Source organism: Alsobacter soli (assembly GCF_003004785.1).
GTDB lineage: Bacteria > Pseudomonadota > Alphaproteobacteria > Rhizobiales > Beijerinckiaceae > Alsobacter > Alsobacter soli.
On record NZ_PVZS01000011.1, the window covers coordinates 1 to 109542 of the forward strand.

Genomic DNA, 109542 nt, shown 5'->3' on the forward strand with positions numbered 1-109542 from the left:
CTGCACGCGCGCAAGGGCGAGCTCCGGCGCGCGTCCAAGGCGGTCGAGCACGCGTGGACGCACGCGGGCGGGCACCCGGACCTGGCGGCCGCATACCTGGACGTGCGCCCGGGCGATTCCGCGCGCGACCGCCTGGCCCGCGCCGAGCGCCTGCACGCGCTGCGCCCGCACGATCCCGAGGGCAGGCTCGCGGTCGCGGGCGCGGCCCTGGGCGCGCACGACTACGCGCGCGCGCGCAAGGCGCTCGCGCCCCTGCTCGAGGGCCGCCCGGGCACGCGCGTGTGCCTGCTCATGGCCGACCTCGAGGAGGCGGACGGGTCCGCGGGCGGCGTGCGCGAGTGGCTCGCCCGCGCCTCGCGCGCCCCGCGCGACCCCGCCTGGATCGCCGACGGCGTCATCGCGGACCGCTGGGCGCCGGTGTCGCCGGTGACGGGACGCCTGGACGCCTTTACGTGGGGAACGCCCGTCGAGCAGATCGAGGCGCCCGCCGAGCCGCCCGCGCGGTCCGCGACGACCGCCCTGCCGTCCTCGGAAGACGTGATGGCGGACGTGGACGAGGCGCCTGCGCCCGTCCTCGAAGCCCCCAGGGAGCAGCTTGTGCAGGAGCCCTCCGCCCCGGCCGCGCCGGTCGCCCCCGCTCCGGAACCAGCGCCGGCCGGCTCCGAGGGGAAGGGGACCGAATCATCCGCCGCCCCGGTGCCTGGGCCGAAAGGCGACGAGCAAGCCGCTCCTGCGCAGGCCGCCCCCACGGCTCCGAAGCCTGAACCCGCCATAGCGGAGGCCTCCGCGGTTCCAGTCGCCGCCCCCGCCCCTCTGGCGGTCCCCGCCGAGGCGCCGGGTCCGGAGCCCAAGGGGCCGGCGTCCGCCCCCGCTCCGACCGTGACGCCCGCCCCGGCTCCCCAGCCCCATGCGCCGTCGCCCGCCGCCGCCGTATCGCCGATGCGGGCCACCGGCGAGGCGCGCCTCCGCAAGCCGGCGCCGGCCGAAGTGGTCTTCCCGCTCGCCTCCGCCCCTGACGACCCGGGCCCGGATCTCGAGGACCGGCCCCAGCGAAGCGGCGTCCTGTTCCTGCAATGAGCCGCCAGGCGCCCTTCCTGGGCCAGCTCGAAGCCACGGAGTAGGCCTGACCCGAGGCATTCCGCCAGGTCCCGTCTTTATGCGCCAATCGCACGGGGCGGCCTTGCCAAGCCGCCCCGATCCGTCTAAGACGCTCGCGCGTCGCCGCAATAGCTCAGCTGGTAGAGCACCTCATTCGTAATGAGGGGGTCGGGGGTTCGAATCCCTCTTGCGGCACCATCGACTCAGCCCTGAAATTTCGCTTGATGTCGGCCGCGTGCGCGGGGCGCCCCTGATCGCCCGCTCGCGCGTGGGCCGGGGCCTTGATCAGCCGACAGTGCTCCCACCGCTCGCCTCATCGAGCGGAACGGCGAGGCCGACCTTGACCCGGTCCATGGCCACGAAGGTGCGGAAGCGCTTCACGTTGGGGTTGTTGAAGAAGAGACGGCGCGTCAGGCTTTCGTAAGCCGCCATGCTCGGAACGACGACGACCAGCACGAAGTCGGCCTCGCCGGTCACGTAATAGCACTGCTGCACCTCGGGGGCCGCCGCGAAGTCCCGCTTGGCGGCGTCGAGCAGGTCTGCGGTCTCGCTGATCACCTCGACCTCGACGAATATCGTGATCGACTGGCCGACGAGCGCAGGATCGATCACGGCGACATGCGCCTGGATCACGCCGGCCTCTTCCATGCGCCGGATCCGGCGCTGCACCGCTGGCGCCGAGAGGTGCACGGCCTCCCCGATCACCCGTTGCGGCGTGGTCGTGTCCCGCTGCAGGATCGCCAGGATGCCGAGGTCGAAGGAGTCGAGGGTGATCGTGGGTGGACGTCTCGCCACGGCGGTCTCGCACGAAAGAAACTTGCATCCGGAAGCGCCGATAAGAGCGCCTTTCTCGTGAGCGCTGCAATATCGTCTCGCGGCGTCGAACGAAGAGGCCCTCGCATGCTCCTGGCGAATGCGCATCCTGACTACCGAAAGCCGCTCGACCCGGCGGACGCCGACATGCTCGGCCTCGCGGGCGCGGCCGAGGCCGGACGGTTCCTGGCCCACCGCGACGACCACGCGCCCACGCCCCTGCACCGTCTTCCAGGCCTCGCCGCCGCGCTGGACGTCGGTGCGATCTGCGTCAAGGACGAGGGCTTCCGCCTAGGCCTGGGAAGCTTCAAGGCCCTGGGCGGAGCCTATGCGGTCGTCCGGCTTGTGCTCGAGGAAGCCGGGCGGCGCCTGGGGCGGCCGGTGGACTACGCAGAGCTTGGCTCGCCCGAAATCCGGTCCATCGCCGCAGGCATGACGTTCGCCTGCGCCACGGACGGCAACCACGGCCGCTCTGTCGCACAGGGCGCGAGGCTGGTCGGGGCGCGGGCCGCGATCTTCGTGCATGGGGGCGTCAGCCAGGAGCGCGTGGGCGCCATCGCCCGCTTCGGAGCCGAGATGGTCCGGGTCGACGGGACCTATGACGATTCCGTCGCCGAGGCCGCGCGGGTCGCCGCGGAGAAGGGCTGGACGATTGTCTCCGACACGTCCTGGCCGGGTTACGAGCGGATTCCCGGGCTCGTCATGCAGGGCTACACGGCCATGCTGCGGGAGGCCCTGGGGGCGGTGGCCGAGGTCCCGACGCACGTCTTCGTGCAGGCTGGCGTGGGTGGCGTTGCGGCGGCCGTGGCCGGGCATCTGGCCGCGCTGTTTGGAGATCGACGCCCCAGCGTCGTCGTGGTCGAGCCCGCACGGGCCGCCTGCATCTACGCGACCGCGCAGGCGGGACGCCCCGTGAAGGTGGCGCACGGAGAGCCAACCGTCATGGCGATGCTCGAATGCTACGAGCCGTCCCTGATCGCCTGGCGCGTGCTGTCGCGGGCTGCGGAGGCCTTCATGACCGTCGAGGAGGAGGACGCGGTGGCCATCATGAACCGCCTCGCCCGGCCTGGCGCGGGCGATCCTGCCATCGTGGCGGGCGAGAGTGGCGGCGTTGGCCTCGCCGGTCTCGTGCGGGCCGCGGCCGATCCAGGCGCGCGGTCGGCGCTCCGGCTGGACAGCGCTTCCCGGGTGCTGGTCTTCAACACGGAGGGCGCCACCGATCCGCAACTCTACGCGAAGCTGGTCGGACTCTCGCCCCAGGAGGTCCTCGCAAAACCCGCAGGATCTCAGCCAGGAGTGTTCGCATGAGCGTCGGCGTCGTCAATGCGGCCCGTCTTCTTGGCCGGCTTCGCACGCTTGGCGACGTCGGCCGGGACGGGCAAGGCCGTCTCGTTCGGCTCGCCGGATCCGACGCCGACAAGGCGGGGCGCGACCTGCTGGCGGCCTGGATGCGCGAGGCCGGCCTGGAGGTGGCTGTCGACCGCATCGGCAACATGTTCGGCGTCTGGCGCGCCGGCGTCGACCCGAAGGCGCCGCCCGTGATGATGGGCTCACACATCGACACGGTGATCGACGCCGGCATCTATGATGGCTGCACCGGCGTGCTGGGCGGCCTGGAGGTGATCCAGGCCCTGAAGGAGGGCGGTTTCGCTCCGCGCCGCCCGCTGGCGGTCGCGGCGTTCACGAACGAGGAAGGTGTCCGCTACGCCCCCGACATGATGGGGTCGCTTGTGACGGCGGGCGGGCTGTCGGTCGAGGACGCTCTCGCCTCCGTCGGCACGGATGGCGCGATCCTCGGAGCGGAACTGGAGCGGATCGGCTACGCCGGCGCCGAGGAACCAGGCTTCCTGAAGCCCCATGCCTATCTCGAGCTGCATGTCGAGCAGGGGCCGGTGCTGGAGCGCGAGGGGTTCTCGATCGGGGCGGTCGCCACCCTGCAAGGCATTTCGTGGCAGCGGGTCACCATCGTGGGCGAAGCGAACCACGCCGGCACGACCCCGATGAGCCTGCGCCGGGACGCCGGGGTCGCCGCAGCCCGCGTGGTGACCTTCCTGAGCGACCGGGCGCGGGCCTCGAACACGCCGACGGTCGCCACCATCGGATGCATGCGCTTCGAGCCTGACGCCATCAACGTCATTCCCTCCCGCGCCACCTTCACGGTGGACCTGCGCGATCCCGATGAGGCGCGTCTGCAGGAGGAAGAGGCTGCGCTGGCCGGCTATCTCGACAAGCTGCAGGATTCCGAAGGCGTGGCGATCTCGGTCGAGCGCCTGGCGCGTTTCCAGCCGGTGACATTCGATTACCGCCTCGTCGCCATGATCGAAACCGCAGCCCGGACGCGCGGCCTCGCGTGCCGGCGAATGACGTCGGGCGCCGGACACGACGCGCAGATGATCGCCCGTGTCGCCCCGGCCGCCATGATCTTCGTGCCCAGCCTCGGCGGGATCAGTCACAATCCTCGCGAGAACACGCCTGACGCCGACATCATCGCAGGGGCGTCCATCCTGCTGGACGTCGTCACAAGCCTTGCCTCGGAGTGACGGCTGGTTGATGTCATGAATCAGCCGGTCAGTTCATCACACGCGGGCCCGAGGCAGGCATTTCTCTAAGCCTCACAAGCAGATCCCAGGGAGACCACCGATGTCAGCGAAGGATCAACCTGTCAGCCGCTTCCCGGTCCCGGACCTCGCCGACATGCCGGCCGACATTCGCCGGCGTATCGAGGCCGTACAGGAGAAGTCGGGGTTCATCCCGAACGTGTTTCTGGTGCTTGCCCATCGTCCGGACGAGTTCCGCGCATTCTTCGCCTATCACGACGCCCTGATGGACAAGCCCGGCAACCTGACCAAGGCCGAGCGCGAGATGATCGTGGTGGCGACGTCGAACGCGAACCAGTGCCAGTATTGCGTCGTCGCGCACGGCGCCATCCTGCGCATTCGCGCCAAGGACCCGCTGATCGCCGACCAGGTCGCGGTGAACTACCGCAAGGCCGACATCACGGACCGGCAGAAGGCCATGCTCGACTTCGCCATGAAGGTGAGCCAGTCGGCGCATCGGGTCGGAGATGCGGATCTCGCGACTCTCCAGGCGCACGGCTTCGACGAAGAAGACGCCTGGGACATCGCCGCCATTGCGGCCTTCTTCGGCATGTCGAACCGGCTCGCCAATGTGACGAGCATGCGCCCCAACCGCGAGTTCTACGCCATGGGGCGCGGCTGAGAGCCGGGCCGGCTGCTCCCCGCCGACCTCCCGACCACCCGGCGGAGATGCGGTCGCGTGGACAGGCGCGAGCGGCTGTCGCGCGGGCGTCCAGGATCGGTCTTCGGGTTCGTCACAGCACGAGGCTGACCAGCATCGCGGCGGCGGCCGCGCCCATCAGGGCCGTCGCGATCCAGCCTGCCGCCAGCAGCTTGCCGCCGATCGCGAACTTGCCCATGGCCCTGGGGCTTCGGGCCACCACCATCATGACCGCCATCACCGGCACGGCCACGACGCCGTTGACCACCGCGCTCCAGAACAGCGCCTTGATGGGATCCAGCGGGCTGAAGTCCATGGCCATCCCGACGAGGGTGGAGAAGGCGACGGTCGCATAGAACGACCGCGCCTCGAACCACTGCATGGCGAGCCCGGTCTTCCACCTCATAGCCTCTCCGAGCGCATAGGCGGCCGATCCGGCCAGCACCGGGATCGCGAGGATTCCGGTGCCCACGATGCCGAGCGCGAAGAGCGTCGACGCGTACGGCCCGGCGATGGGGCGCAGCGCTTCCGCGGCCTGGGCTGAGCTCTCGATGTTGGTCACGCCGCTGGCGCCCAGGGTTGCGGCGGTCGTGATCATGATCGCCAGGGCGACGAGGTTGGAGAACGCCATGCCCACCACGGTGTCGGTCTCGATCCGGCGAAAGGCGGCGCGGGCCTGGTGGGGGGCGCGTGTGAGGCGCTGACGGCGCGGGATCTCGCGCACGTCCTCGGCCTCCTGCGCCGCCTGCCAGAAGAACAGGTAGGGGCTGATCGTGGTGCCCAGCACCGCCACGATGAGGGTGACGTAGTCCTTGCTCCACTGGAATTGCGGAACGACGAGCCGCTTGCCCGCCTCCGCCCAGTCCACATGGACCATCAACAGCGTCACCACATAGGCGAACAGCGCGGCGCTCAGCCATTTCAGGATCGCCACGTAGCGTGTGTACTGCATGAAGACCTGCAGCAGGACCGAAAGCAGGCCGAACCCGAGCAGATAGACCCAGGCAGGGCCGCCTGCGACCTGGCGCACGGCGTCCGCCATGGCGCCGAGATCCGCCCCGATGTTGATCGTGTTGGCGATCACCACGGCGAACACGATGCCGCGCAGGAGCCAGGCCGGATAATGGTCGCGCAGGTTCCGGGCGAGCCCGCGCCCGGTGGTTCGGCCGATGCGGGCGCTGATCATCTGAACCGACACCATGAGCGGCAGCGTCAGCAGCATGACCCAGTTCAGGCCGTACCCGAATTGCGCTCCAGCTTGAGAATAGGTCGCGATGCCGCTTGGATCGTCGTCGGAGGCGCCCGTGATCAGCCCCGGTCCGAGAACATCCAGGAGCCGTGGCTTGGATGAGCCAACGACAGGGCTGCGGACTTCGGGGTCTGCCATGTCTGTATTCGCAGTATCGGCCGCGGGCATTTGAATCTCTCCGTGCGGATACTTCAACGCAGCCGTTGGATGAACGTTGCCTTCACGGCGCAAACGCATCGGCGCGCCTGTGTCCGGCGCGGATATTTCGGAATTGTAATAAAGCGCTGCGCCACAGGCCTGCAGATCTGGACGTGGCAGAGGGAAGCGCCTGCAACCCTGGCGCAGGTTCCTCGTTGCCGGTGGTGGAGCGGGAACCTGCATGGACAAGGCCGTTCACCAGCAGCAGGCGGTCCGGGACGCGAGCAGCGGCCTTCTGCTCGCGCATGGCCCTGTGCTGGCGCGCCCGAACCGCCTTCGCGTGTGCCTGTTCACGGACAGCCGGGACCCTTCCGGGGTCGGTGAACACATGCTGACCCTCGCCGCGTCGCTCCGGGGATCATGCCAGGTCAGCGTCGTGGCGCGCCGCACGCCGGGCGGCCGGCGCATCCTCAAGAGGGCGAGCGAACTGGGCTGTCGCGTTTTCGCGCTCGAATGGTGGGATCGGCCAGGCGCGTGGTGGAGCCTCGTGCGTTTTCTGAAAGAGGAGAGCGTCGAGGTCTTCCACACCCATGCCGGCGCCGGCTGGGAGGGGCTGCCCGCGCCCTATGCCTCGAGGGAGGCCGGCACGCCCGTCACGCTCCGAACCGAGCACCTCCCCTACATCCTCGCCGAGCCGCGGCATCGCCTCTGGCACGCCGAACTCCTGCCTCACCTGCACGGCCTGGTGTGCGTCTCCGAGGACTCGCGCGAAAGCTATGTGCGGGAGGGGGTCCCCCCGGGCCTTGTCCACGTCATCCCGAACGGGGTGGCTCCCGCCAGCCCCGTCCGGACCCGCACCGACATGCGGAAGCGCTTGGGCCTCCCCGGCGACGCGCCGGTGATCCTCACCGTGGCTCGCCTTGCGCCACAGAAGGGCCACGCGGTCCTGCTGCAGGCCGCCCAAGAGATCCTGGCCGGCAGGCCGGACGCCCGGTTCCTCTGGGCCGGCTCGGGCCCGCTCGCGGGCGAGCTGCGGGACCGCATCGCCGAGGCCGGGCTTTGCGACGCCGTCCGCCTCCTCGGCCACCGCCGGGACATTCCGGACCTCATGGCGGCCGCCGACCTTTTCGTGCTGCCCTCCCTGTTCGAAGGACACCCCCTGGTGGCGCTCGAGGCCATGCAGGCCGGCTTGCCGGTCGTGGCGACCGACGCGCAGGGCACGCGCGAAGCCGTGCAGGACGGCGTCACGGGCCTGCTCGCGCCCCCTTCGGACCCCTCAGGCCTCGCCCGGGCGGTGGCCGCCGCCTTGGCGGATCCATCCGCCGCCGCTGCCCGCGCGCGGGCCGCTCGAACGGTCTGGGCGGAGCGCTTCAGCGCAGCGCGGATGGCGGCCGACCACCTCGCCCTCTACCGCGCCGCGATCGCCTCGGCCCGACCCCAGGAAAGCCAATCACAGGAGTGACGATGGCCCGGATGCGCATCGGATTCATTGGGGCGGGCGGCATCGCCCGCCGGCACATGGCCAACCTGCAGGGCTTTGACGACGTCGCTATCGCGGCAGTCGCCGATCCTGTGCCCGAAAGGGCGGCCGAGGCGGCGGCGCGGACCGGCGCCCGGCCCTACGCCGATCACCGGGCCATGCTTGAGGCGGAGCAGATCGACGCTTGCTACGTGTGCCTCCCGCCTTTCGCTCATGGCGCGCCGGAACGCGACCTGGTTGAGCGCGGCGTCCCCTTCTTCGTCGAGAAACCGCTCGCGGCCGCCGAGGAGCAGGCCGAAGCCATCGGGGCGCTGGTCGCAAGGAGCGGGCTGGTGACCGCAGTCGGGTATCACTGGCGCTACCTGGACACCACGGAAGAGGCTATGGAGCTCCTCGCGCGCAAGCCGGCCCGGCTTGTCACGGGATACTGGCTGGACTCCACCCCGCCGCCAGCATGGTGGTCCAGGCAGGACCAGTCCGGCGGGCAGATGGTGGAGCAGACCACCCACATCTTCGACCTGGCCCGGCTGCTGGTCGGGCCGGTGGACGAGGTGGCCGCCATGGCGGGCCGGACGGGGCGGGACGCCTACCCGGACTGCGACGTCGACGAGGCGTCCACCGCGGCCCTGCGCTTCGCGTCCGGGGCCGTGGGCTCGATCTCGTCCACCTGCCTGCTCGGCTGGCCGCACAGGATCGGGCTGAACCTGTTCTGCGACGGCATGGCCATCGAGCTCACCGAGTTCGACCTGATGGTCGATGTCGGCGCAGGCCGCCCGGTCCGGTCCGCCCAGGGCGACCCTTTCGTACGCGAGGACCGCGACTTTGTTGACGCGGTCGCCGGACGGGCGAACCGCATCCGAGCGCCCTATCTGGACGCGCTCGAAACCCACCGGCTCGCCATCGCGGCGGCCCGATCGGCGCGCGACCGCCGCCCCATCCAGCCCCGCCGGGGCCCGCCTGTCGACGGGGCACGCTGATGGCGGGCCTGACTGTTCGCTCCCTGGGCGTGAAGGAGCCCGGGCTCGCAGGGTTCTTCTCCTACGAGGAGGGCCCCTTGCCCGACGGCCATTTCAGGGTGGAGACGATGTTCAGCGGCCTGTCAGCCGGGACCGAACTCACCTTCCTGAAAGGCACCAATCCCTACCTGCGGGCGCGCTGGGACGAGCCCTATGGCGTCTTCGTCGCGGATGAGCCGTCCGCGTCCTATCCCGTGCCCTTCCTCGGCTACATGGAGGTCGGGCGCGTGGTCGAGAGCCGCGCCCAGGCGCCCCGGGAAGGCGAGGTCGTCGCCATGGCCTATGGCCACAAGACGGCCCATACGGCCGACGCTCTGGAGTCCTTCTACGCGCCGCTCCCGCCCGACCTTGACCCCCTCCTTGGCGTCTTCGTCGCCCAGATGGGGCCGATCTGCGCAAACGGACTCCTGCACGCGGCGGCGGACGCCGTGGGGCCGGACGTCCGCAGCCTCGGCGACGGCGTCGCCGGTCGGCGCGTCCTCGTCATGGGAGGCGGCGTCGTCGGCATGTTGACCGCGCTCTTCGCCCGCCGTTTCGGCGCGGGCGCGGTGATCGTCGTGGACCCGTCCTGGCGCCGACGAGCCAGGGCCGAGGCGCTCGGGTTCGAGACCTTGGACGAGGAGCAGGCCTGGGTTCACGTGAAGGACCGCTGGCGCAATGGGGCGAGCGACCGTGGCGCCGACGTGGTGTTTCAGTGCCGGGCGTCCGGGGCGGCCCTGCACCAGAGCCTGAAGGCGTTACGGCCCCAGGGCGCGGTCATCGACCTCGCCTTTTACCAGGAGGGCGCGGAAGCCCTGCGGCTCGGCGAAGAGTTCCACCACAATGGCCTCGCCATCCGCTGCGCCCAGATCGGCCGCGTCCCGCGCGGCTGCTCCTTCGCGTGGAGCCGGCAGCGTCTGGCCGGGGAGACCCTGGGGTTGCTGGCGCAGGACGGCGCCGCCATTCGACAGCGCCTCGTGTCTCACGTCGTCCCGTTCGAGGAGGGCCCCGACTTTCTGGGCGCCCTCGTCCGCGATCGCCCGGACTTCATGCAGGTGGTGTTCGCCTTCGCGCCGCCGGGAGAGGCCTGACCCGTGGGCGGCGATGGGCCCGTGCGAATCCTGTTCGTGTTCGCCTGGCTTGTGGTGGGCGGCGAAGAGACCGAGGTCCGGCTGCTCGCCAGGCATCTGGACCCGAACAGGTTCAACCTGGACGTAGTGGCCTGCTTCCGCCGGGACGGCATGCCGGAGCAGACAATCCACCAGCTGCGGGCGCTGGGCGTCGACGTGGACGAAACGCCCTATGCGCTCTCGTTCGAGGAGACGGTGGACTATCTCGCGCGCAAGATGCTGGACTACGACGTGGTCGTGGCCTGCCAGGCGGTTCCGGACGTCTACCCGGCTCTACGCAAGATGGAGCGCCCTCCACCCTTGATCGAGCACGGCGGATTGGTCTCAGAGGCCCTCGCCGGACCAAAGGACCTGACGGCGCGCTATGTCGGCGTCTGCGCGGCCATCCGCGACGCGGCTGCCTCCCGAATGCAGGGGCGCGCCCACCACGCCCTCGAAATCCCCAGCATGGTCGACCTCGGGGAGTTCCCGGAAGGGCAGCGCGACTTCGTGCGGGCGGAACTGGGGCTGTCTGGATCGGACATCCTCGTCGGGTGGGTCGGGCGCCTCGACCGCAAGAAGCGCGTCGAGGACTTCATTCACGCGGCCGCATCGGTGGCCGGGCGCCACGCCGACACCCGGTTCCTCGTGGTCGGCGGGCCGGACGCCTTCATGCCCGAATTTGCGGCGGAGCTGCGGGACCTCACGGCATCGCTGGGTCTGATGAACAGGCTGTCGTTCCTGGGCGACCGCCCTGACGTGCCGCGTCTCCTGACAGGCTTCGACATCTTCGTCTGGCTATCCGAAGGCGAAGGCATGCCGCACGTCATCGCCGAGGCCGGCGCAGCACGGCTCGCGGTGGTGGCGACACGCGACAACGGCGTGGTGGAACAGATCGACGAGGAAAAAACCGGGCTCTTTGTTCCGCACCGGGATCCCGCCGCCGCGGCGGCGGCGGTCAGCAGGCTCGTCGTCGGGCCGGACCTTCGGCGGCGGCTCGGCGATGGTCTGCGCAGGACCGTGGAGAACGCGTTTTCGGCAGCGGCGGTCGTGCAGCGTTGGGAGGCGTTGTTTCGCGAACTCGCCGGCCGAGCGAAGAGCGCCAACGTCCCGAGTGAACCGGGGAGGCTCTCCGGGAGTGTCACCGCACGAGTTGGAGACGCGGCCGGGCGGAGCGACTCCTGAAGCGGACCTCGACGGTGTCCCCATCCACGGCCCGCGTGTCTGGAAACGTCAGGTACCCCAACTCATGAGCAAGCTGCTGGGCCTGCTCCAGGGCGTCTGATGCAAGACGCATGACGATCTCGGGTGCGGAGGTCGCGAGAGCGGCCGCAAGAAGCCCTATTTCGACGCCTTCGACGAATTCCTGCGACCGTCCCGGAAATCGGACCGAAAGCCCTTCGACAACCTCGATACGCCGCATCCCGCGCCTCCTGATCTGGGCGCAGACTGGGCCGTGATGGTTAACGAATTCTCGCACGGACCTGGCCACGGCGGGAACATCGCACCCGCCTTGGAATTGGGCTTCCTCCAAGGAACGGATCGCATGGGCATTGAACAGGGCACGCCGCCTTCGGGGGAGGCGCCGAAAGAGGTGCTCCCGGTGGCCGAGGAATCTCTTTCCGTCAGGAAGGAGACGGTCACGACGGAGCGCGTCAGGATAAGCACGCGAACCCACGAGAGGACCGAACTCGCCGAGATGGACTTGGCGAGCGAGGAACTCGATGTCGTTCGTGTGCCGATCGGACGCGAGGTGAGCCAAGCGCCAGGCGTGCGCACCGAGGGAGAGGTCACCATCATTCCTGTTCTCGAGGAGGTGGTGGTGCTCGAGAAGCGCCTCGTGCTGCGCGAAGAACTTCATGTCCGCCGCAATCGCCATGTCGAGACGTTCCGGAGGCCGATCGCGCTCCGAACCCAGGAAGCTGTCGTGGAGCGCGTGCCAGTGAACGAAGAAAGGAAATCGGACGATGTCTGACGCATATCAAGCCTCGACGGCCGGCCAGATGAGCGGAACGGGCGCTCGCAACGTGACAGCCATGTTCAAGAGCAGGGCCGAGGCGGAGAGGGCGGTCCAGGCCCTGACCGAGGAGGGCTTCGCCCGAGAGGACATCCGCATGGTCGAGGGCAACCAGTCGGCTTCCGGCTACAACGAGGAATACAGCGGCTCGGGCGAAGGCTTCTGGGCTTCGCTGCGCGACCTGTTTTTCCCCGAGGAAGACCGCCACGTCTATGCGGAAGGATTGCGGCGCGGCGGCTATCTCGTCTCGGTCCGCACGACGCCCGACACCTATGAGCGCGCCGCCGACATCCTCGATGACGAAGGCACGCTCGATCTGGACCAGCGCGAAGCCGCCTGGCGCTCGCAGGGCTGGTCCGGCTACGCGGGCTCGGACTACGCGGGAACGGCGTCCACGGGGACATCCGCGCCGGTGAGCGCATCCTCCATGGGGGCGGCAGGATCCTATGGCGGCCCCACGAGTGGATCCGCCACTGACAGGATGGCCTCCACGGGCCAGTCCGGTCGGGCTGAAGAGGTCATTCCCATCGCCGAGGAGCAATTGCGCGTTGGCAAGCGAATCCGCGAAGGCGGCCGCGTCCGGGTCAGGAGCTACGTGGTCGAGGAGCCTGTCTCGGAGCAGGTGACCCTGCGCGAGGAGCGGGTCTCGGTGGAACGGCGGCCGGTCGACCGCGAACTGGCAGGCGACATCGACCCGTTCAAGGAGCGGACCGTGGAGCTCGACGAAAAGGCGGAGCAGGCGGTCGTGGCGAAGGAGGCCCGCGTTCGCGAGGAGCTGGTCGTCCGTAAGGACGTCGAGAACCGAAAAGAGACCATCAACGACACCGTCCGCCGCACGGAGGTGGACGTGCAGGACGAACGCGCCAACAAGCTCGGGACCGGCACGACCGGCGAGCCGCCCAGGCGCTGAGTTCAAGGCGGCCGGGCCATGGCGACGCAGTTGGGAGCGGCCGCGCCGCCATCCCGCGCGCAGGTACCGGCCGCTCGCAGGCCGCCCAGTTCGGCCCCTCTCCACGCCGGCGACCGGTGCCACCGCGCTCCACCAGGGGCGGCAGGCGTTCCTGCCCCTGGTCGTCGCCATCCTATGCCGCCCCTACCCGCCGGGCCTTGAGGCCTCGCCCCTCAGGCAGGGGCCGCCCCCGATCTGTCGAAACGTCGCGCCGCGTGAAAGTTGGCCGCAGGCGTTCGGTCCGTCACGCCCTCGATCCTGTGCCGGGCGCCGCCATGGGGCGCGGGGCGGCAGCCGGGGGCTTGTGCTCAGGGGGCGAAATCGGCTTACTCGGTGGGCGTGATGCGTCCGATTTGCGGACCGACGGCTCCGCCGTCCACGCGACTGTTTAAAAGGCCGGGTTGTCCGGCGATGGCTTCGCAGACGCGAGGCCCGTTTTGGCGAGGTCCGCCGCAAGCGCTTTCGGTTCGGTCGAAGGCTGCTCGACGGCGGATCCGGGAAAAGGGATTGGAAATGAGCCAGCTCGAGCGCCTTGAGCACATCATGTCCCTGTGCGCGAGCGCACGCAGGCTCGCCAGGGTGGAGACGGAGCCCCTGGTGGCGCGCCTTCTCGACATGATCCTGCTGGAGGTCGGCGAGAGCCTGTCGCGAACCCCCGGGCACCGCGTCCGTGTTTTTCGGCCCCGGGTCGTCGCGCCGCCGGACGCTGAGCAAGAGGCCTGATCAGCTGGCCGCCACGGCGGGGGCAGTCGAGCCGCCGCCGTCCATGAACTGGGCCCGCGCAAGGGCTGCGAAGCGACCGCCCTGGGAGACGAGCGCCTCGAAGGTGCCGGCCTCCACGATCCGCCCCTGGTCGAACACCAGGATGCGGTTGGCGGACCTGATCGTGGCCAGGCGGTGCGCGATCACGAAGGTCGTGCGCCCGGCCATCACCTCCTCCAGCGCCTTCTGGAGCTTCGCTTCCGTGCCGGCGTCCAGCGCCGAGGTCGCCTCGTCCAGGATCAGTATGGGCGGGTCCTTCAGCAGCGCCCGCGCGATGGAGATGCGCTGGCGCTCGCCGCCGGACAGCGAGCGGCCGCGCTCGCCCACCATGGTGTCCACGCCGGCCGGCAGGCGCTGGATGAACTCGGCCGCCTGGGCCCGCTCGAGCGCGATGCGGATGTCCTCGTCCGTCGCGTCGGGCCGGCCCACGCGCAGGTTCTCGTCGATCTCGCGCGCGAACAGCATGGGCTCCTGGAACACCACGCCGATGTTGCGCCGGAGCGAGGTCAGCGAGATGTCCCGGATGTCGTGGCCGTCGATCATGATGCGGCCTGACTGCGGGTCGAAAGCCCGATGGAGCAGGCCAAGCGTGGTGGACTTGCCGGACCCGGTGGCGCCGACGAGCGCGATGGTTTCGCCCGGCTGGACGCTGAAGCTCACGTCCGTGACGGCCGACCGCTTGCCGTCATACGAGAAGCTGACGTCCTGGAACTCCACATGGCCTTTCACGCGGCCCACATCGGGAGCGCCCGGCGCGTCGCGCACGGCCGGCGTGGTGTCGCAAACGTCGAAGAACTCCTTCAGCTTGGGAACCTGCAGGAACAGCGTGTTGATGAAGGTGACGACCTGCTCCATGCGGGCGATCAGCATGGTGGCGAGGCTCATGAAGGCGACGATCTGGCCGACGGTGGCCAGCCCCTTGAGGTTCAGGTAGGTGCCCAGCAGGAAGATGCCCAGGATGGTGAGCGTCGCCGAGGCGCGGGTCGCCACCGCGGCCAGCGCCCACCAGGAGAGCACGGGGATCTGGGCCTTGAGCAGTTGCTCGGTGAGCTCCCGCATGGCGCGGGTCTCGTGCTCGATCCGGGTGAAGCTCTGGATCACCGGCACGTTGCCCAGCGCGTCCGACGCGTGCTCCGCGAGGGAGGAATTGTAGCGCTCCACCGACCCCTGCATGGTCTCGGTCTTGCGCAGCACGCTGGTGGTCAGGATGGTGAACACCGCCATGAGGATCAGCAGGAGGCCGCCGAGCCGCCAGTTGATGAACAGGCTGAGCGGCAGGAGCACGACAAGCGTCACGAACGAGGCGAAGTGCTCGCGGAAGAACGACAGCAGGAGGCCCTGCATGCCGCCGGCGCCGTCGAGCATCACCTTCAGGACGCGCCCGGAATGCGTGGCCGTATGAAACGACAGCGGCAGCGTCAGCACGTGCTCGAAGAAGTTCGCCATGATGGCGAGGCGCCGCCGGTGGGCGATGCGGTCGGCATGGAGGGCCACGAGCACGCCACCCGCGATGGTCGCGAGCCCGAACAGCACCCAGATGACGATCACCGGGGCCAGCTCGCTCCAGCTCGGCGGCGTGCCGGTCGCCTGCGCGTGCGACAGGAGGTCGATGATGCGCCCGAAGAGCAGCGGCTCGGCGAACTGGGCGACCGCCAGGCCCACATTGGCCAGCGCCAGAAGGAGCCCCAGCCGCGCCTCTGGCCCGAGTTGCTGCAAGACCCGCATGTAAAGGCGGAAGGTCGTCATGTGATCCCCTTTATTTGCGGCGGCTTTACCCTACTGCCTCGTTCCCGCCAATCGACATAATGCCGAAGATCAAGTCTCGTTCACTTAACCGTTCCTTCAGCCGCTAAAACCTAAGGTAGCCATCCCAGGCGCAGAAGCGCCGGGTTCGTCCAGAACGCCCGGGATTGATCATCATGGATTTAGCGACCGGAGTCGGGCTCGCCATCGGCATGGGCGTGGTGACGACGCTCATCGTCCTGGGGGGCGGTTTCGGCCAGTATTACGACATGCACGCCGTGATCGTGATCGGCGGCGGCTGCACGGCGGCCACCATCATTCGTTTTCCGTTTTCCGCCATGGCCCACGGCCTGCCCATGGGGGCCAAGTTCGCCTTCTCCATGCGCAAGATGCACCCGCGCGACCTGATCGAGGAGATCGCCAAGATCGCCGACGTGGTGCGCAAGAGCGGCCCCATGGCGCTGGAGAGCGTCCAGGTCGACGACGCCTTCCTGGCCCAGGGCATCCGCTTCCTGGCGGACGGCTACGACCGCGACTTTATCCGGGACACCATGGAGCGCGACCGCGACAACTTTCTCCAGCGCCTTGACGAGGGGCAGAAGATCTACCGCCACATTGGCGACGCCGCGCCCGCCTGGGGCATGATCGGCACGCTGGTCGGCATGGTGCAGATGTTCGCCAACATGGAGGATCCCTCCAAGCTCGGGCCCTTCATGGCGGTGTCGCTGTTGGCGACGCTTTACGGCGCGCTCGTCGGCAACCTGTTCTGCCTGCCGCTGGCGGACAAGCTCCACCTCAAGCTGGAGGAGGAGGACATCTCCCGGACGCTGATCATCGACGGCATCCTGCAGATCCGCGACGCCAAGAGCCCGACCATCGTGAAGGAGATGTTGCTCGCCTACCTCTCCGAGCATGATCGCCACGCCATGGCCGAGGCGGCCTGAACTCCAGCGGGATAGCATCGCGTGGCGCGCAAGAAGGGGGCGGCCCACGGCGGAGGACACGGCTGGTTCGTGACCTTCGCGGATCTCATGGGCTTGCTCATGAGCTTCTTCGTGATGCTCACGGCCATGTCCACCCAGGACCAGAAAAAGATGCAGGCCGTCGCCGGCTCCATGCGCGACGCCTTCGGCGTGCAGCGCGAGTCGCGCTTCGCCGGCGTGATCGAGTCGGACGGCATCCCGACCCGCCCCAACCTCAAGAACATCAAGCAGGCGCCGCCCGAGCAGGGCTCCGACTTCACGGCCCCCAGCCAGTTCGACCGGCCCGACGACGGCATCGCGGTGACGTCCTTCGACCGCGCCTTCGCGCTCGCAGCCGCCTCCCTGCGGCAAGCGCTGCAGGACATGCCTGAGATCACGGAGGTCTCGAAGAACATCATCATCGAGGAGACCAAGGACGGCCTGAACGTCTCCATCGTGGATCAGGACGGCCGGGCCATGTTCCCGGACGGCTCGCGCGAGCCCTATGAGCGCACCCGCAAGGTCATCGAGGCGATCGCCCCGGCCGTGCGCAAGCTGCCGAACCGCGTCGCCATCACGGGCCACACCTCCGCCTCGCGGCCGGGGTCGCGCCCGGGTTGGACCGCCTGGGACCTCTCCGTCGGACGGGCCGCCAGCGTCCGCGAGATCCTGGCCGGCGCCGGCCTGCCGGAGAACCGCTTCGCCTCCGTGACCGGGAAGGCCGACACGGAGCCGATGTTCCCCGACAATCCCTACCTGCCCGCGAACCGGCGCGTGACCATCACGCTCATGCGCGAGGCCCCGCCCCTGCCGGCCGGGAGATTCTGAGCGGAGACGGTCGCCTTAGCGGCCGCTCTCCACGATCATGTCCCAGTAGACGCGGTATTTCGCGCCGGGCCTGTCCACCGCCGCGATGCCGAAGCGCCGCCCGTTGGGGGCCAGCAGGACCCTGTTGTGCGGCGGCGAATCCCGCCACCCCGAGAACGCCTCCGCCAGGGTGCGGTAGCCGGCGGACACGCGCTCGGCGCGGCCCGAGCCCAGCGACGCCTTCTGCGCCGCGATGGCGGGCGTCTCGCCCCAGGTGGACGTGTCCGTGGCGGCGACGCTGCCCGCGCGCTGCCGCGCCTGGGCCACGAGGCCTGGATCGAGCTCCAGCGCCGCGAGCCCATTCTTCGCCCGGTAGGCGTTGATCATCTCCAGCGCCGCCTGCTCGTCGAGCGAGGCCCCCTGGTCCAGCCGCTGGTAGAAGCTCGGCACGGCCTCTGACGGCGCCTTCTGGGGCGTATTGCAGCCGGCGAGGGCGGCGCCGCACAGGGCGAGCGCCGCCAGAATACGGGTGTTCATCAGCTCTGGGACTCCTCGGCGGGGCGCTCTTCCGGCTGCGCCCCCGAGCCGTTGTCGTTCTTCTTCGAGCGGCGGCCCGGCGCAAAGGCGTGGCGCAGCGCCTCCATCTCCCCGCGCAGGTCCGAGATGCCCTCGATCTCGAATTTGGGAGTGACGGGCGGCGTGCCGATTCCGAGGTCCCGCAGCCGCCGGAACACCACGAAGTTGAGGTCGCTGGAGACCCGGGAGACCATGTCGACATCCCCCACGAAGCAGATCAGGTCGAAGCTGAGCTCGTCGCCCTTAATGGTCTTGAACAGCACGCGCGGCGGCGGATCCTCGAGCACGTCCGGGTTCTCGGCGGCCGCCGTACGCAGCATGGTCGCGATCTGGTCCGCATCGGCGAAGCGGGGAACCGGCACGGTGATCAGCACCCGGCCGGTGCGGTCCGAGTGCACCCAGTTCTTCACCACTCCCGACACCAGGTTGGAGTTCGGCACGATCAGGGTGCCGCGGTCGAAGGTCTCGATCTGGGTGGCGCGCACATTGATGCGCCGGACATGGCCCTGCTCGCCGCCGACCACGACCCAGTCGCCCACACGGATGCCGCGCTCGGCCAGCAGGATCAGGCCGGACACGAAGTTGTTGACGATGGACTGCAGGCCGAAACCGATACCGACCGACAGGGCGCCGGCCACGATGGTCAGCTTGTCGAGGCTGAGGCCGAGATAGCTGACCGACACCGCCGAGGTGAGCACCACCCCGAGATAGCCGAACCCCATGGTGATGGAGTTCTTCAGGCCGGCATCCAGTGTCGTGTGCGGCAGGTATTTGGTCTGCAGCCAGCGCTGCACAGCGCGCGTCGAGAAGATGCCGACCGCGAAGAAGACCACGGCCAGCAACACGGTCGAGAGCGAAACGGTCACGCCCCCGATGGTGATGCCGAAGAACAGCGCCCGAACGCTGGAGAAGATGTCGCCGGACTCGACGCCCCACGGCGCAAGCAGCAGCAGCAACGCCAGGCCGATCAGCGCCACCTTGCCGGCGCCCGCCGACAAGATGCCGATCTGCTCGAGGGAGCCCTGGGACAGGCCGACCGTCGATCGCACGAAGCGCGACGTGCGCCCCCGGTCCGAAAAGGCCCCCGTCACGAACTCATCGAGCAGCGTCATGCTGAGCATGAGCACGGCGAGCACGATTCCCGCCCAGGCCACCTGCTCGGCCAGGAACCAGGAGAACGACACATAGCCCAGCACAGCGGCGCCGACCACGATCGCCACAAGGATCCAGCCCAGGATCCGCAACGGCCCGGTGAGGTCCGGCTCGGTCGAGACGTGCGGCCCAAACGCGGCCTCGTCGCACGGATCCACGGTCCGGATGAGCTGCAGCGCCCGGGCCACCACCGCCGCGATCGCGATGGCGAAGATCCCTCGGGTCGCCACGGAGAGGCGCAGGCCGGCCGCGATGCTTTGGTAGTGCGTCTCGAGCACGCGGCTCGCCACCAGCAGCACGGCCACGAGCGTGGCCAGTCGCTTGAGCCAGTCCGCCCGTTCGTCGGAGACGTCATACAGCCGCCAGTTCATGCGGCCTGGGGCGAGCAGGCCATCCGCCAGCCCCTGCACGAAACTGATGAACGCGACGCCCGCCACCAGCGAACCGAACACCGGCTCCAGCCTTGTCGGCAGCAACTCCAGGGCGCGGACGATCTGGAACAGCAGAAAGGCGGCCAGCACCGGAGCCGTGGCGCTCACCAGCGTGATGGTGGCCGCCGCCACCGCCTTCTGGAACCGGTTCGGCTGCCCCGCGAGGCGGTCCCGCTTTACAAAGGCGAGGGCGAACCGCCGGATGGGAAGGATCAGCGCCAGGGCGAGCGCAAGCGCCCCCGCAAAGGCGGCGGCGCCGGCCGGCGACAATCGCTGCCGCGCCCTCTCGATCGCGTCGGCGGCCACCACCGTCGTAGCCTTGAGGTCGGTCGGCGCGGTGGCCGCCACGTTCAGCCACAGTGACGGCGACAGGATGCTCTCCGAGCCCTGGAACAGGCGCTTAGCGAAGAGGTCGCGCCGGCGGTCCACCACCTCCTGGTTGATCTGGTCGACCTGCACCAGGAGGCTCTTGGCGAGCCTGACGGTCTCGTCCACGTCGCCGAGCTGCGCCGTGCGGTCCTCGCGCTCCCGGGCCACGTCGGGGCTCTCGGGGGCGGCCTTTTCGTCGGGCTTGGGGCCAAGCTCCTTCAGCCGCGACCGGATGGCGTCCGCCTTGGGGGTCAGCTCGGCGATGACCTGGCGGATCTGGTCGGCCAGAGGGTCGAGCGCCGGCCGGACCTGCTGCAGCGCCTGGTCGGTTTCGCGGCGCGACACCCCGGCCTCGAGCTGGTCCAGTTGCAGCCGGATGCTGTCCAGGCGGGATCGCTGTGCCGCTGTGCCGCTGGGGGCCGCGTTCTGCTGGGGAGCCGCAGCGGGCGCCGGCTGGGCCGGCTGGGCCGCCGGGGCGGGCGTCTCCGCCGCGAAGAGCCACTGGGCCCGGCCGCTGGCCGGGATCCAGCACAGGCCGGCCGCCAGAGCCGCGACAAGCGCGAGGCGGACGGCGAGAGGCCTTGCGGCCCATGAGCGTCGACGCATGCGATCCTTCCGGTCGGGCGGCTCCCTCAGCGGAGCCTTGATTCGACGGCCCGACAGGATGGAGAAAGATGCGTCTGAAGCAAGGCGGTGAGCGGCTTAGGCCTTTTTCGCCTTGTAGCGCTCGATGCCTTCGAGGATCAGCTTGCGGGCTTCCTCAGCATCGCCCCAGCGGATCACCTTGACCCACTTGGTCGTCTCGAGATCCTTGTAGTGCTCGAAGAAGTGCTTGATCTGGTCGAGCGTGATCTGCGGCAGGTCGGTGTAGTTGGCGATCTTCTCGTAGCGGCGCGTCAGCTTGGTCGAGGGCACCGCCAGGATCTTCTCGTCCCCGCCGGCCTCGTCCTCCATGAACAACACGCCGACCGGGCGCACGCTCATCACGGCGCCGGGCACGATCGCGCGCGTGTTGGCGACGATCACGTCGCACGGGTCGCCGTCGTCCGACAGCGTGTGCGGGATGAAGCCGTAGTTCCCCGGGTAGCGCATGGAGGTATAGAGGAAGCGGTCGACGACCAGCGCGCCGGACGCCTTGTCCATCTCGTATTTGATCGGCTCGCCGCCGATCGGCACCTCGATGATGACATTGACGTCGTGGGGCGGATTGGCGCCAAGCGGCACCGCGTCGATACGCATCGTGTTTCTCCAGTAACCGGGGCGGGCGAACCCGCAAGCGTCGGCAAAGGTCCGCGTTGTCTAGACGTGGCCCATCCCGCCCGCAAGGACGACTTTCCGGGAAGAGTTCGGCTTCAACTCCAGCCGAAAGCGAAGCGCTGGCGGATTTCGCCGCCGAAGCGCTCTTCCATCTCGCGCACCTTGATGCCTCCAAGATGGCGATAGAACCCGATCGCCCGGTCGTTGTCGGCGAGCGACCATACGATGAGCCCGCCCATGCGGTGGCTGATCAGGTCCCGCCGGGCGGCGTCGAACAGGCGCCGGCCGAAGCCCAGCCCCTGGAATTCAGGGGCGAGGTAAAGCTCGAAGATCTCCCCGCCATAGGGCGAGGCGGCCAGGCGGTTGCGCCCATAGCTGGCGTAACCCCGCACCTCGTCATCGAACTCCAGCACCGCGATGCGGCCGCCTCGGTCGATCACCCGCCGCCACCAGCTCGGTCCCCGGCGCTGCACCATGCGCTCGAGCTCGCGCCCGGGAATGATGCCCCAATAGGCCTCGCGCCAAGCCGCATCATGCACGGCCGCGACGCCTGCGGCGTCTGCGGTCCTGGCGAGGCGGATGGAGATGGCGGCTTGGGTCACAAGGAAAAGAATAGGCCTCAGGGGTCCCGGTCGTAAAGGGTCGCGTAGGCGAACGCGCGGGATTGCCGCGCCGGGCGCCGGCTGCTATGGCGCAACCCATCGCCGCGCCGGAGCCCCTGCCGCCTTGCTCAAATCGATGAAGCCCGAAGACCGCTACGCACGCCGGATGGCGCGCATTGCGCGGTGGGACCGGCCCATCGGGGGAGCCTGGGACCGCATCAGGGCCTGGACGAACATGCTGGCCAACGACCACGGCGTGTTCCGGCTGATGTACCTGAACCGCCATCGCGTCACCCCCGATTTCTGGCGGGCGGCCCAGCCCGCGCCCCCTGACATCCGGGCCGCGGCGCGCGCCGGCGTGCGTACGATCGTGAACCTTCGCGGGGGCCGCGAGCACGGCTCCTGGCCTCTCGAGAAGGAGGCTTGCGACCAGGCGGGCATCGCGCTGGTCGATTACGTCGTGCGCTCGCGCGGCGCCCCGGACCGCGAAGCCGTGCTGGGCGCGAAGCCCTTCTTCGAGTCCCTGCACTATCCGGTCCTCGTCCATTGCAAGTCGGGGGCGGACCGCGCCGGGTTCATGTCGGCGCTCTACCTCCTGGTCCATGAGGGCCGCCCGCTGGACGAAGCGATGGACCAGCTCGCTTTGCGCTATGGCCATTTCCGCTTCGCGAAGACAGGGATTCTCGACGCCTTCTTCGAGCGCTACCGCGACGAGGGGCTCGCCCAAGGGCTTCCGTTCCTGGAATGGGTGGAGAAGGTCTACGATCCGGACGCCCTGGAGCGCGATTTTCGTCCGGGCTTCTTGTCCGACGTCGTGGTCGACAGGTTGCTCAAGCGCGAGTAGCTGGCTCTGGGCTGTCGTTCTTGACCGTTTTCAAGCATCATCATGGCTGATTCGACTGCGATGAAGGCCACGGATGAGCCTGCGGCTCGTTTGCGCGACCCCCCTGTCCCCGAAGGCCTTTCTTCAGGAGAGCCTCTTGGGCCGGTGTCTGACGTCCACTTTCAGGGACGTGTCGCTGACGCTGCATCTTTTCCCGCACAACACGGAGCCTCTCGCCCGCTGCTACAACAGCGTGATCTTCCAGGCCGGGGGCGGTCCCGACGACACCCTCGTCTTCCTCCACGACGACCTGTGCATCCTCGACCTGTTCTGGACCGAGACGCTGGACGCCGGCCTGAGGCGGTTCGACCTCGTGGGCCTTGCGGGAAACACGCGCCGGCTTCCCCGCCAGCCGGCCTGGGCCTTCGTCGACACCTCCTGGGCCTGGGATGAGGATCACCTCAGCGGGGCGGTCGCCCACGGAGCGCAATTGCCGCTCAGGTTGAAGCGCTACGGCGCTCCCCTTCAGGAGTGCAAGCTCCTGGACGGCGTCCTGCTGGCCGCCCGCCGGTCCGTGTTCCTCGACCACGGCCTCCGCTTCGATGAGCGGTTCGCGTTCCACTTCTACGACATGGACCTGTGCCGGGAGTTCGAGGCGAAGGGGCTTCGGATGGGAACCGTGCCCCTGAGCGCCGCCCATGGCAGCGCCGGCCGCTTCGGCGCTCCTGAATGGCGCGCGGCCTATCGCGCCTACCTGGAGAAATGGGGAGAGCCGATGGCCGACGCTCAGGCCTGGGCCAGCCCGAACTCCGCGATTTCGCCCGTGTCGCCGGCCTGAAGCCGATGCAGGCGCGCGTAGATGCCGCCTCGGGCGATCAGTTGCTCATGAGTGCCGCTTTCGGCCACGCGCCCGCGGTCGAGCACCACGATCAGGTCGGCCGACCGGATGGTGGACAGACGGTGAGCGATCACCAGGGACGTGCGCCCTCGCGTCAGCACCGCGATGGCGTCCTGGACGGCGCGCTCCGACTCGGCGTCCAGCGCGCTCGTCGCCTCGTCGAGCACCAGGATGGGCGCGTTCTTGAGAAGCGCCCGCGCCAGGGCCACGCGCTGCCGTTCGCCCCCCGAAAGCCGCGAGCCCCGGTCGCCCACCGCGGTGGCGTAGCCCTCGGGCAGCCGCATGATGAAGTCATGGGCCGCGGCGGCCCGCGCCGCCGCCTCGATCTCGTCCTGGCTGGCGCCGGGGCGGCCGAACGCGATATTTGCGCGCACGGTGTCATCGAACAGCACCGCTTCCTGGGTGACCACCGCGACCTTCGAGCGCAGGCTGGCCAGGGACACGTCGCGCACGTCCATCCCGTCGATCTTCACTGCGCCGGCCGTGGCCTCGAACAGCCGCGGCACGAGCGACACTAGGGTCGATTTTCCTGAGCCCGAGCGCCCCACCAGCGCGGTCATCTTGCCCGCCGGGACGACCAGGTCGATGTCGTGCAGTGCAATCTCCTCGCCGGCGTACCGGAAGGAGACGCCCTCGAAGGCGATCTCGCCGCCCCTGACGCTCAGTTCGCCCGCGCCGGGGCGGTCCACGATGGTGGGGCGCTCGTCCATCAGGGCGAAAACCCGCGACAGGGACGCCATGGCCTCCTGCAGGATCGCGTTCAGGTTGCCGAAGGTGCGCATGGACTGCGCCGCCAGCAGCAGGGCGGTGATGAATCCGGTGAAGTCGCCGATCGTGGTCTGGCCCTTGATGATGCGCCAGCCGATGAACACGAGCACGCCGGCCACCGCGAAGCCGCCGCCGATCTCCAGGATCGGATCGAGGCGCGAGCGCTGGTTGGCGGACTTCATCTTCAGCCGGCGGATCTGCTCGAAAAACGCCCCGGCGCGCTCCTTGAGGTAGCCTTCCAGCCCGTACGTCTTGGCGGTCCGGATGCTCGAGAGGCTCTCCGACACCATGCTGGCCATCAGGGCCGTCTGCTCCTGGGTGGACAGGGCCGTGCGGCGCAGCTTCTTGCCGATCCGCCCGATGGCGGGCGCCAGGATCGGCAGCACCACCAGGGCGATCAGGGTGACCTGCCAGTCGATCCAGAACATTACGCCGATCACCGCGATGGCGGTGGCGACGTCGCGCAGGAACACGGTCGAGAGCCGCGTCAGCGCCTCGCGGATGAAGGCGAAGTCGGTGGTGAAGCGCTGGGTGAGCGCCGCCGGCGCCTCGCGGCCGAGCTGGGCCACGTCAGAATCGATCAGGCTGGCGTAGAGCGCCGTCTGCATGTCCGCTTCGATGCGGGTCACCACCCGGTTGGTCAGGATCGACTGGGCCAGCATGGCGAAGCCCTTCACGGCCGTCACCAGGATCACCACGAAGGGCACCATCTGGACGAAGCGCTTGTTCTGCTGGTCGAACGCGTCGAAGGCGTGCTTGATGACCACCGGATAGAGGCTGCTCGCCCCCGCCAGGATGATCACCGACATGAGGATCAGGGCCAGCGTACGCCAGTGCGGGCGCATCCAGTCGCGCCACAGCCGGCGCATGTAGGGGAGCGTGTCGTGGCTGACGATGGAGCGTGCCGGCTTCGGAGCCATCAGGACCTTGGTCGAATGATCAAACGAAAACCGCCGCATCCCGTGCGGCGGTCACGCGGGGCGGCGCCCCTGCTTTAATGCATTTCGCGACGGAGCGCGAACGCGCCGTCAGGCGCGACCTCAGCGGCCGAAGATGCCCTTGAACAGCTTGGCCATGCTGTTGCGCTTCTTCTTGCGCTCCAGCTCCTCGGCGTCCTTCACCCACGCCACCTGCACCACCCGGCGCTCGCCCGCGAAGGGCGGGTGCCCGTGCCACGAGTTGTCGGCGCGCAGGAAGGCGAACATGGTCCCCATGGTGGGCGGCACCTCGAGCACCATGTCGTCGAAGCTGTCCGGCCCGCGCAGCACGCGAAGGCGACCGGCGCCGCCGTCGTCCCAGGCGTCGTTCATGTAGACCAGCAGGGTCATCACCTTGCTGGGCCCATCCGTGTGGATCCGGCCGTCCTTGGCCTGGGAGATCTTCCGGATCGTGGTCAGGCGCGGATAGGGGCTGAGATCGATGCCGAACTTCTCGGACAGCAGCGCGGTGAGCTCCGGCCCCTCCAGCTCGTCGATGAGCTGCTTGAAGGCGCCCTTCACCTCGACGTCATCCACCGTCAGGAAGCCCGGCTTGGTGATGTTCGGGAATTCCTCGCGCAGCTGCGCGACCTTGCCGTGGTTCAGAACGTCCGACGCGAGGAAGAAACTGTACGGCTCGCGAGAAACGGGCGCGGCCCGAACCGCGTCCTTGTTGATGATGGCCGCATCCGCCATGGCGATCCCCCAATGGGCGTTGGTTCACCGGCAGGTTGTACCTGTTACTACTTATGCGTGCAAATTTCGCTGTGCCAATCTGGGGCGCCATCCCCCGTTTTTCATGGCGCGCGGCACCGGATCCAGAGCGCATGCGGATGCTGGTCGGGGTGCTCGAGCACGTCCGTGCAGCGCCGCCCGTCGATCACGCGCTCGCTCTCCTGGCCCACCTTGCGCGGCGTCACGGCCCCGGTCACCTCCGCCGGATCCTTGCGGATCGGCGGCGGCACGGGAGCGGTCGTGGCGGCCGGAGGCGTCGCCGCCTGCTGGGCCCGCTCTTCGCTCATGGCCCCCACCGGGACCAGAAGGGCCGCCATGACGGCGGCGCCGGCAAGTATCCGCATTCCGTGCTCCTTTCCGCCGACAACGCAGCGCAGGCGCGACGGTTCGCCTGAAGGCTAGGCCGCCTTGCCGGCGAGCAGCTGCGTGATCTGGGTCACCGGATGCTTGGTGAGGTCCTTGTCCACCTCGGCGATGACGCATTGGGCCAGCGCCGGCGAGAGCCCGGCCCGGATATCGGCGAGCGTACGCGGCGGGGCGACGACGATCAGCTTCTGCAGCGCGCCCTCGGCCTTCAGCCGCTCCAGCGCCGCCACCACCTCGCGCGCGAAGGCGTGTTCGGCGAGGTCGTGCCAGTCGGTGGACTCGTAGGAGGAGCGCCCGCCCTGGCCATGGCTGGAGAACGTCCGCCCGGGTTCGTCGACGCCCTGCGCCACGGTCGGGGGGTTCTCGTGCTTCAGCACGTTGACGGTGGCCAGCTTCACCTGGTCGGGCGTGCCCTCGTTGCGCAGGAACAGGGCCTTGCGGCCGTCGCCGACGAGCAGCCACGCCTGATGGGGGATGTAGAGGGGAGTCATGGGGCGCTCCTTGTGTCTCGCCGCGCACGCGATCCCGCATGCGAGCGATCTGTGCGACCCCAGCCTGCCCTCTTCACAACCTCCGGTCGTTGATGCGTGTCAGCTTGAGCTTCAGTTGCCGCCGTCGAGCAGCCGCCGCGCGATGACCTGGGCCTGGATCTCGGCCGCGCCCTCGAAGATGTTGAGGATGCGGGCGTCGCACAGCACGCGCGAGATCTCGTATTCCAGCGCGAAGCCGTTGCCGCCGTGGATCTGCAGGGCGTTGTCCGCCGCAGCCCACGCCACGCGGGCTCCCAGCAGCTTGGCCATGCCGGCCTCGAGGTCGCATCGCTTGCCGGCGTCCTTGGCGCGGCCGGCGAAATAGGTCAGCTGCCGGGCGATGTTCACCTCGACGGCCATCATCGCCAGCTTGTCCGCCACGCGGGGGAACGCGATCAGCGGCTTCCCGAACTGGATGCGCTCCTCCGCGTAGCGCAGCCCGATGTCGAGCGCGGACTGGGCGACGCCCACGGCGCGCGCCGCGGTCTGGATGCGGGCCGACTCGAAGGTCTGCATCAGCTGCTTGAAGCCCTGGCCCTCGGCCCCGCCCAGCAGGTTCGCGGCCGGGACCTCGAAGCCGTCGAAGGCCAATTCGTACTCCTTCATGCCGCGGTAGCCGAGCACCTCGATCTCGCCGCCGGTCATGCCCTTCGCGGGGAACGGATCCTCGTCCGTGCCGCGCGGCTTCTCGCCGAGCAGGATGGACAGGCCCTTGTAGCCGGGCTCGTCCGGGTTGGTGCGCACCAGCATGGTCATCACGTCGGCGCGCACCGGATGCGTGATCCAGGTCTTGTTGCCCGTGACCTTGTACACGTCGCCCTCGCGCACGGCCCGGGTCTTGAGCGACGCCAGGTCGGACCCCGTGTTCGGCTCGGTGAACACGGCCGTGGGCAACACCTCGCCGGAGGCGATGAGCGGCAGCCACTTGGCCTTCTGCTCCTCCGTGCCGCCGCCGATGATCAGCTCGGCCGCAATTTCGGATCGCGTCCCCAGCGAGCCCACCCCGATATAGGCGCGCGACAGCTCCTCCGAGACGACGCACATGGAGACCTTGGACAGGCCGAGGCCGCCATATTCCTCGGGCAACGTGAGGCCGAACACGCCGAGTTCCGCCAGCTTGGCGATGACGTCCATCGGGATGTAGTCGTTCTTCAGGTGCCACTGGTGGGCGCAGGGCAGCACCTCGCTCTCGGCGAACTTGCGCATCTCGGCCCGGATGGCCTCGAGCGTCTCGTCCAGGCCGGCGTCGCCCATGGTGGGCGCGCCCTGCGCCTCGCGGATGCGCTGCACCAGCCTGGCCCGATGCGGGGCCGTGTTGCCTTCGGCGATCAGCGTCTCCACCGCCCCCGTGCGCCAGGCCGCGATCTGCGCCGCCGAGAGGCCGAGCGCCGGCAATCGCACGATCTCGCCCTGGCTCATCGGGATTCCGCCGAAGGCCTGGGCGCAATATTCGCCGACGCCGATGGCGACGAGCAGCTCCTCCGTCTCGCCGTAGCGCCCCTCGGCCTGAAGCAGCCGGCCATAGGCCGCAAGCTCGCGGATGGCCTCCCCGTAGGTGGCGAGCCATGCCAGGCCGTGCGCGGCGTGCTGCTCCTGCTCCATCAGCGCGTTGGACACGCGCCCGTCCTGGGTGACCCGGGCCCGGACCGCGGCCACGGCCTCGCCCGTGAGGGCGCCGATGGCCGACCCGGCCTCTTCGGCGAGCGCGAGCCAGTCACGGTCGGCGGTGGAGGTCGCGGCGGCAAGGGTCATCGGGGGCTCCTGTCGTCTCGAAGAGCGGCTGATTTCGCAACGCAACATGGCCCGGCCCGAAAGGCCCGGCAATGCCCCTTTCGAAGGGCGACGAAACGCTCAGCCCTTGCGGGTCGCCAGCGCCACTCCGGCGCTGGTGACCGCCATCCCGAGGACCTGCAGGCCGGTCAGCTGCTCGCCGAACAGCCAGTACGCCTCCAGCGCAACCGTGGGCGGCACAAGGTAGATCAGCGCCGCGGCCCGGGAGACGGCGCCATTGCGGATCAGCATCAGCAGCAGCCCGATGGCGCCAAGCGAGAGGGCGACCACCGACCACGCCATGGTGAGCGCGACCGTGAGATTCCATTCCACCCGCATGGGCTCGAGCAGCACGGCCGCCGGCGCCGTGACAATCAGCGCGCCCAGGTACTGCAGCGCAGTGATCGTCCTCAGGTCGCCCGCAGCGACGAACCGCTTCTGGTAGAAGGACCCGAAGGTCACGCCCAGCATGCCGAACAGGTTGACCGCGATTGGCCCCGCAACGGCCGATAGCTCGCCCGGCGCCACGCCCGCGAGCTTGGGCTCCAGCACCAGCGCGATTCCGGCGAAGCCGAGCAGGATGCCGAGCCATTGCCGGCCCGAGATGCGTTCGCCCACGAGCGTGGGCGCCAGGAAAGCCGTCAGGATCGGCTGCACGGCGGCGATCAGGCCGGAGACGCCCGTCGGCAGTCCATGCGCAATGGCCCACCACACGCCGCCCAGGTAGATCCCGTGCAGCATCACGCCGGACGCCATGGCGTGGCCGCTGTCCCGCCATGTGCCCGGCCACCGCGCCCGTGACGCCAACGCGATGGCCGTGACCAGCGCCCCGGCGAGAGCGAAGCGGATGGCCAGGAAGGTCAGCGGATCGGCATAGGGCGCGCCATACCGGGCCGAAACCCAGCCGGTGGACCAGATCAGCACGAAGATGATGGGCGCGGCGCGCAGAAGCGTGGGGGACACTGGAGGCTCCGGCGCGGAGAGTGGGGGGAAGGCCGGGAACGCGTGATATCAAAGGGCGTTGTTGCGGTCGAGGTTCAGCCGGCCCATATCCGGAATGGGGTTCGCCGCAGGCGCCGAGCAGGAGATGGTTTTCGCCCCATGCGGCAACTGCCTCGCATCATCTACGACGCCTATTGGCGCTTCGTCGCGGACGACGGATGGGCGATCGCCTCCCATATCGCCCTGTCCGGGCTCATGTCGCTGTTCCCGTTCCTGATCTTCGTGACGTCGCTGGCCGGCTTCTTCGGCTCCAAGCAACTCGCCAGCGAGGTCGTCCAGCTGCTTCTCGAGGCGTGGCCGTCCCGCGTGGCGGATCCCATCGCCAACGAGATCCACAACGTGCTGAACAACGCCCGCGGCGACATCCTCACTGTGGGCGTGTTCCTCGCGGTCTACTTCTCTTCCAACGGGGTCGAGAGCCTGCGCATCGGCCTCAACCGGGCCTATGGGCTGAAGGAGCACCGCCCCTGGTGGCTGCTGCGGCTCGAGTCCATCGGGTATGTGCTCGTAGGCGCGGCGGCCCTGCTGGCCCTCGCTTTCCTGGTCGTGCTTTTTCCGGTGATGTGGCAGACGGCGGTGCTCTATGTCCCGCAGCTGCAGCCCTATTCCGGCGTCGTCACGGTGGCCCGGTTCGGCGTCGCCACCCTCGTGATCGTCACCGCCCTGCTCTTGCTGCACCTATGGCTGCCCTGCGGCCGCCGCCGCTTCCGCGAAATCGTGCCGGGCGTGGCCCTGACCGTCGCGCTGTCGCTGGCCTGCGGCCACGCCTTCGGCGTTTACCTCGCGAAGGCCGCCCAGAATTACGTGTCCACCTATGCGGGCCTGGCGTCCGTAATGGTGGCGCTGGTTTTCCTCTACACCATCGCGTCCATCTTCGTGTACGGCGGCGAGTTCAACGCCGAGCTCGCCCGCGCCCGCCAGCGCTGGGCCGCCCAGGAGCGACGCCTCAGCCTCATCGAGCGCGGCCGGGTGTTCCTCCGGCGCCGGGCTTAACGACCCCGAAAAGGACCCGAGGGACTCAGCCGTCATTGCGAGCCGAAGCCGAAGCAATCCAGGAGATTGGGCGCACTTCCCTCGCCGATTGAGGTCATCCCCCGGCTTGTCCCGGGGATCCACGCGGGTGGCCAGGCGGGGAAGGCCGGGACGAGCCCGGCCATGACGAAATTTCACTCCGTACGAGGGCCGAAAGCGAAGCGACGACTGGGCGCCGTCGCCGGCTGCTTGGTCCTTGCGCTCCTCGCAAGGACACACCATCGCCTTAGCCCGGCTGGTTCTCCAGCACTTCCTCGAAGGTGCGCAGGCCGGCGCGCTGGGCGTTCACCAGCACGGCCATGTTGCCGGGCGCGTGCTGGTTCTTCCACATCTTGGTGTGCGCCACCGGGATCTTCTCCCAGGGGAACACCTCGCTCATGCAGGGGTCGATGCGCCGGTCCAGCACGAACTGGTTGGCCGCCGCCGCCTGCTTGAGGTGGGCGAAGTGCGAGCCCTGGATGCGCTTCTGCCGCATCCACACGAAGCGCGCGTCGAAGGTGAGGTTGAAGCCCGTGGTGCCGGCGCAGAACACCACCATGCCGCCGCGCTTCACCACGAAGGTCGAGACCGGGAAGGTCTGCTCGCCCGGGTGCTCGAAGACGATGTCGACGTCCTTCTTGCCCGTGATGTCCCAGATCGCCTTCCCGAACTTCCGGGCCTCGCCCATGAAGGCGTGGAACTCCGGCGAGTTCACCTTCGGCAGCTGCCCCCAGCAGTTGAAGTCCTTGCGGTTGATGACGCCCTTGGCGCCGAGCCCCAGCACGTAGTCGCGCTTCGACTCGTCCGAGATGATGCCGATCGCGTTCGCGCCGGAGGCGGCTGCGAGCTGCACGCCGAACACGCCGAGGCCGCCGGACGCGCCCCAGATCAGCACGTTGTCGCCCGGCCGCACGGTGTGCGGCGCGTGGCCGAACAGCATGCGGTAGGCGGTGGCGAGGGTGAGCGTGTAGCAGGCGCTCTCCTCCCAGGAGAGGTGCCGCGGCCGCTGCATCAGTTGGCGGGACTGCACCCGGCAGAACTGGGCGAAGGAGCCGTCCGGCGTCTCGTAGCCCCAGATGCGCTGTGACGGCGAGAACATCGGGTCGCCGCCATTGCATTCCTCGTCGTCGCCGTCGTCCTGGTTGCAGTGGACGATGACCTCGTCGCCCACCTTCCAGCGCTTCACCTTGCGCCCCACGGCCCACACGATGCCGGACGCGTCGGATCCCGCCACGTGCACCGGCTGCTTGTGCCCGTCGAAAGGGGAGATCGGCTGGCCGAGCGCCGCCCAGACGCCGTTGTAGTTCACGCCCGCCGCCATCACGAGGACGAGCACCTCGTCGTCGCCAATGGTCCAGGTCGGGATGGCCTCGAGCTGCATGGCCTCCTCAGGGGGGCCGTGGCGCTCCTTGCGGATGGCCCAGGCCCACATCTTGGCGGGCACGTGGCCGAGCGGCGGGATCTCGCCGATGTCGTAGAGATCCTTGAGCACGCCGCGGCTCGTGTCGGCGGAAGCGGTCGTCGGCTGCATGGTCACGGCGGATCCTCCCAGGGGACAGGGCCGGGATGATATCGCCGATGCTGCAGTGCGCCATAGTGCGAACGGTTAATGGAGGAACGGACGAGTTTAACGTTCCGTTCGGAGCGGTGTGGCATGCTCGGGGATCTTCGCATCTCTCGGGCGCCGCCCATGCTTCGCACTCTAGGCTTCGTCAACGTGCCGGCTGAAGTCGCCGCCTGGTTCGTTTTCTTTGTCGCGCTCGGCAGCCTGCTGGCGGCTTGGGTCGTCGACAACATCATGGACGACCTCGGTTTCGGTGTGATCGGCAACGCCGTCCTGCTGTTCCTGGGCGCCCTCGGGGGCCTTTGGGCCTGGAACCTGTACGAGGGCACGGTCCGCGCGACCGACCCCGTGACGCTCACCCTGATTTGCGTGGGATCGGGGTTCTTCGCCGTGTTCGCCATGGCGATCCTGCGCCGCATGGCCCACGGCTAGCGCCCGCCTCCGACCTTTATCCGGGTGGCGGGCCCGCGAGCCTTGCCGCATCTTGCCGCGATGCAGCATGATGGCGAGAGCCAACCGGAGACCGCTCGCATGACCCTCGACCGCGGCCGCCCCGAACGCGACAAGCCCTGGATTTTCCGCACCTATGCGGGCCACTCCACGGCGGCGGAGTCCAACAAGCTCTATCGCGGCAACCTGGCCAAGGGGCAGACAGGCCTGTCGGTGGCTTTCGACCTCCCCACCCAGACGGGCTACGACCCCGACCACGTGCTGGCGCGCGGCGAGGTGGGCAAGGTGGGCGTGTCCATCGCGCATCTGGGCGACATGCGGACCCTGTTCGACCAGATTCCCGTCGCCGAGATGAACACCTCGATGACGATCAACGCCACGGCCGCGTGGCTGCTGTCGCTCTATATCGCCGTCGCGGACGAGCAGGGCGCGCCCCGCAAGGCCCTGCAGGGGACCACCCAGAACGACATCATCAAGGAATACCTGTCGCGCGGCACCTACGTGTTCCCGCCCGCTCCCTCCATGCGCATGGTGAAGGATGTCGTCCTGTTCACCACGGCCCAGATGCCGAAGTGGAATCCCACGAACGTTTGCAGCTACCACCTGCAGGAGGCCGGGGCGACCCCCACCCAGGAGCTCGCCTACGCGCTGGCGACGGCGGTCGCGGTGCTCGACACCGTGAAGGCGGCGGGAGTGGACGAGAAGACCTTCTCGGAGGTCGTCGGCCGCATCTCCTTCTTCGTCAACGCCGGCATGCGCTTCGTCACGGAGCTGTGCAAGATGCGGGCGTTCGCCGAGCTCTGGGACGAGATCGCCCGCGAGCGCTACGGAGTCGCCGACGAGCGCCAGCGCCGCTTCCGCTACGGCGTCCAGGTGAATTCGCTGGGTCTCACCGAACAGCAGCCCGAAAACAACGTCTACCGCATCCTCATCGAGATGCTGGCCGTGGTGCTGTCCAGGAACGCCCGGGCCCGCGCCGTGCAGTTGCCCGCCTGGAACGAGGCGCTGGGCCTGCCCCGCCCCTGGGACCAGCAGTGGTCGCTGCGCATGCAGCAGGTCATGGCCTACGAGACCGACCTGCTGGAATACGGCGACATCTTCGACGGCTCGGCCGAGATCACCCGCAAGGTGGAGGAGCTGAAGCAGTCGGCCCGCGAGGAACTCGCCGCCATCGACCATATGGGCGGCGCCATCGCGGCCGTGGAGAGCGGCTACCTGAAGCGCATGCTGGTGGAATCCAACGCCCGCCGCATCGCCGGCATCGAGGCCGGCGACCAGGTGGTGGTGGGCGTGAACCGCTGGCGCGAGACGGAGCCCTCCCCGCTCACCGCCGGCGAAGGCGCGGTCCTCACCGTGCCGGAGCAGGTGGAGATCGAGGCGATCGCCCGCATCCGCTCCTGGCGCGACAGCCGCGACCGAAAGGCCGCCGAAGCCGCGCTGGAGGATCTGCGCGCCGCCGCCCGGGAGGGCCGGAACGTCATGGAGCCCTCGATCGCCTGCGCCAAGGCCGGCGTCACCACCGGCGAATGGGGCGAGGCGCTGCGCGAGATCTTCGGCCAGTACCGCGCCCCGACGGGCGTCACGCCCGAGACCCGCACGGCGGAGACCGAGCGGGAGGTGAAGCTGATGGTCGCCGACCTCGCCGCCCAGCTCGGCGAGACGCCGCGCCTCGTGGTCGGCAAGCCCGGCCTGGACGGCCACTCCAATGGCGCGGAGCAGGTCGCCCTGCGCGGCCGGGACGTCGGGTTCGAAGTGACCTACGAGGGCATTCGCCAGACCCCGGCCGAGATCGTCGCCAAGGCCCAGGAGACGGGCGCGCACGTCATCGGGCTCTCGATCCTCTCGGGCTCGCACGTCCCGCTGGTGCGCGACGTCATGGCGCGGCTGCGCGCCCAAGGGTTGGGCCACATCCCCGTCGTGGTTGGCGGCATCGTGCCGCCCGAGGACGAGCTGGTGCTGAAGAACATCGGGGTGACCGCCGTCTACACCCCGAAAAACTACGTCATCGACGACATCATGAAGGATATCGTCCGCATCGTCGCGAAGGCGCCCAGGACCGCTCCCGAGGACGACGCCCCGGCGCCGCGCAGGGCCGGGCGGCGCTGAGCCGCCCATGCCCGGCGGCCGCGCTCAGCCTCGCGCCGCGATCGCATCCGCGATGGCGACCACGCGCCGGCCCATCTCGGCGTGGAGGCGCTCCACCATCTTGCCCTCGAGCTGCAGCGCGCCCTTGTCGCTGTTCTCCGGCAGGTCGAAGGCCGCGATGATGGTGCGAGACCACTCCACCTCGGCGGCGGTCGGGGCGAACACGGCGTTGGCCGTGGCGAGCTGGCTGGGGTGGATCAGCGTCTTTCCGTCGAAGCCCAGGTCCCGCCCCTGCTCGCATTCGGCCCGGAAGCCGGCCTCGTCCGAGATGCTGTTGAATACGCCGTCCAGGATGTCGAGCCCGTAGGCCCGGGCCGCCGTGACGCTGGTCGAGAGCCAGTGCACGAAGGGCAGGCGGTCGGCCGTGAAGCGCGCCCGCGTCTCCTTCGCGAGGTCGTTGGTGCCCATGACGAAGCACGCCAGCCGGTTAGCCGGATCGGCGGCCGCCGAAGCGATGGCCCCAATGTTGAGGATGGCGAGCGGCGTCTCCACCATGGCCCAGAGCCGCGTGCGCGCCGGCGCGCCGGCCGCCGCCAACAGGGAGGCCACCCGCACGATCTGGGCCGGCGACGACACCTTAGGAACCAGGATCGCGTCCGGCCCGGCGGCCGCAAGAGCCCGCAGGTCCGCCTCGCCCCAGGGCGTGTCGAGCCCGTTGATGCGGCCCACCACCTCGCGGGAACCGAAGCCGTCCGCCCGGATGGCGGCCGCGACCTGCTCGCGGGCCGTCGCCTTGGCGTCCGGCGCGACTGCATCCTCCAGGTCCAGAATCACGCCGTCCGTATCGAGCGTCTTCGCCTTCTCCAATGCCCGGGCGTTGGAGCCCGGCATGTAGAGGACGCTGCGGCGCGGGCGGAGAGCGGTCTGCGGCATGGCTTCACCTGGGTTCGGGGCCGGCTGTCGGCCGATGTCGCGGCGCAGCATAGACGGGGGGTCCGGGCCGCGCCATCGTGACAAAGGTGGATTCGGGGGCAGGCATGGGGCGTTGGATGGCGGGCGTCGACGGCTGCAGGGCCGGCTGGATCGTGGCGGCTCAGGGGCCGGGACAGGCGCCCCAGATCGCCGTTCACGCCGACTTCGGTGACGTGGTGGCAGCCTTGCCACCGGACTCGGTCTTGGCCGTGGACATGCCCATCGGCTTGCCGGAGCGCATCGGCCCGGGCGGGCGCGGACCCGAGGCGCTGCTTCGGCCGTTGCTGGGCGAGCGGCAGTCCTCCGTCTTCTCCGTGCCGTCCCGCGCCGCCGTGAGCGCCCCAGACTACAGCGTGGCTTGCGCGGCCGCGCTCGCCACCTCGGAGCCGCCCCGCAAGGTCTCGAAGCAGTGCTTCTTCCTGTTTCCCAAGATCCTGGAGATCGACGCCCTGCTCCGGGCCGACCCGGCGCTAAGCGGCCGGATCTTCGAAAGCCATCCCGAGGGGGCTTTCATGCGCCTCAACGGGGGCGCCCTGAGCGAGCCCAAGAAGGTGAAGTCGCAGCCTCACGGGCCGGGGCTCGACCAGCGCCGCGCGCTGCTGGAACGGGCTGGCCTGCAGCCCGATCTCGTGTGGGGAACGCCTCCGCGCGGGGCCGGGCCCGACGACCTCCTGGACGCCTGCGCCTGCCTGGTCACCGCGATGCGCATCGCCCGCGGCGAAGCGACGAGCCTGCCCAACCCGCCGGGCCGGGACGCCTTCGGCATCCCGGTCGCGATCTGGATCTAAGCAGCCCCCGAGTCGTCCTTGCGAGGAGCGAAGCGACGAAGCAATCCAGGAGGACCAAGCCGTCCTGGATTGCCTCGCTGCGCTCGCAATGACGGAGACGCCTCAGGCGGCCTTCGGCGTCAGCAGCTTCCGGTTGATAATGGCCTCGGCGATCTGCACCGCGTTCAGGGCCGCGCCCTTGCGCAGGTTGTCCGAGACGCACCAGAAGGCGAGGCCGTTCTCAACCGTGGAGTCCTCGCGGATGCGCGAGATGTAGGTGGCGTCCTCGCCGGCGGCCTCGTGCGGGGTGATGTAGCCGCCGTCCTCGCGCTTGTCGATCACCAGCACGCCGGGCGCCGAGCGCAGGATGTCGCGCGCCTCGTCGGCCGTGATCGGATTGGCGAACTCCACGTTGACGGCTTCCGAGTGGGAGATGAACACCGGCACGCGCACGCAGGTGGCGGTCAGCTTGATCTTGGGGTCGAGGATCTTCTTGGTCTCGACCGTCATCTTCCACTCTTCCTTCGTGAACCCGTCTTCCATGAACACGTCGATGTGCGGGATCAGGTTGAAGGCGATGCGCTTGGTGAACTTCTTGGTCACGACCTCCTGGAGGGAGTAGAGCGCCTTGGTCTGGCGGTCGAGCTCGTCCATGCCCTCCTTGCCGGCGCCGGAGACCGACTGGTAGGTCGACACCACCACGCGGGTGATGGTGGCCTTGTCGTGCAGGGGCTTGAGGGCCACCACGAGCTGCGCGGTGGAGCAGTTCGGGTTGGCTATGATGTTCAGCTTGTCGCGGCGCGCCATGTACTCGGGCAGGACGTGCGCGTTCACCTCCGGCACCACCAGCGGAACGCGGTCGTCGTAGCGCCAGCAGGACGAGTTATCGATCACCAGGCAGCCCTGGGCGCCGATGCGGGGCGACCACTCCTTGGACACGCCCGAGCCCGCCGACATCAGGCAGATGTCGGTGTTAGCGAAGTCGTGGTGCTCCAGGTTCTGCACCTTCAGCACGCGGTCGCCGAACGAGACCTCCGTGCCGACGCTGCGCGACGAAGCGAGGGCGATCACCTCGGAGACCGGGAACGCCCGCTCGTCCAGGATGGACAGCATCTCGCGGCCCACATTGCCGGTGGCGCCCACGACCGCCACGCGAAAACCTTCGGCGCTCTTCGAAACCATGGTGTTGATCCTGTCTGTTTTGGATCTCCCCCGGAGTGCGGCCGCAGATCCTGCGGCTCCTCTTCCCCCGCCGGGGGAGTCTCCGGAGCGAGGAATACGTCAGCGCGCCGCGCCGCCTTTGGCGGTCGGCGTTTTCGTCGTCGTTTTGGACAGGACGAAGCGCATGGCGAGACGCAGTTCCGGAGACGCAGTTCGGGTCGAACGCGCCCATAGGGCGCAGCAGAAACACAAGCGCGGGCGCAAAGTCAATTGGTCCTTTCGCAAGAACGTTGTGGGCCGCGCCCTCCGTTAACGCTGTCGCTCAACCCGGCGTTGACTCTCTCCCGTGAAAGCCCCCGTGCGGTAACCGACGACTCAATGAATCCCGGAAAATTCGACGCAACCGCCGCGAATGGCGGCCTGGAAAGGGTGCGTCATGTCCCAGGCCACGATGGATTTCGATCGCCGCCCCGAACGGACGGCGCTTCGGCCGGATTCCTACGCCGGCACGCTGCGCCGGGCGGCCTGGGACCTCGTGGCCGCGATTGGACCGGGGCGGGTTCTGACCCTGGCCACCGTGGCGGCCCTGCTCGGAGCCGTGATCGCCGGGGAGCCCCATTGGCCGCGGCTCGCCCCGCCGGAACCCGAAAGCACGGCCGCGCTGCCCAGGCCTGAGGCGCTGACGTGGGCGCCGGTCGCGCGCCCCCTTGCCATGTTCGCCATCGACACCCCCCTCTTTCCCCGCGAGCCGCGGCTTTTGGAGGCGCGTCGCCACGCCGGCGGCGGCGGACGCGAGGAGATCCAGACATTCGGGGCGCCGGAAACAGGGCAGGGCTTCGCGCGCCTCGTCGCCTATCGCCCAGGTTCCGAGGCCGGCCCGGCCGGGTCGCTGTTCCTGGAGACAGCCCGGCGCGCCGCCGACGCCGGTTTCGCCGTGAACCGCAGCGCCGTGCCCGTCGAGATGGGCACCAAGTTCGGCGCCGCCGAAACGGCCGATGTGGTGCTCAGCCGCGGAGCCAATCGCCACGCGTGCATCGCCTGGCGGATCCTGGCCGACGATGCGGGCCTGCGCCTCTCGGGGTGGATGTGCGGCGTCGAAGGCCGGCCCGCCGACCGCCTTACGCTCGCCTGTGCGCTCGACCGGCTCGACCTGATCGCCGCGGCAGACGACAAAGCGGTACGCGCCTACTTCGCAAGAGCCGAGCGCAACCGGCTCCCTCAGTGTACAATGCGTGGAGCGCCCGGCGCGCGCCGGGCCGGCTGGCTCGACCTGGAGGCCGGGCCGGAATTGCGGCTTCGCTCACATTCGTGATGCGAAGCCGGGACCCGATCCCCCGTTGCGGCGTTGTCGCAAGAGCGCTGAACCATCAAGCCGTTAGGTGAGGATCCCATGTTTCGCCACGCCGTCATCCTGGGCCTGGTCGCCGCCACGGGCGCCTTGGCCGTCACCGCCGCCGAAGCCCAGACCCGCCGCCGCACCAACGAGATCACGGTCACCGGCCGCTCGTACCTGAACGCCGGCACCATGGTGAAGCCGGGCACGGGCTATCAACTGAACTACGTCTATATCGGCCAGGGCCTCTCGACCCCGGTCTATTCCAACATCAACAGCCGGTTCGGCGGCGAGACGCTGCCAAGCCGCTGGGACCTGCCGAACTGCTGCGGCGTCACCGTGGGCTTCGGACGCTACTGAGAACTGAGCGATCGCGGGCGCGACCAAGCGGCGCGCGGGATTCCGATCCCGCGCGCGCTCCGCTAGCATGCCGCGCATGTCGCGCCGAATCGCCCTCCCTCTGTCCGCCGGCCTGCTCTTTGCGGGCGTCGCTCCCGTATCCGCCCAAGCCGAGTTCCAGGCCTGCCTGAGCGGCCTGCGCTCCACCATCACCGCCCAGGGCGTTTCCGCCTCCACCTTCGACCAAGCCACGCGCGGGCTGCAGCCCGACATGAAGGTGATCGACTCCCTCAACGACCAGCCCGAGTTCAAGACGCCGATCTGGGACTATCTGTCGGCGCTCGTGGACGACGAGCGCATCGCCGACGGGCGCGCCATGCTCCGCCAATGGAGTCAGGCCCTCTCCGTCGCGGAGAGCCGTTACGGCGTCGACCGCCACGTCATCGTGGCCGTCTGGGGCGTGGAGTCGGACTTCGGCCGCGCCATCGGCAAGCGCCCGCTCGTGCAGTCCCTCGCGACCCTCTCCTGCTACGGCCGCCGCCAGGGCTATTTTCGAGGCGAACTCGCCGCCACCATGAAGATCCTGGACCGCGGCGACGTGGCGGCTGATCACCTGACCGGCTCCTGGGCCGGCGCCTTCGGCCACACCCAGTTCATGCCATCGACCTTCCTGCGGCTCGCCGTCGATCTCGACGGCGACGGCCGGCGCGACGTGGTGGATTCGATCCCCGACGCGCTGGGCTCCACCGCCAACTTCCTCCACAAGGCCGGCTGGACCCAGGGCATGACCTGGGGCTTTGAGGTCAAGCTTCCGCCCGGCTTCAACACAGCCCTGGCGGGCCGGACGAAGAAGCGGCCGATGGCGGCCTGGGAGCATCTCGGTGTGCGCCGCGCCGACGGCCGCGCCATGCCGGGCGGCTCCGCGGGCCTGATCCTGCCGGCTGGCCCGAACGGCCCCGCCTTCCTGGTGACCCGGAACTTCGACGCCATCTACGGCTACAACGCCGCCGAGAGCTATGCGCTCGCCATCGCGCACCTGTCGGATCGCCTCAAGGGCGCCGGTCCCTTCGTGACGCCCTGGCCCACGAACGACCGCGGCCTCTCCCGCGCCGAGCGGCGGGAGCTGCAGGCGCTGCTCACCCGCAAGGGCTACGACGTCGGCCAGCCTGACGGCGCGATCGGGAACAAGACCCGCGAAGCCATCGCCGACTTCCAGGTCCGCAACGGGATGCAAAGGAACGGCCGCGCCTCCGGCTCCGTTCTGGACGCCCTTCGGGCGGGCCGTTAAGCCGGTCAGAGCTTCACGAGCAAGTAGCCCATCTGCTGCAGGGCCACGACCTCGGCCACGCCGGCCGGCACGATATCGTTCGGCTGGGCATTGTAGAGCTCGCTGAGCGGGTAGTGCTTGCCCACCATGGTGTTCCGGCAGATCACGAAACGCACGCCCGATCCGCGCAGACGGTCCACCATGTCCCGGATCTTGGCGTTGCTGGTGGCGTCATGGAGCAGGCTCGCGCCGTCGCCCTGCAGCACGGCGACCATCTCGAGCTTGTCCCGACCCACCGCATTGACGTGGTTGAGCATGGAGTGCAGCCGGGCGGCGTGGTCGCGGCCGAACCAGCCCCCGCCCTGGGTGACGTGGTAGACCACTTTCTGGCTGGCGTAGGGCTCGTGCTGCGCCTCCGGCACGTCGAAGGGCTCTCCGCCTCCCAGCCTCACGTCCGCCACGGCTGACGCGATGGCGAGCGCCCCGGCGGCGGCGGCGCACTGGATCAGGGTCTTGCGGTTCATAGGGCGCTGTCTCCCGGGTGAGCGTCCGGAGAGACTAACCCCAGGAGTCTTGACATTTGATATTCACCCCGACTGAGCCGGTCTCTGCTTTCGCTTGCCAAGCCTGACCGCCGCTCCTAAACAGCCCAGCGACTTTTCACCCTTGCAGCGGGGCGCACCATGAGCAGCCACAATCTCCTCCTTCTGCCGGGCGACGGCATCGGCCCCGAGGTCATGGCCGAGGTCCAGAAGCTCCTGAAGTGGCTGAGCTCCCAGGGCGTCGCGAAGTTCGAGACCGAGACCGACCTCGTCGGCGGCGCGGCCTACGACGCCCACAAGGTGTCCATCACCGACGCCGCCATGGACCGCGCCATGAAGGCCGACGCGGTGCTGTTTGGCGCCGTCGGCGGGCCGAAGTGGGACAACGTCCCCTACGAGGCGCGCCCGGAGGCGGGCCTGCTGCGCCTGCGCAAGGACCTCGCGCTCTTCGCCAACCTGCGCCCGGCGATCTGCTATCCCGCCCTGGCGGACGCCTCGTCCCTGAAGCGCGAGCTGGTCGAGGGCCTCGACATCGTCATCGTGCGCGAGCTGACCGGCGGCGTCTATTTCGGCGAGCCCAAGGAGATCGTGACCCTTGAGAACGGCGAGAAGCGCGCCGTGGACACCCAGGTCTACACGACCCACGAGATCGAGCGCATCGCCCGCGTCGCCTTCGAGCTCGCCCGCAAGCGCCGCAACAAGGTGACGTCGTCCGAGAAGCGCAACGTCATGAAGTCCGGCGTGCTGTGGAACCAGGTGGTCACCGCCGTCCACAAGGCCGAGTACCCGGACGTGCAGCTCGAGCACAACCTGGCCGACTCGCTCGCCATGCAGCTGGTGCGCCAGCCCAAGCAGTATGACGTCATCGTCACCGACAACCTGTTCGGCGACATCCTGTCCGACATCGCCGCCATGCTGACCGGCTCGCTCGGCATGCTGCCCTCCGCCTCCCTGGGCGCCGAGGATCCCGCCACCGGCAAGCGCAAGGCGCTCTACGAGCCCGTTCACGGCTCCGCCCCGGACATCGCCGGCAAGGGCATGGCCAACCCCATCGCCATGATCGGCTCCATGGCCATGTCGCTGCGATACTCCTTCGGCCTGCTCGAGGCCGCCGACATGGTCGAAAAGGCCATCGCCAACGTGCTCGACTCCGGGCTGCGCACCGGCGACATCGCCGCCAAGGGCCAGAACACCGTCTCCACAGGCGAGATGGGCGACGCCATCCTCACGGAGATGCAGCGCATCGCCGGCTGAGCACGACCAAAGCCGACCTGCGAAACCTCTGCGACTGCGCTGTCCATAGACAAAGGTCAACGCAGCGGGTTTCATCACCCTGAGCAGCCGCTGCAGCGCGGCGCTCGGGGGAGAAGCGCCCATGTGCCGGATGTTCGCCAGCCTGCCGGAAGAACACTACGCGTACCAGACCCGCTCGGTCCGCCTCGGCGGGCACGCCACGTCGATCCGCCTGGAGGCGGCCTTCTGGAACATCCTGGAGGAGATCGCGGCGCGCCAGGAGGTCAGCTTGGGCAAGTTCCTGACCAAGCTCCACGACGAGGTGCTCGCGTTCCGGGGCGAGCCCCACAACTTCACCTCGCTGCTGCGCTGCGCCTGCCTCACCTATGTGGCTGACGTGCGCGGCGAAGCCGGCGCCGAGGCCGAACTGCGCCGCCAGGCGGCGCGCGATTTCATGGACCCGTTCACCGGCCCCGCCGCCGTCGCCGCCGAATAGTGGCGACGTAGTATCACGCTACTACCCGCGGGACGAAACAGGGCCATAGCCTTCTCCCATTGCCGCCCGCCCCCGGAGCGGCCAGAGGGGAGAACGCCTTTGCCCAGACAGGCCCCGGCCGCCCGGCGCGGCCCGACCTGCCACATCGTCTTGGCTTCCGCGCTGATCCTGTTTGCGGCGCCGCTCGCCCGCAGCCCTGCCGTCGCGCAGGAGGCCGACCTGGAAGCGGCCAAGAAGCAATTCCTGACCAGCTGCGGCGTGTGCCACACCGTCGAGCCCGGCGCGCCACCGCGCCAGGGCCCGAACCTTCACGGCGTCTACGGACGCAAGGCCGCGAGCCTGCCCGAGTTCACGTATTCCGACGCGCTCAAGGGCGTCGACTGGACCTGGGACGACGCCACCCTCGACCCCTGGATTGAGAACGCGCAGTCCGTGCGTCCCGGAACCGTGATGAACTACCGTCAGGCGGACCCCGCCAAGCGCAAGCTCATCATCGCCTACCTGAAGAGCCTTTCGGCGAAACCCTGAGGAGACCATGGCCAAGGCCCTCCATTCCATGATCCGCGTCCTCGACGAGGCGCGATCCGTCTCGTTCTACCGCACGGCCTTCGGCCTCGAGGTCGCCGACCGCTTCCCCTTCGACGGCTTCACGCTGGTGTACCTGCGCAGCCCCGAGGCCGACTTCGAGCTGGAGCTCACGATCAACCACGATCGCAAGGAGCCCTACGCGCTGGGCGATGGCTACGGCCACATCGCCTTCGCGGTGGACGACCTCGACGCCGAGCACGCTCGCTTCACCCGCGAGGGGCTCTCGCCCAACCCGGTCAAGGAGTTCTTCCGCGACGACGCCCTGCTGGCCCGCTTCTTCTTCGTCCAGGACCCGGACGGCTACAAGATCGAGGTCCTCCAGAAGCACGGCCGCTACCGCTGACCTGAACCGAACGCGACCGGGACAACCCGGCGATCCATGGAGGAAACGATCATGCAAGAGCAGCACACGCGCGACCCCGGCGCGCCGGCGGATCCCGGCCGGCGCGCTTTCCTGGCCTCCGGCGCCGCCATTGCGGTCACCGGCTCGGCCCTGATCCATGCCGGCGAGGCCTGGGGCATGGAGGTGAAGAACCTCAAGCCCGAGACCATGCAGACGCTGATCCGCATGGCCCGCGACATCTACCCGCACGATCGCCTGTCGGACCGCTACTACGCCGTCGCCGTGAAGGGCTACGACGAGAAGGCCGGGTCTGATCCCGCCACCAAGAAGATGATCGAGGACGGCGTCGCCGCCCTGAACGCCGCCGCCAAGAAAAAATACGGCGTTCCCTATGCCCAGGTCGGCTGGGAAGCCCAGCGAGTCGCGCTGCTCAAGGAGCAGCAGAAGACGAAGTTCTTCCAGACCGTCCGGAGCAACCTCGTTGTGGGTCTTTACAACCAGAAAGAGGTCTGGCCGCTCTTCGGCTACGAGGGCGAGAGCGCCAGCAAGGGCTGCTACATCAACCGGGGCTTCAACGACATCGCGTGGCTCTGAGGGAGGGCGGAGACATGGCCAAGTTCGACCTGAACGATGACAGCGTGGTCGTGGTCGTCGGCTCCGGCGCCGGCGGCGGAACGCTTGCGACCGAGCTCGCCCTGAAGGGCGTCAAGGTGGTGTGCCTGGAAGCCGGCAAGCGCCACGAGATCGAGGATTTCGTCAACGACGAGTGGGCCTCCTTCGCCCAGCTCGCCTGGGCGGATATGCGCACCACCTCCGGGTCTTGGCGCGTGTCCAGGGACTTCCCCAACCTCCCGGCCTGGATCGTCAAGGCGGTGGGCGGCTCCACGGTTCATTGGGCCGGGGCCTCTCTGCGGTTCCAGGAGCACGAGTTCAAGACGCGCACCGTCTATGGCGATGTGAAGGGCGCCAACCTGCTCGACTGGCCGATCACGCTCGCGGAGCTCGAGCCCTGGTACGCCAAAGCGGAGGATCGCATGGGCGTCACCCGCACGAACGGCATCGCGGGCCTGCCCGGCAACAACAACTTCAAGGTGCTGGAGGCCGGCGCGACCAAGGTCGGCTGCAAGGAGGTCCACACCGGCCGGATGGCCATCAACTCGGCCCCGCGCGACGGCCGCGGCTCCTGCCAGCAGATCGGCTTCTGCTTCCAGGGCTGCAAGTCCGGCGCGAAGTGGTCGACGCTGTACGCCGAGATCCCGAAAGGCGAGGCCACCGGCAAGCTCGAGGTCCGGCCCGAGAGCTACGTGGTGCGCATCGAGCATGACGCGACCGGCAAGGTCACTGGCGTCGTGTACCACGACGCCAGCGGCCAGATGCAGCGCCAGAAGGCCCGCATCGTGGCCGTGGCCGGCAACTCCATCGAGAGCCCGCGCCTCCTGCTGAACTCCGAAAGCAGCAAGTATCCGGACGGCCTGGCCAACTCTTCAGGTCAAGTCGGCCGCAATTACATGCGGCACATGACCGGATCGGTCTACGGCGTCTTCGAAAAGCCCGTTCGCATGTGGCGCGGCACCACCATGGCGGGCATCGTCCGCGACGAGGCGGGGCACGATCCCAAGCGCGGCTTCGTGGGCGGCTACGAGCTGGAGACGTTGTCGCTGGGGCTGCCCTTCATGGCCGCCTTCCTGGACCCCGGCTCGTGGGGCCGCGAGTTCACCACGGCGCTCGACAGTTACGAGAACATGGCGGGGATGTGGATCGTCGGCGAGGACATGCCACAGGGGAAGAACCGCATCACCTTGGACAAGAACGCCAAGGACAAGTACGGGCTTCCGGTGGCGAACGTGTATTTCGACGACCACCCCAACGACGCGGCGATGCGCAGCCACGCCTACGCCAAGGGCACGGCCATCTATGACGCGGTGGGCGCGACCCGCACGTTCCCGACGACGCCTTACCCCTCCACGCACAATCTCGGCACGAACCGCATGTCCGAGAAGCCGCGCGACGGGGTCGTGAACAAATACGGCCAGGCCCACGACGTGAAGAACCTCTTCGTGTCCGACGGCTCGCAGTTCACCACCGGGGGCGCCGAGAACCCGACCCTCACCATCGTGGCCCTCGCGCTCCGGCAGGCCGACTACATCGCCGACCAGATGTCCAAAAACATCGTGTGAGGCGTCGTCCTCCGCCCTGAGCCGCGAGGGCGGGCAGTCGGCTCCCTGTCCGTCCTTGCGAGGAGCGAAGCGACGAAGCAATCCAGGAGCCCTCGGCACAGTTCTTTCAGCCGCAGCACAAACAAAAAGGGCGCTCCCGAAGGAGCGCCCTTTTCATGCCGGCCGGTTTCCGGATCCCTTACAGCCAGGGCTGCGACTGGGTCTTGGCCTTCTCGTAGGTGTCGATGCTGGAAGCCTTCTCCATGGTCAGGCCGATGTCGTCCAGGCCGTTCAGCAGGCAGTGCTTGCGGAACGGGTCGATGTCGAACTTCACCACGCCGCCGTCGGGACCGCGGATCTCCTGAGACTCGAGATCCACCGTCAGGGTCGCGTTGGCGCCGCGCTTGGCGTCGTCGAACAGCTTGTCCAGGTCTTCCTGGCTGACCTTGATCGGCAAAATGCCGTTCTTGAAGCAGTTGTTGTAGAAGATATCCGCGAAGCTCGTGGAGATCACGCAGCGGATTCCGAAGTCGAGCAGGGCCCAGGGCGCGTGCTCGCGTGACGAGCCGCAGCCGAAATTGTCGCCCGCGACCAGGATCTGCGCCTTGCGGTAGGCCGGTTGGTTCAGCACGAAGTCGGGGTTCTCCGACCCGTCCTCCTTGAACCGCATCTCCGCGAAGAGCCCCGCGCCGAGCCCGGTGCGCTTGATGGTCTTCAGGTACTGCTTCGGGATGATCATGTCCGTGTCGACGTTCATGATCTCCAGCGGGGCGGCGACGCCGGTGAGCGTGGTGAAGGGCTGCATGGGTGTCTATCTCTCGCGAGCGGCTGCCAATCTTGCAGGCGTTCTAGACCAAACGGAGCCTGAGGGGAAACCGGATTCTCCGACCCGCCGGCGCCTACTCGGCCGCGGCCTCGATCCCGTACATGTCGTCGTCGCTGAGCCCGAAATGATGCCCGATCTCGTGCACGAGCACGTGGGTGACGAGATGTCCCAGGGTCTCCTCGTGGGCCGCCCAGTAATCGAGGATGGGACGCCGGTAGAGCCAGACCATGTTGGGGAACTGCCCGGTTTGGGGCGTCGCGCCCGCCTGGGCGAGGCCCGTGCCGCGGAACAGCCCGAGCAGGTCGAACTCCGTCTCGCACTGCATCTCGTCGAGCGTCTCGTCGTCGGGGAAGTCCTCGACCTTGATGACGACGCCCTCGCAGAGCGCACGGAACTCCGCCGGAAGGCGCCCGAAGGCCTTCTCGGCCAAAGTCTCGAAGTCGTCCAGGCTCGGGGCCGGAAGGCTGGCCCAGTCGGGCGCCGGCGCGGAAGTCATGGAAATCTCCGGATGAACTGTCCTAGCGGGTGAAATAGCCGCTGAGGTCCGCCAACAGGTAGAGCACGAACAGCAGGGCCAGAACACGCGCGATGCGCTTGCCCCAGACCTCGATACGATCGTCCTGGGGCGCGTCGCCGGCGCTGAAATGTCGGGCTGCGCGCGCCATGGCCGAGCCGAGCACGGGCCCGCTCTCCGCTTCCGCCCGCGCCAGGATCTCCCGTGACTCGCGTTTGCGCTCCTCGTCGTCCGGCGTGCTCGCCATGCCCTGTCCCGTCTCCCGGCGCCACCAATCGCGCTCCATCGGCGTTCATCTTCTTGAACGCTGGCTGAACGCCGCGTTGCAGGTGCGTTCAGCCGAGGGTTGTCACCCTACGTTCATGCCGAGGGGCACGGCGTATATGGAAGGAAATCGTACCATGCTTTCACCCCGCACACTCGCCCTCCAGGTCGCCGCGGCCGGCGCCCTCCTTGTCGGCGGACTCGCCGGCGCCCAGGCGGCTCCCCTCCCGCCAGTGGCCGCCGTCGCCCCGGTCCAGTCCGAAGGCCTGACCACCACCGTGCAGTGGTATGGGCACGGCTACTACGGCCCGCGCCGACATTACTGGGGCCCCCGTCGTTACTGGGGCCCGGGCCCCTACTGGGGTGGCCCGCGCTGCCGCGTCGTGCGCCGCTGGGACCCCTATTGGGGCGGCTGGCGCGTCGTCCGCCGCTGCTGGTGAGCGCGGCCAAGGCCTGAAACAGAAGCCCGGGCGCGAGCCCGGGCTTTTCCTTTTGGATCGCCGTGATCGAGCGCGATCGGCTCAGCGCCACTCGCGGATGTCGACGAAGCGGCCGGCGATGGCCGCGGCCGCCGCCATCACCGGCGACACGAGGTGCGTGCGGCCGCGGAAGCCCTGGCGTCCCTCGAAGTTGCGGTTCGACGTGGAGGCGCAGCGCTCGCCCGGCGACAGCTTGTCGGCGTTCATGGCCAGGCACATGGAGCACCCCGGCTCGCGCCAGTCGAAGCCGGCGGCCTTGAAAATCTTGTCCAGACCCTCTTCCTCGGCCTGCAGCTTCACAAGTCCCGACCCCGGCACGATCATCGCGTTGACGTTGGCGTTGACCGTCTTGCCCTCGACCACCTTGGCCACGGCCCGCAGGTCCTCGATGCGGCCGTTCGTGCAGGAGCCGATGAACACGCGGTCGACGGCGATGTCCTGGATGCGCTCGCCGCCCTTCAGGCCCATGTACTCCAGCGCGCGGGCGATCGCCGCCTTCTTCTGCTCCGTGGGGGCATCCTCGGGCCGCGGCACCGTGCCGGTGATGGAGGCGACGTCCTCGGGGCTGGTGCCCCAGGTCACGATCGGGGGCAGGCTGGCCGCGTCGAGGCGGATCTCCCGGTCGAAGTGCGCGCCGTCGTCGGTCGCCAGCGTGCGCCAGTAGTCGACGGCCATGTCCCAGGCCATGCCCTTGGGCGCCTTGGGCTTGTCCTTCAGGTACGCGAAAGTCTTCTCGTCCGGGGCGATCAGGCCCGCGCGGGCGCCCCCCTCGATGGTCATGTTGCAGACCGTCATGCGGCCTTCCATGGAGAGCGACCGGATCGCCTCCCCGGCGAACTCGATGACGCTGCCCGTGCCGCCGGCCGTGCCGATCTCGCCAATGATGGCCAGGATGATGTCCTTGGCGGTGACGCCGGGCGGCAGCTGGCCGTCCACCGTCACGCGCATGTTCTTGGCCTTCTTCTGGATCAGCGTCTGCGTGGCGAGCACGTGCTCCACCTCGCTGGTGCCGATGCCGTGGGCCAGGGCCCCGAAGGCGCCGTGCGTGGAGGTGTGGCTGTCGCCGCACACAATGGTCGTACCCGGCAGGGTGAAGCCCTGCTCCGGCCCGATGATGTGCACGATGCCCTGCCGCTGGTCGAGCTCGTCGTAGTACTCGATGCCGAAGTCGCGGGCGTTCTCGGCGAGCGTCTGCACCTGGGTGCGCGACTCGGGGTCATCGATGCCCTGGGAGCGGTCCGTGGTCGGGACGTTGTGGTCCACGACGGCCAGCGTCTTCTCAGGAGCCCGCACCTTGCGGCCCGACACGCGCAAGCCCTCGAAGGCCTGCGGGCTGGTCACTTCATGCACGAGGTGGCGGTCGATGTAGAGAAGGCAGGTGCCGTCCGGCTGCTGATCGACGACGTGGTCGTCCCAGATCTTGTCGTACAGGGTGCGCGGGGCCATGGCTCTGCCTCTGTGCAGGGGAACGGAATGCTGGGCTTCCTTTACCGAAGCGCGGCCGCGAAGGGAAGGGCGCGAACGGCCGCGCCCCCCGCGGACCGGCTCACCCAATCTTAAGCCCGGCATGGTGTTTTCTCCGGGTCAGAGGCCGCTGCGAGGCGGACCTCGGCGTTGTGCAGGCCCAGGCGTGACCCGATTCCTGATCTCGATCTCCAACTCGGCCGTTAGCGCGATCCTGATGGTGGCGCTGAGCTGGATGCTGCCGCCCTCAGCCTTCGGCGAGCTCACCTACGCCCGCGGCGTCGTGCTGTTCGGCGCCACGTCACTGTTCGACTGGCTGTCGCTCAGCATCATCCGCTACTGGGTGGGGGAGACGGAAGGCCGGGAGAACCGACGCGTCACCCTGGAGGCCTCCATGGCTGGCGCGGTGATGCTGGTGCCGCCTCTTTCGTTCCTAGCCTACGCTCTGGCCCCCGCCCAGGTCAGCGGGCCGATGCTGCTGGCGATCGCCGTGCACGTAGCCGCGCTCGGCTATGTCGAGAGCCGGGTCGCCATCGCGCGCTCGACCTGCGACGACCGCGACCTGGGCATGCTGATCCTGCCGCGCGCCGCAGCGACGCTGCTGTTCGCCCTGGGGGCCGTCTGGGCCGGCGCCGGCGCGGTCGGGGTTGTGGGCGCCCTGGCGGCCGCCCAATGCGCGGGCGTGGCGTACCTCGTTCTGGCGCGCAGGCCGTTTCATCTCAGGGCAGGCTTTCCCGAGCCGGCCCAGGCGGCGCGCTTCCTGCGATTTGGCGGGGCGAGCGTGCTGGCCGACGCGGCGCTCTCCGGAGGCGCCCTCGCCCTCGCCACCCTGGCGATCGGGACTCACGGCGCCTCGGTATACGGCGCCTACGCCCTCGCCAACGAACTGCTGACCCGCACGGTGGGGGCAGCGGGCTTCGCCCTGGAGCTGGCCCTCCTGCCCCTGGCGCTCACCGCGCTGGTAGAGCAGGGCCGAGAAGCCGGCAGAACCACCCTCTCCACCAACATCGGCTTCAGCATTGCAGTTCTCGCGCCGATGCTTCTGGGCTTCTACCTGGTTGCGCCCGCATTCGCGCGGCTCGCCTTGAGCCCGGACCAGCGGGACATGTTCGTGCAGCTGTCCGGCTGGGTGGCCTTGCAATGCGTCTTCACGGCTGGGCGGCAGTTCATCCTGAACCAGCCGCTCTTCGCCGCGGAGCGAACGGCGCCTGCCCTGTGGTGTGTGTTGGCGGGTGTGGTGGCGTCGGTCGCCGCCGGCGTGGTCCTGGTTCCAACGCATGGCGCGCTGGGGATCGCCTGGGCCCAGACCTCCGGCGCGGGGCTCACCTTCGCGCTGCAGGCCCTGGTGGTCTGGCGCGTCTTTCCGGCGGGCCCGCCCTGGCGGAGCCTCGCCCGCATCGGAGCCGCCTGCGCCACGATGGCCCTCGTCCTCTGGCCGTTGCGCCAGGAGCTGCACGGCGTGACGGGCCTCGCCGCCATGGTGGCGCTCGGGGCGGCCGCTTATGGTGTCGCCCTGTGGGCGCTCGATTTCCAGGGGCTCCGCAAACAGAAAGGCCTGCGGGCGCTGAAGCTGCGCACGCAGGCCTGAATTCTCGGGCGGCCGCCTGAGCGGCGCGGCCTTACTCGGCGGCCGGAGCCGCCTTGTCCGCCTTCGGGGCGTCCTTGCGCTCGGCGATGCGGGCCGACTTGCCGCGGCGGTCGCGCAGGTAATACAGCTTGGCGCGGCGCACCTTGCCGGTGCGGACGACCTTGATGGACTCGATCAGCGGCGAATAGACTGGGAAGACGCGCTCGACGCCCTCGCCGTAGCTGATCTTGCGAACCGTGAAGCTCTCGTTGAGGCCGCCGCCGTTGCGGGCGATGCAGACGCCCTCGTAGGCCTGCACGCGGGTGCGCTCGCCTTCGACGACCTTCACGTTCACCTGGACGGTGTCGCCGGGACGGAAGTCCGGGATGCCGCGGGCGGAAGCGAGGCGCTCGGCCTGCTCCTTCTCGAGCTGCTGAATGATGTCCATGTCACATCTCCGTTTCGCCCTGTCGGGCGAGCGTTTCGGAACGCTGTTGTCAGTTGGGACGCGGGTCCATACACGAGCCGCGACGGTTTGTCGAGCGGCCTACTTCAGCAGGTCGGGCCGCCGCGCGCGCGTGAGCGCCTCCGCCTGCTCGCGCCGCCAGCGGGCGATGCGCCCGTGGTCGCCCGAGAGCAGCACGTCCGGGATCGCGCGGCCCTCCCAGTCTCGCGGGCGGGTGTAGTGCGGATATTCCAGCAGCCCGCCCTCGAAACTCTCGTCCTCGCCGGAAACCTCCTTGCCCATGACGCCCGGGAGGAGCCGCACACAGGCGTCGATGGTCACAAGGGCGGCCAGTTCTCCCCCGCTGAGGATGTAGTCGCCGATGGAGACCTCCTCGAGCCGCCGCCCTTCGATGACGCGCTCGTCCACGCCCTCGAAGCGCCCGCACACGATCACCGCGCCCGGGCCCGCCGCGAGCTCCCGCACACGGGCCTGCGTCAGGGGCCGCCCACGCGGGCTCATCAACAACCGCGGACGCGCGTCATCGGCAGGGGACACGGCGTCGGTCGCCGCAGCGAGCACGTCCGCGCGGATGACCATGCCGGCCCCGCCCCCGGCGGGCGTGTCGTCCACAGCGCGGTGCCGGCCGAGGCCGTGATTGCGGATGTCGTAGGCGTCCAGCGACCAGGCCCCGCGCTTGAGCGCGTCGCCGGCGAGCGACAGGCCGAGCGGGCCCGGAAACATCTCCGGGAAGAGCGTCAGGACCGTGGCGGACCAGGCCATCTCAAAGCCCGGCCAGGGTAGCCGGATCCACGTTGCCGCCGCACAACAGCACGCCTACGCGCTCGCCGGGGCGTGGCTGGTAGGCGCCCGACAGCAGGGCCCCGAAGGCGGCGGCGCCGCCCGGCTCGGAGACGATCCGGTAATCTGTCCAGAGTCGCTTCTGCGCCTCGCGGATCGCCGCGTCAGTCACCAGGGCCACGTGGTCGATCGCCTCGCGCGCCACCGCAAACGGCAGGGCGCCGACGCGGCGGGCGCCCAGCGAATCGGCCGCGACCGACTCCACCGGAACATCGACCGGCTCGCCGGCCTCCAGCGCAGCGTGGAGGCAACGCGAGCCCTCCGGCTCAACCGCCACGACCTTCACGCGCCCGGCCAAATAGGCCGCCATGCCGGCGGCGAGGCCGCCGCCGCCGACCGCGACCAGAACCGTGTCCAGCGCCCCCATGCCGAGGAGCTCCTGGTCGCGTTCCCATTCGAGCGCCACCGTGCCCTGGCCCTCCAGGGTGCCCACAGCGTCGTAGGGATGCACCTTCAGCGCGCCGCTCTCCGCCACGTACCGGTCGCAGGCGTCCTGGGCGTCGGCGTAGCGGGCTCCGCCCACGACCACGTCGGCGCCTTGCGCCCGGATGGCCGCGATCTTCACCGGAGAGGAGATCTCCGGAACGAAGATGCGGGCCTTATGGCCCAGCCGCCTCGCCGCGAGCGCCGTTGCGATTCCGTGGTTGCCCCCGGAGGCCGCGGCGACCCCGACGGGCGGCACGGCGCTGCCGAGCAACGTGTTGAAGGCGCCGCGGGTCTTGAAGGAGCCGGCGTCTTGCAGCAGTTCGAGCTTGAACGTCACGATGGCCACGCCGACAGGGTCGGCGGGCATCAGCGGCGTGCGGCGCACATGCGGGGCGATGCGCTCATAGGCGGCCGCGATGGCGGCGGGGGAAACCGGGAGCGCCATCGTCAGCCGCAATGCATGAGCGAGAAGCGGCCCTCCGGCCCGGGCCCGACGGGCTCGAAGGCCTTGCTCGCGGGATTGCGCACCAGCAGGCGACCGGTGGTCACGCCGAAATAGGCTCCATGCAGCGCGAGCCGCTTGCGTTCCACCAGGGTGCGGATGCACGGAAAGGTGAGCAGGTTGGCGATGCTGTTCTCCACCGACGCCATCCCGAGCTTCTCGAGGTAGCCTTCGTCAGACGGCGAGCCCGGCCCAGCGGCCCCGTAGGCCGGCGCGATCAGCTTGATCCAGCGGCCGATGAAATCGCCTGGCGACAGCGGCCGCGTGTAGGGATCCGCCTCGTTCTCCGCGAAGGCGCGCACGCCGCCGCAGAGCGCGTGGCCCATCACCACGATGTGCTCGACCCGAAGGCCCATGACGGCGAACTCGAGCGCCGCCGAGGTGCCATGGTTATGCTCGTCTCCCGGCTCGTAGGGCGGCACGAGGTTCGCCACATTGCGCACCACGAAGATCTCGCCGGGTCGCGCATCGAAGATCACTTCCGGAGAGACGCGGGAGTCGCAGCACCCGATGAGCAGGACCCGCGGTTTCTGGCCGCTAGCAGCCAGCTCCTCGAAGCGCTCCCGCTCGCGTGGCAGGCGGTTCTCGCAGAAGGCTCGGTACCCCTCGAGCAGCTGTTGGGGGAATTCAGGATCGGCGGCTTGGACGACGTCTTCTTCGCTCATACGGCCTCCTCGGGGGGTTCTTCCTCGCCCGATGTCTCCACCGGCGGAACGGCGACCAGCCGCCCGGCGGCAAGGTCCACGGTCGGGATCACGGCCTTGGTGAAGGGAAGCATGATTGGCCGCCCGCCGGAAGCGGGCTGAACCTCGAGGATGTCCCCGGCGCCGAAATCGAGCACCGCAAGAACGGTTCCGATCGGTTCTCCGTTCTCGGCCTCGACGGCCAGGCCGACAAGGTCGGCCTGGTAGAACTCGTCGTCCTCCTCGACGGGAGGCAACTGGTCACGCGTGGCGTAAAGACGAGTGTTGGTCAGCGCCGCCGCCTTGTCGCGGTCGGACACGCCCTCGAGCCGCACGACGAGCATGTCGTCCTTGACGAGCCGCGCGGACAGAATGGTGAACTGGCGTTGCCCCGGCTCGTCGCTCAGGACGCCGTAATCCGCGATGGCGAGCGGCTCTTCCGTAAAGGATTTCAACCGCATCTCGCCCCGAACCCCGTGAGGGGCTCCGAGCACGCCCATGAGGATGAGATCGCGGGTCAAACAGGCGCTCCGTGAGTAACCCGCTTCCGGCGGATGCAGGTGTGCGAGCACATGCAAGGCCGGATGAGGGGCCGTCAAGAGCGAACCCTCACCCCAGCCCTCTCCCCGTGTGGGGGAGAGGATCAAATGGGCAGGCCAGCCTTACTCGGCGGCTTCGCCAGCGGCAGCGGCGGCCGCAGCGGCGCGCTCCTGCGCCTTCTTCTTCGGCTTGGCCTTCTCGGGGTTGTTGCGGGCGTCACGCTTCATGAGGCCGGCCGCGTCGAAGAAACGGGCCACGCGATCGGTCGGCTGCGCGCCTTTGACCAGCCAAGCCTTGGCCTTGTCGGCGTCGAACTGCACGCGGTCGGCGGCGTCCTTCGGCTTCATCGGGTCGAAGGTGCCAAGCTTCTCGATGAAGCGGCCGTCGCGCGGATAGCGGCTGTCCGCCACGACGATCGAGTAGTGGGGACGCTTCTTGGCGCCGCCGCGGGCGAGTCGGATCTTCAGAGACATGGTGTGGTCCTCAGTTTTCCCGTCGATCTTGGATTGGAAAGGGAGCGCAGGCCGCCGACGGGATGCGGGCGGCCGCGCGCCGAACTCACTTCTTCTTGCCCCCGAACGGGTTGAAGCCGCCGAGGCCCGGCAGCTTCGGGCCGCCCAGGCCGGGGAGGCCCGGCTTGCCGAGCCCGGGCAGGCCGGGCCCCTTCGGGCCGCCGGTCAGGCCCGGGGGAGGCGTCGCCGGCAACCCGCCGCCCATTCCGGGCGGCAGGCTGCCCGGCGGCAGCTTGTCCTTGAGCTGCTCCAGCATCTCGGGCGTGACCTGCGGCATGCCGCCTCCGCCGAGCCCGAACATGTTGGCCAGCCCGGCCATGGGCCCGCGCTTTCCGCCCTGGCCCATCATTTTCATCATGTCGGCCATCTGCCGGTGCTGCTTGAGGAGGCGGTTCACCTCCTCGACCTTCGTGCCGGAGCCCGCCGCGATGCGCTTCTTGCGGGACGCCTTCAGCACGTCCGGGTTCCGGCGCTCGGCCGCGGTCATCGAGTTGATGATCGCGATCTGGTGGCCGATCACCTTGCCGTCCAGGTTGGCGCTGGCGATCTGGTCCTTCATTTTGGCGATGCCCGGGATCATGCCGAGCAGGCCGCCCATGCCGCCGAGCTTTTCCACCTGCCCGAGCTGCTCGCGCATGTCGTCCAGGTCGAACTTGCCCTTGCGCATCTTGTCGGCGATGCGAAGCGCCTTCTCCTGGTCGATGGTCTGCGCCGCCTTCTCGACGAGCGACACGATGTCGCCCATGCCCAGAATGCGGTTGGCGATGCGCGCCGGGTGGAACTCGTCCAGCGCGTCCATCTTCTCGCCGACGCCGACGAGCTTGATGGGCTTGCCGGTGACGGCCCGCATGGAGAGTGCTGCGCCGCCGCGGCCATCGCCGTCGACGCGGGTGAGCACGATGCCGGTGACGCCCACGCGGCTGTCGAAGGCGCGCGCGGTGTTGACCGCGTCCTGGCCGGTCAGCGCGTCGGCGACGAGCAGCACCTCATGCGGATGGGTGATAGCCTTGACTTCGGCGACTTCGGCCATCAGGGCCTCGTCCACCGTGGTGCGGCCGGCGGTGTCGAGCATCACCACGTCGAAACCGCCAAGGCGGCCCGCGTCCAGGGCCCGCCGGGCGATCTGCACGGCGCTCTGGCCGGCCACGATGGGCAGAGTCTCGACGCCGACCTGCTGGCCGAGGACCGCGAGCTGCTCCATGGCGGCCGGGCGGCGCGTGTCGAGGGACGCCAGCAGCACCTTCTTGCGGTCGCGCTCGGTCAACCGCTTGGCGATCTTGGCCGTGGAGGTTGTCTTGCCCGAACCCTGCAGTCCGACCATCAGGATCGGCACCGGCGGGACGGCGTCCAGATTGATCGGATCCGCCTCGGAGCCCAGCGTCTCCACCAGCGTGTCGTGGACGATCTTCACGACCATCTGGCCGGGGGTCACCGACTTGATCACCTCGGCGCCGACCGCGCGGGCGCGGACCTTGTCGGTGAACGAGCGCACGACTTCGAGCGCCACGTCGGCTTCGATCAGGGCGCGCCGGACCTCACGCAAGGCGGCGTTGACGTCCTCTTCCGTCAACGCGCCGCGGCGCGTCAGCTTGTCCAGAATGCCTGAGAGCTTGTCGGAAAGCCCTTCGAACATCGTCACCCGCCTGTTTGCCTGATCCGCCCCGGGCGGCATCAAGCCTAGGAATGCGGCGACCCTGCGTCCAAAGCCAAACGCGCCCGAGGGCGCATCGCGCTGTCGGGCGTGGACCTCCGGGCTCCAGGCCCGGGCGGCGGCTCAAGACGAAGATCGTCGTTGATAGGCGGCCAAATAAGCGAAACGGCCAGATGAGTCAATGAAACCGGGCTGGCGGCCCTTTACCTAGCCCGGGGCCGGGATCGCCGGCGCGTTCGCGCCGAGCTCCTTCAGGCCTTCGGCCAGAAGCCGGTCGGAGGCCTCCTCGATCCGCTGCTGCAGTTCGGACGCGAAAGCGTCACGCGGCATGGCGGGCGGCAGCGGCGGCAGGATTTCGACCAGCACCGTGCCCTGCCGGTGCTTGAGGCTGCGCCGCGGCCAGAACAGGCCGGAGTTCAGCGCCACCGGCAGGCAGGGAACGCCCAGTTTCTCGTACATGTGCACCACGCCGTGCCGGTAGGCCGGCGGGGCCCCCGCCGCGCGCCGCGTCCCCTCGGGGAAGATCAGCAGTTGCCGGCCTGCGCCGCGCCGGATTTCCGACCGCGCACGCTCGTTGAGCTGGCGCAGCACCCCGGAGCCGCCCCGGCGGTCGACCGGCAGCATGCGCGCCTTCATGGCGTACCACCCGAACAGCGGAATCCAGGTCAGCTCCTGCTTGAGGATGAAGCAGGGGTCGTCGAAGAGCCCGATCAGCGCGAAGGTTTCCCAGATCGACTGGTGCTTGGAGGCGACCAGCAGCGGCCCGGGCGGGATGTTCTCACGCCCGCGCACCTCGAGGCCGATGCCCCCGATCACCCGGCAGATCCAGACGAAGTAGTGACCCCACCCGCGCACATAGGCCATCAGGGCGCTTCGCGGCAGAACGAAACTCGGCAGCGCCAGCAGCATGTAGAGCACGAGGCTGACATAGAGCACGGCGTTGAGGGCGAGGGAGCGAGGCGTCATGGCGGGTCCGGGCGGCGCTGAAGCAGCCCTGCTTAGAGCGTTTCACGCGCCAAAGAAACGGCTCACCGCAACGCCGACACCGTGCGGGGACCGCCAGACGCGGTGGTGGCCCGCTCCGGATCCGGCGCGCCGACACCGATCCGGGTCACGGCGGCCACGAACTTCACATATTCGAGCGCCAGCAGCTTCATGGTGCCCGGCTCCCGCCACCAGCCGTCGAGATCCAGGCGGTCGGCCACCACCGGATGGGGCAGGAACTCGCCCTCCGGCATGGCGTGCCCCAGCTCGGCCAGGGTCCGGGGCATGTGATAGGTGGACGTGACCACCAGCAGCCGCCTGAACCCGTGCCGGCGCGCCCAGTTGCGCGTCTGCACAGCGTTGCCGACCGTGTTCAGGGCCTGGTAGTCGAGGTCCACGCAGCAGTCGAACACGGAGCGGAGATCCGGCCGCTGCCGCGCGATCTCCTCCTTGGTGGTCTTTCCGTTGACGCCGGTGATGAGAAGCCGGTCGCCCTTGCCGCGCGCCAGGAGGTCGACCGCATCGGAAATCCGCTCCGAGCCGCCGGTCAGGGCCACGATTCCTTCCACGCGGTTCACCGGGATGGGCTCGCTGCGGGCGAGGCTCTGGACGAAGAGCATGAAGCCGCCCACGAGGGCGCAGCCCGCCAGCAGGCAGGCCGTGATCGTCAGGTTGCGCGCGAGCCTCAGCATGGCGTTGGCCATCCCGGCGAGGGCGCTGCGACTGGACCTGTGCTCTCCAGCAAATCGACCTCTTCAAGCGACGCCGCTAGCGTCATGGAGTTCCATAGCCGAGGAACGGCGCAAGCGCACGCCGGTTGTCCCGCGCTCATGCGAGCTCCTGCAGCGTTCGCCGGACCGTGAGCCCCGACACGATCGCCGTGACCCCGGCGACCAGAAGCGCAATCGCCACGACGGCGGCGAAGCCCCTCCAGCCTATCGAAAAACGGCCGAAGAGGGCCTCCAGTTGCGTTCCTTCCGGCGTCGCCGCCCAGGCGGCGGCCAGCCAGCCAGCAAGGAGGAAGAACACAAGCGCCGCCCCGCCCCCGATGGCGCCGCCGCGCAGCCCGAGCCGCAGGAAATGGCGCTGGAATTCGGAGGCGATGTAGGCGTCGCTGGCGCCCACGAAGTGCAGCACCTCCACGATGCCGCGATTGCCGTCCATCGCCCCCCGGGTGGCGAAGGCCACCGCCAGGGCGGTGGCGGTGAGGACGAGCCCGAGGATCCCGATGCCCAGCAGCACGAAGGTGTTGGCCATCGTGGAGAGCCGCTCCATCCACATCCGGTGGTCGTCGAGGCTCGCGCCTTTGACCTGGCTGGCGAGTGTCTGCCGCAGGGCGGCGAAGTCCACTTCGGCCCCCGGGGAGATCTTCAGCACCACCAGGCGCGGCACCGGCAGTTCCTCGAAGTTCAGCCCCGCGCCCAGCCAGGGCTCGAGCAGCCGCTCCGATTCCTCCTTGGTGTAGACGCGCACGTCTGCGACTCCCGGGGCTGCGCGCGCAGCCGCGGCGGCCTTGGCGACCTCGTCGTCGATCGCCCGGCCTGGGCTAGGCCTCACCTGGATGGTGACTTCGCGCGACACCTGGCTGCGCCAGTCCGCAGAGGCGTCCGCAAGCAGTTGAGCCGCTCCGGCCGTCAGGGCGGCCAGGAACGTCATGATCGCGATGACGGTGACCAGCGCCCGCCCGGCGATGGAGGCCGCGGGGACAAGCGCCTGGTTCCGGCCGAGCGGACGTTCGGCCTGCGGCTCGGCCGCGGGTTCCGGCTCCGCCCAGTCGTGGCGCTCCGCCGACGTCCTGTTCCAGTCTGTCATGCCGACGTTAGTCATAGATGTGCAGCCTGCCGTCGCCCAGCACCAGCCGCCGGGCCTGGTCGAACTGGTCCATGAGGGCGAGGTCGTGGGTGGCGATCACGATCGCGGTCCCGGTCTTGTTGAGCTCCACGAAGAGCCGCAGCAGGCGCCGCGCCAGCGACGGGTCGACGTTGCCGGTGGGCTCGTCTGCGAGCAGAAGGTCCGGCCGGACGATCAGCGCGCGCGCGATCGCGGCGCGCTGCTTCTCGCCGCCCGACAGCACCGGGGGGAGGACGTGCATGCGTTCGCCGAGCCCGACCCAGCGCAGGAGCTCGACCACCTCGGCCCTGTAGCTCGCCTCCTCGCGCCCCTGCACCCGCAGCGGCAAGGCCACGTTTTCGTAGGTCGTCAGGTGGTCCAGGAGCCGGAAGTCCTGGAACACGACTCCCATGCGGCGGCGCAGCCCCGTGAGCGTGGTCTTGTCCAGCGTGTTCACGTCCTGGCCGAAGAGATGGATCAGCCCGCGCGTGGGCCGCAGCGCCAGCAGGATGAGCCGCAGGAGCGTGGTCTTCCCCGCGCCAGAGGGCCCGGTCAGGAACTGGAACGACTGCGGCTCGATGCTGAAGGTGATGTCCCGCAGCACCTCGGAGCCCATGCCGTAGCGCAAGCCGACGTTCTCGAAGCGGACCACGCGTGCCGACGTCCTCTGTGGATGATGACCTGTGGGCGGGATGCTGGCCCAGTTCTCTTTACCCTTCATTAAGGCTGCAGAACGACCAATGAACGGCAAGGCAGGGGATGGTCCCCCGCGCCACTGTGCCTGATTCGTGATGCAGATCGTCTGCCCGTCTTGCGGAAGCGCCTATTCCCTGACCCCCGAGCAACTCGGGGCGGGACGGATGTTGCGCTGCGCCAAGTGCCGCGAGGTCTGGCACGCGGCGCCGGCCGAGGCAGGCGCTATGGCTGCAGATATCCAGGACGCGGCCGAGATCCCGCCCTCCAGCCGCGAGCAGGCCCACGAAGCGGCGTTGTCGGCTTCCGTGGAGGCTCCCCTGAGCGCCCCTGCGCCGAAGCGCGGGCGGGCGTCGCGCGCGGCCAAGCCTGCAAGCCGCGCTCGGGCGAAAAGGGTCCGGCTCACGCCCGTCCACGCCGCAGCGGCGCTGCTGGTCGCAGCCGTGGCGAGCGGCGTGGGGTTCAGGACCTCCATCGTGCGCCTCCTTCCCCAAACGGCGCGGCTCTATGCCGCGATCGGGATGCCGGTGAACTTGCGCGGACTCGAGTTCGCGGGACTCCGCTCCGAACTGCTGATCGACAAGGACCAGGCCGTCCTCCTGGTCGAGGGCGAAATCATGGGCGTGGCGCCCACCGCCGAGGTGCCAAAGGTCACGGTCAGCTTGCGCGGCCCTGAAGGGCGTGAAATCTATGCGTGGACCTCGGAAGCGGCGCGCACCACCTTGGCGAAGGGCGAAAGCACGACCTTCAAGGCCAGGCTGGCGTCCCCTCCCGCGGACGGCCGCGAGGTGGTGGTGCGCTTCGCTGAAGCCGAGACGCGAACATCGGCGCATTGACCGGGGCCGCCGGGCCGCGTAGGGCCCTGGATCCCGGCTGAACAGGATTGAGACCATGTTCGAGAAGCGGCGCGTCCGCGTGTTGTTCGACGAGGCGGCCATCGCCGCCCGCAACGAGGAGATCGCACGCGAAGTCGCCGCGCGCGAGCCGAAGGACCTCCTGGTCGTCGCCGTTCTCAAGGGCAGCTTCATCTTCGCCGCCGATCTGGTGCGCGCGTTCCACCGCGTGGGCCTGACGCCCCAGGTGGAGTTCATGCACCTGTCGAGCTACCGCGCCGGGACGGTGTCCTCCGGCCAGGTCTCGATCCTGCGAGACGTCGAGAGCGAGGTTCGCGACCGTGACGTGATCCTGGTCGACGACATCCTCGAGTCCGGCCGCACCCTGGCCTTCGCCAAGGACCTGCTCGCCGCCCGCGGCGCCCGCGTGATGACCTGCTGCCTGCTGGAGAAGCCTGGCAAGCGCGCAGTCAGCATCGAGCCGGACTTCGTCGGCTTCCGGTGCCCGGACATGTTCGTGGTCGGCTACGGCATGGACGTCGCCCACTCCTTCCGCGAACTGCCTTTCATCGGCGTCGTCGAGAAGGACGACGCGGCGGCCTGAACCAACGACAAAGACGAAGAGCACGAGGAAGGACAGATGGCCCGCATTCTCATCGCCGATGACGAGGAGCCCTTGCGCGGCTTCGTCGCCCGCGGACTGCAACTCGATGGGCATTCGGTTGATGCGGCCTGCGACGGGGCCGAGGCCCTGGACATGCTGACCGCCGACGGGGCCGACTATGACCTCCTTCTCACCGACATCCGCATGCCCATGATGGACGGCATCGCCCTGGCCCTGGCGGCCGCAAAGGCGCGTCCCGAAATGCCCATCCTGCTGATGACCGGCTATGCGGACCAGCGCGAACGCGCGCGCGACCTTGAAGCCCTGATCAAGGACGTGTTGGCCAAACCCTTCTCGCTTGCGGACCTCCGGGGCGTGGTGCGGAACACGCTGGCCTGCCTCAATTGAGGCGAACGATCGACAGGTTCAGCACGGTTGCGAAGGCGACCCAGGCCGCGTAGGGCAGCAGGACCCATCCCGCGACAGGGTCGATCCGGCGGAACAGCGCGATGGTCGCCAGGATGGCGATCTCCAGGGCGATGACCACGACAAGCCCAAGTGGCGGGTTGTGCATGCCGAAGAAGGCGACGGACCAGAAGGCGTTCAACGCCAGTTGCACCACGAAGATGGCGATCGCCGCGCCTCGTCCGGGCGCGGCCGCGTCGATCCGCAGCACTCTCCAGAACGCAAATGCCATGCCCAGGTAAAGAAGGCCCCAGACGGGCCCGAAGACCCAGTTCGGCGGATTGAAAGAGGGCTTCGCCAGCCCCGCATACCACGTCGGGATGTTCGGCATGGTGGCGACGTTGCCGATGATGGCCGCCAGCGCGACAGCGCCGACCGCAAGCAGGGCCGCCCAAAGCGGATTCAGCGGCGCACGCGCCCGGATGTCTGTCGTCATGTCGATCTCCCGCTTCGGATGTCGCGCGAGCATTGCGAAAATCAAGGGCCCGTCTGCGCGCAGGGGCGGGTTGCAGGCGAGCGCCCGCTCTGGTTGATTTCGCGCTCCCCGAGGGAGCCTCCATGTCGAGCAGCAAGACTCCGCGCTGGTCCAAGCGCACCCTGACCGCGCAGGCGCTCGGTCACGTCGAGCCCACCACCCACGCCGTGGTGTCGCCCATTCACGTGGCCACCACCTACATCCGCGATCCGGACAACCAGTACACCACCGGTTATGTCTACGGACGCCCGGACAACGCCACCGTGCGCGAGGCGGAAGCCGTGATCGCCATGTGGGAGGAGGCCGAGGCCGCTCTGGTCTTCTCCTCCGGCATGTCCGCTGCGACGGCCGTTTTCCTCGCGCTCGCGCCAGGCGACCACGTGGTGGCCCCTACCGTGATGTACTGGGCGCTACGCAATTGGCTCCTCACCGAGGCGAAGCACTGGGGTCTTGTCGTCGATTTCGTGGACACGAGCGACGTGGACGCAATGCGCAAGGCGGTCCAGCCCGGGCGCACCAAGCTCGTCTGGCTGGAGACTCCCTCCAATCCGCTTTGGTCGATCAGCGACATCCAGGCGATAGCGGGCATCGCGCATGGCGCCGGGGCGAAGCTTGGCGTCGACTCCACAGTGGCCACGCCTGTTTTCACCCGTCCGCTCGCCCTGGGCGCCGACATCGTCATGCATGCGGCTACGAAATCCTTGAACGGCCATTCGGACGTGATCGCCGGCGCCCTGGCGACCGGCAAGCAGGACGCGTTCTGGAATCGCATCGTCGCGAACCGTCGCAACCTGGGCGCCATCCTCGGCCCCTTCGAGGCCTTCCTTCTGATCCGGGGCATGCGCACCCTCGACCTGAGGGCCCGGGCGGCAGCCGCCAACGCCGCCGAGCTGGCCCAGCGCTTCTCCAATCACGCCCACGTGGCCGCCGTTCTTTATCCGGGCCTGAAAACCCACCCGGGCCACGACATCGCCGCCCGCCAGATGCAGGGCGGCTTCGGGGCGATGCTGTCGATCCGTGTCCGGGGCGGCGAGGCCACCGCCGTCGCGACAGCCGCGGGCGTGACCCTGTGGAAGCGCGCCACCTCCTTGGGCGGGGTCGAGAGCCTGATTGAGCACCGCGCGTCCATCGAGGGCGCTGGCTCGCCCTGCCCGCCTGACCTGCTGCGGCTGTCGGCCGGCATCGAGGACGTGGAGGATCTCTACGCCGATCTCGACCAGGCCCTGCGCCGGGCCCACGGCGGCTGACGAGCGCAGGGCGCCTCGCCGCTACTCGGCGGCGAGGCGCGTCACCGGCGCGACCGCTTCGGGGAGCGGGTGGCTGGCCTCGAAGGCCGTGATGTAGCCGCGCGTGATCGGCACGGTGTCCACGCGCTTCGACATCTGGATCTGGAACACGACGTGCCCGCCGTGACGGAACGTCGCCTCGCTGCCGGCCAGGTAGAACTCCCACATCCGGCAGAAGCGCTCGTCATAGAGGGCGCGAATCTCGTCACGGTTGGCGTTGAAGCGCTCGCGCCAGCGGCGCAGCGTCTCGGCGTAGTGCAGCCGCAGCACCTCGACATCTGCCACGTAGAGGCCTGCCCGCTGGATGCTCGGGATGATCTCCTGGAGAGCCGGCGCATAACCGCCCGGGAAGATGTACTTCTGGATGAAGGCGTTCGTTGCGCCCGGCCCGTCATCACGACCAATGGTGTGCACCATGGCGACGCCATCATCGGTCAGCATCGAGGCGATCTTCTTGAAATACGTGTCGTAGTGGTTGAGCCCGACATGCTCGAACATCCCGACCGAGACGACCCGGTCGTACCGTGACTGCTCCGCCCGATAATCCCGAAGCGCGAATCTCACCCGGTCGGCGACCCCGGCCTGCTGGGCGCGCTCGTTTGAGACTCGGAACTGCTCCTGCGACAAGGTGAGGCCCGTGACCTCCACGTCCGCCAGCGAGGCGAGGTAAAGACCGAGGCCACCCCAGCCTGAACCGATGTCGAGGACTTTCTGACCGGGCCCGAGCAGCAGCTTGGCCGCGATGTGCCGCTTTTTCTGCCCCTGGGCCACCTCCAGGCTGTCATCCGCTTTAAGGAAGTAGGCGCACGAATACTGCCGGTCGGAATCCAGGAACAACTGATAGAGCCGGTCCGAGAGGTCGTAGTGGTGCGCCACGTTCCTCCGTGATCGCGTCGCCGGATTGAACTGGGCGATGCGGCGCGCCAGCACGCGCAATCGGTCGTTGAACTTGGCGAGGGGTCCGCCGGGGATGCCCCATTGCGCGTTGCTCAGAATCAGGTCGAGCAGATCGTAGATCGAACCGTCCTCGACGGTGATGCGCCCATTCATGAACTCCTCGCCCAGCGCGAGGGCGGGATGGACCAGAAGCCGCCTGAGCGCCACGGGTTCGTGGATGCGCATCGTCACCACGGGCGGGCCCGAGCCAAAGATTTCGATACGGCCGTTGGGGAGCATGACGCGCAGGACGCCGGAGTGGATCAGCCGCCGCCCGACAAGACGCAACAAACGCATGAGAGGCCCCGTTCGCAAACCGGAATGCCCACTGGCCCGAGACGAAACCCAGGCGGGAGAAAACGCTGTCGGGGCCGATTTGGTTGCATCTCGTTTGAGATGTTGAAAAGGGCGCTGTCACTCGTAGGATGACGTGTAGTTAGTTCATTGACGACGACCTATAACATTCTACGTATTTAGTTTAAGCCGTAAGTCTGATAACCACCCGGCGTAAGAGTCGCGCCCCGATGACTAATCCATTCGCAATCCTTGTCGGCATTGCAACGCCTGAGCTAGGTGGCTCATGAAGGTGTTGACGGATTCTGACCTGCGTGAGGCCGCGCTGGCCCATTGTAACGAGCAGACTCGGATCGCTGGCGAGCTGACCGGGCGGGAGACATCACCGTGCATGCAACCATGCGAAGCGTGCATTGGCGCGATGCGCACCGCATTGCGCGGTCTCGCAGAAAAGCTCCAACTTGTCGTACCTGACGAATCATCTACGTCGATGCACTGAAACCAAGACATGATCGGAGCCTTAAAACATCAGACTACGATCTTGTCGCGAGAGATTGCATGTGACCGGGTCTCAAGCTGGTCCCTCGCAAATCGTAGATGACGAGTTTAGCTTTGGCGTTTCGCAATGTGCCAGAGGACGGCGGCGCGGCTTTCTGGATTTCGGTTGACCATCTGCATTTTGAGGTCTAATTTTGCGAGGTCACATATGTATTGTGACCCTTTGTCGAAATTCAATACGGTTTCCCGTGGCGACAGCTGTCATCGAATTGATCAAAGGCGCCCCACTTTTCGAAGGGCTGGGCGAAGAAGCGCTCATGAGCCTGACTCAGGGCTCGTTCGTTCAGCGTTATCCCTCCAATGTCGCCCTCTTCGATGAAGGCGAGACGTCGCCCTTCGTGTACGTGCTGCTGGAAGGGCAGATCGAGCGCTTCTCCACCCATCGCGGGCGGGAGTCGGGGCTCGGGTTCATCTATCCCTCTGCAGCTTTCATTCTGTCCTGCGCCATCACGCAGACGCCCAACACGTTTTCCGCGCGGACGCTCTCCAACTCGCGATTCGTGCTGGTCCCGGCCCAGAACGTTCGAACGCTGTTCGGCGCCAATCTCCAGTTCGCTCGCAATGTGGCGCGCGATATCGCCGACTGCGAACAGGAGGTCATGGCCGAGCTCAAGAACCAGAAGCTGCGCACGATGGCCGAGCGGCTGGCCAACTGGATCCTGCTGAACGTGCCTGGCGACGCCCAGGGCCAATGGACCAGGCTGCCGATGAGCAAGCAGGCTTTGGCCCTCTACCTCGGCACCACGCCTGAAAATCTGTGGAGGAGCTTCGTGGCTCTCGAGCCGCACGGGGTCGGCGTGCGTCGGCGCGAGGTGCTCGTGTCCGACTTCGGAAAGCTCATCGAGTTCGCCGGACCCAACCCGCTGATCGACCGCCGTCCGCGGCAGGCCCTGGCGGGTCCAGAGCTCGCCGCCACCGACTGAGTGGCGGCCGGACTCCGTCCAAGCTGCCCGCAACGGCCGCAAGCAAACAAAAAAGCCGCCCAGACGGGCGGCTTTTTTCTGTTCCCTTGGGTGAAGGGAAATTGGAGCGGGCGAAGGGATTCGAACCCTCGACCCCAACCTTGGCAAGGTTGTGCTCTACCCCTGAGCTACACCCGCTTTCGCCGAAGCGTTTCCGCCGCCGGCGGGCGGTATATGCAACAACTCGGCGGGCGATGCAACACGCCTTCTCATCTTTTTTCGCGGGCTCGTCCGGGAGGCCCATGCGCCTTGCGGCGGACGGACGCCGTTCGTAGAACCGCGCTGACGCAGAGGCCTGGGAATTCAAAGAGGATCCGATGCCCGCCACGCCCGAAAGCCTGTTCGCCGCCCTCGCCAAACTGGGCGTCGCTGTGGAGACGGTGGAGCACCCCGCAGTTTTCACCGTAGAGGAATCCAAGCGCCTGCGCGGCGAACTGCCTGGCGCGCACGTGAAAAACCTCTTCGTAAAGGACAAGAAGGGCCGGCTCTTCCTGATCTCCGCCCTGGAGGACACGGTCATTGACCTCAAGAAGGTCCACGAGTTGATCGGCGGCTCCGGCCGCGTCTCGTTCGGCTCTGCGGATCTCCTGATGGACGTGCTGGGCGTGACGCCCGGTTCGGTGACGCCTCTGGCCGCGATCAACGACACGCAGGGGCGCGCCACCGTGGTCCTGGACGCGCGCCTCATGGAGCATGAGCGCATCAACGTGCATCCGCTGGTGAACACCATGACCACGGGCCTGAGTCACGAGGGACTCCTCCGCTTCCTCCAGTCGACCGGGCATGAGCCCCTGGTTGTGGAGATCGGGACCGCGCGGCAGGAGGAACCTGCCTGATTCGTGGCCGGCGGCCCGGCGTTGCCGTTTCGCGCGCGCGGGCCCATGTTACGCCCAGACGAACGCCGGTCGGACCGGCCAGGAGAGACAAGATGGCCTTCGAAGCCGCGAGCGCCGCGCCTGCCGGCGCAGACACACTCATTGCGGACACCACGACCCAGGGCTTCCGCCAGGATGTGCTCGCGGAATCCATGAACCGCCCGGTGCTGGTGGACTTCTGGGCGCCCTGGTGCGGGCCGTGCAAGCAGCTCACGCCCGTGATCGAGAAGGCCGTCAAGGCCGCCGGCGGCAAGGTGAAGCTCGTCAAGATGAACATCGACGAGCACCCGCAGATCCCCGGCCAGCTGGGCATCCAGTCCATTCCCGCCGTGATCGCCTTTCAGCGCGGGCAGCCAGTGGACGGCTTCATGGGCGCGTTGCCTGAAAGCCAGGTGAAGCAGTTCATCGAGCGGCTGGTCGGACCGCTTGGACCTGGCGCGACCGAGGAGCTGATCAAGGAGGCCGAAGCGCTGCTCTCCGTCGGCGACCCCGCCGGCGCGGCTGAGTTGTTCGGCGCGGTCCTCGCCCAGGAGCCCGACAATCTGGCCGCCATCGGAGCCCTCGCCAAGGTGCATGTCGATCTCGGCGACCTCGAGGGCGCAAAGCGCATCCTGGAGACGACGCCCGCCGGCAAGGAGAGCCACCCGGCTGTCGCCGGCGCCCGCGCGGCTCTGGACCTGGCCGAACAGGCCGGCTCGTTGGGCGACCTCGCCGATCTGCAGCGTCGGGTGGAGGCCGATCCGGCCGACCATCAGGCTCGATTCGACCTCGCCGTCGCGCTGGGCGCCAAGGGGGACCGGGACGCGGCCACAGACCATCTGATCGAGATCGTCAAGCGGGACCGGACCTGGAACGAGGACGGGGCCCGCAAGCAGTTGTTGCAGTACTTCGAGGCCTGGGGCCCCATGGATCCCGCCTCCATCGCCGGACGCCGGAAACTCTCCGCCGTGCTGTTCCGGTAGGCATGCGTCGGGAGGGCGCCATGGCCATGAACCCGACCTATCGCGGCCCCGGCGACCTGCCGGCCGTGATACCGGTCTTCCCCCTGCCGGGCGCCCTTCTCCTGCCCCGCGGCGAGATGCCGTTGAACCTGTTCGAACCGCGCTACCTCGCCATGCTGGATGATGCGCTCAAAGGGCCCCGCATCGTCGGAATGGTCCAGCCTGAGGTCGAGTCCGAGGTGATGCCCCGCAACCCCAGTCTCTACGCGGTGGGGTGCGCCGGCCGGATCACGCAGTTCTCCGAGACGGGCGACGGCCGATACCTGATCACGCTGACAGGGGTCGCCCGCTTTCGAATCGTGGAGGAGCTGCTGGTCACGACGCCCTACCGGCAGTGCCGCGTCGACTTTTCGGCTTACCCGAGCGACTACGAGGCGCGCGCCGGCGAGGCCGAGGTGGATCGGGAGGCGGTGATTCGCACCCTGCGGGCCTTCGTGGACGCCAACGACCTGTCCATCGACTGGAAGGGCATCAAGGAGGCCTCCAATGAGGCCCTCGTGAACGCGCTTTCGATGATGAGCCCCTTCGACCCTCGCGAAAAACAGGCGCTCCTGGAAGCGCCCGACCTCAAGACCCGGGCGGAGATCCTGGTCGCCATCACCGAAATGGATCTGGCGCGGGGCCAGGACGGATCGGAGTCGCCCCTGCAATGACCGACGAACCGTCGACGGAAAGGCTCCCGCAGGGGGCCTCGCGCATCGATCCGAAGCTGCTGGAGATCCTCGTCTGCCCGCTCACGCGCGGACCGCTCGACTATGATTCGGCCCGCCAGGAGCTGGTCAGCCGCTCGGCCAAGCTGGCTTATCCCATTCGGGACGGCATCCCGATCATGCTCCCGGAGGAAGCGCGCAGGCTGGAGGACTGAGCCTCAGAGCGATTCGCCCCGCAGCAGGCGCGGCGCGGCAGGCGCGACGGCCGCGGCCTGGCGGATGAAGAACCGCTTCAGGCCGGGCATGCGGTCCACCAGACCGAGCCCGACATCCCGGACCAGCCGCACGGGCGCCACGTCGTTCGAGAACAGACGATTGAGGCCTTCCATGACGAGGCCCATCGCCACCGTATCGAACCGGCGAGCCCGCTCGTACTCCTTCAGGACCTCGTGAGAGCCAGGATCGAGCCCCAGGGCGGCCTGGCCGACGACCGCTTCGGCGAGAGCAGCCACGTCGCGCAGGCCCAGATTGAGGCCTTGCCCCGCGATCGGATGGACCACGTGCGCGGCGTCAGCCACGAGGGCCAGGCGGTCGCCCACGAAGCGGCGGGCCACCATGAACTGCAGCCGCCAGGCCACGGGCGGGGTCTCGAGCGTGAGCTTGCCGTGACGCAGTCCAAACCGCCGCTCAATCTCCGCCAGCAGGTCCTCTTTGTCGAGGCCCAGCAGGGCCGGCACGTTGTCCGAACGCTCCGTCCAGACGATGGAGGAACGACGTCCCCTCAGCGGCAGGATCGCGAAGGGGCCCGAAGGCAGGAAGTGCTCCTCGGCCCGGCCCTCATGATCCCGCTCGTGCGCGATTGTGGCCACGATCCCCGACTGCCGGTAGGGCCACGACACGGTCCCGATGCCAGCCTGCTCGCGCAAGGGCGAACCCGCCCCATCACAGGCGGCCACGAGCGACGCCGCAAGGGTTCCGCCGCCAGACAGGCGCGCCACCGCGCGCTCCGGCCGCGTATCCACGCCCAACACGCGCTCCGCCCGGAGGACCACCCCCGCTTCCCGGGCGCGATGAAGAAGCGCCTCGATCAGCGCCCCATGTTCCACCATATGGGCGAAAGGCTCGTCCGGGCCCACGTCTCCGCTGAAATCGAGAAACACGGGACGGACCGGATCCGATGTCCGGCTGTCCGTGATGATCATCGAGCGAATTGGCTCGGCCTCGGCGGCGATCGCCTCCCAGGCGCCAAGCGTCTCCAGCATGCGCCGGGGTCCCGCAGCCAGCGCGAAGGCCCGGTCGTCCCGCCGCGGAGGGGAACTCAGGGCGGGATCGCAGACCGTTACGGCCAGTTGCCCGCGCAGGGCGCTCTTGAGCGCCAGCGCAAGGGTGAGGCCGGCGGCCCCGCCCCCCGCCACGAGCACATCGGTTCTGGGTGACGGCTCGGCGCTCGCATGCGGCATGGCGACCTCTAAGGCCCGGTGACGGCCCGCTTCATACTCCCGGGCGCCTGGCCCCGCAACGCGCCCCGCTGTCGCCGTCACTGGCGGATCAGCCGCGACCAGTGGCATAAGGAGCCGAACAGTCGCGAGCGCCCCATGCCGAACGCCGTCGCCGATCTCCTCGCCACGCTGGATCTCGAGCCCCTGGAGGTGAACCTGTTCCGCGGCGTGAGCCCGCAGATCGGATGGCAGCGCGTGTTTGGCGGCCAGGTGATCGCCCAGGCGCTGATGGCGGCGTGCCGCACGGTCGAAGGCCGCCGGCCTCATTCCCTCCATGGCTACTTCGTGCTGCCCGGCGATCCGAAAACGCCGATCATCTACGAGGTAGAGCGCATCCGCGATGGCGGCAGCTTCAGCACCCGCCGCGTCAAGGCGATTCAGCACGGGCACGCCATCTTCACCCTGTCGGCCTCGTTCCAGATCGAGGAGGGTGGCTTCGACCACCAGATGGGCATGCCGGACGTGCCCGCGCCCGAGGCTCTGCCCGATGAGGCCGAGATGCGCCGGCAGATCCTGCCGCTCATGCCGGAGCCGGCGCGCCGTTACTTCGAGCGGGAAAGGCCGATCGAGCTGCGGCCGGTGGACATCCAGCGCTACATCTCGCGGGATCCGCGTGAACCCCGGTTCAGCGTGTGGGTGCGCGCCTCGTCCGCGCTGCCCGATGATCCCGTGGTCCATGCCTGCGTGCTGGCCTACGCCTCGGATATCACGCTGCTGGACTCGGCGCTGGTCGCCCACGGCCGCAGCGTATTCGACAGCGACATCCAGGCCGCCAGCCTCGATCACGCCCTGTGGTTCCATCGCCCGTTCAGGGCCGACGACTGGCTGCTTTACGCCCAGGACAGCCCGTCGAGCAGTGGCGCGCGCGGCTTCTCTCGCGGTTCTCTGTTCACGCCGGATGGCCGGCTCGTCGCGTCGGTCGCCCAGGAAGGCCTGATCCGCCCCAGGGCCAAGTAACTTCGGCAATTAAGCCTGAGGGTGCTGCCCATTTAATCGTCTGCTCAATCTGTAGGCGCCCGATTGATGCGCCTCAAGGGCCGGGAGGGCGCATTCCCTTTGGGCGCCCTCGTTTTGGCCGCGAATCGCCCCGCTCTGGCTTTTCGTCGGCGGTCCTGCCCCATCTGGCACGACCCTTGAAAGACCCCCGTCGGCTCGAACCGCGCATCCCGACCATGCGCTGGTGGCGTAACGGGGAACCGACATCCATGAAAATCGTGATGGCCATCATCAAGCCGTTCAAGCTCGAGGAGGTGCGCGACGCGCTGACCGCCATCGGGGTGCACGGCCTGACAGTCACCGAAGTGAAGGGCTATGGCCGCCAGAAGGGCCATACCGAGATCTATCGCGGCGCGGAATACGCCGTGAGCTTCCTGCCCAAGCTGAAGATCGAGGTCGCTGTCTCCTCGGATCTCGTGGGCAAGGTCATCGACGCCATCTCTTCCGCCGCGAAGACCGGCCAGATCGGCGACGGCAAGATCTTCGTCTCCCCCATCGAGCAGGCGGTCCGCATTCGCACGGGCGAACGCGACGCTGACGCTCTCTGAGTCGCTTCCTGACAGGAGTTCTTACCAATGAAGTTGTCTGCCACAGTCAGGGCGAGCGTGTTTGGGGCGTCGCTCGCCATGCTGACGAGCGTCTCCGCTTACGCGGCCGATGCGCCGGTCCCGAACAAGGGCGATACGGCCTGGATGCTCGTCTCCACCGCCCTGGTCCTGATGATGTCGATTCCGGGTCTGGCCCTGTTCTACGGCGGCCTCGTCCGCACCAAGAACATGCTGGCCGTCCTGACCCAGGTCTTCGCGATCGTGTCCATCGTGGCGCTGCTGTGGGTCTTCTACGGCTACTCGCTCGCCTTCACGAACGGCGGCGGCCTGAATGATTTCGTGGGCGGCTTTTCCAAGGCCTTCCTGAAGGGTGTCGACGTCAACGCCGTCGCGGCCACCTTCTCCAATGGCGTGGTCATCCCCGAACTGGTCTACATGGCCTTCCAGATGACCTTCGCGTGCATCACGCCCGCGCTGATCGTCGGCGCCTTCGCCGAGCGCATCAAGTTCTCGGCGTTGATCACCTTCGTGGTCCTGTGGGTCACCTTCATCTACTTCCCGATCGCCCACATGGTCTGGTACTGGGCGGGGCCGGACGCGATCGCCGACGCCGCCAAGGCTGTCGCCGCCGCGGGATCCGACGCCGCCGCCAAGGCCGCCGCGGAAGCCAAGCTTGCGGAAGTCCAGGCGGATGCCGGAATGCTCTACAAGTGGGGCGCGCTGGATTTCGCCGGCGGCACCGTGGTGCACATCAATGCCGGCATCGCAGGCCTGGTGGGCTGCATCCTGATCGGCAAGCGCGTCGGCTACGGCAAGGAGCTGATGGCCCCGCACTCGCTGACCATGACGATGATCGGCGCCTCCCTCCTGTGGATCGGCTGGTTCGGCTTCAACGCCGGCTCCAACCTCGAGGCCAACGGCACGACCGCCCTGGCCTTCGTGAACACCTTCGTCGCCACTGCCGCGGCGGCCGTCGCCTGGCTGTTCGTGGAATGGGCCGCCAAGGGCAAGCCTTCGCTTCTCGGCATGGTGTCGGGCGCGGTCGCCGGCCTCGTGGCCATCACCCCGGCCTCCGGCTTCGCCGGCCCGATGGGCTCCATCGTGCTCGGCCTCGCCGCCGGCGCCGTGTGCTTCTTCTTCGTCTCGACGGTCAAGAACGCCCTCGGCTACGACGACTCCCTGGACGTCTTCGGCGTTCACTGCATCGGCGGCATCCTGGGCGCGGTGGCGACCGGCATCCTGGTGTCTCCCGACCTGGGCGGCACGGGTCTCGTCGACTACGCCGCCAAGCCCGGCGAGGCGTCCCCCGGCGACTATGTGATGGCCACGCAGGTCATCACCCAGCTCAAGGCGGTCGGCCTGACCCTGCTCTGGTCCGGCGTCGGCTCGGCGATCCTCTACAAGATCGTGGACGTGATCTTCGGCCTGCGCGTCACGCAGGAAAAGGAGCGCGAGGGTCTGGACATCGCTGAGCACGGCGAGCGCGCCTACAACTACTGAGCTGCGCCGGAGGGGGCGCTCTGCCCCTCCTTTCTCCCTGAACTGGGCGGCGGGCCATCCTGCCGCCCTTTTTCATGCGCCCGATGGAGCCGCTCGCGATCGGGCCGCGGACGACCCCGATGGTTAAGCAGCCTTTAACCGCGCTCTTCCTAGGGTGAGGAACCCGACCTGCGCGCATGCGCGGGTCTCTCCCTTTTGGACGCGGATCCGGCGAATGCGGACGACACGAGCGAGCAGTTCGGGCTTGGACCAGCTCTCGGAAGCCCTGCGCGACTTCCTGTGGCGCCGCGCCGCGGAGCTGACTGGCCTGCTGTTGCTGGCGGCGGCCGGCGCATGCGGGCTGGCGCTGGTCACCTGGTCCGTGCAGGACCCCAGCCTGAACCACGCCATCAATGGGCCTGTGCGCAACCTGTTGGGCCGACCCGGCGCGATCGCCGCCGACGTGCTGATGCAGATCTTCGGCCTGGCCTCGATCGCCCTGCTCGCCCCCCCGGCGCTGGCCGCCGTGCGCCTGCTCTCCGGTCGGCGCCTCTTCCGTGGTCGCCTGCGCGTCATGCTGTGGCTCGGCGGCTCGATCGCCGCGGCGGGCCTGGCCAGCTCTCTGCCCGCCACCGCGCGCTGGCCGCTTCCCACCGGGCTTGGCGGCGTGCTGGGCGACTCCGTTCTGCACATCATTCACACTCTTCCGGGCGTGAGCCACGGCGTCGGCAAACTAATCGTCACGCTTGCGCTCGGAATTGGTTCGATCCTCACGCTGTCCGCCGCCTCCGGCCTGGGCTTCGACCAGGAACTGTCCGACGATCCGGAGCCGCGGGAGACCCGCTCGTCCAAGTCCGAGGACCCGGACGAGGACGACCGCGGCAGCGAGCCCGGCCTCGCGATCGTGTCGGTGGGAGCGGTCATCCACGGCCTGCTCAGCATCAAGGGAGCCGCCGCGCGCGCCTGGCGCCGCCATGCCGCCGGCCCGGGCTTCATGGAGCGCGTCCGCGCCGCCATGCCGCCGAGCGAACCCGACGAATACGACGACCTGCCCCCGCCTCCCGGTCGCCGCGTGGAGCCTGGATTCGCCCGAGCCGCGGCGGGTGAGCCCGCCGCTCCCACCCGTGCACCCGCGCCCGAAGGCCGCCTCCGGCCGGCGCCCCAGCCTGCCCCTGTTCGCGATTTCGACGAGGACGAAGAGGACGAGGACGACATCCCGCCTGCCCCGAAAGCGAGTCCCTCTCCCGAGGGTGCATCGGCTCCGCGGGTCGTCGCCCCGGCCCCGGCGCCCCGGCCCGGCAAGCGTCTCGACAAGGAAGCGCAATCCTCGTTCCTCGACGACGGCGAAAGCTACCAGCTGCCGCCGCTGGCCCTGCTCTCCGAACCCAAGAAGGCGGCCTCGCCAGGGATCTCCGCGGACGCGCTGGAGCAGAATGCGCGCCTGCTGGAAGGCGTGCTGGAGGACTTCGGCGTCCGGGGCGAAATCATCAAGGTCCACCCGGGCCCGGTCGTGACCCTTTACGAGCTCGAGCCCGCGCCCGGCATCAAGTCGTCGCGCGTCATCGGCCTCGCCGACGACATTGCGCGCTCCATGAGCGCGGTCTCCGCCCGCGTGGCCGTCGTGCCCGGCCGCAACGCCATCGGCATCGAGCTGCCCAACCAGAAGCGCGAGACCGTGTTCCTGCGCGAGTTGCTGGCGTCGGAGGACTTCGAGAAGACCAAGTTCAAGCTGGCGCTCTGCCTGGGCAAGACCATCGGGGGCGAGCCCGTGATCGCGGAGCTGGCCCGCATGCCCCACCTGCTCGTGGCCGGCACCACCGGCTCCGGCAAGTCGGTCGCCATCAACACCATGATCCTGTCCCTGCTCTACCGGCTGCAGCCCGAGCAGTGCCGCCTGATCATGGTGGACCCCAAGATGCTCGAACTGTCCGTCTACGACGGCATCCCGCACCTCCTTACTCCGGTGGTCACCGACCCCAAGAAGGCCGTGGTGGCCCTCAAGTGGGCGGTCCGCGAGATGGAGGAGCGCTACAAGAAGATGTCCAAGCTCGGCGTCCGCAACATCGACGGGTTCAACGCCCGCGTTTCGGAAGCCAAGCAGAAGAGCGAAGTGATCACTCGCACGGTGCAGACCGGCTTCGACCGCGAAACCGGGGAAGCGGTGTACGAGGACGAGATCATGGATCTCGAGCCCCTGCCCTACATCGTCGTGATCGTGGACGAGATGGCCGACCTCATGATGGTGGCCGGCAAGGAGATCGAGGGCACCATCCAGCGCCTCGCCCAGATGGCCCGCGCCGCCGGCATCCACGTGGTGCTCGCAACCCAGCGCCCGTCGGTGGACGTCATCACCGGCACCATCAAGGCCAACTTCCCGACCCGCATCTCCTTCCAGGTCACGTCGAAGATCGACAGCCGCACCATCCTGGGCGAGATGGGCGCCGAGCAGTTGCTGGGCCAGGGCGACATGCTCTACATGGCCGGCGGCGGCCGCATCAGCCGCGTCCACGGCCCCTTCGTCTCCGACGACGAGGTCGAGAAAGTTGTGGCCCACCTGAAGTCCCAGGGCCGGCCGCAATACCTCGACGCCGTCACCCAGGACGAGGAGGAAGGCGCCGCGGGCGACGGCGACGAGGACAGCGCCGTGTTCGACAAGGGCGACTTCGGCGCACCTGGCGGCGACCTGTACGACCAGGCGGTCGCGGTGGTCCTGCGCGACAAGAAGGCGTCTACCTCCTACATCCAGCGCCGGCTCCAGATCGGCTACAACAGGGCCGCTTCCTTGATGGAACGCATGGAGAAGGAAGGCATTGTTGGTCCGGCGAATCATGCGGGCAAGCGCGAGATCCTTCTCGAGCAGCCGGCGGGCCGCGGAGGCGACGCTCCGTTCGACGAGGACTGAGACGCCCGGCGCGCGCCAGGTGTCAGGCCGTGAAACGGCCATAACGGCGGTTTAAGCGGACGGCATCATGCGTCACGGATCCACTCGCGTCCTCATCGGCCTGGCAGGCTTCCTGTTCGGCGCCTGCGCAGCCCACTCCCAGGCGACCACGGATGAGCAGCCCGCGGCTCCGGCCGCCCCCGCAGCCGTCGCGAAGTCAACCCCCAAGCCAGCCGCTCCGCGGCGGATACCCCTGCCGGTTCCGCGTCCGGCCTCGGTCGCCAGCGCCGGCGATGGCGGCTTGGGCATCGACCCGCCCCAGGCAGCCCCTTCCTCTCCGGCCCAAGCCGCGCCGGCCGCGAAGGCTCCTGCCGAGATGACCCCGCAGGCCATCGTCGAGCGGGCCAACGCCACCCTGAACGCCATGACGTCGATGAGCGCCCAGTTCGTGCAGGTGGGCCAGAATGGTCGGCGCCTGGAGGGCGACCTTTACGTGCAGAAGCCCGGCCGCATGCGCTTCGAATACCGCGCCGCGCCTCTGGAGATTGTGGCGGACGGGACTTCGGTCGCCATTCGCGACCGCAAGCTGAACACGCAGGATGTCTATTCGATCGGTCAGACGCCCTTGAAGTTTCTCCTGAAGGAACGCGTCGACCTCGCCCGTGACACGAAGCTCGTCAGCGCGGAGAACGAGGGCGACCTCGTTAGCGTGACTCTGGAGGACCGCTCCACATTCGGCGGCACGTCTCGCGTGACCTTGTTCTTTGACCCGAAGACATTCGCCCTCAAGCAGTGGCTGGTGGTGGACCCGCAGGGCTACGAGACGAACGTCAGCCTCCGCAACGTCCAGCTCCAGGCGAAGCTCGACCAGAACCTCTTCAACATCAACTTCACCCGCGTCCTGCAATGACCGGACCACGCCTGTGACGCCGGACCGGCTTGCAGGCCCGCGCATGACCGGCTAGGCCTCGGGTAGCCCCCGAGGATGCTGCCTTGCGCCTGAACGTCGCCACCTGGAACATCAACTCCGTCCGCCTGCGCTCCGGTCTCGTCACCCAGTTCCTGCTGGACCACCAGCCGGACGTGCTGTGCCTGCAGGAGACCAAGTGCCCGGATGATCGCTTCCCGCTCGGCGACTTCCGGAAACTTGGCTACAACCACATCGCCATTCACGGCCAGAAGGGCTACCACGGCGTGGCCGTGATCTCCCGCCTGCCCTTCGAGGAGCGCGGTTCGAAGGCGTTCTGCGGCAAGAACGACGCCCGTCACATCAGCGTGGAGCTCAAGGACGCCGGCGCGGCTTCCGGGGTGACGATCCACAACTTCTATGTCCCGGCCGGCGGCGACATCCCTGATCCCGAGGTGAACGAGAAGTTCGCCCACAAGCTCGGCTTCCTGGACGAGATGCAGGACTGGTGCAGGATGGACCGGCCAGCCGCCGGCCGCGCCATCGTGGTTGGGGACCTGAACGTAGCGCCGCTCGAGAACGACGTCTGGAGCCACAAGCAGATGAAGGACGTGGTCTCCCACACGCCGGTCGAATGCGACAAGCTGCTGGGAGTGCTCGACTGCGGCGACTGGGTGGACGCCATCCGGACCCTCACGCCCGAGCCCGAGCGCGTCTACACCTGGTGGAGCTATCGCGCGAAGGACTGGGAGGCGGCCAACCGCGGCCGCCGCCTGGATCACGTCTGGGTTTCCAAGGAGCTCAGGGGATCGCTGGCCGGCAGCGCCATCCTGCGCGAGGCGAGGAACTGGGAACGCCCGTCGGACCACGTCCCCGTCCTGGTTCACCTCGACGTCTGATCAGGCGCCTCGGCCCTTGCGCAAGCGCTCTTCGGCCAGGTCCACGGCCGCGAGCCGGTAGCCGATCGCCGAAAGCTTGCCCGCAGTGGCGCGCGCCTCCTCCGCAATGGCGTCCCGCATGGCGGCCGCCGACTCTGGAAATTCCTGCATCACCCGCCGGAACATGTCCCGGGTGATTCGAAGCACGGTCGTGGTCTCGGCCGCGAGGGCGGTCGCCGGACGCTCCGTATCCACGATCATCGCGAGTTCGCCGATCAGTGCGCCCGGGCCGACCACCAGCGGCTTGGCTCCTGCGCCGGCATCCATCGAAACGGCCCCGCCTGTCACCACGAAGCCGCCATCCGAGGCGTCTCCTCGACGAAACAGGACGTCTCCGGCCTTGTACGTGCGCGCCTCGGCCGCGAAGGCGAGCAACTGCAGGGCGGCCGGCTCCAGATCACGGAGCAGAGGCGCCTGCTGCAGGATGGCGATGTCGCTTTTCAGGGCCACGCGGCGGACGCCCTCGATTTAGGGAAGCAGCTTGTAGCCGCCGGCCTCGGTGACGAGGATCTGCGCGTTGGAGGGATCGCGCTCGATCTTTTGCCGCAGGCGGTAGATGTGGGTTTCCAGGGTGTGCGTGGTCACGTTTGAATTGTAGCCCCAGACCTCGGTGAGCAGCACATCACGCGTCACGACCTTCTCGCCCGCCCGGTACAGGAATCGCAGGATCGCCGTTTCCTTCTCGGTCAGCTTCAGCTTCGAGCCGTTCTGGGAAACCAGCAGCTTCGCGCTCGGCCGGAACGTGTACGGGCCGATGGTGAAGACAGCGTCCTCGCTGGCCTCGTGCTGGCGCAGGTGGGCGCGGATGCGGGCTAGCAGAACGGAAAAGCGAAATGGCTTGGACACATAGTCGTTGGCGCCGGATTCGAGGCCCAGCACCGTGTCTGATTCGGAATCGTGCCCCGTCAACATGATGATCGGGGACCGGAACCCGTTCCGGCGCATGAGCTTCACCGCCTCTCGCCCGTCCATGTCGGGCAGGCCGACATCCATCAGGGCCAGGTCGACCCGGTCGTCCTTGACCATGGCGAGGGCCTTGGCGGCGGTGTCCACCGTGCGGGGCTCGAATTCCTCGTGAAGCGACAGCTGCTCGGCGAGAGCGGCGGCGAGTTCGACGTCGTCGTCGACCACCAGGATGCTGCGGACGTTCGACATGGCGTTCCGCTGGTTCGGCGCTGCCCAGGGCAGCGCGGGTTGGCGCCGGACGCGCAAAGATGGTTCAAGTAGCGCAGCCGCGGGCTGCGCCGCAACCCGCCCTTCGCCTGCGCCATTCCGCGCGATCGCCGCATCCGGAGTTCACAGTGGCACGAAGCGCCCCGTTTCGCCAAATCAGGGTGATCAGACGCCCGGGCGACCCTCGGCGGGGTCTCCTCCTGGCAGGAGGTTACGCTTTTCCTTGCGCCCTCGGCCGGGGAGGGGTTTCGGCCGACAAGCGCGAGGGCGACGGAGCCTCCCCCCGCGCCACGCTGCGACCGCTGAGAGCATTCTACCGCGCCGACGCCGGCCTGCGCCCCCGGTCCGGCCTTAGGCTGGATCCCATTCGCCAGGGCGACGGCTGGTGCGACGCTCCTGGGGACCGGAACTACAACAGGCCGGTGCGCCTTCCCTACCCGGCCAGCTGCGAATCCATGACGCGACCGGATGGCCTCTACGACATCGTCGTTGATCTGGATTGGAACCGCAGGCCGGCGATCGGCGGCCGGGGAAGCGCGATCTTCATGCATGTCGCCAGGCCCGGATTCGCCCCCACCGAAGGCTGCGTGGCCCTGCGCCGTGCGGATCTCCTCCGCATCCTGCCCCGGCTCTCCGCCGAAACCCGCATTGTCATCACCTGATCGAGAACGCCTGTGAGTGGAAAACGCCCCTGTCTGCTGTTCGACCTTGACGGCACGCTCGTCCACACCGACCCGGTTCACCTGAAGGCGTTCAACCGCATGCTCGCGCCCTTCGGCCGACAGGTGGACCTCGCGTACTACGTCGAGCACATCATGGGCCGGCAGAACGCCGCCATTATGCGCGACGTGTTTCCGGACCTGCCCGAGTCGGAGCACCGTCGCCTTGCGGACGAAAAGGAAGCCAACTTCCGGGCCATGGCGGATGAATTGGAGCCCCTGCCCGGCCTTCTCGAACTGCTTGCCCGCGCCGCCGACCAGGACGTCGAGACCTGCGTGGTGACCAACGCGCCACGCGCCAACGCCAGCATGATGCTCCAGGCGCTTGGCCTGGAAGGGCGGTTCGACGTGCTCGTGATCGGCGATGAGATCGAGCACGCGAAGCCGCACCCGCTCCCGTATCTCACAGGCCTCGCGCGCCTGGACGGCGATGCCGCCCGCTCGCTCGCTTTCGAGGACTCGCGCTCAGGCATCAGGGCCGCGGGAGCAGCCGGGTTGCCGGTGATCGGGATGGCGACATCCCTGGACCGAGCCGCGCTGCTGGCGGCAGGCGCGGTGTTGGCTGCGGCCGACTACACTGACGGCGCGGCCCGGTCCCTGATATCCGAAAGGACCGGACTGCGCTTCTAGCCTTCGTCCCGCTCAGCCCCGGTGGCCGAAGATCGCGCTGCCCACCCGCACGTGAGTGGCCCCGACCTGGATGGCTTCCTCGAAATCGGCGCTCATGCCCATGGACAGGATCTTCAGTCCATTCCGCTCCGCGATGACCCGCAGCAGCGCGAAATGAGGGGACGGCGGCTGGTCGGCCGGCGGGATGCACATCAGGCCCTCGATGGCGAGGCCCCACTGCTCACGACACGCCTTCAGGAAGGCGTCAACCTCGCCCGGCGCCACGCCCGCTTTCTGCGGCTCCTCGCCGGTGTTGACCTGGACCAGGAGCCGGGGCGCCCGCCCCTGCCGGGCGATCTCCTTGCCGAGTTCGCTGGCGAGGCTCTCTCGGTCCACGGTTTCGATCACGTCGAACAGTTGGACGGCGTCCTTGGCCTTGTTCGACTGCAGCGGTCCGATCAGGTGCAACTCCACATCCGGGAAGCGCTCTCTCAGCCCCGGCCACTTCGCCTTGGCCTCCTGCACGCGGTTTTCGCCAAAGACCCGTTGGCCTGCCTCGAGCACCGGGACGATGTCGTGCGCCTCGAACGTTTTGGAGACCGCCACCAGGGTGACGTCCTCGGGCTTGCGGCCCGCCTCACCGGCGGCCCGCGCAATGGTCCGCCGGACTTCAACCAGGCGCTCCGCCGCGCCCTCTTGCGTGCTCATGTTGGTTCTGCCCGCTCCGCTTTCGTCCGGCGCGCTGCGCCGTTGACCCCAAGGCCCATTCGTGTCCTAGTCCCGCGCACGCGCGCGGCGCAAGCGGCGCGAGCGATGAGCTTTTGTCGCCCCTCTCCGGGCAGGCCAAGACGAGGCCCTTGATACACCGATGACGTCCGAGCGTTACAACGCCCGCGAGGCGGAGCCCAAGTGGCAGCGCATCTGGGAAGAGCGTGAGCTGTTCCGCACCCGCAACGACGACCCGCGACCCAAGTACTACGTCCTCGAGATGTTCCCCTACCCGTCGGGGCGCATCCACATGGGCCACGTGCGCAACTACGCCATGGGCGACGTGGTGGCCCGCTACAAGCGAGCCCGGGGTTTCAACGTGCTGCACCCCATGGGATGGGACGCGTTCGGCATGCCGGCGGAGAACGCCGCCATGGCCAACAAGGTGCATCCGGCGACCTGGACCTACGCCAACATCGCCACCATGCGTGGGCAGCTGAAATCCATGGGCCTGTCCCTGGACTGGCATCGGGAGATCGCGACCTGCGACCCGGCCTACTACAAGCACCAGCAGCGCATGTTCTTGGACTTTCTCCAGGCCGGTCTCGTCGACCGCAAGACCGCCAAAGTGAACTGGGACCCGGTGGACCATACGGTGCTTGCCAACGAGCAGGTCATCGATGGTCGCGGCTGGCGTTCCGGCGCGCTGGTCGAGCAGCGCGAGCTGACGCAGTGGTTCTTCAAGATCACCGCCTTCGCCCAGGAACTGAACGACGCGCTGGACACGCTGGATCGCTGGCCTGAAAAGGTCCGCCTCATGCAGCGAAACTGGATCGGCCGCTCGGAAGGCCTGATGGTCCGTTTCGCGCTCGATCCGAACACCGCGCCGAATGGCGAGAGCGAAGTCGAGATCTATACGACGAGGCCGGACACGCTGTTCGGCGCCAAGTTCCTGGCCCTGGCGCCCGACCACCCGCTTGCGCGCGCCGCGGCGGAGCGCAACCCGGAGCTCGGCGCCTTTATCGAGGAATGCAAGCGCACCGGCACCGCCCAGGAGCTGATCGACAAGGCCGAAAAGAAGGGCTTCGATACGGGCATCCGTGCGCGGCACCCCTTCGACCCGTCGTGGGAACTCCCGGTCTACGTCGCGAACTTCATTCTCATGGAATACGGCACGGGCGCGATCTTCGGGTGCCCGGCCCACGACCAGCGCGACCTGGACTTCGTGAACAAGTATGGCCTGGGCAATACCCCGGTCGTTTGCCCGCCCGATGTCTCCCCCGAGAGCTTCGTCGTCACGGACGTCGCCTATGACGGCGACGGCCGCATGATCAACTCGCGCTTTCTTGACGGTATGACCATCCTGGAGGCCAAGGAGGAGGTCGCCCGTCGTCTCGAATCCGAATCGATGGCGAACCGCCCTGTCGCGACCCGGAAAGTGAACTTCCGCCTGCGCGACTGGGGCATATCGCGCCAGCGCTACTGGGGCTGTCCAATCCCGGTCATTCACTGTGAGGCATGCGGCGTCGTGCCGGTCCCTCACAAGGACCTGCCGGTGAAGCTTCCGGAGGACGTCAGCTTCGACGTGCCCGGCAACCCGCTGGATCGCCATCCGACCTGGAAGCACGTCGACTGCCCGCAATGCGGCCGCGAGGCCCGGCGGGAGACCGACACCATGGACACCTTCGTGGATTCGTCCTGGTACTACTCGCGCTTCACGGACCCGTGGCTCGAGAACGAGCCGACCGACCGGGCCGTCGCGGACAGCTGGCTGCCCGTGGACCAGTACATCGGCGGCATCGAGCACGCGATCCTACACCTGCTCTACTCGCGCTTCTTCACGCGCGCCATGAAGGCCACCGGGCACGTTGGCCTCGATGAGCCGTTCGAGGGCCTCTTCACCCAGGGCATGGTCGTCCACGAGACCTACAAGGGTCCGGATGGCTCATGGGTGTCGCCCGCCGAGATCAAGATCGAGGCGGACGGGGCGGCCCGCAAGGCGACCCTGCTCTCCACCGGAGAGCCCGTCGAGATCGGCGGCATCGAGAAGATGTCCAAGTCCAAGCGCAACACCGTGGACCCGGACGACATCATCGGGACTTTCGGCGCCGACACGGCTCGCTGGTTCATGCTCTCCGATTCCCCGCCCGAGCGCGACGTGATCTGGACAGAAGAGGGCGTCCAGGGCGCCTCGCGCTTCGTCCAGCGGCTGTGGCGCCTCACGGCCGAAATCGCGCGCGTCGCAGCGCCCATTGGCGCGGCTCGGCCCGCGAACTTCTCGACCGAGGCGCTCGCGATCCGCAAGGCCGCTCACCGCGCGCTGATCCGGACCGAGGAGGACGTCGAGCGCCTGCGGTTCAACCGCTGCGTCGCCCATGCCTACGAGCTCGCGAACGCCCTCTCCGCGGCGATCGGTGCGATTTCCTCCGAGGAGCGGCCCGACGATCTGGCGTTCGCCTTCCGGGAAGCCGGCGAGTTCCTCATCCAGATCATCGCCCCCATGATGCCCCACCTGGCTGAGGAGTGCTGGCAGGCGTTGGGTCATCAACGCCTGGTCGCCGACCAGCCCTGGCCTGCGGCGGATCGCGCGCTGGTCGTCGAGGACGAGATCACGCTGCCTGTCCAGATCAACGGCAAGAAGCGGGCGGACATCACCGTGGCGCGCACCGCCTCCGCGCCCGAGGTCGAGGCCGCGGTGCTTCAGCTCGAGGCCGTGCAGCGGGCCCTGGAGGGCCGGGCGGTTCGAAAGGTCGTGGTTGTTCCCCAGAGGATCGTCAATGTCGTCGTCTGAATCGTTCAGCCGCGCCGCTCGCGCCGCCATGCTGCTGGGGGCTCTTGCGCTGCCGCTGGGGGGCTGCCTCCGGCCCATGTACGGCGAAGCCAAGCTCGGCGGCGGCTCCGTTGAGGCCGGGCTGAAGGGCATTGTCATCGACGAAGTGCAGGACCGCCTGGGCCACTATCTGGTCGAGGAGCTCCGCTTCGAGCTGAACGGCTCCGGGCAGCAGGCGCCCCCGCGCTACCGGCTGTCGATGACCGCCACCGAGAACGTTCAGGCGACCATCGTCAACACGACGACGGGACGCGCGACCGCCGCGACGATCCTGGCGACCGTGAATTTCACCCTGACCGAGATCGCGTCCAAGCGCGAGGTCTTCAAAGGCACGGCTTTCGCTTCGGCGTCTTATGACCGCTCGCCGGACCGTTTCGCTGCGCTTAGAGCCGCTCGCGACGCGGAGATCCGGATCGCGAAGACGCTCGCCGAGCAGCTACGGACCCGAATCGGCGCAAAGCTGGCCACGGGGACCTGAGATGGCGACGCGCAAGGCCCACGAGGTGGACGCCTTCCTGCGCCGCCCCGATCCAGCCTTCGCGCTCTTCCTGGTTTACGGACCTAATGCCGGGCTCGTGAATGAGCGCGCCCGACATCTGGCTCGCGGGTATGTGGAGGACCCGGAAGACGCATTCCAACTCGTCAAGCTCGAGGGCGACGAGATCGCCTCCGATCCTGCGCGACTGGCCGATGAGGCTGGCACGATCGGACTCTTCGGAGGCCGCCGGTCCATCTGGGTGCGGGCCGGCTCCAAGAACCTGACGCCTTTGGTCCAGCCCCTGGTTGCTGCGCCTCCGACCGACGCACGAGTGGTCCTTGAGGCGGGGGATCTCGCCGCTCGCAATCCGCTGCGGGCGCTCGTGGAGGGCGCGAAGACAGGCGTCGCGCTTCCCTGCTACGCCGACGAAGCGCGCGACATCCCAGCCCTCGTGGACGGAATCCTTCAGGAATTCGGACTGTCTGCCGACCGTGAGTCGAAGGAATTGCTGCGCCAGATCCTTGCCCCCGACCGGCTCCTGATCCGGCGGGAGATGGAGAAGCTGGCGGCCTACGCCCAGGGCGCCCGGCAAATCACGGCTGGCGACGTGGAGGCCGTCATGGCGGACGCCGCCGCCTCCGTGCTGGACGCCGTGCTCGACGCGCTCTTCCTCGGGGACATGGACGCCCTGGACCCAGGACTTGGCCGCCTGTTTCAGGAGGGCGAGGACGCTGGCGTCCTCGTGGGAGCCGCCCTGCGCCACGCGATGACTTTGCACAAGGCGCGGGTGAGCCTGGATCTCGGCGGCGATATGGACCGCGTGACCGACGCGGCCCGGGTCTTCTTCAAGCGGAAATCCGCTTTCCAGCGCCAGCTCACGAAATGGAGCCGCCCGGGGCTCGAAAGCGCCATCGCCACGCTTCGGGAGGCTCAGGCCCAGGCTCGTCGCATGGGCGCCCTGTCGGAGTCGCTCGCCTCAAGGGCCTTCATCACGGTGGCGATGCGGGCCAGCCGGAGCTAGCTCAGTCCCTCAGGCGACGGCACAGCGTGTCCAGCTGGTCCAAAGTCTTGTACCGGATCTTGACCTCGCCCCCCCGGCTGCCGTGCTGGATGGTCACCACCATGCCGAGCACGTCTTCAAGCGCCTTCTCCAGCGCCCGGGTATCCGGGTCCTTCTCCGGCCTCTGTCGCCTGGGAGCAGCCCCAGCATCGGCCTGGGCCTCCTGGGACATCTTCTCGACGTCGCGGACGTTCAGCCCCTTCTCGACGATGCGCTTGGCCGCGGCTTCCGGATCCGGCATCGTGAGCAGGGCCCGGGCGTGCCCGGCCGTCAGCTGGCCCTCGGAGACCATGGCTTTCACCGGCTCAGGCAGCTTGAGAAGGCGCATGGTGTTCGCCACATGGCTGCGGCTCTTGCCGATGATCTTCGCCAGGTCCTGTTGCGAGTAGTTGAACTCGGTCGCCAGTTGCTCGTAACCGAGCGCCTCTTCCAGCGCGTTGAGGTCCGCCCGTTGGACGTTTTCGACAATGGCGAGTTCAAGCGCTTCGCGATCAGTGGCTTCGATCAGGATGATCGGCGCCTCATGGAGACCTGCCCGCTGGGCAGCCCGCCAGCGGCGCTCGCCCGCGATGATCTCGTAGACATCCGCCATTCCGGGGAGCGTGCGGACGAGGATCGGCTGGATGATCCCCTTCTCGCGAATGGAGGCTGCAAGGTCCTCCAAGTCACTTTCCTCGAAGGTCTTGCGAGGATTGCGCGGGTTCGGCCGCAGGAATTCGATGGGAACGCGGCGTTGCCCTTTGGCGCGATCGACCGCCGCGACCTCGTCCCCCACGTCTCCAATGAGCGCGGCGAGCCCTCGGCCGAGCCGGGACCGTGCTTCTTCAGCCATGTTTCTCTCCTGTGGGCGCGCCGACCTAGGCTGCGTGCAACGCGCGCTCGCGCTGGATGACCTCCGAGGCGAGCTTTAGATAGGCTTGCGACCCCGTGCATTTGAGGTCGTAGAGCAGCACTGGCTTCCCGTAGGACGGGGCCTCTGAAACGCGAACATTTCGGGGGATGACGGTGTCGTACACCTTGTCGCCCATGAACTCGCGCACGTCCTGGACCACTTGGGTCGAGAGATTGTTTCGGGGATCAAACATCGTGAGCACGATGCCGTGGATGCTCAAGGAGGGGTTCAGGGCAGCGCGGACCTGCTCAACGGTCTTGAGCAGCTGGCTAAGACCTTCGAGGGCGAAGAACTCGCACTGAAGCGGGACAAGCACCGCTCCAGCGGCGACCATGGCGTTGATCGTGAGCAGGTTCAACGAAGGGGGGCAGTCGACAAGGATATAGGTAAAGCACTCCTCGCCAGCCGCGAGTTGGGTCGCATGAAGGGCGGAGATGGCGTTCCTCAACCGATGGGCTCGATCCCGTTCGCTCGCGATCTCGAGCTCCACCCCGAGAAGGTCCAGAGTCGACGGCGCAACGGACAGGCGCGGAACGGCTGTCTCCTGGACCGCCTCGTGCAGCATCGATTCTCCGATAAGCACGTTGTAGGTCGACCGCCTGCGGCTCTTGCGGTCAATACCCAAGCCCGTCGACGCGTTGCCCTGAGGATCCAGATCGACGATCAGAACGCGCTCTCCTATTGCGGCCAGCGCAGTGCCGAGATTAATGGCTGTCGTCGTTTTTCCGACCCCGCCTTTCTGGTTAGCCAGGGCCAGCACGCGAGGCCGGTCACCGGAACGACTGAGACGTATGGAGTCGGTCATGTCCGCACCTTCTCAAAAGGCTATGTGGCGCGGCGAACGTCTGAAATCAGCAGGATTCGGGCCTTCGAATCGGTACAGCTCGCCTTCACCGAGGCCTGGAATGTCCAATATTTAGAGGCGTCGGTCAATTCGCGCTCTACATCTTGGCCCTTGGGGAAGACCCCTACCACGGGTCCTGTCAACAGCTCATTTGTGAGATCCAGCAGACCACTAAGCGGAGCCAGCGCTCGAGCCGTGACGCCCTCCACCTGCCCGATAAGGGTGGGGAGTACGTCTTCAATGCGATCATTATGGACCCGAACCGGAAGCGACAGACGGCGAGAAACATCCCTGAGGAAAGCGCATTTCCGACTGTTGCTCTCCACCAGATGAATCAATGCGCCCTGCTGCTCACGAAGGAGGATTGCGAGCACGAGGCCAGGAAATCCGGCGCCCGAACCGATGTCAACCAGGCGTGCGGCCGTCCCGAGAAGCGGAAGTAGCTGAGCGCTATCCTCCACGTGTCGACTCCAGACATTGTCGAGGGTCTTCGGCCCAACCAGATTCTTGACCTTCTGCCAGATCACGAGTTGATCAACATAGACCTGAAGCGCCTCTTCCGTTTCACGTGAAACACGCAGTCGATCCAAAACCTCGCGCACAACACCCGTCATAACGCCTCCGAATCGATATGACAGCGGCGAACATGGGCCGCGACAATCGCTAGAGCGGCAGGGGTCATTCCCTCGAGTCGGGCCGCTTGGCCGAGGCTTTCTGGACGAACCTGGCTTAGGCGGTTCTGAAGCTCCGCTGAGAGTCCCGGCAATCCTGAGAAGCGGAGGGATGGCGGAATGACCGCGGACTCATCTCGCCTGAATGCTTCAATGTCCTTGCGCTGTCGGTCGAGGTAGACGGCGTACATGGCATCGACCGTCAGCTTCTCCCGAACACTCAACGGCGCTCTCCCGAGGTCCGGCCAAATCTTCTCGAGATCGGACCACGAAATCGTCGGATAGGATAGAAGATCGAAAGCGCTCCTGGTCGCGCCATCCTGGTTGAGCCGCAAGCCCAGCCGCGCGCCAGCCGCGGATGTCAGAGTCAGCACATCAAGTTGATGGCGCCAACGAGCCAGGAGTTCTGCCTTCTGGCGATAGGCCGTCGAGCGCTCTGTCCCGACCACCCCAACCGTCGAGCCCCACTCAGTCAGCCGCTCGTCCGCATTGTCGGCCCTGAGGGACAGGCGATACTCGGCCCGCGACGTAAACATGCGGTACGGTTCAGTAACGCCCCTGGTCACCAGGTCGTCAATCATTACGCCGAGGTAGCAGCGCGTCCGGTCAATGCAGACAGGCTCTCTGCCACCGGCCCGGAGCGCAGCGCAAATCCCTGCGAAAACGCCCTGAGCCGCAGCCTCTTCATAGCCGGTTGTCCCATTGATCTGACCGGCGAGGAACAGACCCCGGCAGGCGGAAACCTCAAGCGTCGCTCGAAGCTGCCGCGGATCGACGTAGTCGTACTCAATCGCATATCCCGGCCGCAGCATCACTGCATGCTCCAGACCCGGAATGCTGGCGATCACTGCCTTTTGGACGTCCCGCGGCAGCGACGTTGAAATGCCATTCGGATAGACCGTGTCGTCGTCCAGCCCCTCCGGCTCCAGAAAGATCTGGTGTTTTGTTCTGTCGGCGAATCGAACGACTTTGTCTTCGATGGAGGGGCAGTATCGAGGCCCCCGCCCTTGGATCGCCCCTGAGAAGAGGGGTGACCTGGCAAGGTTCTCACGAATGATCGCGTGGGTGCGTTCAGTGGTTGAGGTGACCCCGCAAGCGACCTGTTGGACCTCGATACGGTCCGTCATGGTCGAGAACGGCTCAGGCGGATCATCTCCCGCCTGACTGTCCAAATCCTTCCAAGCAATCGTGCGACCGTCCAGACGAGCTGGGGTCCCCGTCTTGAGACGTCCCATGGAGAGGCCTAGCGCGGCTATGGAATGCGCCAGCGCCACTGCTGGCGCTTCGCCGACCCGGCCCGCCGACCAACGCTCGTCACCCAGGTGGATGAGGCCGTTCAGGAATGTGCCCGTCGTGATCACGACGGCGGGAGCGCAAAGCCTTCGCCCGTCGCCCAAATTCAAGCCTTGCACTTCTCCCTTGGCGGTGACCAGACCGGCCGCTTCACCTTCGATGACCGATAGACCGGCAGTCTCAAGGAGGAGATCCTGCACAGCTTTCTTGTACAGCTTGCGATCCGCTTGCGCTCGCGGACCTCGTACGGCGGGCCCCTTCCTACGGTTCAGAACGCGAAACTGGATTCCACCACGATCGGCGGCGCGCGCCATGATGCCATCGAGAGCGTCGATTTCTCGGACCAGGTGCCCCTTTCCCAGGCCTCCGATTGCCGGGTTGCAGGACATCTCTCCGACAGTCGCGAACCGGTGGGTGACCAAGGCGGTGCGAGCGCCCATGCGCGCCGCGGCCGCCGCTGCTTCAACCCCGGCGTGCCCGCCGCCGACAACGATGACATCAAAGATGGTGTTCATGGGCGTTCTACATAAGGGTGCCGGATGCCGGACGCCACCGCGCATACCAGGCCGGCATGTTCCACGTGAATCACTTGCCGATGCAGAAGCTTGCAAAGAGCCGATCCAGTACGTCCTCAGGTCCGACGAAGCCTAGCAACTCGTCCAGAGCGCGCAGGGCAAGCCGGATATCTTCTGCAACGAATTCGAGTGGCCCACCGACCCGCAGGGTCGCGAGCGCCTGATCGAGGTGGGGTCGTGCACTCTCGAGCGCGACGCGATGGCGCGCCCGGGTCAGCAGAGCCCCTTCCGGATTCGCAAGGCGCCGCACCTGCTCGGACAAGTTGGCGCGCAACTCATCCATTCCCCGACCGGTCAGGACTGAGATGCAAAGCCCGGATCCTGCCGAAAGTGTCGTGACCGAATCGCTCTTGCTGCGCAGCGGGATCACGACCGCCGAACCCGTCGGGACGTTTGGCTCTGATCCGTCCGGGTCCAGCCACAGCACAATGTCAGTGCTCTGGGCCCTCTGGCGAGCGCGCTCGACCCCAATGCGCTCAACGGGATCAGCAGTATCGCGCAAACCCGCTGTATCAACGAGGCGCACGGGTATGCCGTCGAGCTCGATGTCCACCTCGACGAAATCCCTGGTCGTTCCAGGGATTTCCGTGACGATGGCGGCGTCCCGTCCGGCCCACCAATTGAGCAGCGTCGACTTCCCCGCATTGGGAGGGCCCGCCACGACCACGGTCACCCCATCCCGGATGCGCTCGGCGCCGTGGAAGCCGAGCTGGACCTTGATGTCCGCGTGAACACGGGCAAGGGGCGCCTCGGCCTGATTGGCGCTACCCGACACGTCAGCCTCATCGGAGAAGTCGAGATCGGCTTCGATCAGGGCCAAAGCTTCGGTTAGCGCGTCTTTCCATGATCCGACCCGCTCCGAAAGCGCGCCGTCGAATTGCCGAAGAGCCTGCAGCCGCTGCTGTTCCGTTTCCGAATCGATCAGGTCCGCAATGGCTTCCGCCTGCGTCAGGTCGAGCTTTCCATTGAGCAGGGCGCGGCGTGTGAACTCGCCGGGGCGCGCGGGCCTCAGACCGGGAAGTTGTCCCAAGGTGCGAAGCAGGCCGGCGACGACCGCCTGACCACCATGGATCTGGAACTCAGCTACGTCCTCGCCGGTGAAGCTGGCCGGGGCTTCGAAAAACAGGACCAGGCCCCGATCGATCAACTGGCCAGCTTGGTCGTTTAAGGGGCGCAGCGCAGCCACTCGCGCCCGTGGCTGCAGGCCGGCGACGGTCCGGACGACGGCGGCCGCTTCCGGCCCGGAGACCCGAATCACGGCAAGAGCGGCGCGCCCGGCGCCGCTCGACAGAGCGAAGATCGTATCGTCGCTGAAGGCATGGCGCGCCGAAGCCGTCATGCGGGGCCTCCCGGGACGAGGTGCAGCGTTTGTCCGAAACCGCCGCGACCGCCTCGATCAGGTGTTCATGGAATCGAAGAAGTCGGCGTTCGTCTTGGTCTGGCGCAGCTTGTCGAGGAGGAACTCGATCGCGTCCACCGTGCCCATCGGGTTGAGGATGCGGCGCAGCACATACATCTTCTTGAGCACGTCAGGCGGGACCAGCAGCTCTTCCTTGCGGGTGCCCGAGCGGGTGATGTCCAGGGCCGGGAACACGCGCTTGTCCGAGACCTTGCGGTCCAGAATGATCTCGGAGTTACCGGTGCCCTTGAACTCCTCGAAGATCACTTCGTCCATGCGGCTGCCCGTGTCGATGAGCGCGGTCGCGATGATGGTCAGCGAGCCGCCTTCCTCGATGTTGCGCGCCGCGCCGAAAAAGCGCTTCGGCCTCTGCAGAGCGTTGGCGTCCACGCCGCCGGTCAGCACCTTGCCGGAGGACGGCACGACCGTGTTGTAGGCGCGGCCCAGGCGGGTGATCGAGTCCAGCAGGATCACCACGTCGCGTCCGTGCTCCACCAGGCGCTTCGCCTTCTCGATGACCATCTCTGCCACCTGGACGTGCCGGGAGGCGGGCTCGTCGAAAGTCGAGGACACCACCTCGCCGCGCACCGAGCGCTGCATATCCGTGACTTCCTCCGGCCGCTCGTCGATCAGCAGCACGATGAGGTAGCACTCGGGATGGTTGGTGGTGATCGACTGGGCCACGTTCTGCAGCAGCACCGTCTTGCCGGTGCGCGGCGGCGCGACAATCAGGCCGCGCTGTCCCTTGCCGATAGGCGACACGATGTCGATAATCCGCGGCGAGTAATCCTTGCGGGTCGGATCCTCGATTTCGAGCTTCAGCCGCTGGTTGGGATAAAGCGGCGTGAGGTTGTCGAAGTTGACCTTGTGACGGGCCTTCTCCGGATCCTCGAAATTGATCGTGTTGACCTTGAGCAGCGCGAAGTAGCGCTCGCCCTCCTTTGGGCTGCGGATCTGCCCTTCGACGGTGTCACCGGTGCGCAAGCCGAAGCGACGGATCTGGGACGGAGAGACGTAGATGTCGTCCGGCCCCGCAAGATAGTTCGAGTCAGGCGATCGCAGGAACCCGAACCCGTCGGGCAGGACCTCCACCACGCCCTCGCCGATGATCTCGACCTCGTTGGACGCGAGCTGCTTCAGGATGGCGAACATCAGCTCCTGCTTGCGCATGGTGCCGGCGTTCTCGACCTGCAGTTCCTCTGCGAAGGCGAGCATCTCCGTCGGGGACTTCGCCTTGAGGTCCTGAAGCTTGATTTCCCGCATGGGTATGTCCTGGGAGTCGCGGCCCGCGTCAGCGGGCGTCGGCGAGCGGTGGGTTGAGGAAAACGTGGGACCGAATGGGTCGGTTCCTGCGGTGGCGTCGGCCGATACATCGGCGGTGCCGATGCGGAGCGCGAACCAAACCACTCAAGGGAGGCGGATTGACGGATACTCGCTTTTCCGGCGGGACACAAGCCCCGCCGGAGTCGCCGCACGTCTATCAGAAGGGCTTCACGATCACCAGGATCACGATCCCGATCATCAGCACCGTCGGGATCTCGTTGATCACCCGGTAGTATTTGGCGGAGCGCTGGTTCCGGTCGGCGGCGAAGTCCTTGACGTAGCGGGCCAGCATCCCGTGGACGCCGGACATGATCAGCACCAGGGCGAACTTGCCGTGGAACCAGCCGGCGCGCCACCAGCCGCCCTGCCACACCAGCCAGAGGCCGGCGAGCCAGGCCACGATCATGGCCGGGTTGATGATCGCCTTCAGGAGCCGCCGCTCCATGATTTTGAAGGTCTCGGACTTGTCGGAGCCCTTCACCGCGTCCGCGTGGTAGACGAACAGGCGCGGCAGATAGAGCATGCCGGCCATCCAGGCGATGATGGACACGACATGCAGCGCCTTCACCCATTCGTACGTCACGCAGTCTCTCCCCGCACCAGCTTCACCAACTTGCCGACATTCTCGACCGGCGTCTCGGGCACGATTCCATGCCCCAGGTTGAAGATATGCGGGCCGCTGGAAAATGCGGCGAGCACGTCCCTAACCCCTTCCTCCAGCGCCTGGCCGCCCGCCACGACCGTCAAGGGATCAAGATTGCCCTGCACCGGCTTGAGCGCCTGGACGTTCTCCGCCGCCCACGCGCCGTTGACCGCCCAGTCCAGCGCGACGGCGTCCGCGCCCGTCCGTTCGGCCGTCAGCCGGTGGCCTGCTCCCGCCGCGCGGGTGAACACGATGATGCGCGCGTGCGGAACCTGGGCCCTCACGCCGTCCACGATGCGGCGGATCGGCTGAAGGGACCAGCGCTCGAAGCCGGACGCGGTGAGCGCCCCCGCGAAGCTCTCGAAGATCTGCACGGCATCTACGCCGGCCTGGAACTGCCGCACCAGGTAGCGGATCGACGCCTCGACCAGCCGGTCAATCAGGGCGACCAGGAAATCCGGGTCCCGATAGGCGAGCAGACGGGAGGGCGCCAGCTCGGGTGTCCCCTTGCCGGCGATCATGTAGCTCGCGACGGTCCAGGGAGCCCCGCAGAAGCCCAGGAACGTGGTCTCCGGGCCAAGGCCGGCCCTGACCCGCTCGATGGCCTCGAACACGGGCGAAAGGCGTTCCAGGTCGATCTCGTCGGCCAGGCGAGAGAGACCGCCGTCCAGCGTGATCGGATGCAGACGAGGCCCTTCGCCCTCCGCGAAGGTCACTTCCTGCCCGAGGGCGTCCGGCACCACCAGGATGTCGGAGAAGAGAATCGCCGCGTCGAACCCGAAGCGACGGATCGGCTGGAGAGTGGCTTCGGCGGCCTTAACGGGTGAGTAACAGAATTCCATGAAGGATGCGGTCGTGGCCCGCAGCTCCCGGTATTCCGGCAGATAGCGTCCCGCCTGCCGCATGATCCAGATCGGCGGCTTGGGGAGCCGTTCACCGGCCAGCACCCGGAGGAGCGGTTTGCCGCCCGGGAGAGAGGATGAGCTCACTTCCAAATATCCTTTCTAAGACTCTTATTTTTGTCCTTTCTCTTAGACTGCCCGCCTGCGGAACGCCACGCTCTCCACAGGTCGGACACAGGTTGCCGGCGTCATCGCCAAGCACGGCTGCCCGCCGTCGTGAGGAGCGCGAACCGGGCAGGTTGTTAACGATTCATTAAGGGCCGCTTGGCTTGGGGGTCGATGGCGCTGCGCTTGCACCGGCCGTTAACGAATCCTTCATCCACCTGTGTGGGCATCTCGAGCCGGATTCAGGCCCCGCCGTCTTCGGCTGTTGATCGTTCTCCGTGCTCTTGCCAGATTGCCCCCAGCGGCCGGTTGGGCCATGAGATTTGTCCACACCGTCCACAATGGCCCACAGGGGTGTGGATGAGGCCGGCGGAAGGATCGCCCTCTTGGGACGCAGCTATTTCCACCTCCACCTGGTGTCCGACGCGACGGGCGAGACGCTGATCGCGGTCAGCCGGGCCGCGGCGGCCCAGTATCAGGGCATCTCGGCCATCGAGCACGTTTATCCGCTGGTGAGAACGTCGACCCAGCTGGAGCGGGTGCTGGGCGAGCTCGAGGCCGCGCCCGGGATGGTGCTCTACACGCTTGTGGAGCCTGAGCTGGCCGGCCGCCTCGAGGAAGCCTGCCGGGAATTCGGGTGCCCCTGCCTGTCCGTCCTGGACCCGGTGCTGAGCATGTTCCAGTCCTACCTCGGCACGGTCTCGACCCATCGCCCCGGGGCCCAGCATGTCCTTAACGGCGACTACTTCAAGCGCATCGACGCGCTGAACTACACCATGATGCATGACGACGGCGCCTTGCCGGAGGATCTGGAAACCGCCGACATCATCCTCATTGGCGTCAGTCGCACGTCGAAGACGCCCACGAGCATCTATCTGGCGAACCGCGGCATCAAGACCGCGAACATCCCTCTGGTGCCCGGGATTTCGCTGCCGCCGGGGCTGGAGCACGTCAAGCATCCTCTGGTGGTCGGACTCGTCGCGAGCCCCGAGCGCATCGTCCAGATCCGGCAGAACCGGTTGCTGACCCTGAACGCCTCGGACCAGACTCCCTACGTGGACAAGACGGCCGTGACGGAGGAGGTCGCGCTGTCGCGCAAGCTCTGCGCGCGGCACAATTGGCCCATCATCGACGTGACCCGACGGTCCATCGAAGAGACCGCCGCAGCGATCATGGACCACCTCAAGCGCCACCGCCTGCAATTCATCGTGGAGTGACATGAGCGGCGCCCTTCTTTGGACGGCCGACGAGCCGCTCGTTCTGGCGTCCCGCAGCGCCGCCCGTATCGCCATCCTCTCGGCGGCCGGCATCCCCCTGGAAGCCCTGGCGGCCGATATCGACGAGCGAGCGGCTGAACAATTGGCCCGCGACCAGGGCGCTGACCCCGCTGGGGTGGCCTTGAGCCTGGCTCGCGCCAAGGCTGCTGCGGTGTCGGGGCTTCGTCCCGGGCGTCTCGTGCTGGGCGCCGACCAGACGCTGGCCTGCGACGGGGCGGCTTTCCACAAGCCGGCTGACAGGGCCGAAGCCGAGGAACAGCTGCGAATGCTGTCCGGGAAACGCCACGCTCTGCGTTCTGCCGCCGCGGTGGTGAAAGATGGCAAGGTGCTGTTCGAAACGGCGTCGACGGCATGGCTTACTGTGCGCGCATTGTCGGAAGGCATGATCGCGCGCTATCTGGACGCCGCTGGAGACGCGCCACTCGCCAGCGTCGGCGCTTATCAACTCGAAGGCCTCGGCATTCATCTGTTCGAGGCCATCGAGGGCGATCACTTCACGATCCTGGGACTGCCGCTCATGCCGTTGCTCGCCTTTTTCCGCCAGCTTGGGGTCGTCCCGCAGTGACCCGTCCCGAGCCTCGCGCCTGCATCGTTGGGTGGCCCGCCAAGCACTCCCGCTCCCCCTTGATCCACGGCTACTGGCTCAAGACCTTGGGATTGCCCGGATCCTATGGGGTCGAGGAGGTCGCGCCGGGCGATATGGTGGGATTTCTCCGAACCCTGCAGGCGCGGGGGTATGTCGGCTGCAACGTCACGGTGCCGCACAAGGAGACCGCCTATCGGACCGTCGAGGTCCTGACGGACCGCGCCCGGGCCTTGCAGGCCGTCAACACGGTCTGGATCGAAAGGGGAGTCCTGCACGGAGACAACACCGATATCGTGGGCTTCCTGGCCAGCCTTGATGCCGGCGCCCCTGGCTGGGACCGCAAGGCGGCGCACGCGGTCGTGCTCGGCGCCGGCGGGGCGTCTCGCGCCATCGTCGCCGGCCTGCTGGACCGGGGCGTCGAGTTGGTCACTGTCGTCAACCGGACCCGCGATCGGGCTGAGGCGCTGGCCGAATCCTTCGGGCGCCGAGTTCAGGCCGTTGGTTGGGAGTCCGTCGGCCAGCTTCTGCCGCCGGCGGACCTCCTCGTAAACACGACCTCGCTCGGGATGAAGGGCCAGCCGCCGCTCGACATAGACCTGGATGGCCTGAAGGAGAGCGCGGTCGTTACGGACATCGTCTACGTCCCGCTGGAGACGGCTCTGCTGGCCCAGGCACGGTCCAGGGGACACCAGGTGGTGGACGGATTGGGCATGCTGCTGCACCAGGCTGCCGCTGGATTCGAGCACTGGTTCGGGCGCCGCCCGGAGGTGACCCCGGAGCTGCGGCAGGTGATCGTAGACGATCTGGCGCGAGCCCCGGGATGACCTTCATCCTCGGCCTGACTGGCTCGATCGGCATGGGGAAATCGGCCACGGCCGGCTTCTTTCGGGAGGCGGGCGTTCCCGTGTACGACGCCGATGCGTCCGTCCACGAACTGTATCGGGGAGAGGGAGCGCCGTTGATCGAGGCGGCGTTCCCGGGCGTCGTGCATGAGGGCGTGGTCGATCGGCAGGAACTGGGTCGCCGTGTGCTGGACGACCGGGCCGCGCTGAAACGTCTTGAGGACATCGTTCATCCTCTGGTGCGCCAGGCCGAAACCCGATTTCTCAAAGATGCAGCGGGAGCAAGCGCTCCGCTCGCCGTGCTCGACATCCCGCTGCTGTTCGAGACCGGCGGCGAGAGGCGCTGCGACGCCGTTCTTGTGGTCAGCGCGCCTGCGGCTGTGCAAAAGCAGAGGGTTCTCGCCCGGCCGGGCATGACCGAGGAGCGGTTCGCCGCCATTCTGGCCAAGCAGATGCCTGATTCGGACAAGCGCGCCCGGGCCCATTGGGTCGTCGACACGAGCCGCGGATTCGAGGAAGCGCGCCGCGGCGTGCTGGGTGTGATTCGGGCCTGCTCAGGCCGCCCCGGACGGGTGGCTGCGATGCGGTTGAGCCAATCCAGCTAGGACCCCGAATGAGCGCGCGCGAGATCGTCTTCGATACTGAGACTACCGGGCTCAGCCCTCTCGGCGGCGACCGCGTCGTCGAGATCGGCTGCGTGGAGTTGCTCAACCATGTGCCGACCGGGAACACGTTCCACGTCTACATCAATCCCGAGCGGGACATGCCGGCCGAGGCCTTCGCCGTGCATGGCCTTTCCAGCGAATTCCTGTCGGACAAACCGATTTTCGCCGCCGTGGCGGAGGACTTCGTCGCCTTTATCGGCGACGCCAAGATGGTGGCGCACAACGCGTCCTTCGACGTCAGCTTCCTGAACGCGGAGCTCGGCCGCCTGGGGCACGGGCCCATCGTGGCGGAGCGCGTGGTCGACACGCTGGCCATGGCGAAGCGGAAATTCCCCTTCGCGCCGGCGACCCTGGACGCCTTGTGCTCTCGCTTCGGGGTCGATACGTCCCGCCGCGTCAAGCACGGCGCCTTGCTCGACGCTGAACTCCTGGCCGAGGTCTACATCGAGCTTCTAGGCGGCCGGCAGGCCGACCTGGGTCTGGTGGCGGCCGGCGTCAAGACGGCGGTTGAACGGGCCACGATCAGCGTTCGGCAACTGGTGCGCCCCGAGCCTCTCCCGTCCCGCCTCACGGCGGCGGAGCTTGCCGCGCATGAAGGGTTTATCGCGACCCTGAAAGGCGAGATCGTGTGGAGGCAGTACCTGCCTGAGCCGGAGGCCGCCAAGGAAGCGTCCTGAGCGCGGCCGCTCGGGCCCAGCCAACAAAAAAGCCGGCGCGAAGCCGGCTTTTTCACGAGCGAAGCCGCTGGCGTCAGGCGTTCGCGGGCTGGCCTTGCCCGACCTCGGCGATGCGCTGGCGGAACAGCGCCGCGAAATCGATCGGGTCGATGAACAGGGGCGGGAAGCCGCCGTTGCGCACCGCGTCCGCCACGATCTGGCGGGCGAACGGGAACAGCAGGCGCGGGCACTCGATCATCACGACCGGATGAACGTTCTCCTGCGGAATGTTCTGCACCCGGAAGATGCCGGCGTAGAGAAGCTCGAAGCTGAACAGCAGGTTTGGAGCTTCGCCGGCCTTACCCTCGAGCGTCAGCTCGACCTCGAAATCCGTCTCGGCGATCTGCTTGGCGTTGACGTTCACCGAGATTGAGATCTGCGGCGGGTTCTCCTGGGGGGCCAGCGAACGGGGAGCGTTGGGGTTCTCGAACGAGAAATCCTTGATGTACTGGGCCAGCGCGTTGAGCGCGGGCGCGAGATCCTGCTCGGGAGCGCCGGCGGCGCCGTTTCCGTTGGCCATGGGAAGTCTCCTGCTGGCGCCCTCTCCGGGAGGGCGACGTTGTCCAAGCTGCGGCCGGCTGACGACGGCTCTTCGGGTCGCGGGCTAACACGGAATGGGCGCCCCCACAAGGCGGCGTGGGTGGAAGTCGGGCGCGGGAGAGTCCATATAGGGAGGCAGGGTTTTCGGCGCAGGGCCGAGGCGGCGCGAGACGTTTGGACGATGCAAGATTCCTTTGACCTCACGACCATCATTTTCCTGGCCTTGGCGGTCTTCGTGATCTGGCGTCTCCGCTCGGTCCTGGGAACGCGCACTGGCGCGGAGCGGCCGCCCATGGTGCGCCGACCCCAGCCGCAGGCGCCGGCGCCTGCCAACGACTCCAATGTCGTGCGCCTCGATCGGGCCGCCGACCAGCCCCAGCCTGCGACGGGCCAGCCGGATCCGGACCGATGGAAGGGTTTCGCCGAGGAGGGCACCCCCCTGGCGGCCTCCTTCGACGCGATCGCCGCCGCCGATGGCGGGTTTGATCCTCGCCAGTTCCGGGAAGGCGCCAAGGGCGCCTACGAGATGATCGTCACCGCCTTCGCCCAGGGCGATCGGAGGGCACTCAAGGACCTGCTGTCGAAGGACGTTTATGAGGGGTTCGTCAACGCCATCGCCGAGCGCGAAAAGCGCGGGGAGAAGGTGGAGACCACCTTCGTGTCCATCGACAAGGCGGAACTGGCTGACGCCCAACTGCGCGGCAAGAGCGCCCAGATCACCGTGCGCTTCCTGTCCAAGCTCATCACCGCCACCCGCGATCGCGCCGGAACCGTGATCGACGGCGACTCGGCGAAGGTCGTCGACGTGACGGATGTCTGGACGTTCGCCCGCGAGACCGGCTCTCGCGATCCCAACTGGAAGTTGGTCGCCACCGAAGCAGGTCACTGAGCCGCCCATGCCCCGCCTCGTTCAAGCCCTCGCTTTGGGCCTCGTCGGGGCGGCTGTGCTTGGGACCACGAGTCGTTCAGCTGAGTCTTCCGCCATGCCCGCCGCACCCCCCGCCATCCTTCCGGGCCCCGGCGGATCCAGCCTCGAGCCTTTGGGCTTCGACGAGATCCCCGGATGGGCCGCGGATGACCACGCCGCGGCCTACTCCACCTTTCTCCGAACGTGCCGGGGCGTCGCGGAACGCGGAGCGGTTCTTCGACCGGGTACGCCAGCGCCGGGCGCGCTGGTCGCGGTCTGCCGCCAGGCCTTGGCGGAAGGGGAAAAGGGCTCGTCAGCGGCCCGCGCGTTTTTCGAAAACCGGTTCACGGCCTACCGGGTTCGACCTGCTTCGGGAGAGGGCTTCCTGACGGGCTACTACGAGCCTGAAATGGAAGGCTCGCTGGTCCCGACGCAAGCCTTTGCGGTCCCCGTTCTGGCCAAGCCCGACGACTTGGTCTCCTTCCCCCAGGGCGGCGTCCCCGGCCTGGACCCTGCCCTCGCCGCCGCCCGCAAGGCCGGGGACGTCCTCGAGCCCTATCCCGATCGCGCCGCGATCTGGAACGGCGCCTTGTCCGGACGTGGGCTGGAGCTCCTGTATGTACGCGACGAGGTCGAACTCTTCCTGGCGCAGGTCCAGGGCTCGGCCCGGGTCCGCCTGTCGGACGGCTCCATTCGCCGACTCGTCTATGCGGGTCGGAACGGCCGGCCCTACACCTCCATCGGCAAGGTGATCGTGTCCGAAGGACACATGACCCTCGATGAAATGTCCCTGGAGAAGCTGAAAGCCTGGCTCCGCGCCAACCCGGCGGACGCGCGTCGGATCATGCGCCTCAACCAGTCCTATGTCTTCTTCGCCTTCGGGGAGGGGATGGATCCCGGCGCGGGTCCCATCGGCGCCGCCTCCGTCCCGCTCACACCGTTGCGGTCGATTGCGGTGGACCGGACTCTGTGGAGCTACGGCCTTCCCTTCTGGATCGACGCCGACCTCACCTCCGCGACAGGCAAGCCCTTCGCCCAGCTCATGATCGCCCAGGATACCGGCTCCGCCATCCTCGGGGCCGCGCGGGCCGACATCTTCTTCGGCTCCGGAGCTGCTGCGGGAACGCAGGCCGGCCTCGTGCGCCATGCGGGTCGCTTCGTGGTCCTCCTCCCACGGGAAGGAGCGCCATGAACCACCGCCGTCGCCGCTCCCTCACGAGTGACGAGGTGGCGCTCTGGGCCCATGTCACCCGCCATGTGAACCCGATGCCCGGTCAGGCCCGGGTGGAGCCGCCCCCCGCGCCAGAGCCGCCGGTTGCGGCCCCAACGCCTGGCTCCGCCCAGCCGCGCCAGCCTGAAAAACCGGCCCCGAAATCCCCCGCGCCAGCGTTGACCCCGCTTGCGCCGTTGGAGCGGCGACTCCGCCAACGCCTGTCCCGGGGCAGCCACCCGATCGACGCCGTCATCGATCTGCATGGCATGCGGCAGGCGGAGGCGCATGACGCATTGCGCGGTTTTCTGTACCGGGCCCAGGGTCAGGGGCACACGGTTGTGCTGGTCGTCACCGGCAAGGGTGGGGGCGCCGTGGACCGAGGAGGCCTGTTCGAGGAACGCGGCGTTCTCCGCCGCATCGTGCCCCACTGGCTTCGGCTACCCGATCTCCGCACCGTGGTCGTGGGATTCGAGGAGGCCGCGCAGCATCATGGCGGGACCGGGGCGCTCTACATCCGCATCCGCCGCCAGCGAGGCGGGACGCTATGACCCCCTTCGGCGCGCGCCTGCGGGAACTGAGGGCCGCGCGAGGCGTCGCCCTCAAGGACATGGCCGCCGCGCTCGGCGTCACGCCAACCTATCTGTCTGCGTTAGAGCATGGCCGCCGCGGCCGCCCCAACTGGGGCTTCGTCCAGCGCGTGATCCAGTATTTCAACATTATCTGGGATGACGCCGAGGAGCTGCTGCGGCTCGCCGACCTGTCGCATCCCCGCATCATCGTCGACACGGCCGGGCTTTCGCCAACCGCGACCCGCCTTGCGAATCGGCTGGCCCGCACGATCACCACGCTCGACGAAGCCGAGCTCGCCGCCATCGACGCGGTGCTGGACGGCGCCCAACGGCGCGCCCGCGGCTGACGACGCCTTGACCCTGGGCTGCCGGTGGGCGAAACGGGCGGCACGCAACTGAAAGGGCCGCCCTCCATGTCCTCTCCGCTCTACGACGTCCTCGGCCTCGGCAACGCCATCGTGGACGTCCTGGCCCGAACCGACGACGACTTTCTCGTGGCCAACAACCTCAACAAGGGCTCGATGCGGCTCATCGAGGAGGACGAGGCGGAGCGGTTGTTCAACGCCATGGGGCCCGCCACCGTGATCTCCGGCGGCTCGGTCGCGAACTCCATCGTGGGCGTCGCGTCCTTCGGTGGGCGGGGCGCCTATATCGGCAAGGTGAAGGCTGACGAGGTGGGCCGGCACTTCACGCACGACATCCGTGCCATCGGCGTGCATTTCCCGACCGCGCCGGCGACGGACGGACCGGCGACGGCCCGCAGCTTCATCCTGGTGACGCCGGACGGCGAGCGCACCATGAACACCTATCTGGGCGCTTGCCAGAACCTTCGGCCGGAGGACGTCGATGCCGAGGTCGTGGCTGCGTCCAGCATCGTCTATCTGGAAGGCTATCTCTGGGATCGTGACCACGCCAAGCAGGCCTTCCGGCACGCGGCGCAACTCGCCCACGCCGCCGGACGGCGCGTCGCCCTGACGCTCTCCGACAGTTTCTGTGTTGACCGCTACCGGGACGAATTTCTGGACCTGATGCGCACCGGCGCGCTCGACATTGTCTTCGCCAACGAGAGCGAGCTCAAGAGCCTCTACCAGACGGCCGACTTCGCGACCGCCGTCGCGGCGCTGCGCGACGAGAACCTGCTCGGAGTCGTGACCCGCTCGGAAGAGGGATGCCTTGTTGTGACGCGCGAGGAAACCCAGGCGGTGGACGCTTTCCCGATCGACAACCTGGTCGACACCACCGGGGCAGGGGACCTGTTCGCGGCCGGCTTCCTGTTCGGGGTCGCCCGAGACATGGATGCGGTCACATGCGCCCGCCTGGGTGGACTCGCCGCCGCGGAGGTGATCCAGCATGTCGGTGCGCGGCCTGAGGTGCGGCTGCTGGATCTGGCCCGGGACAATGGGCTGATCTGAGGATGCTTGCGATTCACGTGAAACAGCGCGAGCCCTTGGCGGCGCATCTTGGATTCACGTGAAACAGGGATGAGGGGCCGGGCTACGAGGAGTCGCGCCCTGCCCTGAGCGGTTAAAGCTTCCGCAGCGCCACCCGCTCGATCCGGTGGCTTGCGCCCTTGGTGAGGATAAGGCTGGCCCGGGGCCGCGTGGGAAGCACGTTTTCGCGCAAATTCGGCAGGTTCGTGCGATGCCAAATGGCCTTGGCCACGGCCTCGGCCTCTGCGTCCGTCAGGTCCGCATATTTCTGGAAGTAGGAGCGCGGGTCGCGGAACGCCGTCTGCCTCAAGGTCATGAAGCGGGACACGTACCACTTTTCGAGCAGGTCTTCTTCGGCGTCCAGGTAGACCGAGAAATCGAAGAAGTCGGACACGAACGGGACCGTCTTCCCGTCCCGCGACAGCCTGCTGGGCTGCAGAACGTTCAGCCCCTCGACGATGAGGATGTCCGGGCGGTCGACGGTGACGAAATCGTCCGGCATCACGTCATAGGTGAGGTGGGAATAGATCGGCGCCCGCACCTGGCGCTCCCCGGCCTTCACCTGGGAGAGGAAGCGGGTCAGCGCGAGCCCGTCATAGCTTTCCGGAAAGCCCTTCTTCTCCATCAGGCCTTCGCGCTGGAGCACCGCGTTCGGATAGAGGAATCCATCCGTGGTGACCAGGTCCACCTTGGGCGTGTTCGGCCAGCGCGACAGCAACGCGCGCAGCACGCGGGCGGTGGTCGACTTGCCGGCCGAAACGGATCCGGCGATGCCGATCACGTAGGGCACCTTCCCGTCCTCCGCGAGCAGGAAGCGCTGAGTCGCCTTGAACAGCCCCTGGGTGGCTGCGACGTAGAGTGACAGCAGGCGCGACAGCGGCAGGTAGATGGCCACGACCTCCTCGAGGGAGATCGGGTCATGCAGAGATTGCAGCTTGATCAGGTCCTCGACGCCGAGCGTCAGCGGCGTGTCCGCGCGCAACGCCGCCCACTCGTCCCGCGTGAACACGCGGTACGGCGAGAGCTCGTCCTGCCTGGGGGTGACGCGCTCGTTCATGCGCGCTCCTTGAATGGGGCGAGGGGAGGGCGCTGCTCACCCTTTCGGGCGCGACGCCTTTTCCTGGAGCCCGGTTTGCGCGGTCCGGCGCGCGAGTTCGTCGAGGACATCCTGCAACGACAAGCCACGCGCGCGAAGCACGACTAACAGATGATAGAGAACGTCCGCGCTTTCCATCTTCAACGCTTGGACGTCCCCCTCGACAGCGGCGATCACGGCCTCGACGGCCTCCTCGCCCAGTTTCTTGGCGGCGTGCGCCGGTCCCTTGGCCAGGAGCTTGGCCGTGTAGGATTCCTCGGGTGACGCCTTGGCGCGCTCCGCCAGGTAGGCCTCGAGTTGCTCGAGCGAGAACGCCATCAATCCATCCTCACCGGCAGCCCGGCGGCCGCGAGCCGCTCCTTGGCTTGCCTCACCGTGTATTCCCCGAAGTGGAAGATCGACGCCGCCAGCACCGCGCTGGCGTGCCCGTCCCGAACCCCCTCCACCAGGTGGTCGAGATTGCCGACGCCGCCGGATGCGATGACCGGGACCGGCACGGCGTCCGCCACGGCGCGGGTGAGGGCGATGTCATAGCCCGTCTTCACCCCGTCCCGGTCCATGCTGGTCAGCAGGATCTCGCCCGCGCCCAGCTCGCAGACCTGCTCCGCGAAGGCGATCGCGTCGATGCCTGTCGGCGAGCGCCCGCCATGGGTGAAGATCTCCCAGCGGTCCTCTTCGTCAGGCCCGGACACCTTCTTGGCGTCAATCGCGACCACGATGCACTGCACGCCGAACTTCTCGGCGGCGCGCCGGACGAATTGGGGGTCCTTCACCGCGGCCGTGTTGATCGACACCTTGTCGGCGCCCGCAAGCAGCAGGGCGCGGATGTCCTCCACGGTGCGAACGCCGCCGCCCACGGTCAGCGGCATGAAGCACGCCTCGGCCGTGCGCGTGACCACGTCGATGAGCGTGCCCCGCCGCTCGTGGCTCGCCGTGATGTCGAGGAAGCAGAGCTCGTCGGCGCCGGCCGCGTCATACGCGATCGCGCTTTCGACGGGATCGCCGGCGTCCCGGAGGCCGACAAAGTTGACGCCCTTGACGACGCGTCCGTCCTTCACGTCCAGGCAGGGGATGACCCGAACCTTAAGCATCGCGGCGCTCCGCCCTGGCCGATGCGATGAGCCTCAAGGCCTCGGCCGCGTCGAGCCGACCGTCATAAAGGGCCCGGCCCGAGATGGCCCCCTCCAGCACGGCGCAATCGGGCTGCAGCAGCCGCTTCACGTCCTCGATGGACGCAAGGCCGCCGGAGGCGATCACCGGAATGCCGACCGCGCGCGCCAGGCCGAGCGTGGCCTCGATGTTGAGCCCGGTCAGGATGCCGTCGCGCGCGATGTCCGTGTAGATGATCGCCGCCACCCCGGCGTCCTCGAACGAGCGCCCAAGATCCTCGGCCGACATCTCCGAAAGCCGGGCCCAGCCTTCCACCGCCACGCGGCCGTCGCGCGCGTCGATGCCCACGGCGATCTGTCCCGGAAAGCGCCGGGCGGCCTCACGCACGAAGGCGGGATCCTTCACGGCGGCCGTGCCGATGATGATGCGCTTGACGCCGCGCCCGAGCCAACCCTCGACCGTGCGCATGTCGCGGATGCCGCCGCCAAGTTGCACCGGCAGCTTGACCCGCGACAGGATTCCCTCGACCGCCTGCGCGTTCACGGGGCGACCCGCGAAGGCGCCGTCGAGATCGACCAGGTGCAGCCACTCGAAACCCTGCGCTTCGAATTCCGCGGCCTGCGAGGCGGGGTCCTCGTTGAAGATCGTCGCCATCGCCATGTCGCCCTGCACCAGCCGGACGCAACGGCCTTCCTTCAGGTCGATCGCGGGGAACAGGATCACGGGCGCCACCTCAGGAAGTTTGAAATCAGGGCCAACCCGAGCTTCTGGCTCTTTTCGGGATGGAACTGCGTGCCGGCCATGTTGTCGCGGCCCACCATCGCGGTGACCGGGCCGCCGTACTCGGTCTCGGCGATCACCGAGGACGGGTCGGCGGCCGCCAGATGGTACGAATGCACGAAATAGGCGTGCCAGCCCTCAGGCCCGGTCGGGACGCCGTCGAGCAGCGGATGGTCCCGCTTCACGGTCAGTGTATTCCAACCCATGTGCGGAATCTTCAGCGAGGGGTCGGACGGCTGGAGCAGCGTGACGTCTCCCGGGATCCAGCCCAGGCCCTCGGTGGTCACGTACTCCAGCCCACGGCTCGCCATGAGCTGCATGCCGACGCAGATGCCCAGGAACGGCTTGCCGCGGCGCCGCACCGCCTCTTCAAGCGCCTCCACCATGCCCGGCACGGCGTCCAGGCCGGCGCGGCAATCCGCGAAGGCCCCCACGCCAGGTAGCACAATGCGCTCGGCGCTCAGCACCGCCTCAGGGTCGGACGTCAGGGCCACGGGCGTGCTTAGGCCGGCTTCGCGCGCCGCCCGTTCGAAAGCCTTCTGGGCCGAATGGAGGTTACCCGAACCGTAATCGATGATGACGACGCTCATCGGGCCGCTCCGGGGTCGGGGAAGAGCCCCAGCACTTGCGGCTGAGGGCGGGGGTCATGGGTCGGCCGCGTCGCGCTCGGGCGGGATGGCGCGGGAGCCAGGGGCGCCCGTTCGAGCCAGCGGTCGAAGAACCTGCGCTCGGCCTCGTCCCGCGACGAACCCGTGACCACGTCGACGATCGTATACCCGCGCCGGGCGAGCCCCCAGGCCTTGAGGTCCGACGCCGAGATGGCGACGAACAGCCCGATCAGGATGTCCAGCACGGCCAGGATCTGGTCGCTGATGCCCGCAGCCCGACCGGTCAGGACGACGCCGACCGTCAGAACCACGAAGGCCAGCAGCGCCCACCACAGGCGGTTGAACAACAGCCAAAGCAGCGGGAAGAACAGGGCGAGCCAATGGAAGCCGTCCTTCACCAGGACGGCTCGGTCCAGCCCGGCGGTCGATCCCGGGGTCGCCTCAGCCGGCAAGTGCACCGAATAGGTCGTCATCGCGACGCTCCCGTTAGCCCTTCGGTCAGAGCGCGCCCTTGGTGGAGGGAACGCGCTCGCCTTCGCGCGGATCGAGGGCGCAGGCCTCGCGCAGGGCGCGAGCCAGGCCCTTGAACAGGCTTTCGGCGATGTGGTGGCTGTTCTCGCCGTAGAGCGTTTCAGCGTGCAGCGTGATCCCGGCGTTGGTCGCGAAGGCCTGGAACCACTCGCGCACCAGCTCGGTGTCGAATTCGCCGATCTTGTCGCGCGTGAACTCCGCCCGGAACACCAGGAACGGCCGCCCGGAGATGTCGATCGACACCCGGCTCAGCGTCTCGTCCATCGGCAGGTGCGCGCAGGCGTACCGACGGATTCCGCGCTTGTCCCCGAGCGCCTTGGCGAAGGCCTGCCCCAGCGCGATGCCCACGTCCTCGACCGTGTGGTGTTGGTCCACGTGGAGGTCGCCCTTGGCGGACACCGTCACGTCGAACAGGGCGTGGCGCGTCAGCAGCTCGAGCATGTGGTCGAAGAAGCCGACGCCCGTTTCGATGCGGGCTTCGCCGGTTCCGTCGATGCTCAGGCTCACCGAGAGGTCCGTCTCGGCCGTCTTGCGCGCCACGTTGGCCGAACGCATGAGGGCGGTCTCCTGCGGGCTGCGAAAAAGGGTTGTGGATAAGCCCGCCGCGCCCCGCTTCTAGCAACTCGCGTGCCTCAACGCCACCTCGGCCGCATCAATCTTGAGCAGCACGGTGAAGGCGACCCTTCGACGCGCAGGTTGGCGCCGCCGGAGGTGAAAGCCTAAATGAGGTGCAGTCAGCATCAAGGAACACCTATGGCCGAGCACGACGACAGGCGCTGGCGCGCCACCACCATCCTCATGGTCCGCCGCGGCGGCAAGGTCGTGATCGGCGGCGACGGCCAGGTCAGCCTGGGCCAGACCATCATGAAATCCAACGCCCGCAAGGTTCGCCGGCTTGGGAAGGGCGACGTCATCGTGGGCTTCGCCGGCGCCACCGCCGACGCCTTCGCGCTGTTCGAGCGCCTCGAATCCAAGCTGGAGCAGTATCCCGGCCAGCTCATGCGCGCCTGCGTCGAGCTGACCAAGGACTGGCGGACGGACCGCGCTCTGCGCCGGCTCGAGGCCATGATGCTGGTCGCCGACAGGCAGGTCGGCCTCGTTCTCTCCGGCGCGGGCGACGTGCTCGAGCCGCCGGACGGCGTCATGGCGATTGGCTCGGGCGGCAACTACGCCCTGTCCGCCGCCCGCGCGCTGGTGGAGAACACCGACCTCGACGCCGAGTCGATCGTCCGCAAGAGCCTCGGCATCGCCGCCGAAATCTGCGTCTACACCAACGGCAATCTCACCATCGAGACCCTGGACGCGGCCTGAGGCGGCGTCCCATCCAGGAAGGCCCGCGAGCCGCCATGACCACCTTCTCGCCCCGCCAAACCGTCTCCGAACTCGATCGCTTCATCGTCGGCCAGCGCGACGCCAAGCGCGCCGTCGCCATCGCGCTGCGCAACCGCTGGCGCCGCCAGCAGCTCGAAGGGCCCATGCGCGAGGAGGTCCTGCCGAAGAACATCCTGATGATCGGCCCGACGGGCTGCGGCAAGACCGAGATCGCCCGCCGCTTGGCCAAGCTCGCGAACGCGCCGTTCCTCAAGGTCGAGGCCACCAAGTTCACCGAGGTGGGCTATGTCGGTCGCGACGTCGAGCAGATCGTCCGCGACCTTGTCGAGATCGGCATCGGGCTCGTGCGCGAGGCCAGGCGCAAGGACGTGCGCGCGCGCGCGCACAAGGCCGCGGAGGAGCGCGTGCTCGACGCGCTCGTAGGCCCGGGCTCGAGCCAGAACACGCGCGAGAGCTTCCGCCGCAAGCTGCGCGAGGGCGAGATGGACGAGAAGGAGATCGAGATCGAGCTGGCGCAGGGCCAGGCGGGCTTGCCCATGTTCGAGCTGCCGAACATGCCGGGCGCCTCGGTCGGCGCCATCTCGCTCGGGGATATTTTCGGCAAGATGGGCGGGCGCACCAAGACGCGCCGCACCACCGTGCGCGAGGCCTACGAGCCGCTGATCAACGAGGAAAGCGACAAGCTGTTGGATCAGGACCAGATCGTCGGCGAGGCCATCAAGCAGGTCGAGGAGAACGGCATCGTCTTCCTGGACGAGATCGACAA

Annotated in this window: 114 protein-coding genes, 2 tRNA genes and 2 pseudogenes (1 of these 118 only partly in view); 63 read left to right on the forward strand and 55 right to left on the reverse strand. The window is 68.0% G+C overall.

Translation table 11 applies throughout. From position 1 onward, the window contains the following. Together SLNSH_RS25585 and SLNSH_RS11480 are read left to right on the forward strand one after the other, a co-directional pair. A pseudogene (locus SLNSH_RS25585) lies at positions 1-1077 on the forward strand (hypothetical protein); the annotation flags it as partial. Between the two features lie 143 nt (positions 1078-1220). Then, a tRNA-Thr gene (locus tag SLNSH_RS11480) sits at positions 1221-1296 on the forward strand. An 87-nt stretch (positions 1297-1383) separates the two neighbouring features. Here SLNSH_RS11480 and SLNSH_RS11485 read toward each other — a convergent pair. After that, positions 1384-1893 carry an Lrp/AsnC family transcriptional regulator gene (locus SLNSH_RS11485; protein WP_245422264.1) on the reverse strand — a complete coding sequence of 170 codons (510 nt, stop codon included), beginning with the start codon at positions 1891-1893 and terminating at the stop codon, positions 1384-1386. Between the two features lie 105 nt (positions 1894-1998). On the opposite strand from SLNSH_RS11485, the gene SLNSH_RS11490 reads away from it, so the two are divergent. From SLNSH_RS11490 to SLNSH_RS11500, 3 genes are all read left to right on the forward strand, one after another. Next, entirely contained in the window at positions 1999-3219 is a 1221-nt protein-coding gene (locus tag SLNSH_RS11490) for a diaminopropionate ammonia-lyase (RefSeq protein ID WP_106337146.1), read from the forward strand. Continuing rightward, positions 3216-4451: a Zn-dependent hydrolase gene (locus SLNSH_RS11495; RefSeq protein ID WP_106337147.1), complete on the forward strand. Its 1236-nt coding sequence runs from the start codon at positions 3216-3218 to the stop codon at positions 4449-4451. The genes SLNSH_RS11490 and SLNSH_RS11495 overlap by 4 nt, the downstream gene beginning before the upstream one ends. Before the next feature lie 100 nt (positions 4452-4551). Further along, on the forward strand, positions 4552-5130 hold the full coding sequence (locus SLNSH_RS11500) for a peroxidase-related enzyme (RefSeq protein WP_106337148.1): 579 nt from the start codon (positions 4552-4554) through the stop codon (positions 5128-5130). Between the two features lie 112 nt (positions 5131-5242). Here SLNSH_RS11500 and SLNSH_RS11505 read toward each other — a convergent pair whose 3' ends face one another. Then, the gene (locus SLNSH_RS11505; RefSeq protein ID WP_210202505.1) at positions 5243-6535 is read right to left on the reverse strand and encodes an Nramp family divalent metal transporter; all 1293 of its coding nucleotides are present in this window, start codon (positions 6533-6535) and stop codon (positions 5243-5245) included. Positions 6536-6776: 241 nt separating this feature from the next. On the opposite strand from SLNSH_RS11505, the gene SLNSH_RS25355 reads away from it, so the two are divergent. The 7 genes and pseudogenes from SLNSH_RS25355 (at position 6777) to SLNSH_RS11535 (ending at position 13808) form a co-directional block, all read left to right on the forward strand. Continuing rightward, a complete protein-coding gene (locus SLNSH_RS25355; RefSeq protein WP_245422266.1) occupies positions 6777-7997 on the forward strand; it encodes a glycosyltransferase in 1221 nt (406 codons plus the stop codon). Between the two features lie 11 nt (positions 7998-8008). Continuing rightward, positions 8009-8992, forward strand: coding sequence for a Gfo/Idh/MocA family protein (locus SLNSH_RS25360; RefSeq protein ID WP_245422268.1), 984 nt, complete (start codon positions 8009-8011; stop codon positions 8990-8992). Beyond that, positions 8992-10101 carry a zinc-binding dehydrogenase gene (locus SLNSH_RS25365; RefSeq protein WP_245422270.1) on the forward strand — a complete coding sequence of 370 codons (1110 nt, stop codon included), beginning with the start codon at positions 8992-8994 and terminating at the stop codon, positions 10099-10101. Before SLNSH_RS25360 ends, SLNSH_RS25365 begins: the two co-directional genes overlap by 1 nt. A gap of 3 nt (positions 10102-10104) precedes the next feature. Further along, positions 10105-11223 (forward strand): annotated as a pseudogene (locus SLNSH_RS11515) (glycosyltransferase family 4 protein); the annotation flags it as partial. A 355-nt stretch (positions 11224-11578) separates the two neighbouring features. Beyond that, the gene (locus SLNSH_RS11525) at positions 11579-12094 is read left to right on the forward strand and encodes a YsnF/AvaK domain-containing protein (RefSeq protein WP_106337152.1); all 516 of its coding nucleotides are present in this window, start codon (positions 11579-11581) and stop codon (positions 12092-12094) included. Further along, positions 12087-13046, forward strand: coding sequence for a DUF2382 domain-containing protein (locus tag SLNSH_RS11530; RefSeq protein ID WP_245422272.1), 960 nt, complete (start codon positions 12087-12089; stop codon positions 13044-13046). Before SLNSH_RS11525 ends, SLNSH_RS11530 begins: the two co-directional genes overlap by 8 nt. 552 nt (positions 13047-13598) lie before the next feature. Further along, positions 13599-13808: a hypothetical protein gene (locus SLNSH_RS11535; protein WP_106337153.1), complete on the forward strand. Its 210-nt coding sequence runs from the start codon at positions 13599-13601 to the stop codon at positions 13806-13808. On the opposite strand, the gene SLNSH_RS11540 is transcribed toward SLNSH_RS11535, so the two are convergent. Next, positions 13809-15593, reverse strand: coding sequence for a glucan ABC transporter ATP-binding protein/ permease (locus tag SLNSH_RS11540; protein WP_106337154.1), 1785 nt, complete (start codon positions 15591-15593; stop codon positions 13809-13811). Positions 15594-15766: 173 nt separating this feature from the next. Between SLNSH_RS11540 and SLNSH_RS11545 the strand changes: the two genes are divergently transcribed. Together SLNSH_RS11545 and SLNSH_RS11550 are read left to right on the forward strand one after the other, a co-directional pair. Further along, positions 15767-16534: a motility protein A gene (locus SLNSH_RS11545; RefSeq protein ID WP_106337295.1), complete on the forward strand. Its 768-nt coding sequence runs from the start codon at positions 15767-15769 to the stop codon at positions 16532-16534. 21 nt (positions 16535-16555) lie between these two features. Further along, a complete protein-coding gene (locus SLNSH_RS11550; RefSeq protein WP_106337155.1) occupies positions 16556-17380 on the forward strand; it encodes an OmpA/MotB family protein in 825 nt (274 codons plus the stop codon). Positions 17381-17395: 15 nt separating this feature from the next. On the opposite strand, the gene SLNSH_RS11555 is transcribed toward SLNSH_RS11550, so the two are convergent. The 4 genes from SLNSH_RS11555 to SLNSH_RS11570 form a co-directional block, all read right to left on the reverse strand. Then, complete coding sequence (locus tag SLNSH_RS11555; protein WP_106337156.1) at positions 17396-17896, reverse strand: CAP domain-containing protein; 501 nt, start codon at positions 17894-17896, stop codon at positions 17396-17398. After that, positions 17896-20493 carry a DUF3772 domain-containing protein gene (locus SLNSH_RS11560; protein WP_106337157.1) on the reverse strand — a complete coding sequence of 866 codons (2598 nt, stop codon included), beginning with the start codon at positions 20491-20493 and terminating at the stop codon, positions 17896-17898. The genes SLNSH_RS11555 and SLNSH_RS11560 overlap by 1 nt, the downstream gene beginning before the upstream one ends. A 96-nt stretch (positions 20494-20589) precedes the next feature. Beyond that, positions 20590-21126, reverse strand: coding sequence for an inorganic diphosphatase (gene ppa / locus SLNSH_RS11565; protein ID WP_106337158.1), 537 nt, complete (start codon positions 21124-21126; stop codon positions 20590-20592). Between the two features lie 113 nt (positions 21127-21239). Further along, positions 21240-21746, reverse strand: a complete 507-nt coding sequence (locus SLNSH_RS11570; RefSeq protein WP_106337159.1) for a GNAT family N-acetyltransferase — start codon at positions 21744-21746, stop codon at positions 21240-21242. A 136-nt stretch (positions 21747-21882) separates the two neighbouring features. Between SLNSH_RS11570 and SLNSH_RS11575 the strand changes: the two genes are divergently transcribed. Both SLNSH_RS11575 and SLNSH_RS11580 read left to right on the forward strand, forming a co-directional pair. Continuing rightward, positions 21883-22590 carry a fused DSP-PTPase phosphatase/NAD kinase-like protein gene (locus SLNSH_RS11575; RefSeq protein ID WP_106337296.1) on the forward strand — a complete coding sequence of 236 codons (708 nt, stop codon included), beginning with the start codon at positions 21883-21885 and terminating at the stop codon, positions 22588-22590. 136 nt (positions 22591-22726) lie between these two features. Then, positions 22727-23407, forward strand: a complete 681-nt coding sequence (locus tag SLNSH_RS11580) for a glycosyltransferase (protein WP_210202506.1) — start codon at positions 22727-22729, stop codon at positions 23405-23407. On the opposite strand, the gene SLNSH_RS11585 is transcribed toward SLNSH_RS11580, so the two are convergent. From SLNSH_RS11585 to SLNSH_RS11610, 6 genes are all read right to left on the reverse strand, one after another. After that, complete coding sequence (locus tag SLNSH_RS11585; protein WP_196240242.1) at positions 23356-25155, reverse strand: ABC transporter ATP-binding protein; 1800 nt, start codon at positions 25153-25155, stop codon at positions 23356-23358. The genes SLNSH_RS11580 and SLNSH_RS11585 overlap by 52 nt on opposite strands. 120 nt (positions 25156-25275) lie before the next feature. After that, entirely contained in the window at positions 25276-25908 is a 633-nt protein-coding gene (locus tag SLNSH_RS11590) for a 2OG-Fe(II) oxygenase (protein WP_106337161.1), read from the reverse strand. A 101-nt stretch (positions 25909-26009) separates the two neighbouring features. Next, positions 26010-26291 carry a hypothetical protein gene (locus SLNSH_RS11595; RefSeq protein ID WP_106337162.1) on the reverse strand — a complete coding sequence of 94 codons (282 nt, stop codon included), beginning with the start codon at positions 26289-26291 and terminating at the stop codon, positions 26010-26012. A 54-nt stretch (positions 26292-26345) separates the two neighbouring features. After that, on the reverse strand, positions 26346-26804 hold the full coding sequence (locus tag SLNSH_RS11600; RefSeq protein ID WP_106337163.1) for a host attachment protein: 459 nt from the start codon (positions 26802-26804) through the stop codon (positions 26346-26348). Between the two features lie 111 nt (positions 26805-26915). Beyond that, positions 26916-28595 (reverse strand): acyl-CoA dehydrogenase family protein, encoded by a 1680-nt coding sequence (locus SLNSH_RS11605; RefSeq protein WP_106337164.1) that lies wholly within the window; start codon positions 28593-28595, stop codon positions 26916-26918. A gap of 99 nt (positions 28596-28694) precedes the next feature. Beyond that, positions 28695-29576, reverse strand: a complete 882-nt coding sequence (locus SLNSH_RS11610; protein WP_106337165.1) for a DMT family transporter — start codon at positions 29574-29576, stop codon at positions 28695-28697. 138 nt (positions 29577-29714) lie between these two features. Between SLNSH_RS11610 and SLNSH_RS11615 the strand changes: the two genes are divergently transcribed. Continuing rightward, positions 29715-30608, forward strand: coding sequence for a YihY/virulence factor BrkB family protein (locus SLNSH_RS11615; RefSeq protein ID WP_106337166.1), 894 nt, complete (start codon positions 29715-29717; stop codon positions 30606-30608). A 265-nt stretch (positions 30609-30873) separates the two neighbouring features. Here SLNSH_RS11615 and ccrA read toward each other — a convergent pair whose 3' ends face one another. Further along, positions 30874-32157 (reverse strand): crotonyl-CoA carboxylase/reductase, encoded by a 1284-nt coding sequence (gene ccrA, locus SLNSH_RS11620; protein ID WP_106337167.1) that lies wholly within the window; start codon positions 32155-32157, stop codon positions 30874-30876. A gap of 159 nt (positions 32158-32316) precedes the next feature. Between ccrA and SLNSH_RS11625 the strand changes: the two genes are divergently transcribed. Next, positions 32317-32622 carry a hypothetical protein gene (locus SLNSH_RS11625; protein WP_146140247.1) on the forward strand — a complete coding sequence of 102 codons (306 nt, stop codon included), beginning with the start codon at positions 32317-32319 and terminating at the stop codon, positions 32620-32622. A 99-nt stretch (positions 32623-32721) separates the two neighbouring features. Continuing rightward, a complete protein-coding gene (locus SLNSH_RS11630; RefSeq protein WP_106337169.1) occupies positions 32722-34746 on the forward strand; it encodes a protein meaA in 2025 nt (674 codons plus the stop codon). A 24-nt stretch (positions 34747-34770) separates the two neighbouring features. Here the strand turns inward: SLNSH_RS11630 and SLNSH_RS11635 are convergent, their stop codons facing one another. Then, positions 34771-35658 (reverse strand): HpcH/HpaI aldolase/citrate lyase family protein, encoded by an 888-nt coding sequence (locus SLNSH_RS11635; RefSeq protein ID WP_106337298.1) that lies wholly within the window; start codon positions 35656-35658, stop codon positions 34771-34773. 116 nt (positions 35659-35774) lie between these two features. Between SLNSH_RS11635 and SLNSH_RS11640 the strand changes: the two genes are divergently transcribed. Next, on the forward strand, positions 35775-36485 hold the full coding sequence (locus SLNSH_RS11640) for a DUF429 domain-containing protein (protein WP_245422274.1): 711 nt from the start codon (positions 35775-35777) through the stop codon (positions 36483-36485). 102 nt (positions 36486-36587) lie between these two features. Here the strand turns inward: SLNSH_RS11640 and SLNSH_RS11645 are convergent, their stop codons facing one another. After that, positions 36588-37646, reverse strand: coding sequence for an aspartate-semialdehyde dehydrogenase (locus SLNSH_RS11645; RefSeq protein WP_106337171.1), 1059 nt, complete (start codon positions 37644-37646; stop codon positions 36588-36590). A 415-nt stretch (positions 37647-38061) separates the two neighbouring features. Here SLNSH_RS11645 and SLNSH_RS11650 point away from each other — a divergent pair, with 415 nt between their 5' ends. The 3 genes from SLNSH_RS11650 (at position 38062) to SLNSH_RS11660 (ending at position 40585) form a co-directional block, all read left to right on the forward strand. Beyond that, a complete protein-coding gene (locus SLNSH_RS11650; RefSeq protein WP_106337172.1) occupies positions 38062-38937 on the forward strand; it encodes a hypothetical protein in 876 nt (291 codons plus the stop codon). Positions 38938-39015: 78 nt separating this feature from the next. Continuing rightward, positions 39016-39318: a hypothetical protein gene (locus SLNSH_RS11655; protein ID WP_106337173.1), complete on the forward strand. Its 303-nt coding sequence runs from the start codon at positions 39016-39018 to the stop codon at positions 39316-39318. A 76-nt stretch (positions 39319-39394) separates the two neighbouring features. After that, the gene (locus tag SLNSH_RS11660) at positions 39395-40585 is read left to right on the forward strand and encodes a lytic murein transglycosylase (RefSeq protein ID WP_106337299.1); all 1191 of its coding nucleotides are present in this window, start codon (positions 39395-39397) and stop codon (positions 40583-40585) included. Positions 40586-40590: 5 nt separating this feature from the next. Here the strand turns inward: SLNSH_RS11660 and SLNSH_RS11665 are convergent, their stop codons facing one another. After that, on the reverse strand, positions 40591-41088 hold the full coding sequence (locus tag SLNSH_RS11665; protein ID WP_106337174.1) for a DsrE family protein: 498 nt from the start codon (positions 41086-41088) through the stop codon (positions 40591-40593). 159 nt (positions 41089-41247) lie between these two features. Between SLNSH_RS11665 and leuB the strand changes: the two genes are divergently transcribed. From leuB to SLNSH_RS11695, 6 genes are all read left to right on the forward strand, one after another. Further along, positions 41248-42360, forward strand: a complete 1113-nt coding sequence (leuB, locus tag SLNSH_RS11670) for a 3-isopropylmalate dehydrogenase (protein WP_106337175.1) — start codon at positions 41248-41250, stop codon at positions 42358-42360. A gap of 121 nt (positions 42361-42481) precedes the next feature. Continuing rightward, the gene (locus tag SLNSH_RS11675; protein ID WP_106337176.1) at positions 42482-42835 is read left to right on the forward strand and encodes a ribbon-helix-helix domain-containing protein; all 354 of its coding nucleotides are present in this window, start codon (positions 42482-42484) and stop codon (positions 42833-42835) included. Between the two features lie 99 nt (positions 42836-42934). Beyond that, positions 42935-43363 (forward strand): c-type cytochrome, encoded by a 429-nt coding sequence (locus tag SLNSH_RS11680; protein WP_245422277.1) that lies wholly within the window; start codon positions 42935-42937, stop codon positions 43361-43363. Positions 43364-43370: 7 nt separating this feature from the next. Further along, on the forward strand, positions 43371-43766 hold the full coding sequence (locus SLNSH_RS11685) for a VOC family protein (RefSeq protein ID WP_106337177.1): 396 nt from the start codon (positions 43371-43373) through the stop codon (positions 43764-43766). Positions 43767-43817: 51 nt separating this feature from the next. Beyond that, the gene (locus SLNSH_RS11690; RefSeq protein WP_106337301.1) at positions 43818-44360 is read left to right on the forward strand and encodes a gluconate 2-dehydrogenase subunit 3 family protein; all 543 of its coding nucleotides are present in this window, start codon (positions 43818-43820) and stop codon (positions 44358-44360) included. A gap of 14 nt (positions 44361-44374) precedes the next feature. After that, entirely contained in the window at positions 44375-45943 is a 1569-nt protein-coding gene (locus tag SLNSH_RS11695; RefSeq protein WP_106337178.1) for a GMC family oxidoreductase, read from the forward strand. Between the two features lie 178 nt (positions 45944-46121). Here SLNSH_RS11695 and leuD read toward each other — a convergent pair whose 3' ends face one another. The 3 genes from leuD to SLNSH_RS11710 form a co-directional block, all read right to left on the reverse strand. Then, positions 46122-46727 (reverse strand): 3-isopropylmalate dehydratase small subunit, encoded by a 606-nt coding sequence (gene leuD / locus SLNSH_RS11700; protein WP_106337179.1) that lies wholly within the window; start codon positions 46725-46727, stop codon positions 46122-46124. 94 nt (positions 46728-46821) lie between these two features. Beyond that, a complete protein-coding gene (locus SLNSH_RS11705; RefSeq protein ID WP_106337180.1) occupies positions 46822-47244 on the reverse strand; it encodes a metallopeptidase family protein in 423 nt (140 codons plus the stop codon). Between the two features lie 22 nt (positions 47245-47266). Then, positions 47267-47548 (reverse strand): hypothetical protein, encoded by a 282-nt coding sequence (locus SLNSH_RS11710; protein ID WP_210202508.1) that lies wholly within the window; start codon positions 47546-47548, stop codon positions 47267-47269. A gap of 115 nt (positions 47549-47663) precedes the next feature. Between SLNSH_RS11710 and SLNSH_RS11715 the strand changes: the two genes are divergently transcribed. Next, on the forward strand, positions 47664-47966 hold the full coding sequence (locus SLNSH_RS11715) for a hypothetical protein (RefSeq protein ID WP_196240243.1): 303 nt from the start codon (positions 47664-47666) through the stop codon (positions 47964-47966). An 81-nt stretch (positions 47967-48047) separates the two neighbouring features. Here the strand turns inward: SLNSH_RS11715 and leuC are convergent, their stop codons facing one another. After that, positions 48048-49451, reverse strand: coding sequence for a 3-isopropylmalate dehydratase large subunit (gene leuC, locus SLNSH_RS11720; protein ID WP_106337181.1), 1404 nt, complete (start codon positions 49449-49451; stop codon positions 48048-48050). Between the two features lie 184 nt (positions 49452-49635). On the opposite strand from leuC, the gene SLNSH_RS11725 reads away from it, so the two are divergent. Continuing rightward, entirely contained in the window at positions 49636-51057 is a 1422-nt protein-coding gene (locus SLNSH_RS11725; protein WP_106337182.1) for a polysaccharide biosynthesis C-terminal domain-containing protein, read from the forward strand. Between the two features lie 31 nt (positions 51058-51088). Here the strand turns inward: SLNSH_RS11725 and rplS are convergent, their stop codons facing one another. The 11 genes from rplS to ftsE all read right to left on the reverse strand — a co-directional run bounded on the left by rplS (position 51089) and on the right by ftsE (position 60086). Then, positions 51089-51484: a 50S ribosomal protein L19 gene (rplS, locus tag SLNSH_RS11730; RefSeq protein ID WP_106337183.1), complete on the reverse strand. Its 396-nt coding sequence runs from the start codon at positions 51482-51484 to the stop codon at positions 51089-51091. Between the two features lie 99 nt (positions 51485-51583). Further along, complete coding sequence (gene trmD / locus SLNSH_RS11735; RefSeq protein WP_106337184.1) at positions 51584-52264, reverse strand: tRNA (guanosine(37)-N1)-methyltransferase TrmD; 681 nt, start codon at positions 52262-52264, stop codon at positions 51584-51586. Position 52265: 1 nt separating this feature from the next. Next, on the reverse strand, positions 52266-53213 hold the full coding sequence (locus SLNSH_RS11740) for a threonine/serine dehydratase (RefSeq protein ID WP_106337185.1): 948 nt from the start codon (positions 53211-53213) through the stop codon (positions 52266-52268). 2 nt (positions 53214-53215) lie between these two features. After that, positions 53216-53935, reverse strand: coding sequence for a carbonic anhydrase (locus SLNSH_RS11745; protein ID WP_106337186.1), 720 nt, complete (start codon positions 53933-53935; stop codon positions 53216-53218). Then, positions 53932-54474, reverse strand: coding sequence for a ribosome maturation factor RimM (gene rimM / locus SLNSH_RS11750; RefSeq protein ID WP_106337187.1), 543 nt, complete (start codon positions 54472-54474; stop codon positions 53932-53934). Before rimM ends, SLNSH_RS11745 begins: the two co-directional genes overlap by 4 nt. A gap of 141 nt (positions 54475-54615) precedes the next feature. After that, positions 54616-54966 carry a 30S ribosomal protein S16 gene (gene rpsP / locus SLNSH_RS11755; RefSeq protein WP_106337188.1) on the reverse strand — a complete coding sequence of 117 codons (351 nt, stop codon included), beginning with the start codon at positions 54964-54966 and terminating at the stop codon, positions 54616-54618. A gap of 85 nt (positions 54967-55051) precedes the next feature. Then, complete coding sequence (gene ffh / locus SLNSH_RS25145) at positions 55052-56638, reverse strand: signal recognition particle protein (RefSeq protein ID WP_196240244.1); 1587 nt, start codon at positions 56636-56638, stop codon at positions 55052-55054. A gap of 225 nt (positions 56639-56863) precedes the next feature. Beyond that, positions 56864-57622 carry a lysophospholipid acyltransferase family protein gene (locus SLNSH_RS25150; RefSeq protein WP_196240245.1) on the reverse strand — a complete coding sequence of 253 codons (759 nt, stop codon included), beginning with the start codon at positions 57620-57622 and terminating at the stop codon, positions 56864-56866. A 62-nt stretch (positions 57623-57684) separates the two neighbouring features. Then, complete coding sequence (locus SLNSH_RS11765) at positions 57685-58332, reverse strand: YdcF family protein (RefSeq protein ID WP_245422278.1); 648 nt, start codon at positions 58330-58332, stop codon at positions 57685-57687. Between the two features lie 136 nt (positions 58333-58468). Then, entirely contained in the window at positions 58469-59467 is a 999-nt protein-coding gene (locus SLNSH_RS11770; protein ID WP_196240246.1) for a cell division protein FtsX, read from the reverse strand. Then, a complete protein-coding gene (gene ftsE / locus SLNSH_RS11775; RefSeq protein ID WP_245422300.1) occupies positions 59460-60086 on the reverse strand; it encodes a cell division ATP-binding protein FtsE in 627 nt (208 codons plus the stop codon). Before ftsE ends, SLNSH_RS11770 begins: the two co-directional genes overlap by 8 nt. A gap of 175 nt (positions 60087-60261) precedes the next feature. On the opposite strand from ftsE, the gene SLNSH_RS11780 reads away from it, so the two are divergent. Genes SLNSH_RS11780 through SLNSH_RS11790 form a run of 3 tightly spaced genes read left to right on the forward strand, consistent with a single transcriptional unit; the run spans position 60262 to position 62008 of the window. Beyond that, positions 60262-60999: a zinc-ribbon domain-containing protein gene (locus tag SLNSH_RS11780; protein ID WP_106337191.1), complete on the forward strand. Its 738-nt coding sequence runs from the start codon at positions 60262-60264 to the stop codon at positions 60997-60999. Positions 61000-61054: 55 nt separating this feature from the next. After that, positions 61055-61600 carry a hypoxanthine phosphoribosyltransferase gene (hpt, locus tag SLNSH_RS11785; RefSeq protein WP_106337192.1) on the forward strand — a complete coding sequence of 182 codons (546 nt, stop codon included), beginning with the start codon at positions 61055-61057 and terminating at the stop codon, positions 61598-61600. 36 nt (positions 61601-61636) lie between these two features. Next, entirely contained in the window at positions 61637-62008 is a 372-nt protein-coding gene (locus SLNSH_RS11790; RefSeq protein WP_106337193.1) for a response regulator, read from the forward strand. Here the strand turns inward: SLNSH_RS11790 and SLNSH_RS11795 are convergent. Further along, positions 62001-62501, reverse strand: coding sequence for a TspO/MBR family protein (locus SLNSH_RS11795; RefSeq protein WP_106337303.1), 501 nt, complete (start codon positions 62499-62501; stop codon positions 62001-62003). The genes SLNSH_RS11790 and SLNSH_RS11795 overlap by 8 nt on opposite strands. 122 nt (positions 62502-62623) lie before the next feature. Here SLNSH_RS11795 and SLNSH_RS11800 point away from each other — a divergent pair, with 122 nt between their 5' ends. Beyond that, positions 62624-63787: a trans-sulfuration enzyme family protein gene (locus tag SLNSH_RS11800; RefSeq protein WP_106337194.1), complete on the forward strand. Its 1164-nt coding sequence runs from the start codon at positions 62624-62626 to the stop codon at positions 63785-63787. 21 nt (positions 63788-63808) lie between these two features. On the opposite strand, the gene SLNSH_RS11805 is transcribed toward SLNSH_RS11800, so the two are convergent. Beyond that, a complete protein-coding gene (locus SLNSH_RS11805; RefSeq protein WP_106337195.1) occupies positions 63809-65059 on the reverse strand; it encodes an SAM-dependent methyltransferase in 1251 nt (416 codons plus the stop codon). 743 nt (positions 65060-65802) lie between these two features. On the opposite strand from SLNSH_RS11805, the gene SLNSH_RS11810 reads away from it, so the two are divergent. Next, entirely contained in the window at positions 65803-66537 is a 735-nt protein-coding gene (locus SLNSH_RS11810; protein ID WP_158266745.1) for a cyclic nucleotide-binding domain-containing protein, read from the forward strand. Positions 66538-66639: 102 nt separating this feature from the next. Here SLNSH_RS11810 and SLNSH_RS11815 read toward each other — a convergent pair. After that, positions 66640-66714 (reverse strand) — tRNA-Gly (locus tag SLNSH_RS11815). Positions 66715-66893: 179 nt separating this feature from the next. On the opposite strand from SLNSH_RS11815, the gene SLNSH_RS11820 reads away from it, so the two are divergent. The 4 genes from SLNSH_RS11820 (at position 66894) to SLNSH_RS11835 (ending at position 69317) form a co-directional block, all read left to right on the forward strand. Further along, positions 66894-67412, forward strand: a complete 519-nt coding sequence (locus SLNSH_RS11820; protein ID WP_106337197.1) for a prolyl-tRNA synthetase associated domain-containing protein — start codon at positions 66894-66896, stop codon at positions 67410-67412. Positions 67413-67504: 92 nt separating this feature from the next. Then, positions 67505-68413 (forward strand): thioredoxin, encoded by a 909-nt coding sequence (gene trxA, locus SLNSH_RS11825; protein ID WP_106337198.1) that lies wholly within the window; start codon positions 67505-67507, stop codon positions 68411-68413. 20 nt (positions 68414-68433) lie between these two features. After that, entirely contained in the window at positions 68434-69105 is a 672-nt protein-coding gene (locus tag SLNSH_RS11830) for an LON peptidase substrate-binding domain-containing protein (protein ID WP_106337304.1), read from the forward strand. Further along, a complete protein-coding gene (locus tag SLNSH_RS11835; RefSeq protein ID WP_106337199.1) occupies positions 69102-69317 on the forward strand; it encodes a Trm112 family protein in 216 nt (71 codons plus the stop codon). Before SLNSH_RS11830 ends, SLNSH_RS11835 begins: the two co-directional genes overlap by 4 nt. 3 nt (positions 69318-69320) lie before the next feature. On the opposite strand, the gene SLNSH_RS11840 is transcribed toward SLNSH_RS11835, so the two are convergent. Further along, complete coding sequence (locus SLNSH_RS11840; protein WP_106337200.1) at positions 69321-70562, reverse strand: ubiquinone biosynthesis hydroxylase; 1242 nt, start codon at positions 70560-70562, stop codon at positions 69321-69323. A gap of 135 nt (positions 70563-70697) precedes the next feature. Here SLNSH_RS11840 and tesB point away from each other — a divergent pair, with 135 nt between their 5' ends. From tesB to xth, 6 genes are all read left to right on the forward strand, one after another. Continuing rightward, on the forward strand, positions 70698-71558 hold the full coding sequence (tesB, locus tag SLNSH_RS11845) for an acyl-CoA thioesterase II (RefSeq protein WP_106337201.1): 861 nt from the start codon (positions 70698-70700) through the stop codon (positions 71556-71558). A gap of 248 nt (positions 71559-71806) precedes the next feature. Next, entirely contained in the window at positions 71807-72145 is a 339-nt protein-coding gene (locus SLNSH_RS11850) for a P-II family nitrogen regulator (RefSeq protein ID WP_106337202.1), read from the forward strand. Positions 72146-72223: 78 nt separating this feature from the next. Then, entirely contained in the window at positions 72224-73645 is a 1422-nt protein-coding gene (locus SLNSH_RS11855) for an ammonium transporter (RefSeq protein ID WP_245422302.1), read from the forward strand. 214 nt (positions 73646-73859) lie between these two features. Further along, complete coding sequence (locus tag SLNSH_RS11860; RefSeq protein WP_106337204.1) at positions 73860-76526, forward strand: FtsK/SpoIIIE family DNA translocase; 2667 nt, start codon at positions 73860-73862, stop codon at positions 76524-76526. 67 nt (positions 76527-76593) lie between these two features. Further along, positions 76594-77415, forward strand: a complete 822-nt coding sequence (locus SLNSH_RS11865) for a LolA family protein (protein WP_106337205.1) — start codon at positions 76594-76596, stop codon at positions 77413-77415. 83 nt (positions 77416-77498) lie between these two features. Continuing rightward, positions 77499-78311: an exodeoxyribonuclease III gene (gene xth / locus SLNSH_RS11870; RefSeq protein WP_106337206.1), complete on the forward strand. Its 813-nt coding sequence runs from the start codon at positions 77499-77501 to the stop codon at positions 78309-78311. Here xth and SLNSH_RS11875 read toward each other — a convergent pair whose 3' ends face one another. Both SLNSH_RS11875 and SLNSH_RS11880 read right to left on the reverse strand, forming a co-directional pair. Further along, on the reverse strand, positions 78312-78800 hold the full coding sequence (locus SLNSH_RS11875) for a cyclic nucleotide-binding domain-containing protein (RefSeq protein ID WP_106337207.1): 489 nt from the start codon (positions 78798-78800) through the stop codon (positions 78312-78314). Between the two features lie 18 nt (positions 78801-78818). Beyond that, positions 78819-79505 carry a response regulator transcription factor gene (locus SLNSH_RS11880; protein ID WP_106337305.1) on the reverse strand — a complete coding sequence of 229 codons (687 nt, stop codon included), beginning with the start codon at positions 79503-79505 and terminating at the stop codon, positions 78819-78821. Between the two features lie 59 nt (positions 79506-79564). Between SLNSH_RS11880 and SLNSH_RS11885 the strand changes: the two genes are divergently transcribed. Continuing rightward, positions 79565-80185 carry a L,D-transpeptidase family protein gene (locus SLNSH_RS11885; protein ID WP_106337208.1) on the forward strand — a complete coding sequence of 207 codons (621 nt, stop codon included), beginning with the start codon at positions 79565-79567 and terminating at the stop codon, positions 80183-80185. Between the two features lie 12 nt (positions 80186-80197). Then, on the forward strand, positions 80198-80872 hold the full coding sequence (locus SLNSH_RS11890) for an HAD family hydrolase (protein ID WP_106337209.1): 675 nt from the start codon (positions 80198-80200) through the stop codon (positions 80870-80872). Between the two features lie 12 nt (positions 80873-80884). On the opposite strand, the gene SLNSH_RS11895 is transcribed toward SLNSH_RS11890, so the two are convergent. After that, on the reverse strand, positions 80885-81559 hold the full coding sequence (locus SLNSH_RS11895; RefSeq protein ID WP_106337210.1) for a YggS family pyridoxal phosphate-dependent enzyme: 675 nt from the start codon (positions 81557-81559) through the stop codon (positions 80885-80887). A 160-nt stretch (positions 81560-81719) separates the two neighbouring features. Here SLNSH_RS11895 and leuS point away from each other — a divergent pair, with 160 nt between their 5' ends. From leuS to holA, 3 genes are read left to right on the forward strand one after another with little or no spacing between them, the layout of a single operon-like run. After that, positions 81720-84350: a leucine--tRNA ligase gene (leuS, locus tag SLNSH_RS11900; RefSeq protein ID WP_106337211.1), complete on the forward strand. Its 2631-nt coding sequence runs from the start codon at positions 81720-81722 to the stop codon at positions 84348-84350. Then, the gene (gene lptE / locus SLNSH_RS11905; RefSeq protein ID WP_106337212.1) at positions 84337-84867 is read left to right on the forward strand and encodes an LPS assembly lipoprotein LptE; all 531 of its coding nucleotides are present in this window, start codon (positions 84337-84339) and stop codon (positions 84865-84867) included. Before leuS ends, lptE begins: the two co-directional genes overlap by 14 nt. Position 84868: 1 nt before the next feature. Beyond that, positions 84869-85888, forward strand: a complete 1020-nt coding sequence (gene holA / locus SLNSH_RS11910) for a DNA polymerase III subunit delta (RefSeq protein WP_106337213.1) — start codon at positions 84869-84871, stop codon at positions 85886-85888. 1 nt (position 85889) lies between these two features. Here holA and SLNSH_RS11915 read toward each other — a convergent pair whose 3' ends face one another. The 8 genes from SLNSH_RS11915 to hemE all read right to left on the reverse strand — a co-directional run bounded on the left by SLNSH_RS11915 (position 85890) and on the right by hemE (position 94556). After that, complete coding sequence (locus SLNSH_RS11915) at positions 85890-86759, reverse strand: ParB/RepB/Spo0J family partition protein (RefSeq protein WP_106337214.1); 870 nt, start codon at positions 86757-86759, stop codon at positions 85890-85892. Between the two features lie 25 nt (positions 86760-86784). Then, entirely contained in the window at positions 86785-87624 is an 840-nt protein-coding gene (locus tag SLNSH_RS11920) for a ParA family protein (RefSeq protein ID WP_106337215.1), read from the reverse strand. Positions 87625-87644: 20 nt separating this feature from the next. Further along, the gene (gene rsmG / locus SLNSH_RS11925; RefSeq protein WP_106337216.1) at positions 87645-88277 is read right to left on the reverse strand and encodes a 16S rRNA (guanine(527)-N(7))-methyltransferase RsmG; all 633 of its coding nucleotides are present in this window, start codon (positions 88275-88277) and stop codon (positions 87645-87647) included. Beyond that, positions 88274-90142, reverse strand: a complete 1869-nt coding sequence (gene mnmG, locus SLNSH_RS11930) for a tRNA uridine-5-carboxymethylaminomethyl(34) synthesis enzyme MnmG (protein ID WP_106337217.1) — start codon at positions 90140-90142, stop codon at positions 88274-88276. Before mnmG ends, rsmG begins: the two co-directional genes overlap by 4 nt. 70 nt (positions 90143-90212) lie before the next feature. Beyond that, entirely contained in the window at positions 90213-91541 is a 1329-nt protein-coding gene (gene mnmE / locus SLNSH_RS11935) for a tRNA uridine-5-carboxymethylaminomethyl(34) synthesis GTPase MnmE (protein WP_106337218.1), read from the reverse strand. Between the two features lie 57 nt (positions 91542-91598). Further along, entirely contained in the window at positions 91599-92864 is a 1266-nt protein-coding gene (gene rho / locus SLNSH_RS11940) for a transcription termination factor Rho (RefSeq protein ID WP_106337219.1), read from the reverse strand. Positions 92865-93081: 217 nt separating this feature from the next. Next, on the reverse strand, positions 93082-93507 hold the full coding sequence (gene hemJ, locus SLNSH_RS11945) for a protoporphyrinogen oxidase HemJ (RefSeq protein WP_106337220.1): 426 nt from the start codon (positions 93505-93507) through the stop codon (positions 93082-93084). Continuing rightward, positions 93504-94556, reverse strand: a complete 1053-nt coding sequence (gene hemE / locus SLNSH_RS11950; RefSeq protein WP_280954470.1) for a uroporphyrinogen decarboxylase — start codon at positions 94554-94556, stop codon at positions 93504-93506. The genes hemJ and hemE overlap by 4 nt, the downstream gene beginning before the upstream one ends. A gap of 404 nt (positions 94557-94960) precedes the next feature. On the opposite strand from hemE, the gene SLNSH_RS11955 reads away from it, so the two are divergent. From SLNSH_RS11955 to dnaQ, 5 genes are read left to right on the forward strand one after another with little or no spacing between them, the layout of a single operon-like run. Next, a complete protein-coding gene (locus SLNSH_RS11955; protein WP_106337307.1) occupies positions 94961-95791 on the forward strand; it encodes a pyruvate, water dikinase regulatory protein in 831 nt (276 codons plus the stop codon). Between the two features lies 1 nt (position 95792). Then, positions 95793-96416, forward strand: a complete 624-nt coding sequence (locus SLNSH_RS25370) for a Maf family protein (protein WP_245422282.1) — start codon at positions 95793-95795, stop codon at positions 96414-96416. Then, on the forward strand, positions 96413-97261 hold the full coding sequence (locus SLNSH_RS11960; protein WP_245422283.1) for a shikimate dehydrogenase: 849 nt from the start codon (positions 96413-96415) through the stop codon (positions 97259-97261). Before SLNSH_RS25370 ends, SLNSH_RS11960 begins: the two co-directional genes overlap by 4 nt. After that, entirely contained in the window at positions 97258-97884 is a 627-nt protein-coding gene (gene coaE, locus SLNSH_RS11965; RefSeq protein WP_106337222.1) for a dephospho-CoA kinase, read from the forward strand. Before SLNSH_RS11960 ends, coaE begins: the two co-directional genes overlap by 4 nt. A gap of 8 nt (positions 97885-97892) precedes the next feature. Then, positions 97893-98621, forward strand: a complete 729-nt coding sequence (dnaQ, locus tag SLNSH_RS11970; RefSeq protein ID WP_106337223.1) for a DNA polymerase III subunit epsilon — start codon at positions 97893-97895, stop codon at positions 98619-98621. Between the two features lie 73 nt (positions 98622-98694). Here dnaQ and secB read toward each other — a convergent pair whose 3' ends face one another. Then, positions 98695-99180: a protein-export chaperone SecB gene (gene secB / locus SLNSH_RS11975; RefSeq protein ID WP_106337224.1), complete on the reverse strand. Its 486-nt coding sequence runs from the start codon at positions 99178-99180 to the stop codon at positions 98695-98697. Between the two features lie 201 nt (positions 99181-99381). Here secB and SLNSH_RS11980 point away from each other — a divergent pair, with 201 nt between their 5' ends. The 5 genes from SLNSH_RS11980 (at position 99382) to SLNSH_RS12000 (ending at position 103301) form a co-directional block, all read left to right on the forward strand. Then, on the forward strand, positions 99382-100089 hold the full coding sequence (locus SLNSH_RS11980) for a Tim44/TimA family putative adaptor protein (protein WP_106337225.1): 708 nt from the start codon (positions 99382-99384) through the stop codon (positions 100087-100089). A gap of 94 nt (positions 100090-100183) precedes the next feature. After that, entirely contained in the window at positions 100184-101299 is a 1116-nt protein-coding gene (mltA, locus tag SLNSH_RS11985) for a murein transglycosylase A (protein ID WP_245422291.1), read from the forward strand. Beyond that, positions 101296-101868, forward strand: coding sequence for a Smr/MutS family protein (locus tag SLNSH_RS11990; protein ID WP_106337227.1), 573 nt, complete (start codon positions 101296-101298; stop codon positions 101866-101868). Before mltA ends, SLNSH_RS11990 begins: the two co-directional genes overlap by 4 nt. After that, positions 101865-102236 (forward strand): helix-turn-helix domain-containing protein, encoded by a 372-nt coding sequence (locus SLNSH_RS11995; RefSeq protein ID WP_106337228.1) that lies wholly within the window; start codon positions 101865-101867, stop codon positions 102234-102236. Before SLNSH_RS11990 ends, SLNSH_RS11995 begins: the two co-directional genes overlap by 4 nt. A gap of 66 nt (positions 102237-102302) precedes the next feature. Continuing rightward, positions 102303-103301: an adenosine kinase gene (locus SLNSH_RS12000; RefSeq protein ID WP_106337229.1), complete on the forward strand. Its 999-nt coding sequence runs from the start codon at positions 102303-102305 to the stop codon at positions 103299-103301. Between the two features lie 112 nt (positions 103302-103413). Here SLNSH_RS12000 and coaA read toward each other — a convergent pair whose 3' ends face one another. Genes coaA through hisB form a run of 7 tightly spaced genes read right to left on the reverse strand, consistent with a single transcriptional unit; the run spans position 103414 to position 107999 of the window. Beyond that, positions 103414-104376, reverse strand: coding sequence for a type I pantothenate kinase (gene coaA, locus SLNSH_RS12005; protein ID WP_106337230.1), 963 nt, complete (start codon positions 104374-104376; stop codon positions 103414-103416). 36 nt (positions 104377-104412) lie between these two features. Further along, on the reverse strand, positions 104413-104736 hold the full coding sequence (locus SLNSH_RS12010) for a phosphoribosyl-ATP diphosphatase (RefSeq protein WP_245422292.1): 324 nt from the start codon (positions 104734-104736) through the stop codon (positions 104413-104415). Then, on the reverse strand, positions 104733-105506 hold the full coding sequence (gene hisF / locus SLNSH_RS12015) for an imidazole glycerol phosphate synthase subunit HisF (protein ID WP_106337232.1): 774 nt from the start codon (positions 105504-105506) through the stop codon (positions 104733-104735). The genes SLNSH_RS12010 and hisF overlap by 4 nt, the downstream gene beginning before the upstream one ends. Continuing rightward, positions 105499-106257 (reverse strand): 1-(5-phosphoribosyl)-5-[(5-phosphoribosylamino)methylideneamino]imidazole-4-carboxamide isomerase, encoded by a 759-nt coding sequence (hisA, locus tag SLNSH_RS12020; protein ID WP_196240248.1) that lies wholly within the window; start codon positions 106255-106257, stop codon positions 105499-105501. The genes hisF and hisA overlap by 8 nt, the downstream gene beginning before the upstream one ends. Further along, on the reverse strand, positions 106245-106895 hold the full coding sequence (gene hisH, locus SLNSH_RS12025) for an imidazole glycerol phosphate synthase subunit HisH (protein WP_106337233.1): 651 nt from the start codon (positions 106893-106895) through the stop codon (positions 106245-106247). Before hisH ends, hisA begins: the two co-directional genes overlap by 13 nt. Next, entirely contained in the window at positions 106892-107386 is a 495-nt protein-coding gene (locus SLNSH_RS12030; RefSeq protein WP_106337234.1) for a DUF2628 domain-containing protein, read from the reverse strand. Before SLNSH_RS12030 ends, hisH begins: the two co-directional genes overlap by 4 nt. 25 nt (positions 107387-107411) lie before the next feature. Further along, positions 107412-107999, reverse strand: coding sequence for an imidazoleglycerol-phosphate dehydratase HisB (gene hisB / locus SLNSH_RS12035; protein WP_106337235.1), 588 nt, complete (start codon positions 107997-107999; stop codon positions 107412-107414). Between the two features lie 198 nt (positions 108000-108197). On the opposite strand from hisB, the gene hslV reads away from it, so the two are divergent. Both hslV and hslU read left to right on the forward strand, forming a co-directional pair. Next, positions 108198-108755, forward strand: a complete 558-nt coding sequence (gene hslV, locus SLNSH_RS12040; protein WP_106337236.1) for an ATP-dependent protease subunit HslV — start codon at positions 108198-108200, stop codon at positions 108753-108755. 35 nt (positions 108756-108790) lie between these two features. Beyond that, positions 108791-109542, forward strand: partial view of an ATP-dependent protease ATPase subunit HslU gene (hslU, locus tag SLNSH_RS12045; protein WP_106337237.1) — the 5' portion only. It continues 553 nt past the right edge of the window; only the first 752 of its 1305 coding nucleotides appear in the window; the start codon lies at positions 108791-108793; its stop codon lies beyond the right edge, outside the window.

Coding starts and splice junctions, on each gene's coding strand:
- SLNSH_RS11490 (WP_106337146.1), top strand. CDS start 1,999: ATGCTCCTGGCGAATGCGCATCCTGACTACCGAAAGCCGCTCGACCCG.
- SLNSH_RS11495 (WP_106337147.1), top strand. CDS start 3,216: ATGAGCGTCGGCGTCGTCAATGCGGCCCGTCTTCTTGGCCGGCTTCGC.
- SLNSH_RS11500 (WP_106337148.1), top strand. CDS start 4,552: ATGTCAGCGAAGGATCAACCTGTCAGCCGCTTCCCGGTCCCGGACCTC.
- SLNSH_RS11505 (WP_210202505.1), bottom strand. CDS start 6,535: ATGGCAGACCCCGAAGTCCGCAGCCCTGTCGTTGGCTCATCCAAGCCA.
- SLNSH_RS25355 (WP_245422266.1), top strand. CDS start 6,777: ATGGACAAGGCCGTTCACCAGCAGCAGGCGGTCCGGGACGCGAGCAGC.
- SLNSH_RS25360 (WP_245422268.1), top strand. CDS start 8,009: ATGCGCATCGGATTCATTGGGGCGGGCGGCATCGCCCGCCGGCACATG.
- SLNSH_RS25365 (WP_245422270.1), top strand. CDS start 8,992: ATGGCGGGCCTGACTGTTCGCTCCCTGGGCGTGAAGGAGCCCGGGCTC.
- SLNSH_RS11525 (WP_106337152.1), top strand. CDS start 11,579: ATGGTTAACGAATTCTCGCACGGACCTGGCCACGGCGGGAACATCGCA.
- SLNSH_RS11530 (WP_245422272.1), top strand. CDS start 12,087: ATGTCTGACGCATATCAAGCCTCGACGGCCGGCCAGATGAGCGGAACG.
- SLNSH_RS11535 (WP_106337153.1), top strand. CDS start 13,599: ATGAGCCAGCTCGAGCGCCTTGAGCACATCATGTCCCTGTGCGCGAGC.
- SLNSH_RS11540 (WP_106337154.1), bottom strand. CDS start 15,593: ATGACGACCTTCCGCCTTTACATGCGGGTCTTGCAGCAACTCGGGCCA.
- SLNSH_RS11545 (WP_106337295.1), top strand. CDS start 15,767: ATGGATTTAGCGACCGGAGTCGGGCTCGCCATCGGCATGGGCGTGGTG.
- SLNSH_RS11555 (WP_106337156.1), bottom strand. CDS start 17,896: ATGAACACCCGTATTCTGGCGGCGCTCGCCCTGTGCGGCGCCGCCCTC.
- SLNSH_RS11560 (WP_106337157.1), bottom strand. CDS start 20,493: ATGCGTCGACGCTCATGGGCCGCAAGGCCTCTCGCCGTCCGCCTCGCG.
- ppa (WP_106337158.1), bottom strand. CDS start 21,126: ATGCGTATCGACGCGGTGCCGCTTGGCGCCAATCCGCCCCACGACGTC.
- SLNSH_RS11575 (WP_106337296.1), top strand. CDS start 21,883: ATGAAGCCCGAAGACCGCTACGCACGCCGGATGGCGCGCATTGCGCGG.
- SLNSH_RS11585 (WP_196240242.1), bottom strand. CDS start 25,155: ATGGCTCCGAAGCCGGCACGCTCCATCGTCAGCCACGACACGCTCCCC.
- SLNSH_RS11590 (WP_106337161.1), bottom strand. CDS start 25,908: ATGGCGGATGCGGCCATCATCAACAAGGACGCGGTTCGGGCCGCGCCC.
- SLNSH_RS11595 (WP_106337162.1), bottom strand. CDS start 26,291: ATGCGGATACTTGCCGGCGCCGCCGTCATGGCGGCCCTTCTGGTCCCG.
- SLNSH_RS11600 (WP_106337163.1), bottom strand. CDS start 26,804: ATGACTCCCCTCTACATCCCCCATCAGGCGTGGCTGCTCGTCGGCGAC.
- SLNSH_RS11605 (WP_106337164.1), bottom strand. CDS start 28,595: ATGACCCTTGCCGCCGCGACCTCCACCGCCGACCGTGACTGGCTCGCG.
- SLNSH_RS11615 (WP_106337166.1), top strand. CDS start 29,715: ATGCGGCAACTGCCTCGCATCATCTACGACGCCTATTGGCGCTTCGTC.
- ccrA (WP_106337167.1), bottom strand. CDS start 32,157: ATGCAGCCGACGACCGCTTCCGCCGACACGAGCCGCGGCGTGCTCAAG.
- SLNSH_RS11625 (WP_146140247.1), top strand. CDS start 32,317: ATGCTTCGCACTCTAGGCTTCGTCAACGTGCCGGCTGAAGTCGCCGCC.
- SLNSH_RS11630 (WP_106337169.1), top strand. CDS start 32,722: ATGACCCTCGACCGCGGCCGCCCCGAACGCGACAAGCCCTGGATTTTC.
- SLNSH_RS11635 (WP_106337298.1), bottom strand. CDS start 35,658: ATGCCGCAGACCGCTCTCCGCCCGCGCCGCAGCGTCCTCTACATGCCG.
- SLNSH_RS11640 (WP_245422274.1), top strand. CDS start 35,775: ATGGCGGGCGTCGACGGCTGCAGGGCCGGCTGGATCGTGGCGGCTCAG.
- SLNSH_RS11645 (WP_106337171.1), bottom strand. CDS start 37,646: ATGGTTTCGAAGAGCGCCGAAGGTTTTCGCGTGGCGGTCGTGGGCGCC.
- SLNSH_RS11650 (WP_106337172.1), top strand. CDS start 38,062: ATGTCCCAGGCCACGATGGATTTCGATCGCCGCCCCGAACGGACGGCG.
- SLNSH_RS11655 (WP_106337173.1), top strand. CDS start 39,016: ATGTTTCGCCACGCCGTCATCCTGGGCCTGGTCGCCGCCACGGGCGCC.
- SLNSH_RS11660 (WP_106337299.1), top strand. CDS start 39,395: ATGTCGCGCCGAATCGCCCTCCCTCTGTCCGCCGGCCTGCTCTTTGCG.
- SLNSH_RS11665 (WP_106337174.1), bottom strand. CDS start 41,088: ATGAACCGCAAGACCCTGATCCAGTGCGCCGCCGCCGCCGGGGCGCTC.
- leuB (WP_106337175.1), top strand. CDS start 41,248: ATGAGCAGCCACAATCTCCTCCTTCTGCCGGGCGACGGCATCGGCCCC.
- SLNSH_RS11675 (WP_106337176.1), top strand. CDS start 42,482: ATGTGCCGGATGTTCGCCAGCCTGCCGGAAGAACACTACGCGTACCAG.
- SLNSH_RS11685 (WP_106337177.1), top strand. CDS start 43,371: ATGGCCAAGGCCCTCCATTCCATGATCCGCGTCCTCGACGAGGCGCGA.
- SLNSH_RS11690 (WP_106337301.1), top strand. CDS start 43,818: ATGCAAGAGCAGCACACGCGCGACCCCGGCGCGCCGGCGGATCCCGGC.
- SLNSH_RS11695 (WP_106337178.1), top strand. CDS start 44,375: ATGGCCAAGTTCGACCTGAACGATGACAGCGTGGTCGTGGTCGTCGGC.
- leuD (WP_106337179.1), bottom strand. CDS start 46,727: ATGCAGCCCTTCACCACGCTCACCGGCGTCGCCGCCCCGCTGGAGATC.
- SLNSH_RS11705 (WP_106337180.1), bottom strand. CDS start 47,244: ATGACTTCCGCGCCGGCGCCCGACTGGGCCAGCCTTCCGGCCCCGAGC.
- SLNSH_RS11710 (WP_210202508.1), bottom strand. CDS start 47,548: ATGGAGCGCGATTGGTGGCGCCGGGAGACGGGACAGGGCATGGCGAGC.
- SLNSH_RS11715 (WP_196240243.1), top strand. CDS start 47,664: ATGCTTTCACCCCGCACACTCGCCCTCCAGGTCGCCGCGGCCGGCGCC.
- leuC (WP_106337181.1), bottom strand. CDS start 49,451: ATGGCCCCGCGCACCCTGTACGACAAGATCTGGGACGACCACGTCGTC.
- rplS (WP_106337183.1), bottom strand. CDS start 51,484: ATGGACATCATTCAGCAGCTCGAGAAGGAGCAGGCCGAGCGCCTCGCT.
- trmD (WP_106337184.1), bottom strand. CDS start 52,264: ATGGCCTGGTCCGCCACGGTCCTGACGCTCTTCCCGGAGATGTTTCCG.
- SLNSH_RS11740 (WP_106337185.1), bottom strand. CDS start 53,213: ATGGCGCTCCCGGTTTCCCCCGCCGCCATCGCGGCCGCCTATGAGCGC.
- SLNSH_RS11745 (WP_106337186.1), bottom strand. CDS start 53,935: ATGAGCGAAGAAGACGTCGTCCAAGCCGCCGATCCTGAATTCCCCCAA.
- rpsP (WP_106337188.1), bottom strand. CDS start 54,966: ATGTCTCTGAAGATCCGACTCGCCCGCGGCGGCGCCAAGAAGCGTCCC.
- ffh (WP_196240244.1), bottom strand. CDS start 56,638: ATGTTCGAAGGGCTTTCCGACAAGCTCTCAGGCATTCTGGACAAGCTG.
- SLNSH_RS25150 (WP_196240245.1), bottom strand. CDS start 57,622: ATGACGCCTCGCTCCCTCGCCCTCAACGCCGTGCTCTATGTCAGCCTC.
- SLNSH_RS11765 (WP_245422278.1), bottom strand. CDS start 58,332: ATGCTGAGGCTCGCGCGCAACCTGACGATCACGGCCTGCCTGCTGGCG.
- SLNSH_RS11770 (WP_196240246.1), bottom strand. CDS start 59,467: ATGACTAACGTCGGCATGACAGACTGGAACAGGACGTCGGCGGAGCGC.
- ftsE (WP_245422300.1), bottom strand. CDS start 60,086: ATGGGCTCCGAGGTGCTGCGGGACATCACCTTCAGCATCGAGCCGCAG.
- SLNSH_RS11780 (WP_106337191.1), top strand. CDS start 60,262: ATGCAGATCGTCTGCCCGTCTTGCGGAAGCGCCTATTCCCTGACCCCC.
- hpt (WP_106337192.1), top strand. CDS start 61,055: ATGTTCGAGAAGCGGCGCGTCCGCGTGTTGTTCGACGAGGCGGCCATC.
- SLNSH_RS11790 (WP_106337193.1), top strand. CDS start 61,637: ATGGCCCGCATTCTCATCGCCGATGACGAGGAGCCCTTGCGCGGCTTC.
- SLNSH_RS11795 (WP_106337303.1), bottom strand. CDS start 62,501: ATGACGACAGACATCCGGGCGCGTGCGCCGCTGAATCCGCTTTGGGCG.
- SLNSH_RS11800 (WP_106337194.1), top strand. CDS start 62,624: ATGTCGAGCAGCAAGACTCCGCGCTGGTCCAAGCGCACCCTGACCGCG.
- SLNSH_RS11805 (WP_106337195.1), bottom strand. CDS start 65,059: ATGCGTTTGTTGCGTCTTGTCGGGCGGCGGCTGATCCACTCCGGCGTC.
- SLNSH_RS11820 (WP_106337197.1), top strand. CDS start 66,894: ATGCCCGCCACGCCCGAAAGCCTGTTCGCCGCCCTCGCCAAACTGGGC.
- trxA (WP_106337198.1), top strand. CDS start 67,505: ATGGCCTTCGAAGCCGCGAGCGCCGCGCCTGCCGGCGCAGACACACTC.
- SLNSH_RS11830 (WP_106337304.1), top strand. CDS start 68,434: ATGGCCATGAACCCGACCTATCGCGGCCCCGGCGACCTGCCGGCCGTG.
- SLNSH_RS11835 (WP_106337199.1), top strand. CDS start 69,102: ATGACCGACGAACCGTCGACGGAAAGGCTCCCGCAGGGGGCCTCGCGC.
- SLNSH_RS11840 (WP_106337200.1), bottom strand. CDS start 70,562: ATGCCGCATGCGAGCGCCGAGCCGTCACCCAGAACCGATGTGCTCGTG.
- tesB (WP_106337201.1), top strand. CDS start 70,698: ATGCCGAACGCCGTCGCCGATCTCCTCGCCACGCTGGATCTCGAGCCC.
- SLNSH_RS11850 (WP_106337202.1), top strand. CDS start 71,807: ATGAAAATCGTGATGGCCATCATCAAGCCGTTCAAGCTCGAGGAGGTG.
- SLNSH_RS11855 (WP_245422302.1), top strand. CDS start 72,224: ATGCTGACGAGCGTCTCCGCTTACGCGGCCGATGCGCCGGTCCCGAAC.
- SLNSH_RS11860 (WP_106337204.1), top strand. CDS start 73,860: ATGCGGACGACACGAGCGAGCAGTTCGGGCTTGGACCAGCTCTCGGAA.
- SLNSH_RS11865 (WP_106337205.1), top strand. CDS start 76,594: ATGCGTCACGGATCCACTCGCGTCCTCATCGGCCTGGCAGGCTTCCTG.
- SLNSH_RS11880 (WP_106337305.1), bottom strand. CDS start 79,505: ATGTCGAACGTCCGCAGCATCCTGGTGGTCGACGACGACGTCGAACTC.
- SLNSH_RS11885 (WP_106337208.1), top strand. CDS start 79,565: ATGGTTCAAGTAGCGCAGCCGCGGGCTGCGCCGCAACCCGCCCTTCGC.
- SLNSH_RS11895 (WP_106337210.1), bottom strand. CDS start 81,559: ATGAGCACGCAAGAGGGCGCGGCGGAGCGCCTGGTTGAAGTCCGGCGG.
- leuS (WP_106337211.1), top strand. CDS start 81,720: ATGACGTCCGAGCGTTACAACGCCCGCGAGGCGGAGCCCAAGTGGCAG.
- lptE (WP_106337212.1), top strand. CDS start 84,337: ATGTCGTCGTCTGAATCGTTCAGCCGCGCCGCTCGCGCCGCCATGCTG.
- holA (WP_106337213.1), top strand. CDS start 84,869: ATGGCGACGCGCAAGGCCCACGAGGTGGACGCCTTCCTGCGCCGCCCC.
- SLNSH_RS11915 (WP_106337214.1), bottom strand. CDS start 86,759: ATGGCTGAAGAAGCACGGTCCCGGCTCGGCCGAGGGCTCGCCGCGCTC.
- SLNSH_RS11920 (WP_106337215.1), bottom strand. CDS start 87,624: ATGACCGACTCCATACGTCTCAGTCGTTCCGGTGACCGGCCTCGCGTG.
- rsmG (WP_106337216.1), bottom strand. CDS start 88,277: ATGACGGGTGTTGTGCGCGAGGTTTTGGATCGACTGCGTGTTTCACGT.
- mnmG (WP_106337217.1), bottom strand. CDS start 90,142: ATGAACACCATCTTTGATGTCATCGTTGTCGGCGGCGGGCACGCCGGG.
- mnmE (WP_106337218.1), bottom strand. CDS start 91,541: ATGACGGCTTCGGCGCGCCATGCCTTCAGCGACGATACGATCTTCGCT.
- rho (WP_106337219.1), bottom strand. CDS start 92,864: ATGCGGGAAATCAAGCTTCAGGACCTCAAGGCGAAGTCCCCGACGGAG.
- SLNSH_RS25370 (WP_245422282.1), top strand. CDS start 95,793: ATGAGCGGCGCCCTTCTTTGGACGGCCGACGAGCCGCTCGTTCTGGCG.
- coaE (WP_106337222.1), top strand. CDS start 97,258: ATGACCTTCATCCTCGGCCTGACTGGCTCGATCGGCATGGGGAAATCG.
- dnaQ (WP_106337223.1), top strand. CDS start 97,893: ATGAGCGCGCGCGAGATCGTCTTCGATACTGAGACTACCGGGCTCAGC.
- secB (WP_106337224.1), bottom strand. CDS start 99,180: ATGGCCAACGGAAACGGCGCCGCCGGCGCTCCCGAGCAGGATCTCGCG.
- SLNSH_RS11980 (WP_106337225.1), top strand. CDS start 99,382: ATGCAAGATTCCTTTGACCTCACGACCATCATTTTCCTGGCCTTGGCG.
- mltA (WP_245422291.1), top strand. CDS start 100,184: ATGCCCGCCGCACCCCCCGCCATCCTTCCGGGCCCCGGCGGATCCAGC.
- SLNSH_RS11990 (WP_106337227.1), top strand. CDS start 101,296: ATGAACCACCGCCGTCGCCGCTCCCTCACGAGTGACGAGGTGGCGCTC.
- SLNSH_RS11995 (WP_106337228.1), top strand. CDS start 101,865: ATGACCCCCTTCGGCGCGCGCCTGCGGGAACTGAGGGCCGCGCGAGGC.
- SLNSH_RS12000 (WP_106337229.1), top strand. CDS start 102,303: ATGTCCTCTCCGCTCTACGACGTCCTCGGCCTCGGCAACGCCATCGTG.
- coaA (WP_106337230.1), bottom strand. CDS start 104,376: ATGAACGAGCGCGTCACCCCCAGGCAGGACGAGCTCTCGCCGTACCGC.
- hisF (WP_106337232.1), bottom strand. CDS start 105,506: ATGCTTAAGGTTCGGGTCATCCCCTGCCTGGACGTGAAGGACGGACGC.
- hisH (WP_106337233.1), bottom strand. CDS start 106,895: ATGAGCGTCGTCATCATCGATTACGGTTCGGGTAACCTCCATTCGGCC.
- SLNSH_RS12030 (WP_106337234.1), bottom strand. CDS start 107,386: ATGACGACCTATTCGGTGCACTTGCCGGCTGAGGCGACCCCGGGATCG.
- hisB (WP_106337235.1), bottom strand. CDS start 107,999: ATGCGTTCGGCCAACGTGGCGCGCAAGACGGCCGAGACGGACCTCTCG.
- hslV (WP_106337236.1), top strand. CDS start 108,198: ATGGCCGAGCACGACGACAGGCGCTGGCGCGCCACCACCATCCTCATG.